Source organism: Ruegeria sp. BF8 (genome assembly GCF_056538625.1).
In genome coordinates this window covers 1175705-1288793 of the sequence record NZ_JBQFTL010000001.1, presented here as the reverse complement: position 1 = coordinate 1288793, position 113089 = coordinate 1175705, and the positions used below count along the sequence as shown (strand labels likewise).

At 61.3% G+C, this 113089-nt stretch carries 105 protein-coding genes and 1 tRNA gene (2 of these 106 cut by a window edge); 37 read left to right on the top strand and 69 right to left on the bottom strand.

What is annotated here, in order from left to right:
* From ACR0LD_RS06415 to ACR0LD_RS06390, 6 genes are all read left to right on the top strand, one after another.
* Window positions 1-542, top strand: partial view of an ABC transporter permease gene (locus tag ACR0LD_RS06415; protein WP_170439566.1) — the 3' portion only. It extends 376 nt beyond the left edge of the window; 542 of the gene's 918 nt are visible here — the last part of the coding sequence; its start codon lies beyond the left edge, outside the window; it ends in the stop codon at window positions 540-542.
* On the top strand, window positions 539-1384 hold the full coding sequence (locus ACR0LD_RS06410) for an ABC transporter permease (protein ID WP_480636040.1): 846 nt from the start codon (window positions 539-541) through the stop codon (window positions 1382-1384). Before ACR0LD_RS06415 ends, ACR0LD_RS06410 begins: the two co-directional genes overlap by 4 nt.
* 63 nt (window positions 1385-1447) lie before the next feature.
* On the top strand, window positions 1448-2437 hold the full coding sequence (locus ACR0LD_RS06405; RefSeq protein ID WP_093961809.1) for an ABC transporter substrate-binding protein: 990 nt from the start codon (window positions 1448-1450) through the stop codon (window positions 2435-2437).
* A 152-nt stretch (window positions 2438-2589) separates the two neighbouring features.
* On the top strand, window positions 2590-3303 hold the full coding sequence (locus tag ACR0LD_RS06400; protein WP_170339062.1) for an ABC transporter permease: 714 nt from the start codon (window positions 2590-2592) through the stop codon (window positions 3301-3303).
* Entirely contained in the window at window positions 3296-4030 is a 735-nt protein-coding gene (locus ACR0LD_RS06395; RefSeq protein WP_170437229.1) for an ATP-binding cassette domain-containing protein, read from the top strand. The genes ACR0LD_RS06400 and ACR0LD_RS06395 overlap by 8 nt, the downstream gene beginning before the upstream one ends.
* Window positions 4031-4049: 19 nt before the next feature.
* Complete coding sequence (locus ACR0LD_RS06390) at window positions 4050-4868, top strand: ABC transporter substrate-binding protein (RefSeq protein ID WP_170368320.1); 819 nt, start codon at window positions 4050-4052, stop codon at window positions 4866-4868.
* A gap of 6 nt (window positions 4869-4874) precedes the next feature.
* Here the strand turns inward: ACR0LD_RS06390 and ACR0LD_RS06385 are convergent, their stop codons facing one another.
* The 10 genes from ACR0LD_RS06385 to ACR0LD_RS06340 all read right to left on the bottom strand — a co-directional run bounded on the left by ACR0LD_RS06385 (window position 4875) and on the right by ACR0LD_RS06340 (window position 14044).
* Entirely contained in the window at window positions 4875-5747 is an 873-nt protein-coding gene (locus tag ACR0LD_RS06385) for a substrate-binding domain-containing protein (RefSeq protein ID WP_480636037.1), read from the bottom strand.
* Entirely contained in the window at window positions 5748-5873 is a 126-nt protein-coding gene (locus ACR0LD_RS06380) for a hypothetical protein (protein WP_261392079.1), read from the bottom strand. It lies immediately after the preceding gene.
* A 13-nt stretch (window positions 5874-5886) separates the two neighbouring features.
* Complete coding sequence (locus tag ACR0LD_RS06375; protein WP_170580115.1) at window positions 5887-7149, bottom strand: c-type cytochrome; 1263 nt, start codon at window positions 7147-7149, stop codon at window positions 5887-5889.
* Window positions 7150-8358 carry a formate dehydrogenase subunit gamma gene (locus ACR0LD_RS06370; RefSeq protein WP_480636034.1) on the bottom strand — a complete coding sequence of 403 codons (1209 nt, stop codon included), beginning with the start codon at window positions 8356-8358 and terminating at the stop codon, window positions 7150-7152.
* A gap of 71 nt (window positions 8359-8429) precedes the next feature.
* Complete coding sequence (gene fdh3B, locus ACR0LD_RS06365) at window positions 8430-9023, bottom strand: formate dehydrogenase FDH3 subunit beta (RefSeq protein ID WP_005983764.1); 594 nt, start codon at window positions 9021-9023, stop codon at window positions 8430-8432.
* Between the two features lie 11 nt (window positions 9024-9034).
* Window positions 9035-11929, bottom strand: a complete 2895-nt coding sequence (locus tag ACR0LD_RS06360) for a formate dehydrogenase subunit alpha (RefSeq protein WP_170371225.1) — start codon at window positions 11927-11929, stop codon at window positions 9035-9037.
* A 129-nt stretch (window positions 11930-12058) separates the two neighbouring features.
* Window positions 12059-12247: a twin-arginine translocation signal domain-containing protein gene (locus ACR0LD_RS06355; RefSeq protein WP_005983760.1), complete on the bottom strand. Its 189-nt coding sequence runs from the start codon at window positions 12245-12247 to the stop codon at window positions 12059-12061.
* Between the two features lie 60 nt (window positions 12248-12307).
* A complete protein-coding gene (locus ACR0LD_RS06350; RefSeq protein WP_005983758.1) occupies window positions 12308-12919 on the bottom strand; it encodes a TorD/DmsD family molecular chaperone in 612 nt (203 codons plus the stop codon).
* Window positions 12920-12923: 4 nt separating this feature from the next.
* The gene (locus ACR0LD_RS06345; RefSeq protein ID WP_170524142.1) at window positions 12924-13493 is read right to left on the bottom strand and encodes a DUF3306 domain-containing protein; all 570 of its coding nucleotides are present in this window, start codon (window positions 13491-13493) and stop codon (window positions 12924-12926) included.
* Window positions 13490-14044, bottom strand: a complete 555-nt coding sequence (locus ACR0LD_RS06340) for a DUF3305 domain-containing protein (RefSeq protein ID WP_480636030.1) — start codon at window positions 14042-14044, stop codon at window positions 13490-13492. The genes ACR0LD_RS06345 and ACR0LD_RS06340 overlap by 4 nt, the downstream gene beginning before the upstream one ends.
* Window positions 14045-14296: 252 nt before the next feature.
* Between ACR0LD_RS06340 and ACR0LD_RS06335 the strand changes: the two genes are divergently transcribed.
* Window positions 14297-16252, top strand: coding sequence for a 4Fe-4S binding protein (locus ACR0LD_RS06335; protein WP_480636028.1), 1956 nt, complete (start codon window positions 14297-14299; stop codon window positions 16250-16252).
* Here ACR0LD_RS06335 and ACR0LD_RS06330 read toward each other — a convergent pair.
* On the bottom strand, window positions 16246-16974 hold the full coding sequence (locus ACR0LD_RS06330) for a c-type cytochrome (RefSeq protein ID WP_170357563.1): 729 nt from the start codon (window positions 16972-16974) through the stop codon (window positions 16246-16248). The two genes, ACR0LD_RS06335 and ACR0LD_RS06330, sit on opposite strands and share 7 nt — an antisense overlap.
* Window positions 16975-17038: 64 nt before the next feature.
* Between ACR0LD_RS06330 and ACR0LD_RS06325 the strand changes: the two genes are divergently transcribed.
* From ACR0LD_RS06325 to ACR0LD_RS06310, 4 genes are read left to right on the top strand one after another with little or no spacing between them, the layout of a single operon-like run.
* The gene (locus tag ACR0LD_RS06325) at window positions 17039-17236 is read left to right on the top strand and encodes a DUF6494 family protein (RefSeq protein ID WP_170339600.1); all 198 of its coding nucleotides are present in this window, start codon (window positions 17039-17041) and stop codon (window positions 17234-17236) included.
* Entirely contained in the window at window positions 17233-18294 is a 1062-nt protein-coding gene (locus ACR0LD_RS06320; RefSeq protein WP_170366949.1) for an Mrp/NBP35 family ATP-binding protein, read from the top strand. Before ACR0LD_RS06325 ends, ACR0LD_RS06320 begins: the two co-directional genes overlap by 4 nt.
* Window positions 18291-18989 carry a biotin/lipoate--protein ligase family protein gene (locus ACR0LD_RS06315; protein WP_480636026.1) on the top strand — a complete coding sequence of 233 codons (699 nt, stop codon included), beginning with the start codon at window positions 18291-18293 and terminating at the stop codon, window positions 18987-18989. The genes ACR0LD_RS06320 and ACR0LD_RS06315 overlap by 4 nt, the downstream gene beginning before the upstream one ends.
* Window positions 18986-19465 carry a DUF6505 family protein gene (locus ACR0LD_RS06310; RefSeq protein WP_170437244.1) on the top strand — a complete coding sequence of 160 codons (480 nt, stop codon included), beginning with the start codon at window positions 18986-18988 and terminating at the stop codon, window positions 19463-19465. Before ACR0LD_RS06315 ends, ACR0LD_RS06310 begins: the two co-directional genes overlap by 4 nt.
* Here ACR0LD_RS06310 and ACR0LD_RS06305 read toward each other — a convergent pair whose 3' ends face one another.
* From ACR0LD_RS06305 to acs, 8 genes are all read right to left on the bottom strand, one after another.
* Window positions 19466-19966 carry a flavin reductase family protein gene (locus ACR0LD_RS06305; protein WP_170371219.1) on the bottom strand — a complete coding sequence of 167 codons (501 nt, stop codon included), beginning with the start codon at window positions 19964-19966 and terminating at the stop codon, window positions 19466-19468. It abuts the gene before it with no gap.
* Between the two features lie 86 nt (window positions 19967-20052).
* Window positions 20053-21465 (bottom strand): 3'-5' exonuclease, encoded by a 1413-nt coding sequence (locus ACR0LD_RS06300; RefSeq protein ID WP_480636023.1) that lies wholly within the window; start codon window positions 21463-21465, stop codon window positions 20053-20055.
* 2 nt (window positions 21466-21467) lie between these two features.
* Window positions 21468-21986: a hypothetical protein gene (locus ACR0LD_RS06295; protein ID WP_170357569.1), complete on the bottom strand. Its 519-nt coding sequence runs from the start codon at window positions 21984-21986 to the stop codon at window positions 21468-21470.
* 31 nt (window positions 21987-22017) lie between these two features.
* Window positions 22018-23841 (bottom strand): DUF294 nucleotidyltransferase-like domain-containing protein, encoded by a 1824-nt coding sequence (locus tag ACR0LD_RS06290; protein WP_480636021.1) that lies wholly within the window; start codon window positions 23839-23841, stop codon window positions 22018-22020.
* Window positions 23842-23949: 108 nt separating this feature from the next.
* Window positions 23950-25734 (bottom strand): sodium:solute symporter family protein, encoded by a 1785-nt coding sequence (locus tag ACR0LD_RS06285; RefSeq protein WP_170461908.1) that lies wholly within the window; start codon window positions 25732-25734, stop codon window positions 23950-23952.
* Window positions 25735-25749: 15 nt separating this feature from the next.
* Window positions 25750-26034: a DUF4212 domain-containing protein gene (locus tag ACR0LD_RS06280; protein WP_480636019.1), complete on the bottom strand. Its 285-nt coding sequence runs from the start codon at window positions 26032-26034 to the stop codon at window positions 25750-25752.
* Window positions 26035-26216: 182 nt separating this feature from the next.
* Window positions 26217-26900, bottom strand: coding sequence for an adenylate kinase (locus ACR0LD_RS06275; RefSeq protein ID WP_170339585.1), 684 nt, complete (start codon window positions 26898-26900; stop codon window positions 26217-26219).
* Between the two features lie 7 nt (window positions 26901-26907).
* A complete protein-coding gene (gene acs / locus ACR0LD_RS06270; RefSeq protein ID WP_480636016.1) occupies window positions 26908-28872 on the bottom strand; it encodes an acetate--CoA ligase in 1965 nt (654 codons plus the stop codon).
* 429 nt (window positions 28873-29301) lie between these two features.
* Here acs and ACR0LD_RS06265 point away from each other — a divergent pair, with 429 nt between their 5' ends.
* Genes ACR0LD_RS06265 through ACR0LD_RS06255 form a run of 3 tightly spaced genes read left to right on the top strand, consistent with a single transcriptional unit; the run spans window position 29302 to window position 32413 of the window.
* Complete coding sequence (locus ACR0LD_RS06265; RefSeq protein ID WP_170340073.1) at window positions 29302-30318, top strand: C4-dicarboxylate TRAP transporter substrate-binding protein; 1017 nt, start codon at window positions 29302-29304, stop codon at window positions 30316-30318.
* A gap of 58 nt (window positions 30319-30376) precedes the next feature.
* Window positions 30377-31006 carry a TRAP transporter small permease subunit gene (locus ACR0LD_RS06260; protein ID WP_170371214.1) on the top strand — a complete coding sequence of 210 codons (630 nt, stop codon included), beginning with the start codon at window positions 30377-30379 and terminating at the stop codon, window positions 31004-31006.
* A gap of 3 nt (window positions 31007-31009) precedes the next feature.
* Entirely contained in the window at window positions 31010-32413 is a 1404-nt protein-coding gene (locus ACR0LD_RS06255; protein ID WP_480636014.1) for a TRAP transporter large permease, read from the top strand.
* Between the two features lie 170 nt (window positions 32414-32583).
* Here the strand turns inward: ACR0LD_RS06255 and ACR0LD_RS06250 are convergent, their stop codons facing one another.
* From ACR0LD_RS06250 to rocF, 3 genes are read right to left on the bottom strand one after another with little or no spacing between them, the layout of a single operon-like run.
* Entirely contained in the window at window positions 32584-33624 is a 1041-nt protein-coding gene (locus ACR0LD_RS06250; RefSeq protein WP_480636012.1) for an ornithine cyclodeaminase, read from the bottom strand.
* 10 nt (window positions 33625-33634) lie between these two features.
* On the bottom strand, window positions 33635-34555 hold the full coding sequence (ctlX, locus tag ACR0LD_RS06245) for a citrulline utilization hydrolase CtlX (RefSeq protein ID WP_480636010.1): 921 nt from the start codon (window positions 34553-34555) through the stop codon (window positions 33635-33637).
* Window positions 34555-35475 carry an arginase gene (rocF, locus tag ACR0LD_RS06240; protein WP_480636008.1) on the bottom strand — a complete coding sequence of 307 codons (921 nt, stop codon included), beginning with the start codon at window positions 35473-35475 and terminating at the stop codon, window positions 34555-34557. The genes ctlX and rocF overlap by 1 nt, the downstream gene beginning before the upstream one ends.
* A gap of 86 nt (window positions 35476-35561) precedes the next feature.
* Here rocF and ACR0LD_RS06235 point away from each other — a divergent pair, with 86 nt between their 5' ends.
* Window positions 35562-35990 carry an Lrp/AsnC family transcriptional regulator gene (locus tag ACR0LD_RS06235; RefSeq protein WP_093961837.1) on the top strand — a complete coding sequence of 143 codons (429 nt, stop codon included), beginning with the start codon at window positions 35562-35564 and terminating at the stop codon, window positions 35988-35990.
* A 101-nt stretch (window positions 35991-36091) separates the two neighbouring features.
* Window positions 36092-38701 carry a bifunctional lysylphosphatidylglycerol flippase/synthetase MprF gene (mprF, locus tag ACR0LD_RS06230; RefSeq protein ID WP_480636006.1) on the top strand — a complete coding sequence of 870 codons (2610 nt, stop codon included), beginning with the start codon at window positions 36092-36094 and terminating at the stop codon, window positions 38699-38701.
* 3 nt (window positions 38702-38704) lie between these two features.
* On the opposite strand, the gene ACR0LD_RS06225 is transcribed toward mprF, so the two are convergent.
* The 6 genes from ACR0LD_RS06225 to ACR0LD_RS06200 form a co-directional block, all read right to left on the bottom strand.
* Complete coding sequence (locus tag ACR0LD_RS06225; protein ID WP_170433072.1) at window positions 38705-40297, bottom strand: efflux transporter outer membrane subunit; 1593 nt, start codon at window positions 40295-40297, stop codon at window positions 38705-38707.
* Window positions 40298-40299: 2 nt separating this feature from the next.
* Window positions 40300-41445, bottom strand: coding sequence for an HlyD family secretion protein (locus tag ACR0LD_RS06220; RefSeq protein WP_170439525.1), 1146 nt, complete (start codon window positions 41443-41445; stop codon window positions 40300-40302).
* Between the two features lie 21 nt (window positions 41446-41466).
* The gene (locus tag ACR0LD_RS06215) at window positions 41467-41826 is read right to left on the bottom strand and encodes a DUF3302 domain-containing protein (protein ID WP_093961840.1); all 360 of its coding nucleotides are present in this window, start codon (window positions 41824-41826) and stop codon (window positions 41467-41469) included.
* 34 nt (window positions 41827-41860) lie between these two features.
* The gene (locus ACR0LD_RS06210; protein ID WP_480636003.1) at window positions 41861-42430 is read right to left on the bottom strand and encodes a disulfide bond formation protein B; all 570 of its coding nucleotides are present in this window, start codon (window positions 42428-42430) and stop codon (window positions 41861-41863) included.
* 12 nt (window positions 42431-42442) lie between these two features.
* On the bottom strand, window positions 42443-42598 hold the full coding sequence (locus ACR0LD_RS06205; protein WP_170339565.1) for a DUF5993 family protein: 156 nt from the start codon (window positions 42596-42598) through the stop codon (window positions 42443-42445).
* A 110-nt stretch (window positions 42599-42708) separates the two neighbouring features.
* Entirely contained in the window at window positions 42709-43470 is a 762-nt protein-coding gene (locus ACR0LD_RS06200) for a DeoR/GlpR family DNA-binding transcription regulator (RefSeq protein WP_480636001.1), read from the bottom strand.
* Window positions 43471-43688: 218 nt separating this feature from the next.
* Between ACR0LD_RS06200 and glpD the strand changes: the two genes are divergently transcribed.
* Window positions 43689-45284 carry a glycerol-3-phosphate dehydrogenase gene (glpD, locus tag ACR0LD_RS06195; protein ID WP_480635999.1) on the top strand — a complete coding sequence of 532 codons (1596 nt, stop codon included), beginning with the start codon at window positions 43689-43691 and terminating at the stop codon, window positions 45282-45284.
* A gap of 55 nt (window positions 45285-45339) precedes the next feature.
* On the opposite strand, the gene ACR0LD_RS06190 is transcribed toward glpD, so the two are convergent.
* The 10 genes from ACR0LD_RS06190 to ACR0LD_RS06145 all read right to left on the bottom strand — a co-directional run bounded on the left by ACR0LD_RS06190 (window position 45340) and on the right by ACR0LD_RS06145 (window position 58630).
* On the bottom strand, window positions 45340-48477 hold the full coding sequence (locus tag ACR0LD_RS06190; RefSeq protein ID WP_170357584.1) for an efflux RND transporter permease subunit: 3138 nt from the start codon (window positions 48475-48477) through the stop codon (window positions 45340-45342).
* A 3-nt stretch (window positions 48478-48480) separates the two neighbouring features.
* On the bottom strand, window positions 48481-49659 hold the full coding sequence (locus tag ACR0LD_RS06185) for an efflux RND transporter periplasmic adaptor subunit (RefSeq protein ID WP_170339557.1): 1179 nt from the start codon (window positions 49657-49659) through the stop codon (window positions 48481-48483).
* Window positions 49660-49898: 239 nt separating this feature from the next.
* On the bottom strand, window positions 49899-51617 hold the full coding sequence (gene metG, locus ACR0LD_RS06180; protein ID WP_480635996.1) for a methionine--tRNA ligase: 1719 nt from the start codon (window positions 51615-51617) through the stop codon (window positions 49899-49901).
* A gap of 69 nt (window positions 51618-51686) precedes the next feature.
* Window positions 51687-52910, bottom strand: a complete 1224-nt coding sequence (locus tag ACR0LD_RS06175) for an MFS transporter (protein ID WP_170357586.1) — start codon at window positions 52908-52910, stop codon at window positions 51687-51689.
* A gap of 76 nt (window positions 52911-52986) precedes the next feature.
* Window positions 52987-53586 carry a YceI family protein gene (locus tag ACR0LD_RS06170; protein WP_170338990.1) on the bottom strand — a complete coding sequence of 200 codons (600 nt, stop codon included), beginning with the start codon at window positions 53584-53586 and terminating at the stop codon, window positions 52987-52989.
* Complete coding sequence (locus ACR0LD_RS06165; RefSeq protein WP_170339548.1) at window positions 53583-54797, bottom strand: MFS transporter; 1215 nt, start codon at window positions 54795-54797, stop codon at window positions 53583-53585. The genes ACR0LD_RS06170 and ACR0LD_RS06165 overlap by 4 nt, the downstream gene beginning before the upstream one ends.
* A gap of 66 nt (window positions 54798-54863) precedes the next feature.
* Entirely contained in the window at window positions 54864-55484 is a 621-nt protein-coding gene (locus tag ACR0LD_RS06160; protein ID WP_170524081.1) for an ImuA family protein, read from the bottom strand.
* 51 nt (window positions 55485-55535) lie between these two features.
* Window positions 55536-56117, bottom strand: a complete 582-nt coding sequence (locus ACR0LD_RS06155; protein ID WP_170338984.1) for a retropepsin-like aspartic protease family protein — start codon at window positions 56115-56117, stop codon at window positions 55536-55538.
* Between the two features lie 42 nt (window positions 56118-56159).
* Window positions 56160-56780 (bottom strand): MarC family protein, encoded by a 621-nt coding sequence (locus tag ACR0LD_RS06150; RefSeq protein WP_093961850.1) that lies wholly within the window; start codon window positions 56778-56780, stop codon window positions 56160-56162.
* Window positions 56777-58630, bottom strand: a complete 1854-nt coding sequence (locus ACR0LD_RS06145) for an ABC-F family ATP-binding cassette domain-containing protein (RefSeq protein ID WP_480635994.1) — start codon at window positions 58628-58630, stop codon at window positions 56777-56779. The genes ACR0LD_RS06150 and ACR0LD_RS06145 overlap by 4 nt, the downstream gene beginning before the upstream one ends.
* A 106-nt stretch (window positions 58631-58736) precedes the next feature.
* Here ACR0LD_RS06145 and ACR0LD_RS06140 point away from each other — a divergent pair, with 106 nt between their 5' ends.
* Together ACR0LD_RS06140 and ndk are read left to right on the top strand one after the other, a co-directional pair.
* The gene (locus tag ACR0LD_RS06140; protein WP_170366970.1) at window positions 58737-59939 is read left to right on the top strand and encodes a multidrug effflux MFS transporter; all 1203 of its coding nucleotides are present in this window, start codon (window positions 58737-58739) and stop codon (window positions 59937-59939) included.
* A 119-nt stretch (window positions 59940-60058) separates the two neighbouring features.
* Window positions 60059-60481 carry a nucleoside-diphosphate kinase gene (ndk, locus tag ACR0LD_RS06135; protein ID WP_027237357.1) on the top strand — a complete coding sequence of 141 codons (423 nt, stop codon included), beginning with the start codon at window positions 60059-60061 and terminating at the stop codon, window positions 60479-60481.
* Between the two features lie 60 nt (window positions 60482-60541).
* On the opposite strand, the gene ACR0LD_RS06130 is transcribed toward ndk, so the two are convergent.
* On the bottom strand, window positions 60542-60889 hold the full coding sequence (locus tag ACR0LD_RS06130) for a TfoX/Sxy family protein (protein WP_170339541.1): 348 nt from the start codon (window positions 60887-60889) through the stop codon (window positions 60542-60544).
* A gap of 142 nt (window positions 60890-61031) precedes the next feature.
* Between ACR0LD_RS06130 and ACR0LD_RS06125 the strand changes: the two genes are divergently transcribed.
* Entirely contained in the window at window positions 61032-62210 is a 1179-nt protein-coding gene (locus ACR0LD_RS06125) for a cytochrome P450 (RefSeq protein ID WP_480636285.1), read from the top strand.
* A gap of 24 nt (window positions 62211-62234) precedes the next feature.
* Here ACR0LD_RS06125 and ACR0LD_RS06120 read toward each other — a convergent pair whose 3' ends face one another.
* The 9 genes from ACR0LD_RS06120 to ACR0LD_RS06080 form a co-directional block, all read right to left on the bottom strand.
* Window positions 62235-63605 (bottom strand): sensor histidine kinase, encoded by a 1371-nt coding sequence (locus tag ACR0LD_RS06120; protein ID WP_170338977.1) that lies wholly within the window; start codon window positions 63603-63605, stop codon window positions 62235-62237.
* Window positions 63598-64278 (bottom strand): response regulator transcription factor, encoded by a 681-nt coding sequence (locus ACR0LD_RS06115; protein WP_093961855.1) that lies wholly within the window; start codon window positions 64276-64278, stop codon window positions 63598-63600. Before ACR0LD_RS06115 ends, ACR0LD_RS06120 begins: the two co-directional genes overlap by 8 nt.
* A gap of 165 nt (window positions 64279-64443) precedes the next feature.
* The gene (locus ACR0LD_RS06110) at window positions 64444-65880 is read right to left on the bottom strand and encodes a DegQ family serine endoprotease (protein ID WP_170371198.1); all 1437 of its coding nucleotides are present in this window, start codon (window positions 65878-65880) and stop codon (window positions 64444-64446) included.
* Between the two features lie 744 nt (window positions 65881-66624).
* On the bottom strand, window positions 66625-67230 hold the full coding sequence (locus ACR0LD_RS06105) for a nucleotidyltransferase family protein (protein WP_480635991.1): 606 nt from the start codon (window positions 67228-67230) through the stop codon (window positions 66625-66627).
* Window positions 67231-67262: 32 nt separating this feature from the next.
* On the bottom strand, window positions 67263-69680 hold the full coding sequence (locus ACR0LD_RS06100) for a GcvT family protein (RefSeq protein WP_480635989.1): 2418 nt from the start codon (window positions 69678-69680) through the stop codon (window positions 67263-67265).
* 94 nt (window positions 69681-69774) lie between these two features.
* The gene (locus ACR0LD_RS06095; protein ID WP_480635987.1) at window positions 69775-71082 is read right to left on the bottom strand and encodes an HlyC/CorC family transporter; all 1308 of its coding nucleotides are present in this window, start codon (window positions 71080-71082) and stop codon (window positions 69775-69777) included.
* Window positions 71083-71151: 69 nt separating this feature from the next.
* The gene (locus ACR0LD_RS06090; RefSeq protein WP_480635985.1) at window positions 71152-72102 is read right to left on the bottom strand and encodes a site-specific tyrosine recombinase XerD; all 951 of its coding nucleotides are present in this window, start codon (window positions 72100-72102) and stop codon (window positions 71152-71154) included.
* 2 nt (window positions 72103-72104) lie between these two features.
* Entirely contained in the window at window positions 72105-73631 is a 1527-nt protein-coding gene (locus ACR0LD_RS06085) for a hypothetical protein (RefSeq protein ID WP_170445553.1), read from the bottom strand.
* Window positions 73621-73770, bottom strand: a complete 150-nt coding sequence (locus tag ACR0LD_RS06080) for a hypothetical protein (RefSeq protein WP_170338962.1) — start codon at window positions 73768-73770, stop codon at window positions 73621-73623. Before ACR0LD_RS06080 ends, ACR0LD_RS06085 begins: the two co-directional genes overlap by 11 nt.
* A 79-nt stretch (window positions 73771-73849) precedes the next feature.
* Between ACR0LD_RS06080 and ACR0LD_RS06075 the strand changes: the two genes are divergently transcribed.
* A complete protein-coding gene (locus tag ACR0LD_RS06075; protein ID WP_170419178.1) occupies window positions 73850-74437 on the top strand; it encodes a shikimate kinase in 588 nt (195 codons plus the stop codon).
* Complete coding sequence (gene aroB, locus ACR0LD_RS06070; protein ID WP_170338959.1) at window positions 74438-75550, top strand: 3-dehydroquinate synthase; 1113 nt, start codon at window positions 74438-74440, stop codon at window positions 75548-75550.
* Between the two features lie 9 nt (window positions 75551-75559).
* Here the strand turns inward: aroB and ACR0LD_RS06065 are convergent, their stop codons facing one another.
* Together ACR0LD_RS06065 and ssb are read right to left on the bottom strand one after the other, a co-directional pair.
* On the bottom strand, window positions 75560-76630 hold the full coding sequence (locus ACR0LD_RS06065; RefSeq protein WP_480635982.1) for a site-2 protease family protein: 1071 nt from the start codon (window positions 76628-76630) through the stop codon (window positions 75560-75562).
* A gap of 18 nt (window positions 76631-76648) precedes the next feature.
* Complete coding sequence (ssb, locus tag ACR0LD_RS06060) at window positions 76649-77146, bottom strand: single-stranded DNA-binding protein (RefSeq protein WP_170338954.1); 498 nt, start codon at window positions 77144-77146, stop codon at window positions 76649-76651.
* A 204-nt stretch (window positions 77147-77350) separates the two neighbouring features.
* Between ssb and ACR0LD_RS06055 the strand changes: the two genes are divergently transcribed.
* The gene (locus ACR0LD_RS06055; protein WP_480635980.1) at window positions 77351-77929 is read left to right on the top strand and encodes a lytic transglycosylase domain-containing protein; all 579 of its coding nucleotides are present in this window, start codon (window positions 77351-77353) and stop codon (window positions 77927-77929) included.
* A gap of 51 nt (window positions 77930-77980) precedes the next feature.
* Here the strand turns inward: ACR0LD_RS06055 and ACR0LD_RS06050 are convergent, their stop codons facing one another.
* The 5 genes from ACR0LD_RS06050 to miaA all read right to left on the bottom strand — a co-directional run bounded on the left by ACR0LD_RS06050 (window position 77981) and on the right by miaA (window position 85731).
* The gene (locus ACR0LD_RS06050; protein ID WP_480635978.1) at window positions 77981-80068 is read right to left on the bottom strand and encodes a dipeptide ABC transporter ATP-binding protein; all 2088 of its coding nucleotides are present in this window, start codon (window positions 80066-80068) and stop codon (window positions 77981-77983) included.
* Between the two features lie 94 nt (window positions 80069-80162).
* On the bottom strand, window positions 80163-81626 hold the full coding sequence (locus ACR0LD_RS06045; protein WP_170366979.1) for an ABC transporter permease: 1464 nt from the start codon (window positions 81624-81626) through the stop codon (window positions 80163-80165).
* Window positions 81627-81639: 13 nt separating this feature from the next.
* On the bottom strand, window positions 81640-82686 hold the full coding sequence (locus ACR0LD_RS06040; RefSeq protein ID WP_170339518.1) for an ABC transporter permease: 1047 nt from the start codon (window positions 82684-82686) through the stop codon (window positions 81640-81642).
* Between the two features lie 137 nt (window positions 82687-82823).
* Window positions 82824-84494, bottom strand: a complete 1671-nt coding sequence (locus ACR0LD_RS06035; protein WP_170339516.1) for an ABC transporter substrate-binding protein — start codon at window positions 84492-84494, stop codon at window positions 82824-82826.
* Between the two features lie 340 nt (window positions 84495-84834).
* Window positions 84835-85731 carry a tRNA (adenosine(37)-N6)-dimethylallyltransferase MiaA gene (gene miaA, locus ACR0LD_RS06030; RefSeq protein WP_480635975.1) on the bottom strand — a complete coding sequence of 299 codons (897 nt, stop codon included), beginning with the start codon at window positions 85729-85731 and terminating at the stop codon, window positions 84835-84837.
* A 98-nt stretch (window positions 85732-85829) separates the two neighbouring features.
* Here miaA and pyrH point away from each other — a divergent pair, with 98 nt between their 5' ends.
* Both pyrH and ACR0LD_RS06020 read left to right on the top strand, forming a co-directional pair.
* Window positions 85830-86582 carry a UMP kinase gene (pyrH, locus tag ACR0LD_RS06025; RefSeq protein WP_170338945.1) on the top strand — a complete coding sequence of 251 codons (753 nt, stop codon included), beginning with the start codon at window positions 85830-85832 and terminating at the stop codon, window positions 86580-86582.
* 206 nt (window positions 86583-86788) lie between these two features.
* Complete coding sequence (locus ACR0LD_RS06020; protein WP_480635973.1) at window positions 86789-88375, top strand: BCCT family transporter; 1587 nt, start codon at window positions 86789-86791, stop codon at window positions 88373-88375.
* A gap of 50 nt (window positions 88376-88425) precedes the next feature.
* Here ACR0LD_RS06020 and ACR0LD_RS06015 read toward each other — a convergent pair whose 3' ends face one another.
* Complete coding sequence (locus tag ACR0LD_RS06015) at window positions 88426-88809, bottom strand: VOC family protein (RefSeq protein ID WP_170363618.1); 384 nt, start codon at window positions 88807-88809, stop codon at window positions 88426-88428.
* A gap of 257 nt (window positions 88810-89066) precedes the next feature.
* Between ACR0LD_RS06015 and ACR0LD_RS06010 the strand changes: the two genes are divergently transcribed.
* The 8 genes from ACR0LD_RS06010 (at window position 89067) to ACR0LD_RS05975 (ending at window position 98433) form a co-directional block, all read left to right on the top strand.
* Window positions 89067-90293 (top strand): aminotransferase class V-fold PLP-dependent enzyme, encoded by a 1227-nt coding sequence (locus ACR0LD_RS06010; RefSeq protein WP_480635971.1) that lies wholly within the window; start codon window positions 89067-89069, stop codon window positions 90291-90293.
* A gap of 45 nt (window positions 90294-90338) precedes the next feature.
* Window positions 90339-91763 (top strand): cryptochrome/photolyase family protein, encoded by a 1425-nt coding sequence (locus ACR0LD_RS06005; protein ID WP_480635970.1) that lies wholly within the window; start codon window positions 90339-90341, stop codon window positions 91761-91763.
* A 69-nt stretch (window positions 91764-91832) separates the two neighbouring features.
* Window positions 91833-93041 (top strand): class I SAM-dependent methyltransferase, encoded by a 1209-nt coding sequence (locus ACR0LD_RS06000; protein WP_480635968.1) that lies wholly within the window; start codon window positions 91833-91835, stop codon window positions 93039-93041.
* Window positions 93042-93058: 17 nt separating this feature from the next.
* Window positions 93059-93499, top strand: a complete 441-nt coding sequence (locus ACR0LD_RS05995) for a TrgA family protein (protein ID WP_093961876.1) — start codon at window positions 93059-93061, stop codon at window positions 93497-93499.
* Between the two features lie 21 nt (window positions 93500-93520).
* A complete protein-coding gene (locus tag ACR0LD_RS05990) occupies window positions 93521-94636 on the top strand; it encodes an NUDIX domain-containing protein (protein WP_480635966.1) in 1116 nt (371 codons plus the stop codon).
* Window positions 94637-94705: 69 nt separating this feature from the next.
* The gene (locus ACR0LD_RS05985) at window positions 94706-95740 is read left to right on the top strand and encodes a cysteine synthase A (RefSeq protein ID WP_170338935.1); all 1035 of its coding nucleotides are present in this window, start codon (window positions 94706-94708) and stop codon (window positions 95738-95740) included.
* Window positions 95740-98184, top strand: a complete 2445-nt coding sequence (locus ACR0LD_RS05980; protein ID WP_480635964.1) for a DUF3772 domain-containing protein — start codon at window positions 95740-95742, stop codon at window positions 98182-98184. The genes ACR0LD_RS05985 and ACR0LD_RS05980 overlap by 1 nt, the downstream gene beginning before the upstream one ends.
* 159 nt (window positions 98185-98343) lie before the next feature.
* Window positions 98344-98433 (top strand) — tRNA-Ser (locus tag ACR0LD_RS05975).
* 131 nt (window positions 98434-98564) lie between these two features.
* Here the strand turns inward: ACR0LD_RS05975 and ACR0LD_RS05970 are convergent.
* The 13 genes from ACR0LD_RS05970 to ACR0LD_RS05910 form a co-directional block, all read right to left on the bottom strand.
* Window positions 98565-99626: a 2Fe-2S iron-sulfur cluster-binding protein gene (locus ACR0LD_RS05970; protein ID WP_480635962.1), complete on the bottom strand. Its 1062-nt coding sequence runs from the start codon at window positions 99624-99626 to the stop codon at window positions 98565-98567.
* A 38-nt stretch (window positions 99627-99664) separates the two neighbouring features.
* Window positions 99665-100243 carry a hypothetical protein gene (locus tag ACR0LD_RS05965; protein ID WP_480635960.1) on the bottom strand — a complete coding sequence of 193 codons (579 nt, stop codon included), beginning with the start codon at window positions 100241-100243 and terminating at the stop codon, window positions 99665-99667.
* Window positions 100230-101393: an aromatic ring-hydroxylating oxygenase subunit alpha gene (locus tag ACR0LD_RS05960; protein ID WP_480635958.1), complete on the bottom strand. Its 1164-nt coding sequence runs from the start codon at window positions 101391-101393 to the stop codon at window positions 100230-100232. The genes ACR0LD_RS05965 and ACR0LD_RS05960 overlap by 14 nt, the downstream gene beginning before the upstream one ends.
* A gap of 9 nt (window positions 101394-101402) precedes the next feature.
* Window positions 101403-101672 (bottom strand): hypothetical protein, encoded by a 270-nt coding sequence (locus ACR0LD_RS05955; RefSeq protein WP_170508602.1) that lies wholly within the window; start codon window positions 101670-101672, stop codon window positions 101403-101405.
* Window positions 101669-102259 carry a TetR/AcrR family transcriptional regulator gene (locus ACR0LD_RS05950; protein WP_480635956.1) on the bottom strand — a complete coding sequence of 197 codons (591 nt, stop codon included), beginning with the start codon at window positions 102257-102259 and terminating at the stop codon, window positions 101669-101671. The genes ACR0LD_RS05955 and ACR0LD_RS05950 overlap by 4 nt, the downstream gene beginning before the upstream one ends.
* Before the next feature lie 153 nt (window positions 102260-102412).
* Window positions 102413-103477, bottom strand: a complete 1065-nt coding sequence (locus ACR0LD_RS05945) for a glycosyltransferase family 4 protein (RefSeq protein WP_480636283.1) — start codon at window positions 103475-103477, stop codon at window positions 102413-102415.
* Window positions 103478-103660: 183 nt separating this feature from the next.
* The gene (otnC, locus tag ACR0LD_RS05940) at window positions 103661-104305 is read right to left on the bottom strand and encodes a 3-oxo-tetronate 4-phosphate decarboxylase (RefSeq protein ID WP_480635955.1); all 645 of its coding nucleotides are present in this window, start codon (window positions 104303-104305) and stop codon (window positions 103661-103663) included.
* Window positions 104302-105531, bottom strand: coding sequence for a 3-oxo-tetronate kinase (otnK, locus tag ACR0LD_RS05935; RefSeq protein ID WP_480635953.1), 1230 nt, complete (start codon window positions 105529-105531; stop codon window positions 104302-104304). Before otnK ends, otnC begins: the two co-directional genes overlap by 4 nt.
* Window positions 105528-106325, bottom strand: coding sequence for an N-acyl homoserine lactonase family protein (locus ACR0LD_RS05930; protein ID WP_170445612.1), 798 nt, complete (start codon window positions 106323-106325; stop codon window positions 105528-105530). Before ACR0LD_RS05930 ends, otnK begins: the two co-directional genes overlap by 4 nt.
* Complete coding sequence (locus tag ACR0LD_RS05925) at window positions 106322-106609, bottom strand: putative quinol monooxygenase (RefSeq protein ID WP_170432989.1); 288 nt, start codon at window positions 106607-106609, stop codon at window positions 106322-106324. The genes ACR0LD_RS05930 and ACR0LD_RS05925 overlap by 4 nt, the downstream gene beginning before the upstream one ends.
* Window positions 106609-108120, bottom strand: coding sequence for a tripartite tricarboxylate transporter permease (locus ACR0LD_RS05920; RefSeq protein ID WP_170357619.1), 1512 nt, complete (start codon window positions 108118-108120; stop codon window positions 106609-106611). The genes ACR0LD_RS05925 and ACR0LD_RS05920 overlap by 1 nt, the downstream gene beginning before the upstream one ends.
* Before the next feature lie 4 nt (window positions 108121-108124).
* The gene (locus ACR0LD_RS05915) at window positions 108125-108874 is read right to left on the bottom strand and encodes a hypothetical protein (RefSeq protein ID WP_480635951.1); all 750 of its coding nucleotides are present in this window, start codon (window positions 108872-108874) and stop codon (window positions 108125-108127) included.
* Window positions 108875-108932: 58 nt separating this feature from the next.
* Window positions 108933-109940: a Bug family tripartite tricarboxylate transporter substrate binding protein gene (locus ACR0LD_RS05910; protein WP_480635949.1), complete on the bottom strand. Its 1008-nt coding sequence runs from the start codon at window positions 109938-109940 to the stop codon at window positions 108933-108935.
* Window positions 109941-110071: 131 nt separating this feature from the next.
* Here ACR0LD_RS05910 and ACR0LD_RS05905 point away from each other — a divergent pair, with 131 nt between their 5' ends.
* The 4 genes from ACR0LD_RS05905 to ACR0LD_RS05890 all read left to right on the top strand — a co-directional run.
* A complete protein-coding gene (locus ACR0LD_RS05905) occupies window positions 110072-111163 on the top strand; it encodes an isocitrate/isopropylmalate dehydrogenase family protein (protein ID WP_480635948.1) in 1092 nt (363 codons plus the stop codon).
* Window positions 111160-112191, top strand: coding sequence for a Gfo/Idh/MocA family protein (locus tag ACR0LD_RS05900; protein WP_480635946.1), 1032 nt, complete (start codon window positions 111160-111162; stop codon window positions 112189-112191). The genes ACR0LD_RS05905 and ACR0LD_RS05900 overlap by 4 nt, the downstream gene beginning before the upstream one ends.
* Window positions 112188-112865, top strand: coding sequence for a GntR family transcriptional regulator (locus ACR0LD_RS05895; RefSeq protein WP_480635944.1), 678 nt, complete (start codon window positions 112188-112190; stop codon window positions 112863-112865). The genes ACR0LD_RS05900 and ACR0LD_RS05895 overlap by 4 nt, the downstream gene beginning before the upstream one ends.
* Window positions 112866-112979: 114 nt before the next feature.
* On the top strand, window positions 112980-113089 hold the start of the coding sequence (locus ACR0LD_RS05890; protein WP_480635942.1) for a glycosyltransferase family 25 protein. Its footprint extends 745 nt past the window's final position; only the first 110 of its 855 coding nucleotides appear in the window; it begins with the start codon at window positions 112980-112982; its stop codon lies beyond the right edge, outside the window.

Sequence of the window (113089 nt, the reverse complement as noted above, 5' to 3'; positions counted from 1 at the left end):
TGGCTGTGGGGATCGTGCACAGCCGGGTGATGGACCTGTCGGTCATGCCTTGGGCCATCGTCAGCCAAACCATCCCCATCATCGCGCTGGCGCCGATGATCATCGTGGTGCTGTATTCGATCGGCATTCAGGGAATCATCCCCAAGGCGGTGATCTCGGCCTATCTGAGCTTCTTCCCGGTGGTCGTGGGCATGGTCAAGGGCCTGCGCAGCCCTGATGCGATGCAGTTGGACCTGCTGCGCACCTATAATGCAAGCAACGGGCAGGCGTTCTGGAAACTGCGCCTGCCGGCCTCGATGCCCTATCTGTTCGCCTCTCTCAAGATCGGGATCGCCGCGTCGCTGGTGGGGGCCATCGTCGGCGAACTGCCGACAGGCGCCGTGGCGGGGCTGGGCGCGCGTCTGTTGGCTGGCAGCTACTACGGCCAGACGGTGCAGATCTGGTCGGCGCTGTTTGCCGCGGCCATTCTTGCGGCCTGCCTGGTGGGCCTGTTGGGCCTGATCGAGCGGGCGGTGTTGAAACGCATGGGGATGGCGCAATGATGATGGTCGGTCTTGCAATCCTTTTGTGGCTGGCCGGTTGGTGGCTGAACACCCGCCTTGCCAGCGGACCTTATGCCGACACGCGGGCGGTGCGCATTCTGGCGCCGCTGATCTTCGGCCTGACCGTCATCGGGGTTTGGGAATTGCTGGTGCGCGGGCTTGAGGTGCCTCTGGTCATCCTGCCCGCGCCTTCGGTGATCTGGGAGCGGTTCTGGGACAGCTTGCCGATCCTTTGGGCCGATTTCGTGCAGACCATCATCAAGGGCGCGCTCAGCGGCTATGTCATCGGATGCGGCGCCGCCCTCCTGATGGCAATCGCCGTGGACCGGTGGGACTTCCTGCGGCTGGGCCTGTTGCCGGTGGGCAATTTCGTAGCCGCGCTGCCGATCGTGGGCACCGCGCCGATCCTTGTGATGTGGTTCGGGTTCGACTGGCATTCGAAGGCGGCCGTTGTGGTGGTGATGGTCTTTTTCCCGATGCTGGTGAACACGGTGGCCGGCCTGCGCGAAGCCACTGCAATGCAGCGCGACCTGATGGAGACCTATGCCGCAACCTATTGGCAAAGCTTTCTGAAGCTGCGGTTGCCCGCGGCCATGCCGTTTATTTTCAACGGGTTGAAAATTTCCACCACGCTGGCCCTGATCGGCGCTATCGTGGCAGAGTTCTTCGGCTCGCCCACTTTGGGCATGGGGTTCCGGATCTCGACCAGTGTCGGGCAATTGTCGCTGGACATGGTCTGGGCGGAAATCGTGGTCGCGGCTCTGGCCGGAACCGCGTTCTATGGTCTGGTCGCCATGATCGAGAAATTGGTGACCTTCTGGCACCCGTCACAACGCAGTTAAGCGGAACAACAATTCAACAGACCCCGATAACGGGGCAGCACTAGCAACTAGGAGAAGATGAAGATGAACAAGCTACTGACCGGGGCCATAGCCGCCCTAGGATTCGCCGCAAGTTCGGCCTTTGCCGCAGACGAGGTGACGCTGCAGTTGAAATGGGTCACCCAGGCCCAGTTCGCGGGCTACTACGTCGCAAAGGACAAGGGGTTTTACGAAGAAGAGGGGCTGGATGTCACCATCCTGCCCGGCGGCCCCGACATCGCGCCCACGCAGGTGATCGCGGGCGGTGGCGCTGACGTCACCGTGGAATGGATGCCCGCCGCGTTGGCCGCGCGCGAAAAGGGGCTGCCGCTGGTCAACATTGCACAGCCCTTCAAAAGCTCCGGCATGATGCTGACCTGCTGGAAGGATGCGGGCATTTCCTCGCCCGAGGACCTCAAGAACCGCACGCTGGGCGTCTGGTTCTTCGGCAATGAATTCCCGTTCATGAGCTGGATGAGCCAGCTGGGCATCGACACCGGCGGCAAGAGCGAGAACGGCGTCGAGGTCTTGAAGCAGGGCTTCAACGTCGACCCGCTGCTGCAGCGCCAGGCCGATTGCATCAGCACCATGACCTACAATGAATACTGGCAGGTGATCGACGCCGGCGTCAGCCCCGACGAGCTGGTGACCTTCAAGTACGAAGACCAGGGCGTGGCCACGCTGGAAGATGGCCTGTACGTGCTTGAAGAAAACCTCAGCGACCCGGCCTTCGTCGACAAGATGGAACGCTTCGTGCGCGCTTCGATGAAAGGCTGGAAATACGCCGAGGAGAACCCGGACGAGGCCGCCGAAATCGTGTTGGAAAACGATGCGACCGGTGCCCAGACCGAGGAACACCAGAAGCGCATGATGGGCGAGATCGCCAAGCTGACCGCAGGTTCGAACGGCGCGTTGGATCCGGCTGACTTCGAGCGCACGGTGAACACGCTGCTGGCTGGCGGCTCGGACCCGGTGATCACCAAAAAGCCGGAAGGCGCGTGGACCAGCCAGATCACGGATGCAGCCCTGAACTGATTGGCTGTACCATGACAACAATTCAGCGCGGCCCCTGTGGGCCGCGTTTGTTTTTGCGAATGTCGGAATTTAACTGTCTTCAGAAGCAGTTTCCTCTATTATTCCTGTAAGATTTTGCGATCCCTACGAAATTCGGTGAATGCGGGAATAAAATGCAGGATTTTGCATCACAATTCAGCCAAGCGGGCCACCTGATCCTGACCGGGGATCCGGACCTTTGGGCGATCGTGATGCTGTCGCTGCAAGTCTCGGTGCTGGCTGTGTTGATTTCAGCCGTAATCGGGATGCCGGTTGGCGCGGCCTTGGCGGTGGCCCGCTTTCCCGGACGGCGCGCGTTGATCATTCTGATGAACGCTCTGATGGGCTTTCCCCCGGTTGTCGTCGGCCTGCTGGTCTACCTGATGCTGTCCCGTTCGGGTCCGCTGGGCGTGCTGGAGCTTTTGTACACGCCAACCGCCATGATCATAGCCCAAACAGTGCTGGTAACCCCGATCGTCGCGGCGCTGACACGGCAGGTGATCGAGATGCTGGCCGAGGAATATTCGGAACAGTTGCGCTCGTTGGGAGTGTCTCGGCTGGCGTCTGTTCCCGTGCTGTTGTGGGATGCGCGTCTGGCGTTGGTGACTGCATTGCTGGCCGGGTTCGGACGAGCCATCGCCGAAGTCGGCGCGGTGATTATCGTCGGCGGCAACATCAACCACGTGACACGGGTCATGACGACGACGATTGCGTTGGAGACCTCGAAAGGCAACTTGGCCTTGGCGCTGGCCTTGGGGACGATCCTGATCGGAATTGCCGTGGCCGTGAATGCGGCAGTCAGCGCCCTGACGCTTCGGGCCGAGCAGGAGGGGTTGCGCCATGCGTGATCTGATGCCGGACATGCCCAATTGTCTGCAGGCCGATGGTCTGCGAGTGGAACGCAATGGCAAGCTGTTGCTGGATGTTCCGCAGCTGATGATGGATGGTCCAGGGCCGACTTTGATCCTTGGGCCGAACGGTGCTGGCAAAAGCCTGCTGCTGCGTTGCCTGCATGGTTTGATCAAGGCCGATGCGGGGCAGGTTCTGCAGGATGGCGGAGTTCTGAATGCAGCCCACAAGGCCCGGCAGGCCATGGTGTTTCAGCAACCGGTTCTGCTGCGCCGCTCGGTGTCTGCCAATCTGGACTTTGTTTTGAAACGGTTGGGGCTCGGCAGGACTGCTCGGAAGAACCGGATCCAGGAACTTCTGGCCGAAGGAGGGCTTGAGACAAAGGCCCGGCAGTCGGCGCGCTCGCTGTCGGGTGGCGAGGCACAGCGTTTGGCCATCCTTCGCGCGCTTGCGCTTGGCCCCGAGACCCTGTTCCTGGACGAACCCACCAGCGCCCTCGATCCCGCGGCGACCCAAATGATCGAGGCGATGATCCTGCGCGCCTCGGCCCGGGGGGTGCGGATCGTGATGGTCACCCACGACGTCGGGCAAGCCCGTCGGCTGGCGGCGGATATCGTGATGATGCAGGGCGGGCGCGTGGTCGAGCATGGCACCGCCAAACAGGTGCTGGAAGCGCCACAATGTCAGGCATCGCGCCAGTATCTGGCGGGCTGGCTGGTCACATAACAACAACCGGAGGCAATCCATGTTTCGCGCAGCAATCAAAAGCGCAATGATCCTGTTCGGGCTGTTGGCCGGTCCGGCAGCGGCCGAAGAACCATTCATTGTCGTGCAGTCCACGACATCGACGCAGAATTCCGGCCTTCTGGACTTTATCCTCCCGGGGTTCGAGGCGGAAAGCGGGATCGATGTCCGTGTTGTGGCCGTGGGGACAGGGCAGGCGATCCGAAACGCGATCAACGGCGACGGTGACGTTCTGCTGGTGCATGCCAAGCCAGCGGAAGAGCAATTCGTGGCCGACGGCTGGGGTGTCGAGCGGCGGGACGTGATGTACAACGATTTTGTCTTGGTGGGGCCGAAATCGGACCCGGCCAAGATCAAAGGCGGCGACGACGCAGTGGCCGCGTTGGCAGCGATCGCGCAGGCCAAAGCTCCGTTCGCGTCGCGCGCGGATGACAGCGGGACCCACAAGGCGGAGAAGGCTCTTTGGAGCCTGTCCGGAACGGACCCGACCTTGTCTTCGGGCGAGTGGTACCGCGAGACCGGGTCGGGCATGGGTGCGACGCTCAACCTGGCTGCGGGCATGGATGCCTATGCTCTGACCGATAGGGCCACATGGCTGTCGTTCGGCAACAAGGGAAACCTTGAGGTTCTGGTCGAAGGCGATCCTCGGTTGTTCAATCAATACGGAGTGATCCTCGTGAACCCCGAAAAACATCCGCGGGTCCGGGCGGCCGCGGGAAGAAGGTTCATCGACTGGCTCACTGGCCCCGACGGTCAGGAAGCGATCGCGGCGTACAAATTGAACGGTGAGCAGCTCTTTTTTCCGAACGCGCAGCAATAGGGCCGGTCAGTCACTTGCGCCGTTGTGATGGATCTGTCCCAAGCCGGACAGATCGTATCCGCCCAATTCATCTGCGCGACGCCTGAATTTGTCCGTTCCCAAAAAAGTCAGCAGTTTCTGCATCGGCGGATCGAAACAGGACCGCCGCCAGATGGCGAGGTCGAGACGTTCGGAATGGGTCGGAATGAAGCCCAACCCGTAGAGGCGCGCCAAGGCTCCGATGCCGAATCCTGCCTCGGCCTTCCGGTCATGCAGAGCGATTGCCAGTTCCTCTTCGGTGCGGGCGCAAGTCGGCAGGGCGTGAAGATCGGCGCGGCTCAGACCGCAGCTTCGCAACTGGGCATCGAACAAGTGCTGACTGGCGGCACTGTCTTGGCGCAGCACGACACGGCGGCCTTTCAGATCACCAAAATCGGAAATTCCCTGAACCCCGGGGGCCAGCAACAGGCCGCGCTGGCGGCTTGCGACCTCGTACAGTACCGCGGGCGCCTCTCCCAGCGCATCGCGGACGGAATTGACGTTGAACCCGCTTGGTTCATGGATGTGCAGTACCGCGGCTTGTGCGTCACGTCGCGCAAGGCGGTTCAGCCCGTCGAATGAGCCGTCGTAATAGGTGGCCAACCCCGAGCCGCTTTCGCGGAGCGCCCAATCCAAAAGGGGGTCATGGCTGCCAGCCACGATGTCGGGCAGGGGCGGCTTGACCGTGTCCGGCCCGGTACGCGACGCATTGAGCCAGGCCAGTACCTCGGCCCGGGGAAAGAGAAGTTTGCCCATCGCTTTCACGCAGGGCACTTCGCCCGAAGACGCCAGATCATAGGCCTTGCGTTCGCCAATGCGCAGCAGGTCCGCCAACTCTCGTGTGGTCAGGAATTCGGACATTCAGTCTAGTCGCACCGAGGAGCCGGTCTGTGTCTCGGCCGCTGAGTGTCCGAGTTGCTGCAATACCATCGGTGCGGCGGCAGTAATGACGACCATTGCGGCGGCAGCTGCAAGAAAGGCTTTCATCTTATCCTCCGGCTTAGTCTGCGGGCGCTGTCGCGCTGCGCAGAAATTCAATCAGGTCGGTGCGGTCCTGCGCCTGCGCGATCCGCTGCATCGGCATCTTCGACCCCGGAATGTAGTGGTCCGGTCCCTGATCGAAAAGAGCGTTTATCGTCTGTTCGTTCCAAATGATATCAGACCCTTGCAGCGTTTCCGAGTAGATGTAGCCAGGCAGTGTCCCGGCCTGACGCCCGAATACGCCATGCAGGGTCGGTCCGGCCCGGCGCTGATCGTCCGGCGTCAGGCTGTGGCAGATCGAGCATTTCCGGGCGAACTGCCGTTCTCCGTTTTGCATTTCTTCGGGGTCCTTCAGGAAACTCGGCTCTTGGCTGGCCATCCGTTCCTGTGACCCCAGCGCGGCCACCGGCCAGCTGTACATGGCCTGATCCAGCCCGCCTGCGTGCAGGTTCTCTCCATCGGGGGAAAAGGCCAGTGCCCAGACCGGGCCGCGTAGCGTTGCCCGGAAATCCTGCGCAATCCGCCAGTTCTGCGTGTCGATGACCATGATGTAGCCCTCACCATCGCCCACCGCCAGCAGTGACCGATCCGGGCTGAGGGCGAGCGCAAGGATCGGGCGGCGGTCCAACGTGAAATCACGCTCGGCCCCGGTGGTCAGGTCCAGAATGCGGGTTACGCCATCGACCGCGCCATATGCGATCCAACCGTCTTGCGCGTTCAGGACCAGTTCGTTGATGCCGAAACCATGCTCGACCAGTCGCGCGGTTTCGGCCCCGGTCGTCACGTCCCAGACCCGCAAGCTGCCGTCGACCCCGGCGGAGTACAGCGACCGTCCGTCCGGCGCGAAGGCCACCGCGTTGACGCCGCTGCCCGTCGGGCCCAGCAGCTTGGCCGCACCGCCTTGGGTTGGCCACAGGCCGATGGTCCCATCCCAACTGGCAGTCGCCACAAGGGTCTTTGAGGCAGCAAGGCCGACGACCTTGCCCTTGTGCTGACCAACGACCTGTCCACCGGGCCAACGGCGCAGGGTAAAGTCGTCGCCGGCCGAATAGATCGCGGTGCCGTTGAAAACAACCGCGTTCACGGCAGCCTCGTGACCTTCCAGCCAGTCCGGCTGCTGCCCGGACCACAGGCCCACGGAATTGTCGAAACTGGCGGTGGCAATGCGCCCGTCCGGGGCTGTGGCGATGTCCATGATCGGTCCGCCATGGCCCTTGAGCGTGTAGAAATCTGCCGCCAACGGCAGCGGCAGCAGGGCCAGCGCCAAAGCCAGCCCGCGCATCTATTCGGCAGGCGAGGCCGCGGCGTCGCTGGCCTCCTGCGCCTTTACCTCTTCCAGCCACAGCGAATGGTGCTCGCGCGCCCATTGCTCTTCGACCTCGCCGGTACCCATGGCGTCAAACGCGCCCTCCATGCCGACCGAGCCGAGGTAGATATGGGCTAGGATGATGGCGATGAAGGCATAGGCGACCATGACATGCCAGATCTGGGCATATTGCATCTCTTCCTGTGGAGACATCTGCGTGGGCAGGTCCAACCCCATCAGTTGGGGCAACCCGGTCGCGTTGGCGACCGAGAAAGTCTTGGCGAACATCGGAAGCTCGAACGGGAACAGCAGCGACAGGCCCGACAGGCTGATCGAGACGCCCAGCAGGATGCATAGCCAGAAAATGATCTTTTGACCGGCGTTGAATTTCTTGGCCGGGGGGTGGCTGCCTTTGGTGAACAATCCGCCGCCCGCCGCCAGCCATTTCAGATCAGTCCGGTTGGGGATGTTGTGGGCGATCCAGTTCACGGTGATGATGACCAATCCCAGCATGAAGGCCCAAGCCAGATTGTTGTGCAACCACTTGCAGCCTTGCGCGATGGTGGCGAACCCTTCCTTGCCGAACAGTGGGATCAGGAAATCCCGGCCGTAGAGCGTCAGCAGACCGGTCAATCCAAGTATCAGGAACGAGCCGGCAAACAGCCAGTGCCCGAACCTTTCAAATCCTGAAAACCGGGTGACCGTACGGCCTGTTTTCTCGCCATCGATGCGGATGCGGCCTCGGATCAGGAAAAACAACAGCAGAACGACCAGCATCCCACCCAGAATATAGGTTCCGTATTCGCGCAGCGGACCGGTGCGGAAAGTCCACCACCACATGCCGCCGTCCTGGATCAGCACGCCAGCAGCCGGCCCCTTTGTCGACACGGTGATATCGGCTGAGCCATAGCGGATGGCGCGATACACATCACTGTCTGAGGCTACGCCGCGCGTGCCCAACTGACCCAGCAGCCCTTCGGCATTGCCTTGCCCGGTATTCTGTGCGCGATAGCTGTTGTCGACCTTTTCGCCGCGTTGCCGGGCCAGAATATCCTCGAGCGTCGTGGCGCCACCGGTCTGCGCGCGCGGGGCAGCGGTTGGTTCGTCTGTGCCGGTCGTGTCCTGTGCAAGCGCGCCGTGCGCGATCCCAAGTGTCAACGTCAAAGCCAGAAAAATGCGCAGCATCGGAACCTCGGTATCAATCCAAAATCGAGTGACCCACCTGCGCGGGTCACCCGTGTTGTCAGGCTGAGGTCTCAGCCGTCCTTCTGGTCGTAAGCCGTGCCCCAACCCCAGGCGCCCGAGCCGAACCCACGCGCCACGACGCGTTCGCGGTAGATGGCCGAGACCACGTCACCGTCACCGGCGAGCAGGGCCTTGGTCGAACACATCTCGGCGCAGATGGGCAGTTTGCCCTCGGCGATCCGGTTGCGTCCGTATTTGGCGAACTCTGCGGTCGAGTGCGTTTCCTCGGGACCGCCGGCGCAGAAGGTACATTTGTCCATCTTGCCGCGCGATCCGAAGTTGCCGGCCTGCGGGTATTGCGGCGCGCCGAACGGGCACGCATAGAAGCAATAGCCGCAGCCGATGCACAGGTCCTTGGAGTGCAGGACGACGCCTTCTTCGTTCTGATAGAAGCAGTCGACCGGGCACACAGCCATGCAGGGCGCATCCGAACAATGCATGCAGGCGACCGAGATCGAACGTTCACCCGGCTTGCCGTCATTGATCGTCACCACCCGGCGGCGGTTGATGCCCCAAGGGACCTCGTGTTCGTTCTTGCACGCGGTCACGCAGGCGTTGCACTCGATGCAGCGTTCAGCGTCGCAGAGAAACTTTGCTCTAGCCATTGTCGTCCTCCTTACGCCGCCCAGATCTTGCAGAGAGTCGCTTTGGTCTCCTGCATCTGGGTCACTGAATCATAGCCATAGGTCTGGGCGGTGTTGGTGCTTTCACCCAGCACGTACGGGTCGGCGCCTTTCGGGTATTTCTCCCTCAGGTCCGCGCCCTGGAAATGGCCGCCAAAGTGGAAGGGCATGAAGGCCACGCCGGCACCGACCCTTTCGGTCAGCATCGCCATCACCTTGACCTTGCCGCCCTCGGGACCTTCGACCCAGACCTGCGATCCGTCGCGAATGCCAAGGTTGTTGGCGTCACGCGGATTGATCTCGACGAACATGTCCTGCTGCAGCTCGGCCAGCCACGGGTTCGACCGTGTCTCGTCGCCGCCGCCTTCATATTCGACCAGACGACCTGACGTTAGGATTATCGGGTAATCCTTTGAAAAGTCGTTCTTCTGGATCGAAGCATACAAGGTCGGAAGGCGATAGGCCTGGCGGTCCTCGTAGGTGGGATAGTCGGCCACCAGATCGCGCCGCGGCGTGTACAGCGGTTCGCGGTGCAGCGGGATCGGATCCGGGAAGGTCCAGACCACGGTGCGGGCCTTGGCGTTGCCGAAGGGCGCACAGCCATGCTTGATGGCCACCCGCTGGATGCCGCCCGACAGGTCGGTCTTCCAGTTGGTCTTGGGCCCGGCCACGGCGTCGATGGCCGCGCGTTCCTCGGCCGTCAGGTCGCCATCCCAGCCCAGATCCATCAGCATCTGCATCGTGAACTCGGGGTATCCGTCCTGGATTTCCGAGCCGACGCTGTAGACCCCTTCGGCCAGCAGGTTCTGACCGTCACGCTCGACGCCGAAACGCGCGCGGAAGGTCAGGCCGCCCTCGGCCACCGGTTTGGACATGTCATAGAGGTTTGGCGTCCCCGGATGCCCCATCTCGGCGGTGCCCCAGCAGGGCCACGGCAGACCGTAGTATTCGCCGTCATTCGGACCGCCCACCGCCTGCAGCGTCGTTCTGTCGAACGTGTGCTGGTTGGCCATATGGCTTTTGATCCGCTCTGGCGACTGACCGGTATAGCCGATCGTCCACAGCCCCGCGTTGAACTCGCGCGTGATGCTTTCGACATTCGGGGTTTCGGGGTCCTCCATCTCGATATTGCGGAAGAACCGATCCGCCCAGCCGAATTTGTTGGCGAACTTGGCCATGATGACCTCGTCCGGCAGGCTTTCGAACAGCGGATCGACCACCTTGTCGCGCCACTGCAGCGAGCGGTTCGAGGCCGTGACCGAGCCACGGGTTTCGAACTGCGTGCAGGCCGGCAGCAGATAGACGCCATCGGTCCGGTCATGCAAGACCGCGGAAACGGTGGGATACGGGTCGATCACGACCAGCATGTCCAGCTTTTCCATCGCCGTCTTCATTTCGACCATCCGGGTCTGCGAGTTGGGCGCGTGGCCCCACAGAACCATGGCGCGGACGTTGTTGGGCTGATCCATGTTCTCGGGATCTTCCAGAACACCGTCGATCCAGCGCGAAACCGGGATGCCCCGTTCGTTCTGCAGCGACTTGTCCTTGCCGTCCTTGTCCTTGACCATTGCGAACTGGCCAGCCAGCCACTCCGGTTCCTCGCCCCAGACGCGGGCCCAGTGACCCCATGCGCCTGCGGACAGGCCGTAATAGCCGGGCAGGGTGTGGGACAGAACGCCCAGATCGGTTGCGCCCTGCACGTTGTCATGGCCGCGGAAGATGTTGGTGCCGCCACCAGAAGTGCCCATGTTGCCCAACGCCAGCTGCAGCACGCAATAGGCGCGCGTGTTGTTGTTGCCGTTGGTGTGCTGGGTGCCGCCCATGCACCAGATCACGGTGCCGGGACGGTTGTTGGCCAGCGTCCGCGCCACGCGCTTGAGCTGCGATCCCGGCACGCCGGTGACGCGCTCGGTCTCTTCAGGGGTCCAGTTAGCGACCTCCTCGCGGATCTGGTCCATGCCCCAGACACGGGTGCGGATGAACTCTTTGTCTTCCCAGCTGTTGTCGAAGATGTGCCACAGGATGCCCCAGATCAGCGCCACGTCGGTGCCAGGGCGGAATCGGACATATTCGTCGGCATGGGCCGCGGTGCGCGTAAAGCGCGGATCGCAGACGATCAGCGGGGCGTTGTTCTGCTCTTTCGCGCGCAGAACATGCAGCAGCGAGACGGGGTGCGCCTCCGCCGGGTTGCCGCCGATGATGAAGATCGCCTTGGAATTGTGGATGTCGTTGTAGCTGTTGGTCATGGCGCCGTAGCCCCATGTATTCGCAACACCCGCAACGGTGGTCGAGTGGCAGATCCGCGCCTGGTGGTCCACGTTGTTGGTACCCCAGTAGGCCGCGAACTTGCGGAACAGATAGGCCTGTTCGTTGTTGTGCTTGGCCGAACCCAACCAATAGACGCTGTCAGGCCCGCTTTCCTCGCGGATGCTCATCATGCCATCGCCGATCTCGTCGATCGCCTGTTCCCAGCTGATGCGCTTCCACTCGCCACCCTCTTTCTTCATCGGGTATTTCAGGCGGCGTTCGCCATGGGCGTGTTCACGGACAGCGGCCCCCTTGGCACAGTGAGCGCCCAAGTTGAACGGGCTGTCCCAACCGGGTTCCTGCCCGATCCAGACACCGTTCTGCACTTCGGCAACCACGGTACATCCGACCGAGCAATGCGTGCAGACGGATTTGATGTTCTCGACAGCCGTGTTGGCTGCGGTCTGGGCGCTGGCGGGCGACACGGTTCCACCCGTGGCGCTGATCGCGGCCAGGCCGCCGATCGTCAGGCCCGAGCCACGCAGGAACGCGCGGCGATCGACGCTCTTTTCGCCGATTTGGGACAGGATACTTGTCCGCTGGGGGCGTCTCGCAACCCCGTTGGTCTTTTTCCTAAGCATTTCCTTCCTCCCTTGCTGGCCATGTTGATCATGGCTGGCTTGGTGTTTCGAAATCGACGTCGGGGCCAATCGCAACCGTCAGCCGAGTGTGACCACGTCCGGACCTGCGCCGGGCGTCGCCGGGGCGGCCTAGAAGCGCGCGCTGTCGAAATAGGCGCGGGTGTGCGCCGTGTCCTGAATGCGGGTCTCGTCCGAGGGTTGCTCGGCCGCTTCGGCCTCGGTTCCCAGGCTGGCCGCTGCAACGGCTGCCGGGGCCGCGGTGCCCGCCAGTTTCAGGAAGTCGCGGCGGCTGGCGCCGGTCTCCTTGGTCTTGCTCATGGGATCCTCCTTTCCCATTTGCGGTTCAGCGCCCACCGGACGCCAGCGAATGACGGCCGCCTAGTGCGTCGTCATGCGGAAGGCCTCGCGTTCGATCTCCATGAAGACCCGGCCGGCTGTGCCGACCGAGGCATAGAGAACCGAATGTTCGGCTGCTTCCAGGTCCGAGAAAAAGTGCTCGGCCCAGGGGCCGATATGCTTGTTCCAGAACGTCTTTTGATCTTCCAACGCGGCCGGGCCGCCGAAACGGCCGACGATCATGCCGCCCATCATCTCCATCAACGAGGCGATGTTGTCTTCGGGTTCGAACACGTTTGCCGCCCGGGTGATGCCCCGCGCCGCCATGTCGTTGCGCAGCTGCGCCAGCGGTTTCTCGTTCAGGAACCCGGTCAGGTAGAAGCTGGCATAGGGCAGCAGTTCTCCGCGCCCCAGCCCGATGAACAATGCGTTGAACTCGCGCTCGGCCGCTTCGGGCTTGGTCACTTTGGCCACGCGGGCCATGGCCTGAATGGCCTGGCCTAGATCGGTCTCGTCCCCCGACAACGCCGCGATCTGGCTCAGCAGGGTCTGGTCGGGTGGTGTTGCCAGAAGCAGGCCCAGAAAGTTGTAGAAATCCGCGCGCAGACGGTCCTCGGGGGAAATCTCGAACGTCTGCGGGTCGCGAATGTTCATCGGGTCATCCTTCGAATTCGAATTTCATGCGCCGCGGGGCCGGGGGGCGTTCGTCCTCATCCGGTTGGATGGCGTCTGCCACTTCGACAGGGGGCGCGGGCTCGGCTTCAGGCTCGGGCGTTTCGGTAGTCGGCTCGGCTTCGGCCTCGACCGGGTGTTCCTCGGCTTCCTTCTGCTCGGCCAACGCCTCGATATGGCGCAACATGCCTTTGCCCACCTGGTAAGCCGTCTGCAGGTTTTCGACCACGCAGGCGGCGTCGGTGTAGTCCTCACCGTAATCGACCAGCCCGTCCACATTCGCCAGTACCGGGTTCAACCGCCACAAGCGCCGCAAGGCGCGGCGGCGCAGACGGTCCGGCACGGCCTTGTCCATGAAGCCCGAAACATCGTCGCCCGCCTGCAGCAGGTCCGGGTCGGGCAGGTCAAGCTCGGCCAAAATCTCGGCGTCGGTCTTTTCTTCCAGTTCGGCTTGCTGCGCGGCGATCTCCTGCGCGGTCAGGGCCTCTTGTTCGGCATGCGCTTCGGCCTGCACGGCGGCCTTGCGGCGAGACCAGAAATCCTGCCGGGTGCTCATTGTACGGCCCTCCGCGGGGCGCGGTAGACATCCGAGGTCTGGCGGATGCGCGCATCGCCCTTGCCATCTTCTACAAGATCCACCCGTTTCTTGTCGCGGCGGCGTTTGACGAACACCTCATCGCGGTGATGGGCCACAGTGAAATCGCGCACCCAGGCGATCAAGCCTTCGGTCATAGGGATCTTTTCCACGATCTCTTCGCCGGTATCGGCATAGTCCTGCCCTTCATAAGGTGACGCTGTGATCAGAAACGCGTTCAGCGGGCGATCACCTTCGGCATCGTCACGCAGGACAAGATACAGCGATGGCTGGCTGTCCGAGAGATTGGCCATATAGGCCTCGGTTTCGTCGGACCAGAGTTTCAAGGACAGGGTGGCAGCGTGGTATTCGACCGCATCGCCCTCGCGGCGCAGTTCAACCCAGTCAGCCGGCGGGGCGCCAGGCAGCACCGCGACCGCGCGCCAATTCCACCGGGCCCAGCGTGTGACCCCCGGTGTCTTGCGCACGACGACGCCAACCGGCATTTCGATCTGTTTTGCGGCCTCGGCCACTTTGATCCTCCCCGGAAAAGCTCTCCCCTGCTTTCCCTTAGGTTCACTATGGTACACAAATGGGCCACGTGCCAAGTCCGCAGCGGCCTGAAATGGTCGTGATCTGGAAAAAAATCGTCGCAAATGGGTCGCGGCGACGATCAGCCGACTTTGGCGGGCGAGGCAGAGTTTCTGACCAGAACCGGCCGCCACACGTTGCATGGGCGGCGTTTGGGTCTAAGGTTAGGGGCAAGGAAGAGATGCGGGGGGAACATGGTCACCAAATTGGTCTTGTGCGATTGCGCCGGAAGTCAGGCCCAGGACGGGCAGGGGATATCGGACGCCTGCGGTGCTGAATGCAGCAGGGTCCACACGGCGCTGTGCACCTCCGAACTGACCGCTGCGGCCAAGCTGATGCAGTCGGATGACCAGATCGTCATCGCCTGCGGTCAAGAAGCCCAAGTGTTTCAAGAACTGGCCGAGGAACTGGGCGTGGATCACCCCGGCTTTGTCGATCTGCGCGACCGGGCCGGCTGGTCCGAGCAAGGGCGGTCGGCGATGCCCAAGATGGCGGCGCTGGCGGCCGAGGCTCTGTTGCAACAGCCGATCACGCCCAGCGTGGATGTCATCAGCGAAGGCACCGCCTGCATCATCGGGCCGGGTGAGGTTGCGTTTGACCTTGCACAGCGACTGTCGGACACGATGGCGGTGACGGTGGTCGTCACCGATGAGGCGCAGCCTGACAGCCGGGCCTATGACGTGGTGCGCGCGCGGGTCCGGTCGGTCTCGGGGGCGCTGGGCGGGTTCACCCTGCGGTTGGATGCGTTGCAGCAGATTGATCCGGCCGGACGCGGTCCCTTTGCCTGGACCCCGCCGCGCGACGGTGCGGTGTCGGCCTGCGATGTGCTGATCGATCTGGCGGGGGGTACGCCCTTCGTGACGGCCCCCGACAAGCGCGAAGGCTACCTGCGCGCCGATCCGCGCGATGCGGTGGCGGTTGCCCGGTTGGCCTTTGACGCGGCGCAGCTGGTCGGGACCTTCGAAAAGCCGCTGTATGTCCGGCTCGAAGAAACCCTGTGCGCCCATTCGCGGGCCGGGCAGGTGGGCTGTTCCAACTGTCTGGACATCTGCCCCACCGGGGCCATCACTCCGGCAGGAGACCACGTGGCCTTCGACCCGATGGTCTGCGCGGGCTGCGGTGAATGCGCGGCCCTGTGCCCCTCGACCGCGATCAGCTATGAGGATCCGCCGGTGGCGGCCCTGTTGGCGCGGATGCAGACCTTGGCGGCGACCTACCGTCGGGCCGGAGGGAGCGCCCCGCGCCTGTTGGTACATGATGCCCACGGGGCCGAGATGATCCGGCTGGCCGCGCGGTTCGGGCGCGGGCTGCCCGCCGATGTGATTCCGCTGGAGCTGGGTGTGGTGTCCGGCTTTGGACATGCCGAGATGCTGGCTGCCTTGGCTCATGGCTTTGCCCGGGTCGACATCCTGCTGGCCCCGACGACCGAGCGGGATGCGTTGGACCGCGAACTGCCGCTGGCGCTGGCCATCGCCGGAGCGGACGTCGTCGGAGTGATCGACGAATCCGATCCCGATGCGCTGGCCGATCTGCTCTATGCGCAGGACGTGCCGCAGCCTCTGGCCCAACCGGTGCTGCCGCTGGGCAACCGGCGCCAGATCACGCGGTTGGCGGCGCAGGCGCTGCGCCCCGATGCGTCTCAGCCGCTGCCCCTGCCGGAACGCGCGCCCTATGGCGCGGTGGCGGTGGACACCGAAGCCTGCACCCTTTGCCTGAGTTGCGTGTCGCTGTGCCCGTCAGGCGCATTGATCGACAACCCCGACATGCCACAGCTGAACTTTCAGCAGGATGCCTGCCTGCAATGCGGGCTGTGCAAGACCATCTGTCCCGAAAGCGCGATCATCCTGGTGCCCGAACTGGACCTGAGCGACCGTGCGCTGTCGCCGCGTGTTCTGAACGAGGAAGAGCCCTTTGCCTGCATCGAATGCGGTGGACTGTTCGGTGTGAAATCGACGGTCGAGCGGATCATGGAGAAGCTGGCCGGCAGCCACCCGATGTTTGCCTCGTCCGAGCAGGCGAGGATGATCCAGATGTGTGACGATTGCCGTGTCCAGGCGCAGTTCCACAGCGAGAATAACCCATTTACCTCAAAGCCCAAGCCCAAGGTCGTTACCACAGATGACTACTTCAGCAAGCGCAAGGATCACTGAAGCTTGAGCGGCGCCCCCAGGTCGGCCGCGCGGATGGCCGAGACATAGGCCAGAATGGCCTCAAGCTCGTCTTGCGTCAGCCTCAGTGGGTGAATGGGCGGGGGGCGTTCGGGGTTGAAGGGCGCAGTGATCCCTTCGATCTGGGTAAAGGACGGGTGCGGATTCAGGGCAAAGAACGCTTGGAACCGGTTCGACCAGTCCGGCATCGCGCGCAGCACCGCGAAGGACGGCGTGGAGCCCAACCCGTTCATCCGGTTCTGAGGGCCGATCACATGACAGCGCCCGCAATGGGTCAGCGACAGCTTTTCACCCAGCAAGGCGTCGCCTTCGATGGTATCCGACTCGGGCGCAGCGACCGTTTCGAAACTGGCCGAGAACGGGCCGCCCTCGGTCGGTGCAAAACTTTCGACGGTGCGTTTGCCCACGTCGGACAACAGCCAATCCTGAAAGCGGGCCTGCCGCGGGTCGTCCTGAACGCGCAGGTGATAGATGTCGCCGCCGCGCTGAAACACCGGCTGTCCCGGTGGCCCGACCGCCAGAACCATCGCGCCACCTTCCTCCGCGACAACCCGGATTCCGGTCTTGAGCGAGAAGCGCGGAAGAATATGTTTCAAAAGACCCGAGCGTGCGACATCGTCCGGCGCGGCCAGACCAATCTCCTCCTGCGACCAAGAGGGGCTGGCGAAGAGCGTCAGGCTCAGGCACAAAAGAACAAAGCGCATGGCCCAGCCTAACGGTGACAGGGCGAATGCGTCAAATGAACGAACAAGACGGAGACACACGGCGATGAGCGGCGATTACAACATGTCGATGCGCAAATTCCTCAAACAGGTTGGCGTGACCAGCCAGCAGGCCATCGAAGATGCGCTGCGCAAGGCGGGCGATCCGGCGGGCAAAAGCTTTGAGGCCAAGATGGTCCTGACGATCAACGGGCTGGATGTCGAACACGTGGTGACAGGCCAGATCAAGGACGGCGACGCATGAGCATCCGCGACGCGGTTCTGGCGAACCTGAAAAAGATCACCGACCCGGTTTCGGGGCAGGACATCGTCAGCGCGGGCGTGGTCCGCGCGCTGAATGTCGAGGGCGACACCGTGCGCTTCGTTCTCGAGATCGACCCCAAGTACGCCGAAAAGATGGAGCCGGTGCGCGCCACCGCCGAAAAGGCGGCGCAGATGGTCGACGGGGTGGCCAAGGTCTCGGCCCTGCTGACCGCGCATTCCGACAAGGCGCCGCCGGATTTGAAGCCCAAGCCCAAGCCGTCGCAGACCGGGCCGCAGGCGGTGCCGGGGGTTGACCGGATCATCGCGGTGGCCTCGGGCAAGGGCGGGGTCGGAAAGTCGACCGTTTCGGCCAACCTGGCCTGTGCGCTGGCGGCCGAAGGGCGGCGCGTTGGATTGCTGGATGCTGATGTCTACGGCCCTTCGCAGCCGCGCATGCTGGGCGTGTCCGGGCGACCCGCCAGCCCCGATGGCAAAACCATCCTGCCGCTGCGTAATCACGGCGTCACCATGATGTCGATGGGGTTGATGACCAACGAAGGTCAGGCGGTGGTCTGGCGTGGCCCGATGCTGATGGGCGCGCTGCAGCAGATGATGAGCCAGGTGCAGTGGGGCGCACTGGACGTGCTGATCGTCGACCTGCCGCCCGGCACCGGTGACGTGCAGCTGACGCTGAGCCAAAAGTTCAAGGTGGACGGGGCCATCGTCGTCTCGACCCCGCAGGACGTGGCCCTGATCGACGCGCGCAAGGGCATCGACATGTTCCGCCAGCTGAAGACGCCGATCGTCGGCATGATCGAGAACATGTCCACGCATATCTGCTCGAACTGCGGGCACGAGGAACACGTGTTCGGCCATGGGGGCGTCGCCGCCGAAGCCGCCGAATTGGGCGTGCCGTTGCTGGGGGAAATCCCGCTGCATCTGGATATCCGCGTGGCCGCCGATGGCGGGGCGCCGATCGTGGTCAGCAAACCCGACAGCCCGCAGGCCGAGGCCTTCCGCAAGATCGCCCGCGACCTGATCGCCGCGGGCAAGGCATGACACAGCCGGTCTTTCCCCCATTGCTGTCCGGGCACCCGGTGCAGGGTGGGGAAGACCCGTTCGACCATGCGCAGGCCATGGCGGCGCTGGGCTGCGATGCGGGCAGCGTCGTCTTCAACATCCAGGCGGATCGCCTGCGCGCGGCCATCGTATTTGCGCCCGAGGTGCCCTTGCAGGACGCCATGGCCATGCTGCCGCTGTGCGCCGTCGGGTTCCAGAACGCGCTGGGCGCGCTGGCTCCGCCCGAGGTGGCGGTTCATCTGGGGTGGGACGGGCCGATTTTTGTCAACGGGGCCCGCTGTGGCCGGTTTCGTGTGGCCGCGTCGACCTCGGATCCGGAAACCTATCCCGACTGGCTGGTCGTCGGCTGGGAACTGGCCTTGCTGCAAACCGGGGACGAGCCCGGCAAGTCGCCCGATGTGACGGCCCTGTATGACGAAGGCTGCGCGGAAGTGTCCCCGGTGCAGCTGGTCGAAAGCTGGTCGCGTCACATGCTGACCTGGCTGAACCGCTGGTTCGAGGATGGCAACGCGCCGTTGCACGGGGAATGGATGGGCTTGCTGCAGGGCGTCGGAGAGCCCTATGGTGATCGCGGCGTGTTTCTCGGGGCCGATGAGCGGTTCGGCATGCTGTTGCGGAACGGTGCGGATACGCAGCTTGTTCCCTTGACCCGTCTGTTGGAGGACGCCCATTGAACCTGGCCCGCGCCATTCATTTCGACGAAAGCGACCTGAACGTCTTTCACTCACCCGCCCGAACGGGCGAGTGGTGCATCTCGGGCGGGTTCGAGTTTTCGAACTGGGGCGAGGCAGACCTGGCCGGCAAGGCGCGTCAAGCCTTTGCCAACGGGTGGCTGGGGCTTGAAACCTTCGGGCGCGTGACCTTCGTGGCGGTGACGCAGATCGAACCGGCCGAGATGGAGCGGCTGGCCACCAACCTGGCCGAGCATTTCGTGCGCCTTTACGGCGCGCCCTCGGTCGAGGCGGCGCTGGACGTGGCCCGGGCCGAGCTGGCCCATATGTCCGAGATGTGTGACGATCATGCCCCCAACACCCTGCTGACCGTTGCCCGCAGCCTGACCGAGTCCGGCGTTCACGAGGCGTTTCGCGTGATCACGCCGCAAGAGGCCGAGTTGGAGGCCTTTGCCGTGCACGGGTCATTGGACGAGTAATTACAAAAGGTCGGCAAAACCGCCGAACTGTCCGCGCTTGAAGATCAAGCCTTTGCCGGTGCGGTACATGACCTGTTCGACCTCTCCCACGAGAATCAGATGATCCCCGGCCTCGTGGCGGGCAGACAATGTGCAGTCAAATCGGGCCAGACACTGGCTCAGCTGCGGCCGACCTTTGTGATCCGGGGACCAGTCTGCATGCGAGAAATCGAGGCCATTGCGGGCAAAACGAAGGGCCAGATCCTGCTGATCCTCGGCCACGACATGGATCGAGTAATGTTGCGCTGCTTGAAAGGCCCCGTAACGGTTCGACTCTTTTGCCAGACACCACAGGACCAATGGTGGATCCAGCGACACTGATGCAAACGAGTTGACGGTGATGGCCGAGGGACCGTCCGGGGTGCTGGTCGTGACGACCGTCACACCAGTGCCAAAGCACCCGAGAGCCTCGCGGAAGGCCATGCTTTGATCGGGTCCGGGTTTGAATGTTCTTTCGGTCATCGCGCGCTCGTTTGGTGGCCGGGCACGGGGTGCCATGCCGCAGCAGAATTGTCCACGAAAAGCTGTATCGCGATCAATAGGCTGATTCAGTTCAGGTCTTCCAGCAGCCGACCGTGCTTGCGGGTTTCTGCGATCACGTCGCCGAATGTCTGCATACCGCGTGCAGCCAGCATCGGCAGCATCCGCACCAATGCTTCAGCCGTCGCAACCGCATCCCCCAAAGCCGTGTGGCGGAGCGTCTCGGGGATTTCCACGCCCAGTCTTTCGCACAAAGCGTCGAGCGTATGGGTTTCGCTGGCTCCGAAAAGGACCGCTGACAGCAGAACCGTGTCCAGGATGGGGTGATCCCAAGTCACTTCCATGCGCTTGGCATGACGGCGCAGAAACGCCATGTCGAATGGTGCGTTATGCGCCACGATCACGGCATCACGGGCGAAGTGGTGGAACATGCGCCCGGCTTGCGCGATATCGGGCGCGTCCTGCACCATACGGTCACTGACCTTGTGAACCTTGGTCGAAGCGGGTGGGATCGGAATGCCCGGATTGACCAGCGTGTCCAGCCGCTCGCCCTCGACGATGCGCCCCTTGACGACACGGACGGCGCCGATCTGCACGATCTCGTCCTTGTGCGGCAGCAAACCGGTGGTTTCGGTGTCGAAGACCACAAAGCACAGTTGCGATAGCGGGCGGTTTTCGAACGCCTCGTCGCCTGGGGTGTCCAGAAGATCGAAATCATAGACCAGAGGGCGCGCGGCCTCTGGCGGAATGCGGGCGACGCTGTCTTCGAAGATCAGCATATAGCCCGGCGCATCGCCCAGCGGTTTCATGCGTGCCGTGTAGGTTTGGCGCCCGTCCACGCTGGCGAGGGTGCAATAGACATCCATGCCGGTTTTCCCCAGCTTCTCATAAGCGTCCAGCAGAGGTTTGCGTTCGAGATAGTCGAACAGCGAGGCGTTCAAGCGGGGATGGGCGATCTGCGCCAGAACCTCGGCGGCCTGCGCGTCATACAGAACGATCTGATGGTTTGGCCCCGCCAGCAGCATCGCGACCGGGATCTCGGACAGAAGCGCGGTCAGACGTTCCTTCTCTGACGCGAGATGCGCGGTTTCGGCGGCAACGGCTTCGGCGGTGGACAGGGCGGTGGTGGCCAGTCGTTCGGCAAGGCTGGCGGCGGCGGGAGCCAGATCACCCAGATAGCGTGCCGCCTGCAGGTCAAGATCGGTATCCACCTCCGCATGTGCACGCGCACGCAGCTGCGCCGACAGGCGTTCGATCGGCTTTGCTACGTTGTCGTCGAACAGCAGCCAGACACCAGCGACCAGCCCAAGCAAGCCAAACGAGATAAGCAGGCCGCTGAACACGAAGGCGCTGGTCATGTCCGCGGGGTCGGCCCGGCGCAGGCCAAGCCAAAGCGCGATCAGGGTGATGGCGATGCCTCCCGCGGCAAGCAAGCAAAAGAACAGAAAAATTCTCAGGCGCAGGCTCAGGCGGGTCAGCATGGTCAGGCCTCACAAGTGGCTGAGACCACCGGATCATCCGCGCCAACCGGCACCCAATCGGCACCGACCAGACGCCCGTCATCCGAGAACTCGGCCCCATCCGCCAGACTTGCACGGCTGTGCTCGGCGCAGTTCACAGCGATCGGCATCTTGGATACCGGCGCCCAGCGGCCAAAGAAGTACAGGTCGATCAGGCGCTGATCCGGCACCTGCGCATTGGTCCGCAACGAGGCCGTATCGACGGCCGCGAACCGGTCGACATACGGCACCGCATAGGTCCAGGGGCGATAGAGCGCGCGGCTTTCGACCTCCTGCACGACGGTCAGGCCCTCGGGCAGGGCGTCACGGGTGCGGTCGTACCACGAATACTCGCTGATGATCGTGACTGCGATCATGCCCAAACCGGCCGCAACCGGAGCCGACCATTTCGGCAGGCGGCCACCGGTCAGCCGGTTCAAACCCATCACGAGGCCCGCGATGGCAAAACCCGCAAAGATCGTGCCGATCAGCTCAAGAAACATCTTCCTCCTCCGTTCTTCCTGGCCTGGGGCTTTACCCCAGCATCCCCTTGCCGTGCCCGACCGCGGATTGCATCGTTTTTACCACGACAAACGCGTCCCGAAGATGACTTCGCTCAAAGTCCGACAATTCCGACGGCGCAAGATAGTTGTCGGGCTTGTCGCCATTCCTGATCTGTTTGACCTGATGGTTCAACCGGGTTTCCGCGATCAGGTCATAGGCATCCAGCAGGTCCCGCGCGCCCGACGGACTGAGCACCCCGGCGGCCTCGGCGGCCTTGAGGCGCGCGCGGGTGTTCACCTCGGTCAATTCACCCTGCAGGCTGTAGACGCGGCCCAGATCGACCACGGGAACCACGCCGTTGTGCTTGAGATCCAGCGTGTTGCGATGCTCGCCCGAGCGGATCGTGGCGATCCCGCGCAGCAGGCCCAGCGGCGGCGTGTGCTTCAGAGAATTCGAAATCATGTGCGCCACGAAGATCGAGTTGGCCCGCGCCGCGCGCAGGGTTTCGGCCTGCAGGTCGGAAAACAGCTCGAACCGGCCGCCGATGGGGCGCAAGTCGAACATGACCGAGGCCAGCATCTGCGCCTCGGGGTTGGGCTTGGCGATCCAGCCGTTGAAATAGTCGCGCCAGACCCGGACCGGCTGCCGCCAGCGCGGATTGGTCGCCATCATGTCGCCGGGGCAATAGAAATACCCGCAGGTATCCAGCCCGCCGGACACGAATTTGGCCAGCGCCTCGAAATAGGGCAGGTCGGCATCGGTGACGCTGTCATCCAGCATCAGGCAATTGTCCTGATCGGACACGCCCGTCTGCTCCTGCCGCCCCTGCGAGCCGCAGGCCAGCCAAAGATAGGGGACGGGCGCCGGGCCGAGTTTCTGCTCGGCCAGCGCCAGCAGCCGGCGCGTCGCGGCGTCAGCGATGTCGGTGATCAGGCGGGTGACGATTTCGTGCCGGTTGCCCGCCGCCACCAGTTGCACCAGCAGGTTCGGGATCTCGGCCGTGACCGCGGCCATCTCGGTCGCCGACCCGGCCTGCGCGATGCGGCCGACCAGCTCGGCCGAGCTGACGGCCTGGAACCGGGTCAGGTCGGTCTGGGTGACCATTCCGACCAGACGCCCACCCTCGGTGATGGGGATATGGCCGATACCGCGTTCCAGCATCGCGTGCAGCACGTCCGAGCCGATGTCGCCGGGCGACAGGGTCAGCGGGTCCGGGGTCATGATCTGTGACACCGGGGTCGTCGGGGGCAGGGCGCCCGCCACGACCTTGCCCGACAGGTCCCGAACCGTGGCAATGCCGCGCAACGCGCCGCGCTCGGTGATGCAGACCGACGAAATGCCCCGGTCGCGCATCAGGCGCGCGGCTTCCTGAACGGTCGTGTCGGGGGTGCATGTGGCCGGCTTGCGCGCCATCAGGGTCTCGACACGAGTGGTGGCCAGCGATTGCTGTTCAGGCCGCGCGGGGCGGGCCCGATTGAAGAATTTGGCGACGACGACGTGACGCTGGAGCAGATCGGAAAACAGGACAGTTGGGATGATCAGCAGAACCGAGGGCGCGTCAGCCGTTGCCGTGGTCTTCGCGCGCCCGTCGCGCATCAGACCACGTTCGCCGAACGAGTTGCGCAGGCCCAGATGGGATACGACCGCGCCGTTTTCGTCGGTGATCTCGACCTGGCCTTCGTAGATGATGAACAGGCCGGGCAACTGCGCGCTGCGGTGATAGATGACGGTTCCCTTTGGGATTTCACGCGCTTCGATCCGGGCGGCGATGTCGGCCAGTTCCTCGACAGGCAGCGCGTCATAGGGGTGCACGGATTTCAGGAACCGGGTGATCTGTTCAGGTGAAAGCGCCATGGGTTCGCCCGTCCGCTTGAATGAAAAGCCCCGCCCGGGGTTTAGCCGGGCGGGAAAAGTTGGTCGAGGGAAACGGCCCGTGATGCATCATCGCGGACCGCATCCGGCTCAGTGGTCCTGAGCCGCGCCCGCACCACGGGGAATGCGCACGCTTTCGACCAGATCCTTGATCTCCTGCGGGGTTTCCTTGGTCATGCCGGCAACCACATAGGCGACGCCGAAGTTGACCATGGCGCCGATCGCACCGAACGAGGTCGATTTGATCGGACCCAGCAGCGGGTCTGCATCGGTGAACGAGTTGGTGCCCGGAATGAACAGCCAGCCCTTGTGCAGGAAGATGTAGACCAGGGTGACGGTCAGACCAGCCAGCATGCCCGCGACCGCGCCGGTGTTGTTGATGCGGGTCGAGAAGATCCCCATCATCAGCGCCGGGAAGATCGAGGCCGCCGCCAGACCGAAAGCCAACGCCACGGTTTGCGCCGCAAAGCCCGGAGGGTTGAGGCCCAGATAGGTGGCAACCACGATGGCCACGGCCATTGCGATCCGCGCCGCCAGAAGCTCGCCCTTCTCCGAGATGCTCGGGTTGATCGAGCCCTTGATCAGGTCGTGCGACACCGCCGACGAGATTGCCAGCAGCAAGCCCGCAGCGGTCGAAAGCGCAGCCGCAAGACCACCGGCCGCGACCAGACCGATCACCCAACCCGGCAGGTTGGCGATTTCGGGGTTGGCCAGAACCAGGATGTCGCGGTTGAAATTGGTCAACTCGTTGCCGACCCAGCCCTTTTCTTCGGCAAGCGCCTGCATGTCGGCGTTCTTGTCGTTGTAGTACTGGATCTTGCCGTCGCCGTTTTTGTCTTCCCAGCCCAGCAGGCCGGTTTTCTGCCATGTGGCCATCCAGTCATAACGGGCATCGTTGTCGATCTGCTCCAGCGATACAGCGCCGCCTTCGATGCCCCCGTTCGGCCACATCATGTCGGTGATATTCAGACGGGCCATGGCACCAACCGCGGGGGCGGTCAGGTACAGCAGCGCGATGAACACCAGCGCCCAACCGGCCGACCAGCGGGCGTCCGACACTTTGGGAACGGTGAAGAAGCGCATGATGACGTGCGGCAGGCCGGCGGTGCCGATCATCAGCGACAGGGTGAACAGAACCATGTTCAGCGTGTTCGAATGATGAGCGGTGTATTCCGCAAAGCCCAGCTCGGCCACGATGGCGTCCAGCTTGGTCAGCAGCGGCTCGCCACCGGCGGTGTCGCCGAACAGGCCCAGGGCCGGGATCGGGTTGCCGGTCAGCTGCAGCGAGATGAAGATCGCCGGAATGGTGTAGGCGGTGATCAGCACGCAGTACTGAGCGACCTGGGTATAGGTCACGCCCTTCATGCCGCCGAACACCGCATAGGCAAACACGACGCCCGCGCCGATCAGCAGACCGGTGGTGTTCGACACTTCCAGAAAGCGGCCAAAGGCCACGCCCACGCCGGTCATCTGGCCGATCACGTAGGTGACCGAGGCCACGATCAGACAGATCACCGCCACGACGCGCGCGGTCTGGCTGTAGAAGCGATCGCCGATGAATTCGGACACGGTGAACTTGCCGAACTTGCGCAGATAGGGCGCAAGCAGAAGCGCCAGCAGCACGTAGCCGCCGGTCCAGCCCATCAGGAACGAGCTGTTGTCATAGCCGGTAAAGGCAATAAGGCCCGCCATCGAGATGAACGAGGCCGCCGACATCCAGTCTGCTGCCGTGGCCATGCCGTTGGTGACCGGGTGAATGCCGCGCCCGGCGGCATAGAATTCCGACGTGGACCCCGCGCGGGCCCAGATCGCGATGCCGATGTAGAGCGCGAACGACGCGCCCACAAACAGCAGGTTGATGGTAAACTGATCCATTGTCCCCTGGCTCCCTTATTCTTCTTCGACGCCGTATTCGGCATCCAGTTTGTTCATGCGCCAGGCGTAGAAGAAGATCAGCGCCAGAAAGACCAGGATTGATCCCTGTTGCGCGAACCAGAAGCCCAGGTCGGTACCGCCGACGGCGATGCCCGACAGCAACGGGCGCAGCAGAATGCCGAACCCGAAAGACACCAGCGCCCAGATGATGAGGCTGATGTAGATGAGACGCAGGTTTGCCTGCCAATAGCCCTTGTCGGACACGGCAGTCTGCGCGGAGTTTGTTGAATTATCCGCCATTGCGGTTTCCTCCTTGGTTCCTCCAGGGCGGCCCGGTGCATTTGTCCTCCGGCGTAGGGCCGCCATTCGATTGCGCCGAGCGCCGCGATGGCGCCAGGCAAAGCTTCTCCGGTCCGCCAGAGCGGTTCCGTTGAAGAAACTCGTGTCGGGATCAGTGCCCGCTGTGGGGAGTCCTCTTCCCCTTACCGCATCGCGTCGCCCACGATGCTTTCCAGGCCACGGGCGATCTGATCGATCTGCCCCATGGCATCCAGTTTTCTGAGTACGCCGCGATCCTTGTAGTAGTCGATCAAAGGCGCGGTTTGTTCGTGATAGGCCTCCAGCCGGGACGCCACGGTTTCGGCATTGTCATCGGCGCGGCGGCTGAATTCCGTGCTGCCGCACTTGTCACAAACACCGTCCACCTTCGGCTGCTTGTACTGATCGTGGTAGCCTTCACCGCACATTGCGCAGGTGTAGCGTCCGGCGATCCGGGTGACCATCTCGGCGTCCTCGACCTCGAGGCTGATGGCCGCATTCACCTTCTGCCCGTTTTCGGCCAGCAGCTTGTCCAACGCTTCGGCCTGAACCGTGGTACGGGGAAACCCGTCCAGGATGACACCGCGCGCGCAATCGGGCTCGGCAATGCGATCGCGCAGGATTGCGATGACGATGTCGTCGCTGACCAGGTCGCCGGCTTCCATCACTGCTTTCGCGGCCTTTCCGGCCTCGGTTCCGGCAGCAACCGCGGCGCGCAGCAGGTCGCCCGTGCTGAGTTGCACAAGGCCGAATTTCTGTTCCAGCATTCGCGCCTGTGTGCCCTTCCCGGCGCCCGGAGGGCCGAGAAGGATCAGGACAGCGGGCTTTGTGATTGTTTCAGCCTGCATCACGCCCTCACTTGTTGGCCCGGTTGGCGATCAGATCTTCGACGACGGACGGGTCGGCCAGGGTCGAGGTATCGCCCAGCGAGCCGAAGTCGTTCTCGGCGATCTTGCGCAGAATGCGGCGCATGATCTTGCCCGAACGGGTCTTGGGCAGGCCCGGAGCCCATTGGATCACGTCAGGGCTGGCGATCGGTCCGATTTCTGTCCGGACCCATGTGCGCAGCTCTTTCAGCAATTCATCCGAGGGCTCTCGGTCATTCATCAGGGTGACGTAGCAATAGATGCCTTGGCCCTTGATTTCATGGGGATAACCTACGACGGCCGCTTCGGCGACGGCGGCGTGAGCCACCAGCGCGCTTTCGACTTCGGCGGTGCCCATGCGGTGGCCCGAGACGTTGATGACGTCATCGACGCGGCCGGTGATCCAGTAATCGCCATCTTCGTCGCGGCGGCAGCCGTCACCGGTGAAGTAATACCCCTTGTAGTCCGAGAAATAGGTCTTCTCGAACCGCTCATGGTCGCCCCATACGGTGCGCATCTGGCCCGGCCAGCTGTCCTTGATGCACAGCACGCCTTCGACCCCGTTGCCGGTGATCTCGACGCCCGACTGCGGATCCAGCACGACGGGTTGAACGCCAAAGAAGGGTTTCATCGCCGAACCGGGCTTGGTCGCATGCGCGCCGGGCAGGGGGGTCATCATGTGGCCGCCGGTCTCGGTCTGCCACCAGGTGTCGACGATTGGGCATTTCCCCTTGCCGACCACCTCATTGTACCAGTTCCAGGCCTCGGGGTTGATGGGTTCGCCCACCGTGCCGAGCGTTTTCAGGGAACTCAGGTCGCAATTTTCTACGAACTCGTTGCCCTGACCCATCAGCGCGCGGATCGCGGTGGGGGCGGTGTAGAACTGGTTGACCTTGTGCTTCTCGCAAACCTGCCAGAACCGCGAGGCGTCGGGATAGGTCGGCACGCCTTCGAACATCAGTGTGGTCGCGCCATTGGCCAGCGGGCCATAGACGATATAGCTGTGGCCGGTGACCCAGCCCACGTCCGCCGTACACCAGTAGATGTCGCCGTCATGATAGTCGAAGGTGATTTCGTGGGTCATCGCGGCATAAACCAGGTAGCCGCCGGTGGTGTGCACCACGCCTTTCGGCTGTCCGGTCGAGCCCGAGGTGTAAAGGATGAACAGCGGATCTTCGGCGTTCATCTCGGCCGGCGCACAATAATCGTCGGCCTCCAGCGCCATTTCGTTGTAGTCGTAGTCGCGCCCGTCGATCCAGGTCGTCTGGCCACCGGTGCGCTTGACCACCAGACACTTTACCGTGTCCTTGCAGTGCAGCAGGGCGGCGTCGGCGTTCGATTTCAGCGGAGTCTTGCGGCCGCCGCGCGGGGCCTCGTCGGCGGTGATGATGACCTTGGCGTCACAACCGTTGACCCGAGCGGCCAGCGCGTCGGGCGAGAAGCCGGCAAACACGATCGAGTGGATCGCGCCAATGCGGGCGCAGGCGAGCATGGCATAGGCTGCCTCGGGGATCATCGGCAGATAGATGACGACCCGGTCGCCTTTGCGCACGCCCATCGATTCCAGAATGTTCGCCATGCGGCAGGTGCGGCGGTGCAGCTCGGCATAGGTGATGTGCTGGGCTTCGTCGTTCGGATCATCCGGTTCCCAGATGATCGCGGTCTGATCGCCGCGGGTCTTCAGGTGACGGTCCAGACAGTTGGCCGAGACGTTCAGCGTGCCGTCGGCATACCAGTTGATCTTGACCGAGCCGAAATCGTAGTTGACGTCCTTGACCTGGGTGTAAGGCTTGATCCAGTCGATCCGCTTGCCATGCTCACCCCAGAATTTCACGGGGTCGTTGACAGATGCCTCGTACATCTGGGTGTATTTTTCGGCATCGACATGAGCGCGAGCAACGGTTTCTGCGGATGGCGGAAATACCTTGGCTTCTGCCTGGGCAGCGGTGGTCATTCTGAGGCTCCTCCCTCTGACTGGACTTCGGGTGGACCGAGTTTGCTCAATTGATTGGCATTGTCGATCCGTTTCCTCCCCGGTCGGGATAATACGCCTTCGAGAAAAGAAAGAAATAAATTGCCGTAATCCTTGGATTTGTTTGTAAACAACTTTCCGTTTCTCGGGGTATTTTGTAAATTCGACCGAGTTAAGTTTGCGATAACATAATGAAAAACAATAATTTACAGATGTTGGAGTTGTTAACGGTCCAGAGTGATACCTTTTCTCCTGTGGGTCGACCGTGTCGGCGGGGCTTTCTGAGCCGTGCAGAAATCAGCGCTTTCACGGGTGCAACATCCGGGCGGCGGGGCTTGGCACATGTCGATGTTGGCGCTAGCTTGACTCGCAAGCGCCCCGGGAGGGGGTGCACCAATGGGAGAGATCATTATGAACAAGATGTTGAGCGGAGCGGCCATCGCCGCCCTTGGCGTTGCTTTTGTCACCGAGGCGGCTGCGACCGAGTGGAATGCCTCGGTCTGGGGCAAGCGCCGCGCCTTCACCGAACATGTTGAGAAACTGGCCGAACTGGTCAGCGAGAAAACCGATGGCGCGTTCACCATCAACGTCAGCTATGGCGGCCTTTCCAAGCCCAAGGAAAACCTGGACGGCATCGAAATCGGCGCCTTCGAGATGGCCCAGTTCTGCGCTGGTTACCATCGCGACAAGAACCGCGCGATCACCGTCCTGGAACTGCCGTTCCTGGGTGTGAACACACTGGATGAGGAAGTGGCCGTCAGCCACGCGGTCTACGATCACCCTGCGGTCAAGGAAGAGATGGCTCAGTGGAACGCTCGGATCCTCATGACCTCGCCGATGCCGCAGTACAATCTGGTCGGGACAGGCGAGCCGCGTGACGAACTGGCAGAGTTTGAAGGTATGCGCGTTCGTGCGACCGGGGGCCTTGGTCAGGCGTTCGAGGCCGTTGGTGCCGTTCCGACATCGGTTCCGGCGACCGAAGCCTATAATGCGATGCAGTCCGGTGTTGTGGACACCGTCGCATTTGCTCAGCACGCACACCTGTCGTTCGGCACCATCAATGAGGCCGACTGGTGGACCGCGAACCTGAACCCCGGCACGGTGAACTGCCCAGTGGTCGTGAACATCGACGCCTATGAAGCACTGCCGCCCGAGCACCGTGAGGCGCTGGACAGCTCGATCGACGAGGCGATTGACCACTACCTGACCAACTACGGTGAGCTGCTGAAAAAGTGGGATGGCGTGCTCGAAGAAAAGGGCGTTCAGAAAGTCATGATCGATGACTCGGTTCTGGACGAGTTCCGTGCCAAGGCGGCCGACCCGATCCGCGACCAGTGGATTGCTGACATGTCCGCCCAAGGCCTGCCGGCGCAGGATCTTTACGACCTGGTGCAGGCAACGCTGAAGCAGCAGCGCGGCGGCAACTGATAAAAAACAGCCGGGGGCTGAAACGCCCCCGGGATCATCTGGAACAGGGGACAACCGGATGGCAGGACACGCCACGGTATTGGAGGACGGCAGCCTCCTGAGCCGTCTCGACCGGCAATTGCTGCAACTTGAACGATTTCTGGCCCTTCTCAGCGGCATCGCCGTTTTCGGTTTGATGGTGTTGGCTGTTGTGTCCGTCAGCGGACGCAACGCGATCAACGCGCCATTGCCGGGCTATGTCGACTGGATCGAGCAGGCCATGCCTCTGATCGCGTTTCTTGGCATTTCCTATGTGCAGCGAGACGGCGGGCACATCCGCATGGACATCGTGATCGCACGGCTGCACGGGCGCGCAATGTGGTTGTTCGAGCTGATTTCGGTCGTACTGATCCTGGTCCTGATGTTGGCTTTGGTCTGGGGCAGCTGGTCCCATTTCGATCGATCGTTTGATTTCGGCGCACCGATGTGGAGCCGTGACAGCTCGATCGACATCGGTATTCCGATCTGGCCCGCCAAGCTGTTGGCGCCAGTTGCCTTCTCCGTTTTGTGTCTGCGGTTGTGTCTCCAGATCTGGGGGTATGGTCGGGCGTTCCTGTTGGGGCTGGAAACTCCGGTTGCGGTGCCGCTGATCCAGGACGCCGCCGCGCAGGCCGCGGCCGAAGCCGAGCAGTTTGAGAGGCAGGACTGACAAATGGACACGATTGAAATCGGCCTGTGGGTCACGGGCGGCCTGCTGGTTCTTGTCGTCGTGGGCATGCGCGTTGCGTTTGCCGCAGGCCTTGCAGGGCTGGTAGGGCTGGTCTGGATATTCTGGGCCAAATTCGGATACGACCCGGATCGGTTTGGTAAGGCTTTGACCGTTGCCGTCAAGACGGCGGGGCAGGTGCCGCATTCCAAAGTGGCCTCGCACACGCTCAGCCTGATCCCAACTTTCATCCTGATCGGATACCTGGCCTATTACGCGGGATTGACCCGGGCGTTGTTCGAAGCGGCCAAGCGGTGGGTCGCCTGGGTGCCGGGTGGTTTGGCGGTGTCCACGGTTTTCGCGACGGCCGGCTTTGCAGCCGTGTCAGGCGCGTCAGTGGCTACGTCGGCCGTCTTTGCCCGCATTGCCATCCCCGAGATGCTGGACGTCGGCTACAACAAAAGGTTTGCCGCAGGCGTCGTGGCCGCAGGCGGTACTTTGGCGTCGCTGATCCCACCTTCCGCGATCCTCGTGATCTACGCGATCATCGTCGAGCAGGACGTGGGCAAACTGCTGCTCGCCGGGTTCATCCCAGGTGCGTTTTCGGCGGTGATCTACGGACTGCTGATCATCGGTATCGCGGTTTTCTTCAAAAACGTGGGTCCGCCGGTACGGGGCTTTACCTGGAAACAGCGCTTTGCCGCGTTGCCCGGTGCGCTGCCGATCTTCGCGGTAATCCTGATCATCATCTGTTTTGTCTACAACCCATTTGGTGACAAGGCGTGGGGAACGCCGACCGAGGGCGGCGCAATCGGTGCATTCATCGTGTTCTGCTTTGCGCTGTTTCACGGCATGCGCTGGACCGAGCTGAAGTCGGCGTTGTTGGAAACCGCCAAGCTGACGGCGATGATCTTCTCGATCATCTGGGGTGTCTTGATCTACGTGCGCTTTCTGGGTTTCGCCGACCTGCCTGGGGCGTTCTCGGATTGGATCACCTCCCTCCATATGTCACCCATGCTGATCCTGATCTGTATCCTGTTGGCCTATGCCGTGCTTGGCATGTTCATGGATGCAATCGGGATGCTGCTGCTGACACTGCCGGTGGTCTATCCTGCCGTCATGGCCCTGAACGGGGGCGAGGCGGTAAGCGCGGCCGACAGCACATTCGGCATGTCCGGACCCATGTGTGCGATCTGGTTTGGTATTCTGGTGGTCAAGATGGCCGAGTTCTGTCTGATCACGCCGCCAATCGGCCTGAACTGCTTCGTGGTGGCAGGCGTACGCCCGGACCTGAGCGTTCAGGATGTGTTCAAGGGCGTGGCTCCGTTCTTCGTCGCTGATGCGGTGACGATTGCGCTGCTGGTCGCGTTTCCGGCGATCGTTCTGTATCTGCCATCGCTTGCCGGCTGAGGTTTCGGGCAATCCAGGCACGGACTGTGATGCATGGCTCTGCCGCGCGCATAGAAAATTCGGGCGGCACGAAGTCTCGGTGCCGCAGTAGACCCAATACCTCAGTGTCGCAAAGACTGAACGGGGGCAGCGCCCCCATCCGGCCTAACGTCTAAATCGGGCGAAACGGCTCACCTGGCCCGCATGAGCATGCCAAACAGGTCGCGCGGATCGTCCGGATCCGCCAGCATGTCCAGGGGCTCGAAAAACTCGGTTCCCTCGATCGCGCGCTTGACGTAGCGCAGAGCCGAGAAGTCCTCGATCGCGAAACCGACGCTGTCGAACAGAGTGATCTGCCGGTCGTCACGGCGACCTTCCGCCTGGCCGATGATGACCTGCCACATCTCGGTGACCGGGTGGTCAGGGTCCAGCGCTTGAATTTCACCTTCGATCCGGGTCTGCTCGGGGTACTCCACGAAGATGTCGGACCGCAGAAGAATGTCGCGATGCAATTCGGTCTTTCCGGGGCAGTCGCCTCCGATCGCGTTGATGTGCACACCGGGGCCGACCATGTTGTCGGTCAGGATGGTGGCATATTTCTTGTCGGCGGTGCAGGTGGTGATGATCTGCGCGCCCTCGATCGCCTCTTCGGCCGAGCGACACGAAACCACCTTCAACCCGGTCCCTTGCAGATTGGCCGCGCATTTCGCGGTGGCGGCGGGATCAATGTCATAAAGGCGAACGGTATCAATTCCGCACATGCCCTTGAAGGCCAGGCACTGGAACTCGGATTGCGCGCCATTGCCGATCATCGCCATCGTGGACGCATTCTTGGGGGCCAGGTACTTGCCGACAAGCGCCGAGGTTGCCGCGGTGCGCAGCGCCGTCAGCATCGTCATCTCGGTCAGCAGAGTCGGATACCCGGTGTACACGTCCGCAAGCAGGCCGAACGCGGTGACGGTCTGCAACCCTTCGGACGTGTTCTTGGGGTGGCCGTTCACATATTTGAACCCATAGGCCTCGCCGTCCGAAGTGGGCATCAGTTCGATCACGCCATGCGGGGAATGAGCCGGGATGCGCGGGGTCTTGTCGAAGCTCTCCCACCGTTTGAAGTCGTCCTCGATCTGGGCGGCGATCTCGGTGATCATTCGTTCGACACCGATGTGGTGGATCAGCCGCATCATGTTGTCGACGGATACGAAGGGAACAAGCGCCTTGTCGGAAGGTTGCATGGGGTCTCTCCTAGCGGCGTGACAGGTGGATGCCTGCGATCATGCAGCGCACCGACCCGCCGGCGGTTTCGATGGTGGGTACGGACAGCGGCAGGGGCGTCGCGCTGTCGTGGATGATGTCGATCTGATCCGGGCGCAGCGCGGCCAAAGCCCGGCTGGACAGCGCCAGAACCAGCCCGTCACGGCCCGTCAGTTCGATGGCGTTTCCGGCAAATTCGGCGATCTGGTCATGGGTCAGGTCGATAACCGTGCGGCCGGACTCCTCGAGCCGCGCCTTCACGGTCGCGCGCCGCTCGGGGTCGGTGATCATGTCCAGACAGATCAGGGCGTAATGCGTGCCGATCCCCATCAGCACATTGGTGTGATAGACATCGCGGCCTTGCGCGTCGCGGGCCTCGAAGGCGATGGGCTCGTAGTTGAAATGGGTGCAGAACCGTTCCAGCAGCACCGGGTCGGCGCGGTTGGATTTGACGGTATAGGCAATGCGCCCGACGTGATCGAGCACCATCGCACCGGTGCCCTCCAGCGCGAGGTTGTCCTGCTCGAGTCCGGAATAGTCGATCACGTCCTGAACGCGATAGTCGCGTTTCAACATCTCGATCACATCCATCCGCCGTTCGTGCCGGCGCGAGGGGACGAACATCGGATAGATCGCCACGTGCCCGCCCGGATGGGTCGAAAACCAGTTGTTCGGAAACACGCTGTCGGGCGTGTCGTTGTCCCCGAAATCGTCGAACACATGCACGGTCACGCCAGCGTCGCGCAGTTGCTCGACCGCGCGGTCATGCTCGTCGCGGGCGGCGGCCGAGGTCGCCTCGGCCGAGCGGTTGGCCAGCGTCTGGAACGCATTGTCGTCACGGGTTTCGGGGTTCGAGGCAAAGGCGTGTGGCCGGATCATGACCACCGCCGAAGGGGCCTGAAGGGAATGCATCAGAAGCTCCGGGTAATGCGGTCGAAGATGCGGCGCCCAAGCAGCGAGGCGGCCAAGTCGACCATCAGTTTCGCAGTGCGGCCGCGTTCATCCAGGAAAGGGTTCAGTTCGACTAGGTCCAGCGAGCAGACCAGCCCGCTTTCGTGCAGCAGTTCCATGACCAGATGCGCCTCGCGTTCGGTGGCGCCGCCGGGAACGGTGGTGCCGACGGCCGGCGCGATGGCGGGGTCAAGGAAATCCACGTCCAGCGAGACATGCAGAATGCCGTTTGCGGCGCGGACGCGGTCAAGAAAGGCCATCAACGGGGCCTTGATGCCGTGTTCGTCGATGCTGCGCATGTCGGCCAGCATGGCGCGGTCTTTCTCCAGCGCGGCGCGCTCGGCCGGATCGACCGAGCGCAGGCCGATCATGCCGACGCGGTCCGTGGGTATCGGAGCATCCAAAGCTGGGAAAGCGTCGAACCCGGGCTGGCCGGTGAAATAGGCGACCGGCGTGCCATGCAGGTTGCCGCTGCCGGTGCTGTTGGGCGTGTGGAAATCGCTGTGCGCGTCCAGCCAAAGCACGAATAGTGGGCGCCCGATCTGCTGCGCATGGGCGGCCATGCCAGAGACCGTGCCCATCGACAGGGCGTGGTCCCCGCCCATGAAGATCGGCAGACCTTGTTGGGCCGCCTGTTGCGCGACCCGGATCAAAGCCCGCGTCCAACCTACGCATTCGGGTAGGGCAAAGAGGTGATCATGTTGCGGCATGTCGACAGTGTCCGGGCGGGTGTCGCCAAAGTCTGTGACCGTGTGCCCGAGGTCGGACAGCGCCTCGGCGATTCCGGCCACCCGGTACGCGTCGGGTCCCATCCGGCAACCCTGTCGCCGCTTGCCGACGTCCATGCCGGAACCAACGAGAATGACTGATTTGGTATCCATACGTTCATTTAGCGGTGCAATGCGGGTTGCGTGAAGGAGGCAAAATGCTCAAAATGAAATCTGAAAATCCAAAATGGAAACACGGAATGGACGATCTGGACAGCCGCTTGCTCAGCGCCCTTCACCGAGACGCTCGCGCGTCCCTGTCAGAGCTTGCAGAAGTGCTGGGTGTAACGCGGACGACCGTGCGCAGCCGGCTGCAGCGGCTCAAGCAATCGGGTGAGATTGTGGGCTTTACTGTCCTGACCCGTCGGGACGTCGCGCAAAGCCCGGTGCGCGGGTTGATGATGCTGGAAATCGAAGGGCGCGGGACCGAGCGCATCATGGCCCGGATCGCGGCGATGCGGCAGGTGCGGGCGGTGCATTCCACCAATGGCGGATGGGACCTGATCGCCGAGATCGGGACCGAGACGCTGGCCGAACTGGACGAGGTTCTGTTCCAGATCCGCCGCATCGAAGGCGTGACCCGCTCCGAGACCAATCTGCTTCTGTCCACCCGAAAAGGCCGCTTTTGAACCGCCCGCCATTCACCAGCGCGGCATAGCTTTGAATACCAAACGATTTGTGCAAGAGTTTTCCCGCAGGCTTGATCAGGCCCATGGGCAGGGAAATCAATATGAGCACAGCAGACCCAGGCGAAAACTCGCGGGCGGAAATCCTGATTGCCCGGGTGACCGGTCTGTTGGAGCAGCCGGTCGTCAGGCTTGCGATACCTGTGGTGATAACGCTGATCGCGTTGACGGTGCTGCACGACCTGTCGAGCCATGTGAAATGGTCGGACGTGCAATCTGACATTGCCGGAACGTCTTGGCGGGTGATGTTCCTTGCCGTGTTCTGGACGGCCTTCAGTTTTCTGTCTCTGTCCTTCTATGACGTCTTCGCCGTGCAGAGCGTGGCGGGGGGAACGGTCCCCCTTCGCATCGCGGCCATGGCCGGGGCCAGCGGCTATGCGGTGTCGAATTGCCTCGGATTTTCGTACATCACGGGCACGGCGATCCGCTATCGGATCTATGCGTCGCTGGGGTTGGATCTGGGACGGGTCGCGGGCGTGATCGCCACATCATGGGTGGCTTTCTGGATGGGCCTCATCCTGATCCTCGGCGGAATGATGACGCTTCATCCGGACGGGATCGCCCAAGCGCTGCCGATCAGTGGAACTCTTGAAACGGTCATCGGGGTTGCCCTGCTGGTCGGTCTGCTGGTTCTGTTTGTATGGCTGGCCAAAGGCGGGCGTCGGCTGGCCTTTGGCGGAGTGGGATTTGACCTGCCCGGAGGCAAGTTGGCCAGCCTTTTGACACTGGCCGCAATCGGGGATCTGTTCGGCGCGTCGATGGCTCTTTATGTTCTGATGCCCGACGATCTAGGCGTCGGTTATCCGTATTTCTTCACCATCTATATCTGCGCAATCGCAGTTGGGATTCTCAGCCATGCGCCGGGCGGAATCGGTGTGTTCGAAGCCACTTTGATCGCAGGGCTGGGGGCCTCGGGTCGGTCGGACGTGATTGCCGCCTTGCTGCTCTACCGGGTTGTCTACACGTTTTTGCCATTTGCCATCGCAAGCCTGTCGATCGCCGTCGCTTCGGCGCTGGCACACCGGCATCACATCAGCGGCGCGGCTACTTGGTTCTATCGGGCCGTCCGGCCAATCGTGCCGATGGTGGCTGCCGGTATCGCGGCAGTGGCCGGAGTGGTTCTTCTGGTGTCCGGCACCTTGCCTGCCAGCTCGACGAAGCTGGGGATCCTGCGCGAGTTTCTGCCCCTGTCCTTCGTCGAGGCATCGCATCTGGCCGGAAGCGCCATAGGCGTTCTGCTGCTGCTTGTGGCGCGGGGGCTGTACCGCAAGCTCTACCGGGCATGGATCGTTGCCATGATCCTGATGCTGGCCGGGTTCTTTGCGTCACTGGCCAAGGGGCTGGATACGCATGAGGCCATCGGAATGCTTGCAGCCATCGGTTTGTTGGCCCTGTTTCGGGGGGCTTTCTACCGGGTTAGCGGCGCATCAATCTTCCGACTGAACATTCCCTGGCTGGTCAGTTTGATCGCGTTGCTGGCGGTGATCTTCTGGATCGGGTTGTTCGCCTATTCCCATGTCCAATACGAAAATGCGTTGTGGTGGGAGTTTGCATGGAATGGCGATGCCTCGCGGTTCTTGCGCTCCAGCATGGTGGTGGCGGTCATCGTCGGGGTGGTGGCCGTGAACTCGTTGTTTGGACGCACGATCCCCGCACGTCAACGCACCGAGATCCCTGCGGCGGTCGAACGTCTGGCGCTGGCCAGCGAAGACACCGAGGCGCAGATCAGCCTAACCGGCGACAAACAGTTCCTGATCGCGCCAGATGAAAGCGCCTTTCTGGCCTATGCCGATTCCGGCAACGCGTTGATCAGCAAGGGCGAGCCTGTCGGTGATGAGGCCGCCGGCCACCAACTGATTTGGCAGTTGCGCGAAATGGCCGATGCCGAAGGCAAGCTCTGCGCATTTTACAGCGTGTCCACCAAGTACCTGCCTACGTTTCTGGACCTCGGGCTGTCGATCCTAAAGATCGGTGAGGTTGCCCGGGTTCCGCTGAAGGACTTCACGCTGGACGGCAAATCCCGCAAGCGGTTCCGTCAGGCCCGGAACCGGGCCGAGCGTGAAGGGTATGTCTTCGAGATCATTCCCAAAGAACAGCTTGCATCGGTCCTGCCCGAGCTGCGCCAGATCTCGGATCACTGGCTGGAAGGCAAGGCGGGCGCGGAAAAGGGTTTTGCCCTGGGCGGGTTCGACGAGCAGTATTTGTCCTATTTCGATCATGCGGTTCTGAAGAACGGCGAGACTGGCAGCATCGTGGCTTTTGCCAACCTGTTTCAGGGCGGCAACAAGTCGGAATTGTCGCTGGATCTGATGCGGTACGAGCCCGACTGCCCCAGCTTTGTCATGGATGCTCTGTTCGCCGAGATGATGAACTGGGGCGCCGGCCAAGGGTTCCATTGGTTCTCATTGGGGGCCGCGCCGTTTTCCGGGATCGAGAACCGGCAACTCGCCTCGCTCTGGAACCGGATCGGCGGCTTCGTTTACGAGCACGGCGAGCAGTTCTATCACTTCGAGGGGCTGCGCGCCTTCAAGCAAAAGTTCGACCCGGAGTGGAGCCCCAACTATCTGGCCAGCCCAGGCGGTCTGGCCGCGCCGCGCATCCTGTACGAGGTGAACATCCTGATCTCGGGCGGTCTGACGGGCCTGACGAAATAGCGCCTAGTTCAGACTTGCCCTTGTCGGATCCTGCTGCAGCAGGTCCCCCCAATCGGTGCGATAGGACATCTCGGCCAGTACGGTTTCCGGCAGGAACTCCTGGTTCTGACGGATCTGCCAGCCCCCGCCCAGACCTTTGTAGACCGCGACCAGATTCGACGACACCTGCTGGCGCGCCTCGATCAGGTTGGCTTGCGAGCGCAGAAGCGCGGTCTGCGTGTTCAACACGCGGGAATAGTCGGCGATGCCGTCGCGATACTGGCTGACGGCGATGTCGGCAGCCTTGCGCGCTGCGTCGACGCTGCGTTGGTAGAACGTCACCTGCTTGCGCGCCTGGGCATAGGCAACCATGGCGCTTTCGACCTCGGAATAGGCGGTCAGCACGGTGTTCTGATAGTTGGCGATCAGCGCCTGATAGGCGGCGTCCTGCGCGCGCACGTTGTTCTTGATCCGCCCATAGTTCAGAACGTTCCAGACCACGCCGGCGCTGGCCAGACCCGTGGTGCTATTCGAGCTGAACAGGTCGCGCCCGCCCGACGCCTGCAGGCCGATCGAGCCCGACAGGATGAACTGCGGATACAGGTCCGCCATGGCAATGCCCACTTGCGCCGATTGCGTGGCTGCGGCCAGTTCTGCAGCGCGAACGTCGGGGCGGCGGCGCAGCAGTTCGGCCGGAACGCCGACGGCGACGTTCGATCTTGCTGACGGGATCCGCCCGGACGTTCCCAGAAGGCCGGTCATGCGCGACGGTGTCGTGCCCAACAGAACCGCCAGCGCGTTCTTGGCCTGCTGCAGATCGCTTTCCAGCGTCGGCACCAGCGCCTTGGTGTTGTTCAGCAGGGCGGTGGACTCCTGCACATCCAATTCCGTCGTCACGCCATTGTTGAACCGCAACTGGGTCAGATCGTTGGCTTCCTGCTGCAGCTTGATGTTCTCGCGCGCGACGGCCAGCGACTCCTGCAGGGCGCGGATGTTGATGTACAGCGCGGCCACATCGCCCGTCAGCGTCACCAGCGCATCGTCATAGTTGGCGACCTGTAGCGCCAGGTTCGATCGCGCCGCCTGCACGCCGCGCCGCTGCGCGCCCCAGACGTCCAGTTCCCACTGGGCGTCAAATCCCACCTGCGACGTCGAAAACTCGGTATCCAGCGGAATGATCCGGTTGATATCGGCAATGGGACCGAGGTTGTCGCTGATCCGGCGCCGCTCCAATGATCCGCCCACGGCCTGAGATTGCGGATAGAGCTCGCCGAAGGCGATGCCCAGTTGCGCGCGGGCCTGCAACACGCGCGCGCCTGCGACCTGAAGCGTCAGGTTCTGGGCATAGGCCTCGGCCACCAGCTTGTTCAGGGTCGGATCATTGAAGCTCTGCCACCATTTGACCACGGGGGCGCTGCGTGATGTCAGACCGCTGGCCTGGCTGGCGCTGGGGCTGTTGGCCTCCATCCACTGTTTCACGACCGGCGAGTTGGGGCGCACAAAATCCGGCCCGACCGGGGTGCATGCAAACAGCAACGCGGCGCTCAGCGCGGTGCCAACCAACATGTGGCGGCGGTTTCGTGGCCTGCGCGGATGGTCCGGGTTCATGTGTGTCATGCTCAGATATCCAACGGTCGGATGAAGTTGGCGAAGGAATAGAGGCGGATGTTGATGCGGCGCAGAAACTCGAAGCTTGTGCCTTGCCCGGTATAGATGGCCACGGCCGCGTGCCCGCCAGCGGGGAAGGTATGCCCTTCGGGGACGTCGACCGAAATCTGCACCGCGATGCGCCCGGGAATTTTGGGCAGCTCGAACCCCGGCAGGCGGCCAGAAGGCAGGTATTGCCCCTGCCGGGTGGCCCACCAGATGGCCTCGACCCTGCCGGTCAGAATTTCACCCGGGTACAGGTCCAGCGCGACCTCGACAGGCTGACCGGGTTCGACGAATTTCAGGTTCTGCTGGCGGTATGTGGCCAGGATATAGGGCGAATCCTCAGTCACGAAGCTGGCGATGGCCCCAAGTCGGATATCACCGACCACAAGGCCGGGACGGGCCTGTTGCGAGACGATCATACCGTTCTCAGGAGCGTAGATCGTTGTATTGTCGAGGAAATACTGTGCTTCGGCCAGCTGCGCCTTGGCCTGAAGGATACCGGTGTTCACTCCGTCGATCTGTGATTCCTGCGCAAGTTGCGCCTTTCTTAGATTGGCCTCAGCCTGTTTGACCGCAGCCTGATCTTCGGTCACTTGTTCGTTCCAGCGATCCAGCTCGTCCTGACGCGCACCCCCGGCAGGCACCAGGTTTTCATAGCGCGCCTTCTGCGTCATCGCATAAGCCAGCTGGGCATTGGCGCGCTCCACCGCCTCGGTCGAGGCGATCACGTCCTGTTCAAGGATTTTGGCGTTCTGCTCCGCAGCCACCAGTTGGGCCTGCGCGTTCTCGACGGCCAGCTTGAACACCGTGTCATCAAACCGGTACAGCGGATCACCCTTGGTGATGGGCGTGTTGGGTTCGACCAAGACCTCGGTCAGGATGGTCGGTTGGGTCAGTTTCGGGACGATCTGGATGGTGGACCGCACCACGTGGCTGTCGATCGAGAAGGGTTGGAAGAACCGCAGCGCGACCAGGAAGATCAGCAGCAGATGGGCGCCGACCCAGAACGACACGATCCCCCAGACAATGTTGAACTTGAGCCATTGTGCTTTGAAGAAAATGAACCAGACAAAAATGATGTAGAAAAGCGTGATGCCGAGGGCGACGAACATAGTGGTGGATTTCCTTCGGCGTCAGGTTTTCTGTGGGTCGTCTGCAGCAGGGGCCCGGTACTCGTCCTTGACCTGCCCGCCAAGGCGCTCGATCTCCTTGCGGATCGCTTCGCGCTCGCCCTCGGGCAAGCGGCGGATGTCCACGGTCATGCCATCATGGTAGGCCCAGATAAAGGCGTGCACCCAGGGGATGATCGCCAGAAACCCCATCCATCCCATCAGTTTGACGGCTTCGGCATGGGGGTGGTTCCGTTTGATTGCGATGCGGCCGGGCAGGCCCATGATGAACAGAAACAAGGCCATGACCGCCGCCAGCAGTAGGATCAGCGCTACGAATGTCAGGTAGTCATAATAGCCCAGCGGCTGCCCCAGTAGTCCCATCGTCGCGCCTCCTGTCTGGACGGTTGCCCCATCCTCAGTTGTTGGTGTCCAGTTCGTCAATCAATTTGTAGCTGGTCGGCGGGTCGGCGCAGATGCCCGGACCGCATTCCAACAGCGTCGAACCGGCGTTCAGCACCGCTAGACCCAGCATGATGAAGAACGCGACCTTTGCCAATGTGCTGCCGCCAAAGCGTGGTTCCGCGCGCGTGTCCGAGACATACTGTTTCTCGAACATCAGCATGATGGCGGTGCCCAACAGGATCAGGAAAAAGCAGATGGCAGCCCAAGTATAGTAGTGCAGGCCCAACACCGGAGAGCCATAGTGCCCGGTTCCCGGCACGATGTGCAGAAGGATCTGCCGCACCGACACGCTGCCGCCGTAGAGGGCCGCAATCAGCATGATCGCATAGTGTTGGGGCCGCGGGCCATAAAGCAGGTTCAGGCCCAGACCAACACCAACCGCGACGAAGCCAACTCGCTGCAACAGGCAGAGCGGGCAGGGCAGTTCGTACAGCTTGAGCTGGTAGACATAGGCCATCAGCAGAACAAGGCTGACGGCCAGCATTCCTAGGGCATTCAGAGTACGGGACAGTTCAGGTGTCATGATCGTCCCTTTCTACAACTGAATTGTCAGTTGGCTGGTGGCGTGAAACTTGAGCCAATAGACGCTCAACGCCAGCGTGAGAAAGAAAACCACGTTTCCGGCTTTTGTCCGTCCAAAGTAGTTCAGCGCCATAACGGCTGTAAGTAACGCAAATAAAAGCGCGATCATGGCTCGGTCCTCCCCTCCCGTGCAACGATTGCAATGGTGGTGATACTGTCAGGCCCGCTGCCATCTGGCAAGTTTTGGGATCGTCCGTTCGCCTTAAGTGCGAGCGAACCCTAGCGGCACACCACCAATTGGGTCTGCCATTCGCGGCAGCACGCAGCCAGTTCGGATGTGACGGGTGCGTCTGTATAGAACGTGTCGATTTCGGACAATGACGTGATGCGGGCCGGGGCCGACCGCTGGAATTTCGAGTGATCGGCAACAAGGCTGGTATGCCGCGCCTGCGCGATGATTGTCTGGCTGACGTTCACTTCCTGAAAATCGAAATCCAGCAGATCGCCTTCGCTATCCAACGCAGAACACCCTATGACCGCGTAGTCAAACTTGAACTGACGAATGGTCGAGACTGTCAGATTACCGATCAGGCCCCCATCTGATCGGCGCAGAACACCACCAGCGACCACGATCTCGCATTCAGGGTTTTCGACCAGAATGTTGGCCACGTTCATATTGTTGGTCACGACCATCAGGTTCTTGTGGGTCAGAAGTTGCCGTGCCACGGCCTCGGTCGAGGTGCCGATATTCATGAACACCGATGCTCCGTCCGGTATGTCGGCGGCACACCGTTTGGCAATGCGTGTCTTGGCTTCGTCGTTCAGTCCGCGGCGGTCTTCGTAACCGATATTCGAAACGCCCGACCTCAGAACCGCGCCCCCGTGAACGCGGTCCAGCATCCCGGCATCGGACAGTTCCGACAGGTCCCGACGAATGGTCTGGACGGTGACATTGAACCGCTCGGCCAGATCTTCGACCGCGACACGCCCGTTTTGCTTGGCAAGGCTCAGGATGTCGGATTGGCGAAAGGACAGGGACATATTCGGCTCCGCGGGTGTGGCTCCGTTCGTTTTTGTTCTTTTTGGGCATCGAGCGCAAGCCTGATGTTTTATTGACTGGGGGCCGAAGAAGAAAGAAGTGAACGACGATCAAGTTGCGCGAGATGCGACAAAGCGAACAAAAACGAAAATCGAAATTGACTAAACGAGTGTCGGTCGCGTTAATGCGCGCGACCTTTTTGCAAATGGAATCATCAGACATGGAACAGTCGGACACTCAGATCACCGATCTTTTCATCATCGGTGGCGGCATCAATGGCTGTGGCATCGCGCGCGACGCCGCAGGGCGCGGGTTGAGCGTCACGCTCGCCGAGATGAACGATCTGGCCTCGGCCACTTCGTCTGCTTCGACCAAGCTGTTTCACGGAGGGCTGCGCTATCTGGAGTATTTCGAGTTCCGTCTGGTCCGCGAGGCCCTGATCGAACGTGAAACGCTTTTGCGTGCCATGCCGCATATCAGTTGGCCGATGCGGTTCGTTCTGCCGTATCACCCGGACATGCGGTTTGACTCTGAAACGCCCACGTCGCGGTTGTTGGGGACGGTCATGCCGTGGATGAAGGGGCGGCGGCCTACCTGGCTGATCCGTTTGGGGCTGTTCATGTATGACAACCTGGGCGGCCGCAAGATCCTGCCGGGAACAAGTTCATTGAACCTGCGCACGGCGCCCGAGGGTGCGCCGCTGCAGGACAAGTTCGAAACCGCGTATGAGTATTCCGATTGCTGGGTCGAGGACTCAAGGCTGGTGATCTTGAACGCACGCGATGCAGAGGCACGCGGCGCGCGGATCTTGGTGGGCACCAAGGTTCTGTCGGCCGAACGCAGCGAAGATGTTTGGCAGATCACCGTGCAGGATTGCGAAAGCGGCGAAACCCGTGAACTGCGCGCGCGGATGCTGATCAATGCGGGCGGGCCGTGGGTTGGAGACATCATTCGGACCAAGATCCGTTCGAACTCACGCGAGGGCGTGCGGCTGGTGCGCGGCAGCCATATCGTGACGCCGCGCCTCTACGACCATGACAAATGCTATTTCTTCCAAGGCGAGGACGGGCGCATCATCTTCGCCATTCCCTATGAGCAGGACTTCACTCTGATCGGGACCACTGATCAGGACCACCCCGATCCGTCCGTGCCGCCTGTCTGCACCGAGGCCGAGCAGGATTATCTGTGTGCCTTCGCGTCCAAATACTTCAAGAAGCCGGTCTCGCGTGACGACATTGTCTGGACCTACTCCGGCGTGCGCCCGCTGTATGATGATGGCGCCCAAAGCGCCACGGCAGCTACGCGGGACTACACATTGAAAGTGGACGCCGAGGGCGGCGCGCCGGTCCTCAACGTGTTTGGTGGCAAGATCACAACCTATCGCCGCCTTGCCGAAAGCGCGATGGAGAAGGTGACCGAGCACTTCCCAGACCTCTCTGGCCCTTGGACTGCGGGAGTTGCTCTGCCGGGCGGGGATTTCCCGGTCGACGGGGTCGAGGCACTGGTTGCCGGATTGAAGGCCAACTACGAATTCCTCACCGACAAATGGGCGCACCGTCTGGTACATGCGTACGGCACCGAAGCACGCATCATCCTCGGGAACGCGGTCCAGGCCGATGATCTGGGCGTCGATTTTGGCGCGACCCTGACCGAGCGTGAGCTCGAATGGCTGATGGACAAGGAATATGCCCGTACAGCGCAGGATGTGATCTGGCGTCGAAACAAACTGGGACTGCGCCTGAAACCCGAGGAGGTTGAGCAGATCGAGGCCTGGATGCAGAAGCGTCGTCGGCAACAACTGAAAACCGCTCAGTAACCCACCAAAGAAAAACGCCCCGCGGATGTCGCGGGGCGTTTCTTTTTTCTGTCGGTCAGGCCGCCTTTTCAGAAGGATCGGGATCCTTGTTCGTGCCCTTGATCCACTCTCGCATGCTCTGCATCACCGCATAGAGGACCGGCACCAGGATCACCCCGAACAGTGTCGCGGCGAGCATCCCGCCAAATACGGCCACACCAATCGCCTTCTGGCTGGCGGCACCAGCACCGCTGGCTGCCAGCAGGGGCACAACGCCCAGCAGGAAGGACAGCGCGGTCATCATGACGGCCCGGAAACGCTGATGCGCGGCCTCGGCGGCAGCGTCCTTGACAGACAGACCCTTGGCCCTCTGCTCCATCGCGAATTCCACGATCAGGATACCGTTCTTTGACGCAAGCCCCACCAGCATGATCATCCCGATCTGCGTGTACAGGTTGATGTCACTGCCCACGATCGCCACCGCCGCAACCGCGCCGAACAGGGCTACGATCACCGACAGCAGGATCGAGACCGGCATCGTCCAGCTTTCGTATTGTCCGACCAGGAACAAATACCCGAATAGGATCGCCAGCCCCAGGATCACCACGACCAGCCCGCCGGATGCCAGCTGTTGTTGGGCGGTTCCGGTCCATTCAAAGGCATATCCCGGGGGCAGGGCGGTCGCCGACTCTTCTGTCATCACGGTGATTGCGTCACCGGTCGACAGACCTTCTGCCGGAACCGCCGTCACCGTCGCGGAACGGAACAGGTTGTGGCGTTTCAACAGAACCGGGCCAAGCACGTTTTCGACGTCGATGAGCGTTCCCAGCGGGACCATCTCACCGGTGTTCGAGCGGACGTACAGGTTCGAGATGTCCTCGACATTGTCACGATACGACCCTTCGGCTTGGATCATCACGCGATAGACGCGACCGAACAAGTTGAAGTCGTTCACATAGTACGAGCCAAGCTGAGCCTGCATGGTCTGGAAGATTTCGGCGACCGATACGTTCAGAGTTTTTGCCTTTTCCCGATCCAGATCCACGAACAGCTGCGGGACGTTGGCCCGGAAAGTCGTGTAGGCTTGGCCGATTTCAGGCCGCTGGTTGGCCGCGTAGACAAAGGATCCCACGGCCGAGGCCAGATCCTGCGGCGAGCCGCCTCCGGTTTGCTGAACCTCCATTTCGACGCCCGCCGACATGCCAAGACCTTGGATCGGCGGCGGGTTGAATGCGACGATCGAGGCGGCGGATTCGCCGTTGGCGATGGCCAGTACCTTCTGCAGGATGGCGTCCGCCGTCAGATCCTCGTCTTGCCGTTCGTCCCAGTTGTCGAGGTTGACGAACACTGCCGCACCGTTGGTGATGGTTCCGTTCAGCAGTGAGAAACCGTTGATCAGAACGGTATTCGCCACGCCCGGGATCTCGCGGATCTGGTCATCCACGCGTTTGGATACCGCCTCGGTTCTCTCCAGTGTGGCCGCGTCGGGCAATTGGATGTCCACGAAAAGATAGCCGTTGTCTTCAAGCGGCAGGAACCCGCTGGAGGTGTTCGACATGATCGTCACGCCGCCAAAGGCAAAGCCCGCGATGATCCCGAGCGAGACCACGGGGACGATCAGCAGCTTGCGCACGATGGACACATAACCTGCGCGCATCGTCCCGATGAATTTCTCGAACACCGCCAGCAGACCCTTGGGCGGGCCTGAACGCGCCTGAAGGACCAAACCGCACAGCGCTGGCGACAAGGTCAGCGCATTGATGGACGAGATGACGACGGCGGTCGAGATCGTAACCGCGAACTGTGAATACAGCCGCCCCGAGATACCGGGCATGAAGGTCACGGGGACGAAGACGGCCAGCAGAACCAGAGTTGTCGCAATGACGGGGCCAGTAATCTGCCCCATGGCCTTGCGGGTCGCCTCAGCCGGCGGCAGGCCTTCCTCGGCGATGATCCGTTCCACGTTCTCGACGACCACAATCGCGTCGTCAACCACGATCCCGATGGCCAGCACGAGTGCAAAAAGCGAGATTGTGTTCAGCGACATCCCGAACAGCAGCAGGAACGCAAATGTCCCGATCAATGAGACCGGAATCGCCACGGCCGGAATGATGGTCGCCCGCCAACTGCCCAAGAAGATGAACACGACCGAGATCACCAGAATGAAGGTCAGGATCAGCGTCGACACCACGTCGTTCAGCGACTGTTCGACGAAGTCCGTAGTATTGAACGGAACCGCATACTCCACATCGGTCGGGAAGGACCGTGAAAGACGCTCCAGTTCGGCTTCGACGCGGTCGGACACGGCCAGCGCGTTGGCGCCCGGCGCTTGGTAGATGCCGATTACCGTCGCCGGAACGGCCTGAAAATAGCCTGATGCGGCATAATATTCCGCCCCCAGTTCGACGCGCGCGATGTCACGGACCCGCACGATGGACCCAGCATCGCCGGTCCGAATGACGATATCGCCAAACTCCTTGGCCGATGTCAGGCGGCCTTTGGTCTTGATCGTGTACTGAAAGGTCTGGCCTTCAGGCACCGGCGGGGCGCCGATCGAGCCAGCGGAAACCTCGATGTTCTGTTCGCGGATGGCCGAGATCACGTCACCCGGCGTGATGGAAAGGGCGGCCATCTTGTCGGGATCCATCCAGATCCGCATCGCGTATTCCAGGTTGGTCAGAACGTCGGCCTTGCCCACGCCCTGCACCCGTGCCAGCGCATCCTTGAGGTTGATCGACGCGTAGTTCGACAGGAACACGCTGTCATAGGTGCCGTTGGGCGAGGTCAGGGTGACCAGCAACAGCATGTTGGTCGACGCTTTCTGCGTCACCACCCCCGACGAGGTAACTTCGGTCGGCAGCGAGGACATGGCCTGCGCCACACGGTTCTGCACATTGACCGATGCGATGTCGGGGTCGGTGCCCACCTCGAACGTGATGTTCAGCGAATACGAGCCGTTGTCCGAGGATGTGGACGTCATGTAGATCATGTCATCCACGCCGTTGACCTGCGCTTCGATCGGCGCGGCAACCGTGTTTTCAACGGTTTCGGCGTTAGCGCCAGTGTACGTCGTCGTGACGCTGACCACCGGCGGGGTAATGTCCGGGAATTGGGCAACCGGCAGGACCATGTAGCCGATCGCCCCCATGATTGTCAGCACAAGCGAGATCACAAGTGCCAGCTTGGGCCGGCTGATGAACAGGGCGGAAAACATCAGTTATTCTCCCGGCTGTTCAGAGGCGACAACGGCGTCAACGGCAACACCCGGGCGCACCCTTTGCAGCCCTTCCACGATGACGCTTTCGCCCTCGCGCAGACCTTCCTTGACGATCACGGCAGAACCGACCGTGTCGCCGGTCGTGATGTAGCGCTGTTCGACCATCTGCTTGTCGTTGACGACCAGCACAAACTCTCCGCGTTGATCTCGCTGCAGGGCAGCTTGAGGGATCAGCACTTCAAGCGTGGGTTCAAGCGCTTCGATGTGAACGTTCAGAAAGGCGCCATCCACGATCAGACGTTTGTCGTTTGCAAACTCGGCACGCAGGGTGATCGCGCCGGTCAACGGGTCGATCCGGTTGTCCACGAACACGATCTTGCCGGTTTCTTCTAGCTCGGTACCATTGGGCAGCGTAAGCCGGACAACCGGGCTCTTGTTGCTTTCAGCAAGGGTGGAGGCGGTCTCACCAACGGTCTGAAGAACGGAGGTGAACTGCTTTTCATTCAACGAGAAATTCACGTAGATCGGCGCTTCGCTGATCAGGTTGACCAGCGGTTCCGTGTTGGGGCCGACCACGTCGCCGACGCTGGTGCTGATCCGACCGATCCGGCCGGAAAACGGCGCGTGGATCTGCGTGTAGTCCAGGTCAAGCTGCGCCTGTTGAATGGCTGCGTTGGCCGCTTTGACTTCGGCTTCGGCAACCAGCTCGTTCGCGCGGGCAATGTCGCGCTCGGATTCCGGCGTTGCGTCGCGCCTGTACAGTTCTTCCTTGCGGGCCAGGTCGACCTTGGCCAGTTCCAGATTGGCCTCGGCCCGATCAAGATCCGCTTTTCGGGCGTCCAGCGTGGCCTGGTACAGGTCGGGCTCAATGGTAAACAGCAGATCACCCTCGTTGACCAAAGAGCCTTCTTCGACATTCCGGCTTTCCAGGAAGCCGCTGACTCGTGCGATGATGTCCACGTTGTCCGTGGCTTCGGCCCGCCCGATAAAAACAGCCTCCTCGGTGATTTCCTGTGTGTATGCGGCCGCAATCGAAACCTTGGGCGGCGGTGCATCCGACTGATCCTGGGCAAATGCGACCGGTGTAAACGCAAGGCATGCCAGCAGTGTCGCGCAAAGGCCGAGACGCGAGAGCGTTCGATTGCTGGTCGTGTGGGTAAGCGTCTTTTCAACGGTCATTGCGAGTGCCTCATTCAAACCGGGATTTGGGTCGAGCCGGACCGTTCCTGAAGCCCGAGTCGATTAAACTCCAAGTCAGGATGGAGGCATTGTTGAAAATTCTCAAGTATTTGAATTTTAAACGCTCGAACCCTGTCCGGGGATGTCTCGGCCGTCGAACCAATTTCGTCCGACGATTTCATCGGATCGGTCGGGTCAGTTGGCTGAAAAAAAGGGGGCCACCGGCCCCCTTGCTGTACTCAGCTCCGCACTCCGGCAAAGCGTGTTTGCCAATCTTCGCGCTGTTCGTCGGTGATCTTGGCGAACAGAACGTCCGGCACCGTGAATGCGTGTCCGGCGGGCAGGGCGTTCAGCGCGGCCTCCACGTCCTCGGGCCAGCTGGTATCGAGCGTGTTCATCGCGCTCAGCATTCTGGCCGAAGTTTCAGGGATGAACGGCGCGCTGAGTACTGCATAAAGCCGGATCAGGTTCAGGCCCAGCCGCACCTGCGCGGCGGCCTGTTCCGGGTCTTCTTTGAAGGTGGACCAAGGCGCAGCGGCCTGCAGGTATTCGTTGCCCGCAACCCAGATCGCACGCAGTTCCTGCGCCGATTTGCGGACCTCCATCGCCTCCATGTGCGCCTCGTAGGCGCGAATGCGCTTGGTCAGTTCCTCGATCAGCGCCTGTTCGCGTTCACCGTATTCGCCACCGGACGGAACCTCTTCACCGAATTTCGAGCGGCAGAACTTGGTGATCCGGCTGACGAAATTGCCCAACACGTCCGCCAGGTCCTTGTTGACCGATTGCTGGAAGTTCTCCCAGGTGAATTCGCTGTCGCTGCTTTCGGGCGCATGGCTCAGCAGCCACCAGCGCCAGTAGTCGGCGGGCAGGATGTCCAGCGCCTGGTCCATGAAGACGCCGCGGCCCTGGCTGGTCGAGAACTGTCCGCCGTCATAGTTCAGATAGTTGAACGACTTCAGGTGATCGACCAGCTTCCACGGCTCACCCGAGCCGAGGATGGTGGCCGGGAAGGACAGGGTGTGGAACGGCACGTTGTCCTTGCCCATGAACTGCACGTAACGCACGTCGTCGGCGCCCTTGTCGGTGCGCCACCAGCGTTCCCATTCCGCATCCGACTTGCCGTGGGCGTCGGCCCATTCCTTGGCGCAGGCGATGTATTCGATCGGCGCGTCGAACCAGACGTAGAAGACCTTGCCCTCCATGCCGGGCCAGTCCTCGTCGCCCTTCTTGACCGGGATGCCCCAGTCCAGGTCACGGGTGATGCCGCGGTCTTGCAGGCCGTCGCCGTCATGCAGCCATTTCTTGGCGATCGAGGTGGTCAGCACCGGCCAGTCGGTCTTGCTGTCGATCCAGGCGTCCAGCTGATCCTTCATCGCCGACTGGCGCAGGTACAGGTGCTTGGTCTCGCGCACCTCAAGGTCGGTCGAGCCGGAAATCGCGCTGCGCGGGTCGATCAGATCGGTCGGGTCCAGCTGCTTGGTGCAGTTTTCGCACTGGTCGCCGCGCGCCTTTTCGTAGCCGCAGTTGGGGCAGGTGCCCTCGATATAGCGGTCGGGCAGGAACCGGCCGTCGGCGTTGGAATAGACCTGCTTTTCAGTCACTTCGCGGATCAGTCCGGCCTCGGCCAGCTTGCCGGCGAAATGCTGGGTCAGCTTGTGGTTCTGCGGGCTGGACGAGCGGCCGAAATGATCGAAGCTCAGGCCAAAACGCTTGGCGATGTCGGCCTGCACCTCGTGCATCTCGGCGCAGTATTCGGCCACCGGTTTGCCCGCCTTGGCCGCGGCCAGTTCAGCCGGGGTGCCGTGTTCGTCGGTGGCGCACAGGAACATGACCTCGTTGCCGCGGCCGCGCTGGTAGCGCGCGAACAGATCCGCCGGCAGCTGCGAGCCGATCAGGTTGCCAAGGTGCTTGATTCCGTTGATGTAGGGAATTGCCGAGGTAATGAGAATCCGAGCCATGTTTGGTTTCCGCCTAACTGTCTGCGCGCGCTCTATCAAACCGGATCGGGAAATCCCAGCCCCAGAATGCTATCGCCCTTCGCGCGAGCGTTTCAGCAGGCGGCCGATGGTGAAGGACGTGCGCGGCGCGTAGACGTAGTTGGTGCGTTCCTCGGGCGTCGGGCGCGAGCGCATCCGGGCCAGTCCAAAGATGATCAGGACCGCGTGGCCCAATGCCACGAAGGCAAACAGCGCGCCGGGGCCGAATTGCTCGATCAGCGTCGAGGAAACATAGGGCGAGGCGATAGCCCCCAGCGCATACCAGAACATCAGCGCCGCCGACAGTTCCACCCGCTGCTCGGTGGTGGCGAAGTCGTTGGCATGGGCAGAAGAGATCGAGAATATCGGAAAGGTCGTTATGCCGAACAATCCGGCGGCCAGCATGACGCCCACGGTGCCGGTGCCGCTGGCGGCCATGGTGATGCTGCAACTGACAACGGCGGCAATCGACATCCAGATCAGCACCCAGCGGCGGTCGTATTTGTCGGCCAGCCACCCGACCGGATACTGCGCCAGCGCGCCGCCCAGTACAAAGGCGGCCAGAAAGAACGCGATCTGATCGACGCCCAGCCCAACCTCTTGTCCGTAGACGGGACCAACCATCCGAAACGAAGCAGAGCTGATGGCCGAGACGATCACTCCAGCCACCGCCAAGGGCGAGCAATGCCAGGCCAGCTTGGGCCGCAAACGCGGTGCGTCCGGGGTTTCGGGCTGGCTGGCGCGCGTCAGGGTCAGCGGCAGCAACGAGGCACAGCACAGGATGGCCAGCAGGTTGTAAGAGACATATGAGGCAGGTGGCAGAACGGCGATGATCAACTGCGCGCTGAGAGAGGCTCCCATATCGGCCAATCGATATGTGCCCATTGCGCGGCCGCGGGTTTCGTTGGTGACTTTGGCGTTCAGCCAGGCCTCGATAACCGTATAACAACCCGCCACGCAGGTGCCCGAGGCAATGCGCAGCGCGGCCCATGCATAGGGGTTTTCGGTCAGCGTGTGGCCAATCAGACCCATCGCGCCCAGAGCCGTGCAGACCGCAAAGGCGCGCGAGTGCCCGATGGATCCCATCAACCTTGGCGCCCACCAGCATCCCGCGAAAAAGCCCAAGAAGTGAGCCGAGCCCAAAAGGCCGATCTGTTCAGTCGAAAACCCCAGCGTCAGGCCGGATATCGCGTCCAGCGGACCCACGCCGCCCGTGGAAAGCTGCAATAGAATGACCGAAAGAAAAAGGGCGGCGAATGAGATGATGGTACGCATGGGTCCAGTAGATGTCCGAATGGCGCATGACGATGCGCGCGGCTATTCGACTTTGTGGTGTCGTTTTCCGCCAGTTTCAGGGTTTTCTGCGAATTTCGGTTCGTATGTTCAATCCCACAGTTTCGTCGACCAGGTCCGCATAGCCGGTGGCGCCGAAATCGTTCCGGTTCAACGCGCCGGTCAAATGGATGAACAGCCGGTCCAGATCGTCCTTTGCGGAACCCGGCGGGCGATAAAGCGCGGCATCGAGAGTGATCGGACGAGTCACGTCGCGCACCGTCAAATCGCCGGTGACGGTCGCTCCGTCGGAAATGCGTCCGCCGGGGCCAAGGCTGACGGCCGTCGAGACGAAGTGGATAGATGGAAACCGCGCGGCATCCAACACGGATCGGCTTAGCATCGGGCCGCGTGCAAACGGCAGTTTCGTGCGTGCCTCGGCGACGTTCAGGACGACGTCGACCATGCTGTTGCGCAGGTTTTTCGTGTCCACCAGAACATCAGCGGTCTGGATCGGCATGGTGCCGGTCTGGGCCGAGCCAGCCAGACCGAATGTGAATTCGATCAATGTCCCTTGTGTTTCAAGTATATACGGAACCGGTGCGGCCACGGCGTGCCGCACCAAGGGCAGCGATGCCAGCCCCGCCAGTACCAGAGTTCGGCGGGTCAGGCGGCTCATGCCGGAACCCGCCCCTGGCGCGGCCGCGAGCGCATCAGCAGTGTCGCAATAATGGCGATGTTCAGCCCGTTCCACAGGATCCCGTTCACGAAGGCCAGTTCATACTGCCCGGTCACGTCATAGATCCAGCCGGACATCCAGCCACCCAGCGCCATGCCCATGATCGTCATCATCATCACGAAACCGACCCGTGCCCCGGCTTCTTGCGGGGGCATGTATTCGCGGACGACCAGCGCATAGCTGGGCACGATGCCGCCCTGCGCCAGTCCGAACAACAGGCTGATGACATAGAGCGACACCATCCCGTCATAAGGCAGGAACAGGAACAGGGCGATGCATTGCAGGATCGACCCGATCAGCAACGTGTGAACGCCGCCCAACTTGTCTGCCACCAGCCCCGAGATGATCCGGCTGACGACACCGCCCATCAGCATGAGCGACAGCATCTCGGCCCCGACCGCCGGGCCATAACCCAGCCCCACGCAGTACGAGACGATGTGGACCTGCGGCATCGACATTGCGACGCAGCAGCCAATTCCGGCGAGGCCCAGAACATATTGCAGGGTCCGCGGCGACAGGCCGACGCTGCGCGCGTTGATCTGCGCGGCGGCTGCGGCGGTGCCATGCGCCTCGGCCGGGACCTGCCGGCGCAGCAGCAGCGACAGCGGGATGACAACGATCAGGGTGATGACCGCCAATGTCAGATAGACCTGCTGCCACCCGTCGCGGGCGAGGATACCGGACAGGAGCGTGGGCCAGATCGCGCCGGACAGATAGTTTCCGCTGGCCACCAGTGCCACGGCGATCCCGCGTCGGCGCAGGAACCAGTGCGAGATGTCGGCGATCAGCGGGCCGAACCCGACGGCGGTGCCCAGGCCCAGCAGCAGATGCGCCACCGACAGCATCGTGATCGTCGGCGCCCATGTCGCCAGCAGATAGCTGAGCGCGCTGAGGCCTGCGGCACCGATCAGCGCCTTGGTCACGCCCAGCCGGTCCACCACCTGACCCAGCCACATGTTGCCAAGCGCAAATCCGATCATGGCCAGCGTATAGGGCATCGAGGCCTCGGCCCGGCTGGCACCGAACTGGGTCTCGATCGCGGGCATCACCACGATCACCGCCCACATGCCCACATTTGCCACCGCCGCGATGGCCAGAGTGACCAGAAGGCGAAGCCAGGAATAGCGGCTGTCGTGGATCGGGTGGGTCATTTCGGCACGCTAGGGGGCGGGATGCGGTTTGACCAGTCACAACTTGCGTGATCCGGGGCCGGTCGGTCAGGCGCAGGTTTCCTCGGCGCCGATCCGTTGCAGGTGCAGCCCGGTGCGCGGCGCGGTCTGGGTGGCGTGCCAGCTGACCGGGGGCAGGGCGCGGGCGCGGCGGCGGGTCAGGGTCCAGCGGCGAGTCTGGCCCGTGTGCGCCGGGGCCATGTGCCAGCGCGTCTCGATGCCCTGCGCGCCGCCGTCGCCCGGGGTCAGCAGCAGCCCCAGCGGGGCCTGACCCATCGTGCCCCCCTGTTCGGCGGCCAGATGCATCCGGCGCACCGGCGTCAGACCCGGTGCCCCCGGCAGATCGCCGACCACCAGCGGCACCGCCCCGCTGCGCAGCGCCTCTTCGATGCACCACAGCAGGTCCTCGGCCCGGGTGGGGCGGACGAACAGGAAACGGGCGGGATCGGCAAAGGGCATCATGCCGTCGGGGTTCAGCTGATCGGCCTCCCACGCGGGCGAGATCCACAGAACCGGCCCCTGCGCCTGACCGGCCAGCCACATGGCAAAGCTGCGCCGCGCGGGGCCGCAGGCCTCGTGCACGCGGGCCAGTTGCAGCGAAATCTCATCATGCAGGGTCAGCCCCGGCGCCGCGCGCGCCGGTTTGCGGCCAAGAAGATGCGTGGACATGGCCGAATGCTAGCATGTTCGCACTTTGTTCTCAATCCCGAAAGCCGCCGTTCAGCGCGACAGGATCATCCGGCCGTCAGAAAACTGGATGTTGGAAAAACGGTGCAGGTAATCCATGCCCAGCAGGGACTGGTCCAGATCTCCTCCGTTGATCCATGCCGCAACATTTCGGTCCGTGATGGGCCCCAACGCCAGGCTGTCGAGGCGCACAGGCGCAGTCTGGACCACCCCATTTGCGGTCGAGGCACGCCCGTGAAAGGTCAGCTGACCGGTATCGAATCCGACGCGCTCCGCGTCCTGCGGGCTCAGCACGATCTGGCTGGCCCCGGTATCCACCAGGAATGTCACCGGTTTGCCATTCACCAGCATCGGCAAGTAGTAGTGCCCGTCGAACGAGCGGGGTACTTCGATCACATCTCCGGTCACGGACATCTGCGGAGATACGCCAACGGTCGAGCGGATGTCGCCCCAAAGGCCGACAACGGCAATGATCCCGATGAAGATGAAGACCCAGGCCATAGCCATCTGCAGGGTCTTCCCCAACGACTGCCGATTGTGAGTGAAGAACCACATCAGCAGTGCGGCTCCCAGCAGAACCAGATAGGCCAACCGTCCAAAATCGTTACCATCCATGCGGGCACCCGAAACCTTCTTTCATAAGGTCAATATGGGGTTTCAGGACGCGAACCCAAAGGCCTTGAGCCCGTCAAGAATGAACTGAACCGACAGCGCGGCCAGCAACATGCCCAGAAGGCGGGTCAGCACGGTCAGGCCGGTCTTGCCCAGAATGCGCGCGATCAGGCCGCTGGACAAGAAGAACAGCAATACAACCGCCATCACGGCAAGCATCACGCCAACAGCGGCAGCGATGCCCTGAATGCCGGGGTGCTCACCGGCCAGAAGGATGATCGTTGCGATCGATCCGGGCCCGGCCACCAGCGGAATGGCCAGCGGAAAGACCGAGGGGTCAGGGTGCTCTTCTTCTTCCGCTCGGTCCTCGCGCCGCTTGTTGCGCCGCTCGAACAGCATGTCGAGCGCGGTCAGAAACAGCAATGCGCCGCCAGCGACCTTGAAAGCCTCCATCGAGATGCCGACAAAGCCGAGAACCGCCTCTCCGAAAGCGGCGAAGGCGATAAGGATGCCCGAAGCGGTCAGGCACGTGCGGTAGGCGACGCGGCGACGGGTGGCCGGGTCCATTCCTTGTGTCAGCGCGACGAAGATCGGTGCGGTGCCAAAGGGATCGATCACAACGAACAGGGTTGTGAACGCGGTTATAAAGAATGCCATTTCGATCATGCGGCGGCCTCTGCGCTTTCCAGCCGCTCGGCGGCGGCGACCCACAGCGCCTCGGCGCGGGACATGGCCTCGACCACCTCGGCGAATTTTCGGTTCCAGGTTTCCAGATCAGCGATCCGGTCATCTTCGTACAAGGCCGGGTCGGACAATTTGGCCGAGAGCTTTTCGTGCATGTCCGTCAATTTCTCCAGCCGTTCCTCGCATTTCCGCAAGTCGGCCCGTAGCGCGAGAATGGTATCGCGAGAGGCGCGTTTGGGTTTGGCGGCCGGTTTTTCCCGGGCCGGTGGTTTGTCGCGCGCATGCAGCATCTGGCGATAGGCTTCCAGGTCGCCGTCAAAGGGTTTGACCGTGCCGTCCGAGACCAACCACAGCCGATCGGCCACCAGCCCCAGCAGGTGCATGTCGTGGCTGACCAGAACCACAGCACCGGAATAGGCAGTCAGCGCCTCGACCAGGGCCTCGCGGCTTTCGATGTCCAGATGATTGGTCGGCTCGTCGAGGATCAGCATGTGCGGCGCGTCGATCGTCGCGATCAGCAGCGACAGGCGCGCTTTCTGGCCGCCTGAAAGCCGGCCCACCTCGGTTTCGGCCTGATCCGCGCCCAACCCGAAACCGGCCAGACGAGCGCGCAGCTGGGCCGGGGTCTCGGTCGGGCGCAGGCGCCGCAGGTGATCCAGCGGTGTTTCGTCCACATGCAGCTCGTCCACCTGATGCTGGGCGAAATACCCGATGCGCAGCTTGCTGCTGCGGGTCATCTTGCCCGCCATCAGCGGCAGCCGGTCCGACAGCAGCTTGGACAGGGTCGATTTGCCCTGACCATTCTTCCCCAACAGCGCGATCCGGTCGTCCTGATCAATGCGCAGGTTCAGCCGGCGCAGCACCTCGGTGTCGCCATAGCCGGTGACGCCGCCCTCAATCTGAATGATCGGCGGCGACAGTTCCTCGGGCTCGGGGAACGAGAAGGCGCGCAAGGCGGCCTCCTGCGGGGTCGAGATCAACTGGATCCGTTCGATCATCTTCAGCCGCGATTGTGCCTGAACGGCCTTGGACGCCTTGTAGCGGAACCGGTCAACGAAGCTTTGCAGATGGGCGATGCGGGCCTTGGCCTTGGCGTTTTCGGCCTCGGCCTGAGCCAGACGTTCGGCGCGGCGTTCGGCGAACTTGTCGTAGGGCACCGCGTAATAGGTCAGCTGGCGGTCTTCCAGATGCAGGATCGAGCCGACCGCCCGGTTCAGCAGGCCCCGGTCGTGGCTGATGACGATGACCGTATGCGGATATTTCGCCAGATAGCTTTCCAGCCACAGCGCGCCTTCAAGGTCCAGATAGTTGGTCGGTTCGTCCAGCAGCAGCAGATCGGGCTGCGAGAACAGGACCGCCGCCAAAGCGACCCGCATCCGCCAGCCGCCCGAGAAATCGGAACAGGGCCGCTGCTGATCGGCATCGTCAAAGCCCAGCCCTTTGAGGATCGTGGCCGCGCGGGCTTCGGCCGACCAAGCATCGATATCGGCCAGTCGGGTCTGAATCTCGGCAATCCGGTCGGGGTCGGTGGCCTGCTGCGCCTCGGCCATCAGGGCGCTGCGCTCGGTGTCGGCGGCGAGGACCGTGTCGATCAGCGACACATTGGACGAGGGTACCTCTTGCGACACGCCGCCGATCCGCGCGCGGCGGGGCAGGGTAATGCTGCCCGATTCCAGCGCCAACTCGCCCCGGATCAGGCGGAACAGAGTAGTCTTGCCGGTGCCGTTGCGGCCGACCAGACCCACCTTGTGGCCTTCGGGAATGGTGGCGCTGGCGCCCTCGAACAGAGGGCGGCCTTCGACCGAATAGGTGATGTTCTCGATCCGTAGCATGGGCCGCTCTTAGCAGAGCGATACTGGCACCGCCAGACGCAAGCCATGTGCAAACCACATGCGCTGTGCTAGCGCTTTTGCAGATGAACGAAATTCGGATGTTGAGATGCGGGCCGCACAAACTCCACCCTCTTTGGTGACCCTTGTCCTTGCGACCGGTCTGTCCGTGCTGTCGTTGAACATGTTCCTTCCGTCCCTTGCGAACATGGCGGTCGATTTTCGGGCGGATTATGCGCTGGTGAACCTGTCGATCGCAGCCTATCTGGCCGTGTCCGCCGTACTGCAACTGATCCTTGGGCCAATGTCCGACCGGTTCGGGCGCAGGCCGGTTCTTTTGACCTGCATGGCGGTCTTTGTGGCGGCGTCACTTGGCTGTGTTCTGGCGGAGTCGATCTGGACCTTTCTAGGGTTCCGTCTGATGCAGGCCGCCGTGGTCGGGGGCTCGGTGCTGTCTGCCGCGTCGATCCGCGACCAGTTTCCGCCCAACGAGGCCGCAAGCAAGCTGGGATATGTCGCCATGGCAATGGCTTTGGCGCCGATGCTGGGCCCGATGCTGGGTGGCACTTTGGACATGCTGTTCGGGTGGCGGGCCGGGTTCGTCTTTTACACGGTTGCAGGGGCGGCGCTGCTGACGCTGCTCTGGGCGGATATGGGCGAAACCAACCACAACCGGTCCGCCACTTTTGCCGCGCAGATGCGCGAATACCCGCACCTGTTCCGTGCCCGGCGGTTCTGGGGCTACGCGTTGTGCGCGGCATTCTCGATCGGGGGGTTCTACAGTTTCATCACCGGAGCGCCCCTGGTGGCCGCCGCCTGGTTCGATCTGAGCCCCGCCACACTGGGCCTGGGGATCGGCATCATCACCGGCGGTTTCATGGTCGGCAATTTCGTAACGGGTCGGATCGCCGCGCGTACTCGGCTGACGACGATGATTCTGGCCGGGCGCATCATCGCCTCGGTCGGGCCGTTCTGCGGGCTGTTGCTGTTTTTAGGGGGGATGGGGTCGGTCTGGGTGTTTTTTGGATCAGCCATATTTGTTGGTTTTGGAAACGGTTTGACGAACGCCAACGCATCTGCGGGCGTCATGTCGGTTCGACCGCAACTGGCCGGCAGCGCGGCGGGCCTGTCGGGCGCTCTGATCGTCGCGCTCGGTGCGGTCATCACTTCGATCACCGGAGCTGCGGTCAGCCCCGAAAACGGCCCGTATCTGGTGCTGTCGATGATGGCAGGCAGCAGCTTTCTGGGCCTTTTGGCCGTTCTGTATGTCCGTTGGGTGGATGCACGGGACCCGCTTCCCGACGCAATCTGACGCCCAAAGGCGCGATCGCGCCATCATTCCACTTTTCACGGGCGAAATACCGTGTTAGGCGGCGCGCGATGAATTTCGCGCGGCCCAGCCCGCGCCGTCAGACCAAGGAGAGGCCCGATATGGCACTGGAACGCACTTTTTCGATCATCAAGCCCGATGCAACCCGCCGCAACCTGACCGGCAAGATCAACGCCAAGTTCGAGGAAGCCGGCCTGCGCATCGTCGCGCAGAAGCGCATCCACATGACCAAGGAACAAGCCGGCAAGTTCTACGAAGTTCATGCCGAGCGTCCGTTCTATGACGAACTGTGCGAGTTCATGTCGTCGGCACCGGTTGTCGTTCAGGTTCTGGAAGGCGAAAATGCCATTGCCAAGAACCGTGAAGTCATGGGTGCAACCAACCCCGCCGATGCGGCACCGGGCACCATCCGCGCCGAATTCGCCGAGTCCGTCGGTGAGAACTCGGTTCACGGCTCGGACGCGCCGGAAACCGCAGCGGTTGAGATCGCATATTTCTTCTCGGGCATCGAACTGGTCGGCTAAGCCGCACCACGATACCTGTCGAGATTGCCGCGTCCGATTTCGGGCGCGGTTTTTTGTTGGTCAGACGGATTTCAGATCGTCAGGGCCGACACGTACACCGATGGCATCCAAATCCGCGACGATCCGGGACGCCGGAGCCTGGTTCGTTGACGATTTCAAAGCATCGAACCTTGCGCGCAGGGCTTTCTTTTCTTCGCCCTTGCAATCGTTCCAGGGGCGGCCCTGCAAGCCCATGACCAACACGTAATAGCCGATGAAATGAGGCCGGGTTCCGGCCTGTATCAGCCGGGCATAAGCCGCATCGGCACCAAGTTCGCGTAGCTCTTCGGCCGAGTGGATGCCCGCACGGGCACAGGCCTGCTCGAAAGCAGGTCCAAGATTGCGGATGGAAGACACAGGTTCGGGCATGTTTCTTTCTTAGCTTTGCCAGGGCGTGCTGTCACTGCTCGCCGGAACGTTGTGCGACGAATTCTGTTGCGCTAGGCATTGAGCGACGGGTTCGTGCAGGAGGGGGAAGGAATTGACAAGCGACATCAACAATCTGGACCTGATGAACCCGCCCGAGGGCTTCATCGACAATCCCTTCCCGTTTTATGATGCGCTGCTGTCTTCGGCGCCGGTTCTGGCGCAGCCCGATGGCTCGGTTCTATTGTCGCGGCACGCTGATCTGGACCGGATCTATCGGGACACGACCCTGTACTCGTCCGACAAAAAGGCCGTGTTCGGACCAAAGTTTGGTCCGGGATCACCATTGTTCGAGCATCACACCACCTCGCTGGTGTTCTCGGATCCGCCATTGCACACGCGGGTTCGCAAAATCATGACTTCGGCCCTGACCCCGCGCGCCATCGCCCGGATGGAGCCCGGTTTGATCCAGACCGTCGATCGTTTGCTGGATCGCCTGGAAGACAAGCGGCAAGTGGATCTGATCGAAGACTATGCCGCCACCATCCCGATCCAGATCATCGGAAACCTTCTGGACGTACCGGTGGACGAGCGCGAACCGCTGCGCGACTGGTCCCTGGCCATTCTTGGGGCGCTCGAACCGGCACTGAGCGCCAAGCAACTCGAGGACGGCCATGCGGCCGTTCGGGACTTCAAGGAGTATCTGGCCGATCTGGTGGCACGGCGCAGGGCCGCGCCCGGCGACCCCGAAACCGACGTCCTGACGCGGTTGATCCGCGGTGAAGGGGCCGACGAAAAGTTGAGTGAAATCGAGTTGCTTCAGAATTGCATCTTCATTCTGAATGCGGGTCATGAAACCACGACGAACCTGATCGGAAACGGGTTGGCCCTGCTGCATGACCACCCGGAGCAGCGTCAGCGGCTTATGGATGATCCAAGCCTGATCAATACGGCGGTCGAAGAGGTTTTGCGGTTCCGTTCACCCAACCAGTTCGGCAACCGGGAAACGACGGCTGACATCGTGATTGACGGGTGTCCGATTGCCAAGGGCACCAACCTTCATCTGTGTATCGGCGCTGCAAACAGGGATCCGGCCGTGTTCCCAGACCCGGGTTTGTTCGACATTTCGCGCAAACCGAACCGTCACCTTGCCTTTGCCGGTGGGCCGCACGTTTGCGCAGGTCTTACACTTGCGCGCCTTGAAGGGCGGGTCGCCCTGTCGCGGTTCGTGACACGGTTCCCAGATTTCCAACTGTCCGATGAACGTGTCAGAGGTGGGCGTATGCGGTTCCGCGGATACGCTTCCTTGCCTGCGAACCTTTGATCGGCAAAAACGTGGGGCGTTAACCTAGGGTTTTTGCGCCAGCTTCAGAACTGCCTTCAGCCCGGGATCCGCATTCTGGGCACTGAAGCCCCCGCCATGCATGCGGGTGATGGCCGCCACCAAAGCCAGTCCGAGGCCTGAGTTTCGGTCCGATCGCGCGGGATCGAGCGTGACGAAGGGCAGTTGAAGCTGCGACAGCATCTCGGCCGGCACGCCCGGGCCGCGGTCGCGGACACTCAGCAGGGCAAACGGGCCGTCTTCGCGCAGTTCGATGGAAATTGCAGTTCCTTGAGGGGCATAGCGCATGGCGTTTTCCAGAAGGTTCGACAGGGCCTGCGACAGCAAAGGGCGGTGCCCCATGATCGGAGCCGCCCGACCCGTGACCTCGAGGCGCACATCCTTGTCGGCCGCGACCGGTTCGTACAACTCCACGGCATCGTTGACCAAGCGCTCAAGGTCCACAGGTTCAAACTGCTCCCGCCCCAACCCCGCCTCGGCGCGTGAGATCTCGGTCAGCTGTCCGAGAACCCGCAACACGTGATCGATTTCGGCCGTTGCCCGGGCGATGTCGACCTCACGATCCAGGTCGCTTTTGCCTGGCTCGGCCAAGGCGACCACCCGCTGCTTCAACCGGGACAGAGGTGACCGCAGATCATGCGCGATCGAATTTGACGTGGTGCGCAAGTTGCTAACCAACTCTTCGATCCGGTCCAGCATGTTGTTCAATGTGCCTGCCATCTGGTCGAACTCGTCGCCGGTGCCACGCTGTGGCATTCGTTGGGACAGGTCGCCGGACACGATGGTTTCTGCGGTGTCGGCGATATCCTTCAGCCGCGAAAACACCAGACGGGTCAAAAGCCAACCGGTCAGAATGCTCAGCGCAAGGGCCGCGCCCAGGGCCAGCGCCACCGAATGAAACAGCACCCGGTCGAACTGCTGACGGGCGAGGGCGTCGCGGCCCACCAACAGCCGTTCGCCGCCGGGCAGCAAGATCGATGCGGCGGAGATCGGGACCAGCTGATCCGTCTCGGTTCTGCGCAGTTCCAGATCCACCCACCCACTGCCAGCGGCGATGCCTTCGGGCCATCGCTTGAGGTTGCCGGCCAAGGTTTTTCCCGAGCGGTCAGCCAACAGATAAAGCGCATCACGCTCGGACGCGGTCGGAAGCCGGCGTTCGATGGCCACCATCAGGCCGACTAGCCCCAGGCGTTCGTACTCGTCCGCCAGCCCGGTCAGTTCGGCGGACACGACAGATCGGGTTTCGCCTTCGATCGTGCGGTTGGCGGTGATATAGACCAGCAACAATACGGCCGCGGTCAGCAATGTGCTGAGCACCATGCTGGCCAGCACCAACCGTGTCCTAGAGTCCTTGAACGACAAGGGTGACTTAACCATCAGAAACCATGTAACCGGCCCCGCGCACGGTTTCGATCAGTGGTGGTTCACCACCTTCATCCAATTGCCGACGCAGTTTGGAGATGTGAACGTCGACGACGTTTGTGTTCGGGTCGAAATGGTAGTCCCAGACACCCTCGAGAAGCATCGTCCTCGACACCACCCGGTTTTTCCTCCGAAGGAAGAATTCCAGAATCTGGAACTCTCTGGGCGTCAGGGTGATCTCGCGACCGTTGCGTGTGACCTTTCGGGTCAGCAGATCCATTTCAAGGTCGCGGCATTTGAGGGTCGGGGTTTCCTCGGATTCCTGAGGTCGGCGCAACAGGGCTTCGATCCGGGCATGAAGTTCCTGAAATGAGAAGGGCTTGACCAGATAGTCGTCGGCACCCGCATGCAGCCCTTTCACCCGCTCGTCCACGGCGCTCATGGCTGTCAGCATCAGAACCGGCGTCTTGACCCCGGCGGCGCGCATCGACTTGATCAGGGCCAGACCATCCAGCCCGGGCAGCATCCTGTCCAGAACGACCGCGTCAAATCCGCCGTCGGTCGCGTGGTACAAACCTTCGCGGCCGTCCTCGGCGCATTCGACGACATAACCTTCTTCGCCAAATCCCTTGGCGATGAAGTCCCGCGTGTCTTCATCATCCTCAACGATCAACAGACGTCTGCTCATGGTCGGATTTCCTTTCACTCAGGATATAATCACGTATGGACAGGTAAAAAAACTGCCGGGTGCGAAATCCGCACCCGGCAATCCCGACAGCACGTGGACAAATCGTGTCCGCCAGGAGATGCGCGCACCGGATATCCCCATCATGCGGTGCGCGCGGGACGCAGGTCAGGCGATCTCGACGGCGACGAAGATCTGATTGCCGCCGCGGTTGATCAGCATCAGCGCCGGATCGGTCTTCTGATCTTCGAGCGCGGATTTGAGCGCCTCGGGTGTTTCCACATCCTGGTTGCCCAGCTTCACGATCACGTCGCCCTGCCGCAGACCGGCCTTGGCCGCCGGGCTGTCCGGCTTGAGCGAAGTGACGACCACGCCGTGCACGTTCTCGGGAACTCCGATCTGCGCACGAGTCGCTTCGGACAGCGGTGCTACGGTGACACCCAGCGTCTTGCCCGCCACCGCGTCATCGGTCGGTTCCGCGTTTGCCGCCATCTGGGCCGAATGCTGCCCGAGCGTGACGTTCAGGGTCTCTTCCTTGCCATTGCGCAGGACGGTAACCTTGCTGTCGGTTCCGACGGCCGTGGTCCCAACGAGCACCGGCAGTTCACTGCTCGAGTCGACCTGTTCGCCATTGAAGGCGATGATCACGTCGCCCTGTTGCAGCACGCCCTGAGCGGGGCTGTCCGGCAGAACCTCGGACACCAGTGCGCCGACAGTGCCATCGACACCCATCGCTGCTGCCAGCTCGGGGCTGATGTTCTGGATCGAGACACCCAGCCAGCCACGGCTGACCTGGCCATCGTCACGCAGGTCCGCAGCGATGTGCTCGACGATGTTCGAAGTCACGGCAAAGCCCAGTCCGACCGAACCGCCACTGGGCGAATAGATGGCCGAGTTCACCCCAACGACTTCGCCGTCCATGTTAAACAGGGGACCGCCCGAGTTGCCTTTGTTGATGGCCGCATCGGTCTGAATGAATTCAGCGTAGGGGCCTTCCGAGATATTGCGTCCCTTGGCGGAAACGATGCCGGTCGTGACGGTCGAACTCAGGCCGAAGGGGTTGCCGATGGCAACCACGTCTTCGCCCACGCGGATGTCATCGCTATCCCCCAGCGGGACCGGCTGAAGCGCCTCATCCGCCTCGATCTTGAGCAGCGCGATATCGGTCAGGGGATCGGTCCCCACGACTTCAGCCTCGTACGAACGATCATCGCTCAGGCGCACGGTGATCTTGCTGGCTTTGTCGACGACGTGGTGGTTGGTGATGATATAGCCATCTTCATCCAGTACGAACCCGGATCCCAAGCCCTGACTGGGACCACGGCGCGGGGCGTCAAAGCCTTCGGGAATCCCGAAACGTTTGAAGAACTCACCAAAAGGCTGACCTTCGAAATCAAACTCCTGGCCGCTCGCTGGCGACGGGGCCGCGTCAATCGAGGCAATGACGGTTACCACGGACGGTGAAACGGTCTCGACCAGATCCGCCAGGGCTTCGTCGGCCTGCGACGGAATGGCGGTCGCGGCCAGCAACGCCGCGCTCAGCGCGGTGGCGCCAAACAGCCCTGAGGTGCGAGGAAGAATAAGGGGGGATTTGCGGATGCTCATGTTGACTAGGTCTCCTTGGTTCGGCGCTTGTTGATGTGCGCTTTGCAGGGAACATGAGCCGCCAGTCTTTGCGTTTTCTGACTGATCAATTAATAAATCTTAATTTTGCCACATTGCAGGCGTCTGGTAGCGCTCGCAATCCCGGGAATCGGCCGTGGGAGTTGCCGGTCGAATCGGTGGATTGTTGCCGAAATGAGGGTCAAATTCGCAAAAGCATTGAATTGAATCAAATTTGTTAACAGTCCGGCGGCGGTTTTTGACCGAATTTTTGGGGACACTCACAGGTTGCGCCACCGCCCTTTCAGAAGGTGGTATTTTTCTAATAGGTCTTTGCAAAAATGTCATTTTGATCGTTTAGCGCTAAAAAATTCTTGTCGTGGGTCAGCAATGGTAAAGCGCACGAACAACCTTGGGTAGATTTTCGTGACGCGCGTTGTTGCGGAAATACCATCACGAATCCGGCAAAATTAACCGATTCAACCAATTTTACGTTGTTTGCACTGAACTTATCGGTGACGATGAACGTGCCCAAGTGAAAGGGGGGCCTGACAGCATCAAGGGGGTGCTTGAAGGCAGATCTCAGTCACCGGAAGCGCTGAGCGGCATGTTAACGAGGGGGTCTTGTTTCGGTTCGGCAGCACATTGGTCCGATGTCTTGACGACATCCGGGCCGCGTTTTCGGGATTGGTGAAAGTGGTAGTCCTGTTTTGGGCAACCGGCCCGGTCGTTCTCGACCGGGCCGCGTTACTTTTGGGATCTTTGCTTTTTGCGCCATTCGGCCCACGCTTGGGGCGTATCCAGATCCAGAATAGCGTTCTGACCCGGCAAAGGCTGCAGGTGCACCTGGTCCAGATGCGCGCGTACGATGGCTTGTGCGCCGCCATCTCCGGTCAAATGCGCCAGATCAGCAAAGAGACTTCGGTCGAAGATTACAGGATGGCCTGGAACTCCGTCCGAGGATGCTCCGCGCCAGATCAGCTTGTCAGGATGTTCGGTGACCGACCGGAGGACCGCGCGTAGATCGTCTGATGTCAGCTCTGGAAGATCGGCCAGCAGGATCATCGCTGCCCGGGCGGATACCGGCAGCTGCGCGACGGCCCTGCGCAAACTGGCATTCATGCCTTCATCCGCATCGGGAACTGAAACGACCTCCAAGTCCATCCCGCTCAGGGCGGTGTATCGCGGGTGAGGCGCCGGCGGCAGGGCGACGATGACCGGCCCGACAGCTCGTGCGTTTTCGGCCGAGCGCCGGATCAGTGGTTGACCTTCAACAATTTGCATCAACTTGTCCACTCCGCCCATACGGCGAGAGCTTCCGGCGGCCAGCAAAATGACAGGGATATCCTTCATGGCGGCCACCTTGCCGCCAACCGGAACGGCTGTCACCCCCGCATACGCGCACCGTCGGGGTCAAATAGTGGACTGGTCAGCACACGGGCCTTGCGCATCTGGCCCAGGATTTCAATTTCGACCGCCAAGCCGTCGGCCGCCAGTTCCGTTGGCAGGAAGCCCATGGCAACTGATTTCTGTGCGAAATGCGAATACCCACCGGATGTACAAAACCCAACGACCGCGCCATCATGCCAGATGGGCTCGTAGGCGTTCACATCCGCGTCTTCGGCCTCGACCTCAAAGGCCACAAGCTTGCGGGCTGTTCCTTCAGCCCGCTCGGCCTCGGCGGCAGCGCGCCCGATGAAATCGACGTTCTTGGAGAACGAGATGAAGCGGTCCAGCCCGGTTTCAGCGGCTGTGTAGTCGGGCGAGAACTCGCGCATCCACGAGCCGAAGAACTTGTCGAGCCGCAGGCTCATCATCGCGCGCATGCCGAACGGCACCATGCCGTGCGGTTGCCCGGCCTGCCACAGGGTCCACCACAGCTGGCGCTGCGCCATCGGATCGCAGTAGATCTCGAACCCCAGATCGCCGGTATAGCTGACCCGCTGCATGATGCAGTCGGTCATGCCCACGACCATGCGGCGTACGTCCATGAAGCGCATGTCGCTGATATCGGTGCGGGTGCAGGCGGCCAGAACCTCGCGGGCCTTGGGGCCTGCAATCTGGAAGCCGTTGCGTTTGTCGCTGATATTCTCGACGGTTACGCCGTCTTGTTGATGCTGCAGGAACCAGCGCATGTGGAAGTTTTGTGCGCCGTAGGAGGCGGTGAGCTGAAACTCCTCCTCGCCCAGGCAGGACACGGTGAAATCCCCGATCAGCTTGCCCTTGGGCGACAGCATCGGGGTCAGCGACAGGCGGCCCGGCTTGGGGATGCGCCCGGCCATGATCCGGTCCAGCCAGTCGCGGGCGCGCGGACCGGTGGCAAGGTATTTGCCGAAATTGTGCACCTCGTTGATGCCGACGCCCTCGCGCACGGCGCGCACCTCGCGGCCCGTTGCGGCGAAGGCGTCCGAGCGGCGGAAGGACGGGGTTTCATAGGTCGGCTCGCCCCCTTGCGCGAAATAGTTGGCGACCTCGAGCCCGTATTGCTGGCCCCAGACCGCACCCAGATCGCTGAAGATGTCATACATCGGCGTGGTGCGGTTGGGCCGCGCGGCCGGCAGTTCCTCGTTGGGGTAGGCGACGGAGAAACGCTTCTGATAGTTCTCGATCACCTTGGGGCGGGTGTAGCCGGGGGTGATCCAGTCGCCGAAGCGGGCCACGTCCATGGCAAAGACGTCGCGCTCGGGTTCGCCCTCGATCATCCATTGCGCCAGCGTCAGGCCGACGCCGCCGCCCTGGCTGAACCCGGCCATCACGCCGCAGGCCGACCAGTAGTTGCGCACGCCGGGCACAGGCCCGACCAGCGGGTTGCCGTCGGGGGCAAAGGTGAAGGGGCCGTGGATCACCGATTTCACCCCGGCTTCGGCCAGAACCGGGAAGCGGCGATAGGCGAATTCGATCGAGTCGGTGATCTTGTCGAAATCGTCGGGCAGCAGCTCGTGCCCGAACTCCCACGGCGTGCCGTCCACGGCCCAGGGTTTGCAGGGTTGTTCGTAGAAGCCGATGCAGAGACCGCGGCCTTCCTGCCTCAGATAACTTTCGCCGGCCGGGTCCATGACGTGCGGATGCTCGCTGCCCGCGTCGATGATCGCCTCGATTTCGGGGATGGTGTCGGTGACGAGGTACTGGTGCTCCATCGGGTGCAGCGGGAAGTAGATGCCCGCCATCGCGCCAACTTCGCGTGCCCAGAGGCCGCCAGCGTTGACGATATGCTCGGCGTGGATGGTGCCCTTGTCCGTCACAACGTCCCACGTGCCGTCGGGGCGCTGGTTGGTTTCACGCACCATGCAGTGGGTCTCGATCGTGGCGCCGCCCATCCGCGCGGCCTTGGCATAGGCGTGGGTCGTGCCCGAAGGGTCGAGGTGCCCGTCCAGCGGATCATAGAGCGCGCCGATGATCCCGTCGGTGTTGGTGATGGGGGCGATCTGCTTGATCTCGTCGGGGCCGACGATCTCGGTCTCCAACCCCATGAAGCGATGCTTGGCGCGTTCGGCCAGCAGCATGTCGAACCGGTCCTGGTTGTCGGCCAGCGTGATGCCGCCCACATGGTGCAGCCCACAGGACATGCCGGTGATCTCTTCCAGTTCCTTGTACAGCCTGATGGTATAGCCCTGCAGCGCGGCCATGTTGGTGTCGCCGTTCAGCGTGTGGAACCCGCCCGCCGCGTGCCAGGTCGATCCGCTGGTCAGTTCCGACCGTTCCAGCAGCATCACATCCGACCAGCCCAGCTTGGTCAGGTGATACAGCACCGAACACCCGACAACTCCACCGCCGATCACGGCAACCTGACACGTGGTTTTCATCCGCACCTCCTTGCGTCTGGCCCGAAGGTGCAGGGGTGCCGCGCCGGTATCTGTCACGAAAACGACCGAGTTTGTCGTTTCCGCCGGCCGTCCGTCAGAGCGGCCGCACCTTCAACCAGGTAATCCGGTTGCCCTCGCGTTCGACGACCTCGAACCGGAATCCGTGGAACGAGAACACCTGACCGACGGTCGGAATCATCTGCGCTTCGTGGATGACCAGCCCGGCAATGGTGTTGGCCTCGTCATCGGGCAGGGACCAGTCCATCGCACGGTTCAGGTCGCGGATAGTCATCGAGCCTTCGATCAGATACTGACCGTCTTCGGTTCGCGTAACCGTCACATCTTCGTCCACGTCGAATTCGTCGGCAATCTCGCCGACGATTTCTTCGAGGATGTCCTCAAGCGTGATCAACCCGCGCAGCGAGCCGTATTCATCTACCACCAGCGCAAAATGGCTGTGCATGCGCAGGAATTCCCGCATCTGATCGTCCAGCGTGGTGGTCTCCGGTACGAAATAGGGGTCATTTGCTACCTTGAGGATGTCAAATGACTTCAGTCTTTCCGCCCCGCCATCGCTACCGCCTGCCTTTGCGTACATGGCACGGAACAGATCCTTGGCGTGCACGACGCCCACGATGTTTTCGGGCTGGCCACGGAACACCGGCAGGCGCGTGTGACGGCTTTCGAGGCATTGTTTCAGGATCGATTCAGGGTCTGCGTCCGCGTCGATCATCTCGATATTCGAGCGGTGCAGCATGATTTCCTCTACCGTGCGGTCGCCGAGGTCAAGCGCGCCCAGGATGCGGTCGCGGTCCTCTTTTTCGACGACCCCCTCGGAATGGCCCAGTTGCAGAGCACCGGCGATCTCCTCGCGTACGGCAAGGATGTTGCTGTCGGGGTCGATCTGAACCCCGAACAGGCGCAGTACACCGCGCACCAGCAGGCGAACGGCAGCCACCACCGGCGAAAACACCGTAACGACGACACCGATCACCGGGGCGACCGCCGCGGCGGCCTTTTCGGCATTGGTAATCGCGTAGGTCTTGGGCAGCACCTCAGCAAAGACCAGAACAAGCAGGGTCATGACCAAGGTGGCCAGTGCCACGCCGCTTTCTCCGAAAAGTCGGGTGAACAAAGCCGTGGCCAGCGAGGCTGCAAGGATGTTGACGAGGTTGTTGCCCAGCAGAACCGAGCCGATCAGACGTTCGTTGTCGTCAGTGATCTCCAGCGCCTTTTGCGCGCCGCGCGATCCTTTGTCGGCTTGCGCCCGCAGTTTACCCCGCGAAGACGCCGTCAGCGCTGTTTCAGACCCCGAGAAGAAGCCGGAGAGTACCAGCAGAAGCAGAATTGAGGCCGTAGTCAGCCAGAAGGCGCCATCGAGAAGAGAAGGGTCAGAGTCCATCGGTCCGTTTCAGGTATTGTTGATGCAATGGTTATGGGGGCGCAGATGCGCGCGATCAAGGGTTTGGCCCTAGTCTCGACCGTCATCCTTGGCAAGCGGGTGATGCTGCAACACCAGTTCCGACAGGCGCTCGTCCAGGACATGCGTATAGATTTCTGTCGTCGCGACGTCGGCGTGACCAAGCAGGGTCTGGATCGAACGCAAATCGGCCCCATTGGCCAAAAGATGCGTCGCAAAGGCATGGCGCAGCGTGTGTGGCGTGACTTTGTCAGAAGATACACCACCTTGCACGGCCAGTTCCTTTATCAGTGCAAAGAACCGGTGTCTGGTCAGGTGCCCTGATTTTCCGCGCGAAGGAAACAGGAACCGGGACCGCTGGCCTCCGTTGGCGGCGGCTGCATCTTCGGCTTCGTCCCGGATCGTCAGCCATGCCGCCAAAGCATCGCGCGCAGGCGGTGACAAGGGCACCATGCGCTCTTTTCCGCCTTTGCCGAGAACCAGCAGCATGCGTGGGTCGCCCCGGGCGGATGATACCGGCAGGGAAACAAGTTCGGTCACACGCATCCCGGTCGCATACAGAATTTCCATCAGGCAGGTGTTGCGCAGCTTGTCTGCCGTACTGCGCCCTGTTTGCCTGGCGGCCTCAAGCAGGCGGTCGACTTCGGCCACGTCCAGCGTCTTGGGCAGTCTTTTCTGGCGTCCCGGGCCTTTGATCTGGATGGCCGGATTGGTCGAGCGCCAGCCTTCTTCAAACGCGAAACGGTACAATTGCTTGATGGCAGAGAGGCGGCGGGCGCGGGTCGCGCGCGAAAGGCCTTGTGCGTCACAGTCAATCAGGTAGGCCTCGATCATATCCTGGTCGGCGGCTTCGAACTCGGCATTTCGCCGACCGAGCCACGCGGCAAAGTCCTTCAAGTCTCGCCCATAGGCCAGCAAAGTGTTGGTTGCCGCCCCAAGTTCTGCGGCCTGCGCCTCGAGAAACGCGGAAATCCACAAGTCTTGTGTCGCCGGAGCGGACACTGTCAGGCCCCCTTCAGAACAAGCAACTGCAAGGCGGCACGGCGCGCCGTGTCTTCCAGGCCGACATGCCGGAACACCGCGATGGCCGCAGTCAGGTCAACCAGATTGCCGCGCGCGCCATGCGCGAACATCTGCATGGCCTCAAGAATTGCCTCACCCAGACGGTTTGCTTCCAACATCGCGCGGATATCGGACGGGATCGGTGCCGACCATGCAAACCCTTCGGCAATGGCGTCAGCCATCGGTGAGGGCGAGTTCGAACGCTCGGGTTGGCCCGATGCCAAAGCAGCCAGAAAGGCATTGGCCTCGGGTCCGTCGGGGACAGATCGTGCGGCATCCTCGTACAACTCGGACAACAGCAGGATGCGCCAGCGCAGGTTCTCGGTGGTCGGGTCGGACAAATTGATCGGCATCAGGCGCTCGGCAAACAGTTCTGCAAAGGGCACTTCGAGCCCGACCGAACCCATTTCTGCCCAGACTTTCGGCAGGGTCTTGGATATTGCCTCGGGGCTTCCGGTCTCCAGCGCCGTTTCGAAACGCTGAACTGCCGAGACGCGATCCCAGACCGCGCCCGAAGCCGCAGGCGCGCGCTCGGTATAAAGGCCCAGCAGATGGTTCGGCGTAAGCGCGCCGATGCGGGTCAAGCGCTCGGCCGCTTCGATCTGGGCCTTCCAACCGGCAACATCGCGCAGGTCGGCATTGGCAAAGGCTCGCGGCAACGAGGCGGTCGGAAGTCGCTCGCCGATCGCTTCGAACAGGCGAAACGTCAGCGGGTCAGGGTCTTCGGGCTGCGGCAAATAGGCGGCGCCTTCGAACATCTCTGGGCTTAGGAAGCGATCCAGCAGATCGAGTTGCTCGGGCGGCAGTAATTCGAGCGCATGCGCCGCTTCGAGTGTCAGTGCGGCCGAAGCCCAGTCACCTCTGCGAGCCTTGCAGAAGACCTGCGCGGAATAATCCCGCGACAAATGCGGTTGCGCGATCAGCGCAGTGCAGCTGCGGTCTTCGTCGCCGGTCAATAGAGTTGCGTCAAACCATCGTTTGAACCGCTCAGGCGTATCGGTGGGGCCGGCTAGCTGCACCAAGGATTGCGTCGGATCGGCGGCACCCAGCTGCATCAGACGATCCAGCCGCGCCAGCAGAAGTTGGTCTGGCTCATTGGAATTCGCCGGGGCGCGGGCCTCGGTCAGCAAAAGTGTGAACAACAGCCGCTGCATGGCAGGGTTCGATTTGACCGGCACGCGCGCGATGAGTTCGGCCAGCCGGGCCGGATCGCTGGGCAGCCACAGATCAACCGGCAGACCGGTCGCTGACCCATCCACCAATCCCAACGGCGGCGACAGCGCCTCGAGCGGAGACACCTGGATGTCGGGCTGCAGGCCCGTATCGGTAACCGGCGGCTCGAGCAATACGGTCCCCGGCAACAGGTCAGGGGCCGTCTCCAGCCAGTCGATCGCGGATAGCGGCTGTTCGGTTTGTGCGGCGGCTTGGCCGGTCAGTGCAAGCGCCAGCACGACGGCCCTAGTTGACATCCAGAATTACCGGTTCGCTGATTTCGCTTTGCGGGGCCGAGAAATCGGCGCCGAAGAATGGGCCAAGATACGCATAGGCCACCAAGCCGATGAAAAGCAGGCAAATTAGGTACAACAGGAATTTGATCAGACGGCCCATGGCTCAACGCTGCCTCAATTTTCGATTTTGGCCAAGTTATAACTGGCATTTTTCCCAAGATCACGTCATTCACAGGGAAATGAGCGAAATTAAGCATAACGTGGCGCCGGCCGGACAACGGCAGGTCTTTGACCTGCACAAAACGGTGGTTTTGGTCGGCATGATGGGCGCTGGCAAGACGGCCGTGGGGCGCGCTCTGGCCGCGCGCCTTGGTGTTCCTTTCCTCGACAGTGACAGCGAGATCGAATCGGCCGCCAACATGACCATCCCCGAGATCTTTGAACGGGACGGCGAGCCGTTCTTTCGTGCCAAAGAAAGCCAGGTCATCGGTCGCCTGCTGGACGAGAAAAAGGGTATCCTGTCGACCGGCGGTGGCGCTTTTCTGAGCGAAGAAAACCGGACGATGATCTCGGACCGTGGGGTTTCCGTATGGCTGTGCGCGGATCTGGATGTGTTGTGGAACCGGGTGCGCCACAAAGACACGCGACCCTTGCTGCGTACGCCTGATCCGTATGCAACGCTGCGTGACCTGTACGAGGCCCGCGTGCCGTTGTACGCACAGGCCGATCTGGTGGTGAATTCGGACGGCGACACCGCGATCGAGGATATGGTTGACCGGGTTTTGGAAAAGCTGATGACGCGCCCGGATGTATTGGAAGTCAAATAGATGCATCAGACAGTTAACGTTGATCTGGCCGAGCGGTCCTATGACGTGGAAATCGGGCCGGACCTGTTGGCTCAGGCCGGTGCGCGGATCAAACCCATGCTGCACCGTCCGCGTGTCGCGGTTCTGACCGATGAAACCGTGGCCGGTTTGCATCTGGATGCTTTGCGCAGCGGTTTGGCGTCGGCCGGGGTAGAAATGACCGCACTGGCTCTGCCCGCAGGTGAGGCGACCAAAAGCTGGCCGCATTTCGAGCGCGCCGTCGAATGGCTGCTGGCCGAAAAGATCGAACGGCGCGATATCGTCGTAGCCTTCGGTGGTGGAGTGATCGGAGATCTGGGGGGCTTTGCTGCGGCGGTGCTGCGTCGCGGTGTGCGCTTTGTGCAGATCCCAACCTCGCTTCTGGCGCAGGTCGACAGTTCCGTGGGGGGCAAAACCGGTATCAATGCTCCGCAAGGCAAAAACCTGATCGGTGCGTTTCATCAACCTTCGTTGGTTCTGGCTGACACCTCAGTGCTTGGCACGCTGACGGCGCGTGATTTTCTGGCGGGATACGGTGAAGTCGTAAAATATGGCCTTTTGGGGGATGCTGATTTCTTCGAATGGTTGGAGCGCAACGGCCCCGCGCTGTCGGCCGGGGACATGGCGACCCGGGTTCAGGCCGTCACCCGTTCGGTTCAGATGAAGGCCGACATCGTGGCCCGTGACGAGACCGAACAAGGCGACCGGGCGCTGTTGAACCTCGGGCATACGTTCTGCCACGCGCTTGAGGCGGCGACGGGCTATTCCGACCGGCTGCTGCATGGCGAGGGTGTTGCCATTGGCTGTGCCCTGGCGTTCGAGCTGTCGGCCCGCATGGGTCTGTGTTCCCAAGAAGACCCGAGCCGCGTCCGCGCGCACCTGAAGGCGATGGGCATGAAGACCGATCTGTCTGACATTCCCGGAGATCTGCCGGGCGCCGAAGATCTGGTCGACCTTATGGCTCAGGACAAGAAGGTCGTTGACGGCCAGCTGCGCTTTATCCTGGCGCGCGGGATCGGGCAGGCCTTCGTCACGTCGGATGTGCCACGCGATGCCGTTCTGTCTGTGCTGCAGGATGCCTTGGCAACGTGCTGATAAGCGGAGTCAGCGGCCCCGTATCACCATCAATTCGCCAATGTTTTCGCGGGTGATGTATCCGACCATCTGACCGGTCTTGGTGCAGACCGCCACGGCCGGTGCGCCACCATGGAGACCATCCAAAACGGCTTCGAGCCCACTGGTCAGGGCCACCCGGGGGATTTGCTCTTCCATGACCGAGGTCGCGGGTTCCGACCGGGGGTGATCGCCAGCTAGCGCGGCAAACAGCCGATTGCGGGTCACAAAGCCCAACAGCTGCCCGTCTGCGCCCAAAACCGGAAACTCGTGCTGCGTTGTCTGGATCACGGCCTGGGCTGCCGTTGCCAACGTGTCTTGGGGGGTAAGTGCGTGGAACTCGGTAATCATCGCGTCGCGAGCCAGCACGCGGCGCGCCACCGAGCGCATTGCTACATCCTGACTTTCGGCATTTGCCGCGATGAAGACGAAAACCGCGATCAGAACCAGGATCGGGTTACCGGTGCTGAGCCCCAGAAACCCGAACCCGACGGCCACGGCCTGGCCCGCAAAGGCGGCGGCCCGTGTGGCCCTGACCCTGTCCATCTTCAGGCAGAGCAGGGCGCGGAACACGCGGCCGCCGTCCATCGGAAACGCGGGGATCAGGTTGAACACCGCGAGGAACAGATTGACGTAGGCCAGCCGGCTCAGCAGGTCGACGCGGGTCGAGTCGATTTGCGCCAGCGTTTCAACCTGCATTCCCGCACCCAGAAGGACAAGTATGCCCCAGATGACGACGTTGACCGCTGGACCAGCCAATGCGACGGCAACTTCTTGCATCGGCTTTTCCGGCATCCTCTCGAGGCGGGCCAAGCCGCCGATGGGCAGCAGAGTGATGTCAGGTGTGCGAATGCCATACCTGCGGGCCATCAGCGCATGACCGAACTCATGGGCAACCACGCAGGCAAACAACGCCAGAACAAAAATGATGTTGTCGATGGCTGCTGGCCACCCACCGTCAGAGTAGGCGGCAAAGCCGACCCAGGCCAGCAGAAGAAAGAAGGTGACATGGACCCTCAGTTCCGATCCGAGCAATCGGCCGACGGCGAAGGACCATGTCATGACGTGCCTCGCTGGAGCTTAGAACGGGATTTCGTCGTCGTCGATGCCACCTGATGCCGGTGCCGGTGCGCTGGACTGTGCGGCGTAGGGCTCGGAGTATCCGCCGCTGTCCTGGCCGCCTCCGTAACCGCTGCTTTGGCCGCCACCGTATCCGCCGCCCTCGTTGCGACTGTCCAACAGGGTCAGTTCGCCGCGGTAAGGGCGCAGAACGACTTCGGTGGAATAGCGATCCTGTCCGGACTGATCCTGCCACTTGCGCGTTTCCAGTTGGCCTTCGATGTAGACCTTTGACCCTTTGCGCAAATACTGCTCGGCGATGCGGACGAGCGGTTCGGAAAAAATAGCGACTGTGTGCCACTCGGTCCGTTCGCGGCGTTCACCGGTATTGCGGTCTTTCCAGTTTTCCGAGGTGGCGATCCGTAGGTTGCAGACCTTGCCACCGTTCTGAAACGACCGCACTTCGGGATCGCGCCCGAGATTGCCGACCAGAATGACTTTGTTGACTGAACCTGCCATGGATTTCCCCGTTTTTTGACCAGCTTGATGGCGCCCGAATCTGACGCTGAGTTCACCTGAAACCCTATACGTCCTGCGCCCGGGTTGGAACACGGTTGATGCCCGGAATGCCACCCGGAAAATCAGTGTTTCCTTAACCAAGCTTTCATTTCCGCCTGAAATACCTATAATCCGGTTGATTGCTGAACGAGCGGGATTGCTTGAATGCGTTGTCTGTTAAGTGGTTTTTTAATTGCATGCCTCGTTCTGGCGTCGACGCCGCTGAGCGCGGATGTGCTGTCGACCAAGAATCGCAAAGATATCTTTTTGAAGCAGGCCAAGATATTGGACACGCGGGCCGCCAGCCAGTATCGCGACTCTGAACGGCTGAAACCGAAGACGCCGGACGGCAGTTTCAAAAAGCGCTATTCCGGCAAGTACCGTGGTGAATACCTGGCCATGGCGCGCCAGGCAGCGCGCAAGCACAATGTCCCGGAAGAACTGTTCCTGCGTCTGGTTCAACAGGAAAGCGGTTGGGACCCTCACGCCAAGTCGCACAAGGGCGCTTTGGGCCTTGCGCAGCTGATGCCGCAAACCGCCAGGCTGCTGAACGTGAACCCGCATGACCCGAAGCAAAACCTTGAAGGCGGTGCGCGGTATCTTTCGTGGCAATATCGCAAATTCAAGTCCTGGCGCCTCGCGCTGGCAGCCTACAACGCCGGCCCGAAAGCGGTGGAAAAGCATGGGGGCGTGCCGCCCTATGCAGAGACGCAGAATTACGTCAAAGTCATCTGGGGCGGCTGATACAATAGCCGCACAAAAAAACCGGCCCAAGGCCGGTTTTTCTTTGGGCGATCACTCAGCCGCTATTTTAATAACCGGCTCCATTTTGGCCAGTGTTTCGGTGGACAGATGACACTTGACATGGTGTCCGTCAGCCAGCGTCTGGACCGGCGGAACCTCTATTTCGCACAATCCGCCCGCAACCTCGGACTTCCACCGGCACCGGGTTTGGAACGGACATCCGGGCGGCGGGTTCATCGCCGAAGGAATGTCGCCCTCAAGGACGATGTGTTTCTTTTCGACCGAGGTATCGGCGATTGGAACCGCGCTCAGCAGCGCCTCGGTATAAGGGTGATAGGGCGGCGAGAAGACTTGATCGGTCGTGCCCAGTTCGACCACGTGGCCCAGATACATCACCATGACGCGGTCGCTGAGGTAGCGTACGATCGACAGGTCGTGGCTGATGAACAGCAGTGTCGTCTTATGTTCGCGCTGGATCTCCATCAACAGATCGGTCACGGCTGCCTGCACCGACACATCCAATGCCGAGACCGGCTCGTCCGCGACGACGATCCGGGCGTCCCCCGCAAAGGCACGGGCTATCCCGACGCGCTGTTTCTGGCCGCCTGACAGTTGGCGCGGCATACGGTCGGCAAACGCGCGCGGCAGCTTCACCAGGTCCAGCAACTCGAGCATCCGTTGCTTGCGTTCGGCTTCCGAGTTTCCGACGCCGAAGATTTCCAGCGCGCGGATGATCTGACGTCCGACCGTCATCGACGGGTTCAGCGTATCGAATGGGTTCTGGAACACCATTTGGACTTCGCCGACGGTTTTGGCATCCCGTTCTTCGATCGGCAGATGCTCGATATTGCGGTTGTCCAGCAGGATCTGCCCGTCGGTCGCCGTCTCCAATCCCATGAGGACCTTGGCAAACGTGGATTTGCCGCAGCCGGACTCGCCAACGATCGCCAGCGTTTCCGATTCATGTGCGTCGAAGCTGAGGGTTTCGTTGGCCTTGACCACTTTCTTTTCGCCCCCACCGAACAGAGCGTTTGCGGCCACCTCATAGTATTTCTTGAGGTTGTCCATCTTCAGAACGGTCTTGCCGATCGGCGCTTTTTCTTTTTGCTCGGCAACCGTGATGGGTGCGTTCCAGTCGATTTCCTGGAACTTCAAGCAGCGCGTATGGTGGCGGTCATTGCCGGGGACCGGGAACATCTGAATGTCCTGCGCGTCACAACGCCCTTCCTCGAAATAGTCGCATCGCGGGCCGAAATTGCAGCCGGGTGGGCGTTCGTGCGGCAACGGGAAGTTGCCGGGGATTGCAACCAGCGGGCGTGAATTCTTGTCCGCGCCGGGCAGGGGGATCGAGCGAAACAGCGCCTGGGTGTAGGGGTGCTGCATCTCGTCAAAGACATCGTGGATCGAGCCCCGTTCGACCGCCTCGCCGGAATACATCACGCACAAGCGGTCACAGGTCTCTAGAACCAGGCCCAGATTGTGCGAAATGAACAGCATCGAGGTGCCGTATTTCTTGCCCAGATCCTTGACCAGTTCCACCACGGCGGCCTCGACCGTCACGTCCAGCGCGGTTGTCGGTTCGTCCAGGATCAGAAGCGACGGCTTGGACATCAGGGCCATCGCGATCACGATGCGCTGCTGCTGGCCACCGGACAGCTGATGCGGAAAGCTGTTCAGCATCCGCTCGGGGTCCGGCAGGCGCACATCCGTCACCACTTCCAGAGCGCGGGCATAGGCCTCTTCTTTGCTGACCCCTTCATGGATCATCGGCACTTCCATCAGCTGTTTGCCGATCTTCATCGCCGGGTTCAAAGAAGCCATCGGCTCTTGATAGATCATCGCGATCTCATTGCCGCGAATATCCCGAAGTTCTTCCTTGCTCATTTCGCTAAGGTCACGGCCCTTGAATTTGATCGAGCCGCCAACGATCCGACCATTCTTGCCAAGGTCCTGCATGACACCCAGGGCGACCGTCGACTTGCCGCAGCCGGATTCACCGACCAACCCGACAGCCTCGCCGGGCTGCACACTGACCGAAAAATCCATAACGGCCGGTATTTCCCGCAAGCGGGTAAAGAACGAAATCGAGAGCTTGTCGATTTCGAGGATCGGCCCGTCATAATCCGCCAGTTTGTTCATCTTGCTTGCTCCTCGCCAGCGCTCGGGGGATCCCCTTCATCTGGCTAAAAATATCCTGGTGGGGGCCGGGGGCAGTCCCCCGGCCGCTTTCACATCAGTCCTTCAGGCTTTCTTCTCGCAGGCCATCCGCCAGCAGGTTCAATCCCAGAACCAGTGACAACAGCGCCAGTGCCGGCGGCAGTGCAGGGTGCAGGTAGATCGACAGCAGCTTGCGTCCTTCGTTGATCGTGGACCCCCAATCCGGGCTTTCCGGCGGCAGGCCCAGTCCAAAGAACCCCAAGGTCCCCAAGAGGATGGTCGTGTAGCCGATGCGCAGGCAGAAATCGACGATCAGCGGCCCGCGGGCGTTGGGCAGGATTTCCCAAAGCATGATGTACCAGGGGCCTTCGCCGCGCGTCTGCGCCGCGGCCACGTAATCGCGTGTCTTGATGTCCATGGCCAAGCCGCGCACGATGCGGAACACTGTGGGCGAGTTGACGAAGACAACCGAAACGAACACGACCAGGATGCCGCCCGGAATGTCGAACAGATCCAGATAGGTCGGCAGACCCCAGATGCTGTAATCGTCCGTGCGGATGACGTATCCCCCGGTCGAGATCAGCGACAGGTACAGCCAGATCGCGATACCCAAGACGCCGATCAGCAGCGGCGTACGGAATTTCGGCCGGGTGTAGTAGCGCGAATTCAGAAGGACACCGATGAAGAGGATCGGGAACACGAACAGGACTGCGGCCATATAGTTCGGCACGCCGGTCGCGACGATTTCCGGTGTGACCAGCAGGTAGAACAGCAGGATGACCGGGAACGCCAGGATCAGATTGGCGAGGAACGACAGAAACGTGTCCAGCCGCCCGCCATAATACCCGGCGGGCAAGCCCAGCGTGATCCCGACCATGAAGGCAAACATCGTGGCCAGCGGAGCAATCTGTACGACGATCCACGCCCCCTTGACCATGCGGCTGAATACGTCGCGGGCAAGGTTGTCGCCGCCCAGCAGGTACCAGGCGAACTCACCGTCCTCGGCATTGGGCAGGGGGGTACCGGGCACCTTGTTCTTCATGCCGGAAACCTGGACCAACGGATCATGTGTCACGATCAGGTCCAAAGCCCCGAAGATGCCGGTGAAAACCCAGAACATGACCAGTCCAAAACCGATCATGCCGATCGGGCTGTCGAAAAGCTTGCCGTACAGGCCAAGGCGCCGTTTGAAGGCAACCGACATCGCGAAAAGAATGATCAGCGACAGCCAGACCGGCAGAAATTGCTGCGAGATCGCGCCGATAATCCCGGCCCCAGTGCCCAGGAATATTCCCAGCAGCAGGTAGGCGACCACCGTCGCGATGCTGGCCAGGAAAGAATACCACAGCGCGGATTGCGTCAGGTTCCTGAGGCCGCCGCCCGAACTGACGGTGCCATCCGCATTCACGCTGACTTGCGTCTCGGGCAGCAGAATGCTTGCCAGGATCCAGACAACGACGGATACGACCAGCGCAGCCAGGGCGATCATCATGATCGGGTTCAGAAAGGCGATAGAGCCAGTCCAGCTCAGAGGTTCCATGGTCTATCCTCCCTTATGAAATGCGGATGCGCGGGTTGAGGTAGACATAGCCGATATCCGAGATCAGCTGCGTCACGAGCACCACGAAGACCGACACGACCGAGATCGCCAGCAGAAGCTGGATGTCGTTGTTCCCCGCGGCCTGCACCAGCGCCCAGCCAAAACCTTTGTAGTTGAACAGGGTCTCGACGATCACGACGCCGTTCAGCAACCAAGGGAACTGCAGCATGATGACCGTGAAGGGCGCGATCAGCGCGTTGCGCAGGGCGTGCTTCAGAACGATATTCCCGAAGGACACACCTTTCAGGCGCGCGGTCCGAATGTATTGCGCGGTCATCACCTCGGTCATCGAGGCTCGGGTCATCCGCGCAATGTAGCCCATGCCGTAAAGGGCAATTGTCAGGACCGGCAGGAAGAAATTCTCGAAAGTCGGGTTTTCCATGGCCTGTGTGGCCGTGCCCTTGAACCATTTCAGACCCACGGTTGACGAGGTGAAGATAGCGATGAAGATCACGCCCGACACGTATTCCGGCGTGGCCGTCGTGATGATCGAAAACGTGGACAGGGACCGGTCCAACGCAGACCCCTCGCGCATGCCGGCCAGCACGCCAACCAATAGGGCGGTCGGGATCATCAGCACCAGCACCCAGAACATCAGGTAGCCGGTGTTGCCCAGCCGCTTGCTGACGATCGTTCCGACCTCGTCCTTGAAGACGGTGGAATAGCCCCAGTCGCCCTGAAGAATGCCGCAATAGCGCGGTGTCGTTTCCGGAGTAGAGCCGGGACGAGTGCAACTTCCCACGAACTGACCATCCGGTAGCGTGTTGGTGAAACCGGGCACCACCCCCAGCCATTGACCGTATTTGACCAGCGTGGGCTGCATGTATCCGCGGTTCTCAAGCCAAGTGACGACCTGCTCATCGGACATACGCTGGTTGCCCTGCGTCTTGGCCAGCTTTTCCAGGTTTGGATAGAGGTTGGTCAGGAAGAAGACCACGAAGGTCAGGCACAGCGCCGTCAGCAGCATCACGCCCAATCGTCGAAGGATGAAGAGTCCCATGTTGGCCCCTGTTGTTCGGGTTCTCCGCAGATCAGTGGACCATTTTCTGGCCTCGGACGTCCGACCCCGCGTCGGTGTGTCTGCGGCTGGAAAGGGGCGCCCGCATTCGGGCGCCCCTTGAAAGGTTCAGGTCGGGATCAGGCCGCCCAACCCCATTTGTAGTGATGGTGTTCGAACGACACATGCATGTCGGTTCCGACCAGACCGTCCTTCATGTGACGGTACAGCGACCGCCAATAGGGCTGGATGGTGACACCTTCTTCCTGGATCATTGCTTCGCCCTTGGCCACGATTTCGCGGCGCTTGTCGGCATCGGCAATGGCCAGAGCTTCGGTCAGCAGGGCATCAAACTCGGCATTGGACCAGCCGAACTCGTTCCAAGCCTCGCCGGTGCGGTAGGCCAGTGCCCAGATCTGAACGCCCAGCGGACGGTGGTTCCAGTTGGTCGAGCTGTAGGGGTATTTCGCCCAGTCGTTCCAGAACGTGTTGCCCGGCAGAACCGTCCGCTTGACCTTGATGCCCGCGTCGCGCAGCTGGGCTGCCACGGCATCGGTGGTGTTGCGGCGCCAGTCATCGTCGATCGAGATCAGCTCGTGCTCGAAATCGGCCATACCGGCCTCTTCCATCAGCTTGCGCGCGCCTTCCGGGTCAACTTTCTGCGGCGGCAGTTCGTAGTAATCCGGGTGGATCGGACCGACGTGGTGGTTTTCCGCAGGCGAGCCGCGACCACCGTAGCCAAGCTCGAGGCAGACCGAGTTGTCCACGGCCATCTGCAGCGCCTGACGCACACGTTTGTCGGCATAGACCTTCTTGCCGTCCACTTCCGCAAGCTGGTTCGGGCGGATCACGATGGTGTTCATCGTGACAACCTCGGACTTCACGTAGCCCAGGCTATCCATCACGTCGATGAATTCACCAACCGATTCATACAGCATGTCGACTTCGTCCGATTCCAGAGCTGCCAGCCATGCCGACGGATCGGTGCCGTAGTCGATGTACTCAATGCGGTCCAGGGCCGGACGACCGAATACGGCTTCGCCCCACCAGGTGTGGTTTTCGTTGCGCACAAGCGCGGCTTTCACACCCACTTCCAGCTCTTCGATCAGGTAGGGGCCCGTGCCGACATTGTTTGTCAGGTCCGTTTCGCTGAACGAGCTGTGGATGATCGCGGCCGGATAGTCTGCCATGCCCGGGATCAACGAGATGTCCGAGTTCGGCAGGTTCAGCTTGACGGTGTGCGAGTCCACAACCTCGATCGCGCCTTCGATTGCCTGGCCGGTATCTGCGTCGACCAGCGTGGCAAAACGGCCTGCCATCGAGTTCGTTTCCGAGCTCTTGTCGCACCAGCGCGCGATGTTGCGTGCCACGTCTTCGGCGGTGAAGTCGTCACCGTTGTTCCACTTGACGCCCTGACGGACCTTCAGCGTGTAGACGGTCGCATCGTCGTTGACTTCCCAGCCCTCCAGCAGCATGCCGCGGAATGTGCCGTCCGAGTTGTACTCGACCAAGTATTCCAGCGTGCCACGGGTGACGTTGGCGATCTGCGACCAGTCATAGGTGCGCGGATCCTTCAGCGCGCGAACTTCCTGCTGAACGCGCAGGGTGCCACCTTCTTTCTTGGCGTCTTCGCCCGCGGCCTTGGCGGGTGCGGTCAGGCCGACCATGCCGTATGCGGCCGCGGCAGTGACACCAAGGCTGGTCGTGCGCGTCAGAAACTCGCGGCGGCTCAGCTTGCCGTCCCGATATTCCTGGGCGTGCATTTCGGCGGCCCAGTGCATCGGGGCTCCGGTCAATGTCTTGGTTTTCATGGATGTCTCCCTGTGAGATTATTATGGGTATTTGTTGGTCCCCGTCGAAGCCAGACAGCGCCGAGCAAGGTCATTTTGGATGTAGTTTTTTGAATTCTGTGCATCCCCATGGGTTCATTCGGCACCAGATTCCAATTTAGGTCAATGTTCGAAATCGTCATCAAGTGCACAAAAACGACATTTGCAGAGAAACCTGACCCGCGGTCGCCGGGGCTGCTATCGGCAAGTCTGATTCTGGAACTTGTGATTCCCTTTTCCGACGGGTTTTGGCTTATAACCCCTTATGTGACTGAAAATAAATGACTTCGGACGAAGTTTTGGTGCGATGTCAGTGATTCACTCAGCCTTGGCTCGGATCGACGTTGTGCCATTGCTTCATCCGGGCACGGCACCACGTGCGCTGGCGTTTGGCGTACTGGCGTGTCGCAATCGTTGCTCTTTCGCGGGCGTCCGCCAAGGTCATTCGCCCCTCGATATGGGCCATCAATTCAGGTACTCCGATGGCCTTGCACGAGGGCAGGTTCGGGTCGTATCTGTCGTGCATCGCCGCAACTTCGTCCAGGGCACCCGCCTGCAACATCTGGTCAAAGCGCGAATTGATGCGCGTGATCAGCCAGTCTCGCTCGGGCGTCACGACGATCGGAAACGCTTGATCCAGGGGCAGCAGCGGTGGCGGCGTGTCGTCCTGCCAATCCGCCAGGGTCCGGCCCGTGGCTTGCTCGACCTCCCAGGCCCGTTGCACACGGGCGCGGTTGCGCGTGTCGATCCGGTCCCGTGTCCTTGTATCAATCCCGGCCAGAAGCTCGGGCAGGGGGATCGCGTCCGCAGTCTTGCGCAACTCGGGCGGCGTTGCCGGGATGTCTGCCATACCTTCCGTCAGCGTCGAAAAGTAGAGACCTGTTCCGCCCACGATGATCGGACGCGGCGGCCCTGACAAAATAGCCCGCACCTCGCGCAGCCAGTGGCCGGCCGAATAGTCTTGATCAAAAGCGACATGGCCATAGAGAGCGTGTGGAGCCCGAGCTTCTTCGTCGATCGAGGGTCGGGCAGAAATGATGCGCCAGCAGTCATAAACCTGGCTGGCATCGGCATTGACGATGATCCCGCCCGCGTGTTCGGCAATCTCCAGCGCAAGGGCTGATTTGCCCGATGCGGTCGGCCCCATGATAAGGACCGGCAGATCGTCGGGAATGGGCGGCAGACTGTTCAGCAAATTGCGCGCTGTGTTTTCAGCCATGAGTGTTTGCCCTGTTCCTTGACCATCCGCATTGAACCCGCGGTGGTTTTGCTTCATTTTGCGCCGGAAAACAAACCCGTGCCAGCCCGGAGCGCAACATGAGCCTTTCTTCCACCAACACAACCGCCGAAACCCCAAAAACGACATACAAACGCGTCATGTTGAAAATCTCGGGCGAGGCGCTGATGGGGGATCAGGGATTCGGGCTGCATCCGCCGACCGTCCAGCGCATCGCGCAGGAAGTGAAGTCGGTGCATGATCTTGGGGTCGAGATCTGCATGGTCATCGGCGGAGGGAATATCTTTCGCGGCCTGTCCGGTTCGGCCCAAGGGATGGAACGGACCACGGCCGACTACATGGGCATGTTGGCGACCGTGATGAACGCGCTGGCCATGCAATCCGCGCTTGAGGGCCTGGGCGTCTTCACCCGGGTGATCTCGGCCATCCGCATGGACGAGGTGTGCGAGCCCTATATTCGCCGCCGCGCCGTGCGCCACTTGGAAAAGAAACGGGTGTGCATCTTTGCGGCTGGAACCGGCAACCCGTACTTCACCACAGATACCGCAGCGACGTTGCGTGCCAACGAAATGACCTGCGAGGCCATCTTCATGGGCAAGAACGGGGTCGACGGCGTCTACGACAAGGACCCCAAGGCACATTCGGACGCTGTCCGCTATGACTCGGTGACCTATGACGACGTTCTCGCCAAGCGTTTGAAGGTCATGGATGCTTCGGCTATCGCTCTGGCGCGCGACAACAATCTGCCGCTGATCGTATTCGGACTGGACGAGCCCGGCGGGTTCCGCGGAATTCTGGCAGGCGAGGGGACCTATACCAAGGTTCAAGGCTAGCCAAAGGCCCGACCCAACAGCCCACATTAGTTTGCCTGGCGCCCGACTCGGTTCGGACGTTAGGTAACGCAGCTCCGTCCGGTCTGCTGAAAATGCTCGGTGTGACCGGTATGCGTGTCGCTTTTGCCCGCCGGAAAGTCTCTGGCGGCTGACCGAAAAAACGATCTTTCCCCGATCAAAAGCGCATTAAAATGAGAGGAGAGAGAATGTCCGACAATTCAGATGCCGACTACGAGGTCGGCCAGGACAATATCCAGATCATGGGGCTGGATATTCATAACCCGGTATTTGCCGTGTCTGGCCTGACCATCATCGCCTTCGTCTTCTTTTCGTTGGTTTTCCGCGAGCAGGCTGCCGACTTCTTCGGCTGGTTGCGCCCCGCGCTGACCAACCAGTTCGACTGGGTATTCATGCTTTCGGCCAATATCTTCGTCGTGTTTTCGTTGCTGTTGATCGTGACGCCGCTGGGCAAGATCAGGTTGGGCGGCGACGATGCGAAACCGGACTACAGCTATGCGGGTTGGTTCTCGATGCTGTTCGCCGCTGGTATGGGGATCGGGCTTGTTTTCTGGGGCGTGGCCGAGCCGATCTCGCACTATGGCGCATCACTTGGCGGTGTCGCCGTGGGAGAGGACGGCCTGCGCACCGACTGGGCTCCGTTGGGCGCCGGGCTGGAGGATCCCGACGCATCGCGGAAGCTGGCGATGGCAGCCACGATCTTTCATTGGGGCATGCACCCCTGGGCGATCTATGCGGTCGTTGCGCTGGCCTTGGCATTTTTCAGCTTCAATCGCGGGCTGCCCCTGACGATGCGCTCGGTCTTTTACCCGCTGTTCGGCGAGGCCACTTGGGGTCCGCTGGGGCATGTCATCGATGTGCTTGCGGTCTTTGCGACCATCTTCGGTCTGGCGACCTCGCTCGGCCTGGGGGCGACACAGGCGCTGGCGGGTTTGAATTATCTGTTTGATGTTCCGGTGACGGACGGGATGAAAGTGCTGCTGATCGGCTTGATCACGGTCTTCGCCCTGATTTCGGTGATCGCCGGACTGGACAAGGGGGTCAAACGCCTGTCCGAGGCCAACATGGTGCTGGCGGCGCTGCTTTTGTTGCTGGTCCTGATCGTGGGGCCGACCATGGTGATCCTGACCGGGTTCTTCGACAGCATGATCGAATATGTCGTTGCGCTGCCGGGCCTGTCCAATTGGATCGGTCGCGAAGACACGAACTTCATGCAGGGCTGGACCACCTTCTACTGGGCTTGGTGGATCTCCTGGTCACCGTTCGTCGGCATGTTCATCGCACGTATCTCGCGCGGCCGAACGATCCGCGAGTTCGTGACCTGTGTCATCCTGATCCCGACGCTTGTCGGCGCCCTATGGATGAGCGTTTTCGGCGGAGCTGCTCTGGATCAGGTCATGTCCGGCAATGGGCAGGCTCTGTCCGATGCGGTGCTGGAACTGAAGATGTTCAAGATGTTCGAGGCTTTCCCGATGGCTGGACTGCTGTCGTTCGTCGGTATCGTTCTGGTGGTTGTGTTCTTCGTCACAAGCTCGGATTCGGGGTCGCTGGTGATCGACACCATCACGGCGGGCGGCAAGACCGACGCTCCGACGGCTCAGCGCGTATTTTGGTGCGTGCTGGAAGGGGCCATCGCGGTCGTACTGCTGCTGGGCGGTGGGCTCGGCGCATTGCAGGCCGCGGCCATTGCCACCGGCTTTCCCTTTGCGATCGTGCTGGTCTTGATGTGCGTGTCCATCTTCATCGGTCTGGTGAACGAACGCCGACGCAACTGAGCGTACCGCCACTGACAGTGGGCCCCGGTTACATCACCGGGGCCTTTCATTTATTTCGGACTGCCTTCGAAGAAGCCGACCGAATTGCCATCGGGATCGACCGCATAGAAGAACCGACCGGCCGGGATTTGGATCGGATCCGAGACAACCTGACCTCCGGCAACCTTGACCCTGGCCATGATCTCTTCAGCCGTGCCCTTTGCGGCCAGATGAAGGGTCGGGCCGGTACCATCTTTTGCTGGCTTTCCCGGATACAGATGCAAGGCAACGCCCGTTGCCGGGTCAGCGGGGCGGAACATGGCCATGGGGTTCGGGCCGGATGTGTCGACCGCAAGTTCTGCCCCTGTGGCGTGGGCATAGAATTCTACCGCCTTGTCCAAGTCGGAAACAGGCAGTTCGCCCCACACCAGAAAATCCTTTGGAAGATAACTCATCTGAAACCTCTCTTGTCTTGAGTGCCGTGAGTTTGGCATGTGCTGATGACAGAAGCTGGCATCAGACGCCCGGCTTGACCGCGCGGGGTTGGCCGGGCTAACTGACGGCGTTTGGTCCCGTCATCCTCGTGCGGGCGGCCGAACTGCCGCGGCGATACCCGTGGCTGGCTGGAAGACCTGCCATGTATCGGAGTTGTCCGGTGTCATGCGCGGGCGGAACTTCGGAACATTGGGCATGACAACAGAAGGATTGTGCGATGGGCACTCTGGATATTGACTTCATTCGGGCGCAGTTTCCGGCTTTTTCCGAACCCAGCCTGAAAGGGCAGGCATTTTTTGAGAACGCGGGCGGCTCCTATACCTGCAAACCCGTTCTGGATCGGCTGACCCGCTTCTATACCCAGCGCAAGGTTCAGCCATATGCGCCCTACGAGGCCAGCCGTCTGGCGGGCGAAGAGATGGATGAGGCACGTGTCCGGATGGCGGCGCTGCTGGGCGTGGATACCGACGAACTGAGCTTTGGCCCTTCGACCACGCAGAACACCTACGTACTGGCGCAGGCATTTCGGCAGTGGATGAAACCGGGTGAAGCGATCGTGGTGACCAACCAGGACCATGAAGCCAACTCGGGGCCCTGGCGGCGCCTTGCCGAGGACGGCATCGAGGTTCGCGAATGGGAAATCGACCCGGAAACCGGTTCGCTGAATCCGTCCGATCTGGAAGACCTGCTGGACGAAAAGGTGCGGCTGGTCTGCTTTCCCCACTGTTCCAACGTGATCGCCGAGATCAACCCGGTCACAGAAATCACGGCGATCGCACATGCGGCCGGGGCATTTGTCTGCGTGGATGGTGTTTCCTACGCACCGCACGGCTTCCCGAACGTGGGGGACCTTGGGCCGGATATCTACCTGTTCTCGTCCTACAAGACCTACGGACCGCATCAGGGCTGCATGGTGATCCGGCGCACGCTGGGCGAGTTGCTGCCTAATCAGGGGCATTTCTTCAACGGAGACGTGCTGTACAAGCGGTTCACACCGGCCGGACCGGACCATGCTCAGATTGCCGCCAGCGCCGGCATGGCCGACTATGTCGAACAACTCTGCGACCATCACGGCGGCCCATCTTCGGGGGCTTCTGCGCGTGGTGCTTTTGTCCACGACCTGATGCGTGCGCACGAAGTTGAGCTTCTGCAGCCGGTTCTGGACGCGCTCAAGGATCGCAACGCGGTGCGCCTGATCGGCCCGTCCGATGCCGAACGCCGGGCTCCGACCGTGGCCTTGGCCGTCAACCGCGACGCGGAAAGCGTGGCGGCCGATCTGTCCAAACACGGCATCATGGCCGGCGGTGGTGATTTTTATGCGGTTCGCCCGCTGACCGCCATGGGTGTCGACCTGGAGCAAGGTGTTCTACGGGTAAGTTTCACCCACTACACCTCGCGAAACGAGATCGACCAATTGCTCGAAGCATTTGACCGGGTTTTGTGATCCGGTAACAGTTCCGCCCCGTAGACATATGAAAACGGGGCGGAAATGGACAAAGAGCAGTCACCAATCATTTTGTGGTTCCGGCGTGATCTGCGCCTGAGTGACCATCCGGCTTTGGCTGCGGCCGCGCAGACAGGGCGACCTGTGATTCCTGTTTTCCTGCGCGATCAGCTGGTCGATGACTTGGGCGCGGCTCCGAAATGGCGGCTGGGCCTCGGCCTTGCCGCATTGTCTGACGGCCTCGAGCGCAAGGGCAGCAAGCTGATCCTGCGAAGCGGCCCGTCGCCGGCCGCGCTTGAAGACCTGATACGGGAAACGGGGGCAACTGATGTTTATTGGTCGCGGGCCTATGATCCCGAATCCATCGGGCGTGACACTCAGATAAAGGCTGCGTTGTCCGCGCAGGACATATCCGCCAAGTCTTTTGCCGGGCATCTTTTGTTCGAGCCATGGACGGTCGCCACAAAGGCGGGTCAGCCCTTTCGTGTTTTTACGCCCATGTGGCGGGCTGTGCGAGGGAGAGAGGTCGACGCTCCCAAGCCTGCACCGTCGCGGATCGCGGCACCCCGATCATGGCCGCAGTCGGACGTGCTTGAGGCCTGGAACCTTGGCGCGGATATGCGTCGTGGCACGGTGGTCGTTCGGGCTCATGTCGAACCGGGTGAGGCCGCCGCATTCGCGCAGCTGGACGAATTCACCGAACGGCTCGACGCGTATCCCGCAAAACGCGATGATCTGGGCGATGACGGCACGTCCGGACTATCCGAGTACCTTTCGTTGGGCGAGATCAGCCCGGCAACCATCTGGCACCGGGTCCAGAGCGCAGGGTTTTCCGGATCATCCGGGGCCGAAGGGTTCTTGCGCCAACTCGTGTGGCGCGAGTTCGCATATCACCTGATGTACCACACACCGCATCTACTGAGCGCGAACTGGAAGCCGGAATGGGATACGTTTCCGTGGAACACCGACGCCGACACCCCCGAGGTTCGAGCCTGGACAATGGCGCGAACGGGGATACCGGTGATAGATGCGGGCCTAAGGCAGATGTATGTCACCGGGCGGATGCACAACCGCGTCCGCATGATCGTCGCCAGCTACCTGACCAAGCACCTGATGACGCACTGGAAGATCGGCATGGATTGGTTTGCGGACTGTCTGGTCGATTGGGATTCGGCAGCGAACGCCATGGGGTGGCAGTGGGTTGCCGGGTCGGGGCCGGATGCCTCGCCGTTCTTTCGTATCTTCAACCCGCAGACCCAAGCCGAGAAGTTTGACCCCACGGGCGCCTATGTCCGCCGGTGGCTGGCCGAAGGACAAAAGAACCCGCCCGAGACGGCGCTCGCCTATTTCGATGCGGTGCCGGTGTCATGGGGACTGTCTCCGACGGATGCCTATCCTGATCCGGTCGTGGATCTGAAGGTTGGGCGACAGCGGGCGCTTGCCGCCTACGAAGGTCGAAAACACCAGTAAGGAATTGAAAACTTGCCAGAAACGGAATCCCGTCCTAGCCTGCTCCGACCACCGCACAGGGGAGAGCGGATGATCCTGACGACGACAGAGGGGCAAAAAAACCTGCCCAGATATTTTTCGCAGGTCTTCAAGATGCTGCAGCGAATGGAGTCCGGACGGCTGGACATCGCGCTGCCGGATGGTCGCGTGTTTCGCAACGAAGGCGCCAAGCCCGGACCTGTCGCCCGCGTCGACATTCACGACCCGGATGTCTTCGCCCGGCTGATCCGTGAAGGCGAACTCGGCTTTTCCGACGCCTACCTTGAAGGTGGGTGGAGCACACCTGACCTGCGCGCCTTCATGGATCTTGTCCATTTGGGCACTGAGACGGTGTATGATGATTTCACTGGCAAGTTTTTGGTTCAGGCCTATGAGCGCCTGCGGTTCTGGCTGCACCGGAACAACCGAAAGCAGGCCAAAAAGAACATTTCGTACCACTACGATCTGGGCAATGATTTCTACAGCCTTTGGCTGGACGAGACGATGACCTACTCCAGCGCGCTGTTCGAAACCGGTCAGGAAAGTCTGGAAAAGGCTCAGACGGCCAAATATGCCAGCCTGGTGGACGAGATGGGAGCAAAGCCGGGCGACCACATCCTTGAAATTGGCTGCGGTTGGGGTGGCTTTGCTGAATACGCCGCTAAAGAAAGAGACCTGAGGGTCACAGGCCTGACCATCAGTCAGGAACAGTTGAAGTATGCGACGCAACGTATAGAAAAAGCTGGGCTTTCCGACAAGGTAACCTTCAAGCTGCAGGACTATCGCGACGAGCGTGGGCAGTATGACGGCATTGCGTCAATCGAGATGTTCGAGGCCGTTGGGCAAAAGTACTGGCCGGTTTATTTTCAAACAATCCGCGACCGGCTGAAGCCCGGCGCACGGGCCACGCTTCAGATCATTACTGTGGCCGACCGCCGCTGGGACGTCTACAAGAACGGCGTTGATTTTATTCAGAAATACATCTTTCCGGGCGGCATGTTGCCAGCCCCGACGGTGCTGAGGCAGGAAATCCAGCAGGCCGGTCTGGATGTGGTCAAGTCGAAGGAGTTCGGCCCAAGCTATGACCTGACCTTGCGGCGCTGGTACGACACGTTCAACGACAAATGGGACCAGGTTGCTGCAATGGGCTTTGATGAGCGTTTCCGCCGCATGTGGAATTATTATTTGACCGCCTGCGGCGCAGCCTTTGACACGGGCAATTGCGATGTGACACAGATCACCGTAGCAAAACCCAACTAACACACGGAAATATCGGAATGCCGACAGCCTCACGTCTTGTTGCCGCGCTCAGTCTCATGGTGGTGGCTTTCCTTGTGTCCGGCATGATCATCGACAACGGCGAAGAGGGAAAGGACTACGGCTACTTTACCTATGTGAACCTGGTCCTTGGTTTTTTGTGTGGTTGGGTCATCATGGGCAAACGGGCGGGCCGCGGCTGGACTGCAGCCGTGAACAATGGCCTGACCGGAGTGGTTTCTCTGGTGTTTTGGGGCCTGTTCGTCCAAGGCACGTACGAGATGTTCCGGCTTGCGATGCGTCACCGCTATGACGGGCCATTCGAGGCATTGCTGGCCATCTTCCAGATCGGTGTGGATTTCGGCAAGCAACTGATCTCGCCCGAGATCATCGCGACCTTGGCGATTGGTGCGCTGCTGTCCGGCCTGTTTACCGAAGGCGCCTCGCGGCGCTGGAACTGACGCCCTAGTCACGAGCCTACGATGACCAATCTGTTTTTCTACGGCACATTGCGGTATTTGCCGCTGCTTGAACTTGTTTTGGGTCGCTCGGGCCAGGATCTTGCGGCCGAGCCGGCGATGCTGCCGGACCATGCGGTTCACGCGGTGCAGGACCAAGCCTTTCCGATGATCCTTGAGGCGCCCGGCGCAGCGGCACGGGGTATCTTGGTGCAGAACCTAACTGCGCAAGACATCAAACGGTTGGCCTTCTACGAAGGTGGGTTCGACTATGACCTGCATGTCAAGGAGGTCGTCCTTGAAGACGGATCGACCGTTTCCGCCCAAGTCTTCTTTCCCGCCCCCGGGTTATGGACGCCGGCCGATCCCTGGTCATTGGAAAAGTGGGTTTCCGAGTGGGGCGCGATGACCCTTTTGGCTGCGGATGAGGTCATGGGGTATTTCGGCAAGGTCGATGCCTCTCGGATCGCGCGCAGCTTTCCTGCCATTCGTACCCGCGCGTGGGCCAAGCTTGCGGCGCAGCAACGAAAAACCGGGGATGGACGCAGCGCCGGCGATGATGTGATCGTTCACCGCCACACGCGCGCATACATCGACTATTTCGGGATGGAAGAAATCGAACTGCAGCACCGCCGATACGATGGGTCGATGGGGCCGGTTCTCAATAGGAATGGCTTGATGCAGGGTGCTGCGGTCGTGGTGCTGCCGTATGATCCCCTGCGCGATACGGTCCTTCTGGTTGAGCAGTTCCGAACCCCGGTATTCTTGATCGATGACCCCGAGCCTTGGATGTGGGAACCGGTCGCCGGCATGATCGACCCCGGAGAAACCCCTGAACAGGCGGCCCACCGGGAAGCCATGGAGGAGGCGCAGGTGTCGTTCTCGCGGCTCGAATATGCAGGTGGCGCCTATTCTTCGAGCGGATCTTCCACCGAATTCATCCACCTCTATGTTGGGATTGGAGACCTCACCGCCTCGATCAACAATGGTGGCTTGGCGACCGAGGGAGAGGACATTCGCAGCAGGATTCTGCCATATGCCGAATTCATGGATATGGTTGACCGGCATGTCTTCAAGGACCTTCCTCTATTGTCCCTGGCGCATTGGTTGGCACGCAACCGCGATCGGTTGCGGGGATGACTATCCCGCCTTGTGGTCGGCGCAGGGCACCTGTACATCTGCGAAAACGCCAATTTACAAGAGGGTGCCATGCGCATTGCACGAGACCTTGCTGACGCCGTAGGAAAAACTCCGTTGATCCGGCTGCGCCGTGTCAGCGAAGAAACCGGGTGCGAAATCCTTGGGAAGGCCGAGTTCATGAACCCCGGTCAGTCGGTCAAGGATCGCGCGGCGCTGTTCATCATTCGCGACGCCATTGCGCGCGGCGATCTCAAGCCCGGCGGGACGATTGTCGAGGGGACAGCGGGCAACACGGGCATCGGTCTGGCGCTGGTCGGCGCGTCGATGGGGTTCAAAACCGTGATCGTCATCCCGGAAACCCAATCCGAAGAGAAGAAGGACATGCTGCGCCTCGCCGGGGCTCAACTGGTTCAGGTTCCCGCTGCACCTTACCGGAATCCCAACAATTTTGTGCATTACTCGCGGCGGCTGGCCGAGCAGTTGGCCAAGACCGAACCCAATGGTGCGATTTGGGCAAACCAGTTCGACAATGTCGCGAACCGTCAGGCGCATGTCGAGACCACTGGGCCGGAAATCTGGGAGCAGACTGACGGCAAGGTCGATGGATTCATCTGCGCGGTCGGATCCGGCGGAACGCTGGCCGGTGTGGCCGAGGCTTTGCAGCCCAAGGGCGTCAAGATCGGTATCGCCGATCCGATGGGTGCCGGTCTCTATTCCTATTACACGACGGGTGAAATCGCGATGGAGGGTGGCTCGATCGCCGAAGGGATCGGCCAGGTCCGCATCACCAAAAACCTTGAAGGGTTCAAGCCCGACCACGCCTACCAGATTACGGACAACGAAGCGTTGCCCTATATCTTCGATCTTCTGCGCGAAGAGGGGTTGGTCATGGGTGGATCCACCGCAATCAACATTGCCGGCGCCGTGAGGCTGGCCAAGGAAATGGGTCCGGGTCACACCATCGTCACCGTGTTGTGCGACTATGGCACGCGCTACCAGTCGAAACTGTTCAACCCCGACTTCCTGCGTGAAAAAGAATTGCCGGTTCCAGAGTGGATGACCGAGGCCCCGCGCAGCATTCCGGGTGTTTTTGAGGACGTATGATGCTGCGGCGGTTTCTGGTTTTACTGGCATTTGCGTTTGTGGTCGCATTTGGCGTCGCAGGCGGAGCCTCGGCGCAGCTGACCGACCGTCAGAGCGAGTACTACCAGGGTTGGCTCAGCACCGCCGAGCGTGCCGAGAAGGTGATCGAAGCCAATCGGGCATCGAATGCTTCGATGGAGAAATTGCGCGCTGAAATAAGTGGTTATCGGGACGACTTCAATCGCGCCCGAAATGCGAACACGGATCGCATTCAAACGCTGGAAAGCCAGCTCAAGGCATTGGGGCCCAAACCCGATGACGGATCTTCGGAACCCGAAGACATCGCCAGCTTGCGAGAGAACCTCGAGCAGCAACTCAACAGCCTGAAGGTGCCGCGGATCATCTCGGAAGAGGCCTATAGCCGTGCCAACGGCCTGATCAGCGAAATCGACAAGATCATTCGTGAACGGCAGCGGAAAGAGTTTCTTGAGCGCGGGCCATCGCCACTCAACCCGGCGCATTGGGCGCCTGCCTGGGTGGACGTAACCGAAGCTGGCCGTGCATTGATGAACGAGACGAAGGCCAACATGCGTTCGGCCCTTGTCCGCGAAAAGCTGAAAGAGAGCGGACTTGCCATCGGTATTCTGCTCGCGGTGGCCGCGATCCTGCTGCTGTTCGGGCGATCATGGTCGGAGAAAGCTGGGGATTATCTGCGGCGGTTCGGAGGCTCCGGGCGTGGCGTTTGGACTTTCGTCGTGTCGCTGTTCCGGATCATCCTGCCGTGGTTCGGGGTTGCCCTCATCGTTCAGGCGGTGGTCATGACCGGAGTGCCGGGGTTGCGCGGCACATTGCTGATCCAGGAAATTCCGTATTGGGCCGCGATCATCCTGTTTTACGACTGGATTGGCCGTCAGGTCTATTTGATGGGCGAAGAACGGGGTTTCAAAGTCCTGTCGGCAAATACGATCAAGGAACTGCGGGTTTATCTGGATCTGCTCGCGCTGATGCTGATCCTGCATGAACTGGGCCAATTGTTCGAACGGATCGAAAACACCTCTGAGGCTACTCGCGCCGTCGTCAGCTTCCCGGTGATACTCGTGACAGCCCTGTTGCTGCTGCGGATCCGCCAAATCCGCCGCCCCGAAGGTTCTGAGGACGAGTCTGAGCAGGGCCAGTCGACACGGCCGGCCGGGTTCAGTCAGCTGGTCGAGCTGCTCCGTCGGGCGCTGTTTTTCCTGGGCATCGCAAGCGTTGTCCTGGCTGCCATTGGCTATACCAATGCCGCCGAAGCGATCGTGTTCCCATCGGTCAAAACGCTGGTCCTGATAACGGCCATCGTCATCTTCCAGAGGTTCATCAGTTCGATCTATGGCTGGCTGACGGGGCAGGGCGACGCGGCCAGCGACTCGTTGTTCTCGGTGCTGGTCGGGTTCGTTCTGGCCATTCTGTCGTTGCCCATTCTGGCGCTGTATTGGGGCGCGCGCGACTCGGACCTGCGCGAGGCGTGGTCCCGGCTTCTGATGGGTTTTGACATCGGCGGCGTGACGATCTCGCCCAGCAACTTCCTGACTTTCGCGGCCGTATTTGCGATCGGTTACATGCTGACCAGACTACTGCAGAGCGGTTTGCGTAACTCGTTGCTTCCCAAAACCAGCATCGATCCGGGGGGGCAGAACGCGATCGTCGCGGGAACGGGCTATGTGGGAATTTTCCTTGCGGCGCTGGCAGCGATCATTGTCGCGGGTTTTGATCTGTCGTCACTGGCGATCGTCGCGGGTGCGTTGTCTGTAGGCATCGGTTTCGGATTGCAGACAATCGTGTCGAATTTCGTATCGGGCATCATCCTGTTGGTCGAACGGCCGATTGCCAAAGGGGACTGGATCGATGTCAACGGGATGATGGGCTATGTGCGCGACATCTCGGTGCGCTCGACACGGGTGGAAACCTTTGACCGGACCGATGTGATCGTTCCGAACTCGGACCTGATCAGCGGCGTGGTGACCAACTATACCCGCGGCAATACCATCGGACGGGTCATCGTTCCGGTTGGCGTCGCCTATGGGACTGACACCCGAAAGGTCGAGAAGATCCTGGGCGAAATCGCGAATGCGCATCCGATGGTGTTGGCCAACCCGGCACCCAACGTCGTGTTCCAGGGGTTTGGCGCGGACTCGCTGGATTTCGAAATCAGGGCGATCCTGCGCGACGTGAACTGGGTCTTGTCCGTAAAGTCGGACATGAACCACGAAATCAACCGGCGCTTCACCGAAGAAGGGATCGAGATTCCATTCGCACAGCGCGATCTCTGGTTGCGGAACCCCGAGGTTCTGGTGCAACCGGCCAACAAGGCAGCGAAGCCCCAACAGCCGGATCAACAGGAATCTGTGAAGACCGACGACGCAAGCTCGGCGCCGATGGGCCTGACCGAGGCGGACATGGACGGAGACAACGGCGAAGAGCTGTAGTCAGAGGACTACAGCACCATCTCGCTGGCTGGACGAGACCGAAGCGACCCCGCTCAAACGTTTGGTGTGGGGGAGCTTCAGGCAACTTGCGGATCCCCTGGATTTCCGCGCAATCGGCCCTTGCAAATCCCTGTTCGTTGGTCCAAATATCGCCGGCACGGAGAGGTGGCCGAGTGGTCGAAGGCGCACGCCTGGAAAGTGTGTAGGCGGGAAACCGTCTCCAGGGTTCGAATCCCTGTCTCTCCGCCATTCACCTTGAATACCCACAGTTTTTGCGCACCGCGCGGGATCGGTCGTGCTTTGACCCGGACACATTGGGCGAACATGTGCGGCGTGCTTGGATCCCTACCGCCGAGCGGCGAGGGGTGGTACTGGGACTGTTACGTATCGGGGAACTGTACGGCCAGTTCTTTGCTTTTGGGAACGGCTTGGCAGGTCAGAACTTCACCGCGTGCGATGTCGTTCTGATCGAGGGCCATGTGCGCCCGCATTTGAACCTGACCCTCTGCCCGAATTGCGCGGCATGCACCGCAGACGCCTGACTGGCAGCTGAAGGGCGGCGCCAGTCCCGCTGCAATGGCGGCCTCCAGGATCGTTTGCCCAGCCTCAATGGGCACATCGCGGGTTTCCCCATCCAGCGTCACCCTCGCTGTGGCCGCCATGCCGGATTGGTTCATGTACTGAACTGGGTCGGCGCCGAAGCTTTCCATGTGGATGCGAGAATCGGGCACTTCCAGCGCGTTCAGCGCTGCCCGGACGTCTGAGTTCATGCTGCCAGAGCCGCAGATCCAATACTGGACGTCCTGCGCGATGGGGGGCGTCTCGTCGATTGCCGCCTTGATCGCATCCGTGTCAACGCGGCCGGTTCGCCAGGGGCTGAACCAGCTCAACAGCGATCGAGATGACAAGACATGGCGCAAGGTGAACCGGTATGGGTTGGCCTCGACAAGGGCGTCCAGCGTTTCCCGAAACAGAATCTCATTCTCGGACCGGTTGCCGTAGATTAGATGGGCGACGGAATGTGGCTCGTGGTCAAGCACGGCTCGGATCATCGCATAAAGCGGAGTCAACCCGCTGCCCGCGCCAAAAAAGTAGTGGGTGCGTCGTGCACTTGCGTTGGGTTCCAGCGTGAAGCTGCCAAAGGGTGGCATCGCCTCGACCGTATCTCCGGCGCGCAGGGTGTCGCCGATATGGTTCGACACCAATCCTTTGGAAACGCGTTTCACGGTGATCCGCAGCGCTTCGTTTGGCGGGTTTGAGATGGTGTAGCAGCGTCGCTGCTCTTTCCCGCTCAGGCCGAAGCGCAGTGTCAGATGTTGGCCGGGAGACCAGCGAAACAGCTCGGTCAGGGCTGGTGGTACGTCCAGCACGACGGTGGTTGCGTCGCCACCGATTTCAGGCCGGATTTCAGCCACGGACAAGGGGAAGAATTTTCGGGTCACGAGTGGTCCTTTCCTGAGCAAAAGACGGCCATCTTCAGTCAGCGATAATCCATGGTGGTGTGCAGTGAGCGGATCACCCATTTTCGGCCTTTGCGCGTCAGCGAAAAGCGGTCGGTTTGCGCCATCGTACCTGCGTGACCCTGCCAGTCGTACTTGACTGTGGTGACCGCTGTTGCCGCGGCGCTGCCCGGCTCTTCCGTGATCACGATCCGCGGGGGTGAGCGGTCTGTTTCCACATATCCCTGCAGCGCTGGGAAAGATTCAAAGCCGGTGTCGCCCTTTCGCTGGGCCCAATCGGCCACCGAATAGCTAAAGTGATCATCCGGCTGGCCCTGACCATATTTTACGGTGATCGTGTGGATCGCTTCGGGATCCCAGTCGCTCAAGGCGATCTGGGAGTCGGGGGCGGAGAGCTGACGTTCGGCAACCGCCTTCGGGTCGCTGCCGGGCGCGGCGAGAGCCAGTCCGCCTGCCAGGGCGATCCCAGCCAAGGTGGCAAGAATGCGGAGTATCACGGGATGACCTTTGTGTTCTGGGCAATTGGGCGCGGGATGATTGGTGCCGGCCCAGGGATGGCGTTTGGAGAGAGTGTTTTGGGCCTGGTCATGTCTCAGCATCAGCTTTCGCCATGAAGTCCAGAACAACTTGCTGATGCTGCAAAACCGGGCCTTCTCCGACAGAGGCGGGGCCGACTTCAAACAACGGGCTTGCCAAGGATTTCTGTTGCTGTTCGCAGGCATAGACATCTTCGGTCGTGAAATCGCCCGAGGTCATCGGGTCATCTTTGGCCAACGCATCGTCGCCTTTGTATTTCGGGCCACCGAAGTCACGCCAGAACGCATAAGATGACCATTGCTGCCGCGAGTACTCCCAAGCCGACGCGCTGGCCAATCGGGTGCGGTTTTCCACGCATGTTCGGTCGGGCGCGAGCGGCGTGACGATGAAGATGTTCCAGCTGTCTTCACTGCCTGCAAGGCCAATGCCCGGAAACAGCATCGGCACCCAGGCGCCAACATGCGGTTTCGGGATTACCCGCGGAGTGGGCAGGTTTTTCTCGAGCGCGCGGGCATAGTCTGACGAGGGCGGCTCCCAAAAATGATAGTGTGGACCTTTCCAGCCATGTTCTGCGCGACCGTGGTCATACATGTGAAGCGTGTTCGAATGCAGGTGGCTCAGGTGGTAGACGTCGATGTAGTTCTCAACCACGATCTTCCAGTTGGCGCGGATCTCATAGCTTTGGCGGGCTTCGCTGTATTCGACCAATTCTTCGGGCTTGTGCGGGCCCAGCAGCGGATCCACGGGCCCGAACCACTCCGCAAGGCTCGGCGCCTGTGGGTCAGGGTGCACGAAGATCATCCCGCGCCAGAGATCGACGCTTGCGGGTTTCAACCCGAGGCAAGATTTGTCGATGCCGTCAGGATATTCGCGGTTTTCATCCGGGACCGAGATCAGGTTGCCTTCCAGATCGTAGGTCCAATCGTGATAGGGGCAGGTCAGTGCCTTCTGTGTTTTGCCCACTGCACGGATCAATTGGGTTCCGCGGTGACGGCAGATGTTGTGGAACGCCCGCAGCCGACGGTCGCGCCCCATTACGACGAAGATGTTGTTCAAACCCGCCTGTACCGAGATGTAATGTCCGGGCTCGGGTACATCCTCGGCAAACCCGGCATATCTCCAGGTGCGAGAGAAGATCAGTTCTTGCTCGCGGTTGTACCAGTCCTGCGCTGTATAGGCAGAGGCGGGAAGTCGGTGATACATTCGTGTCATGAAAACCTCTCAGACCAGCCAGGCCGGATAAACGGCCGGTGCGATGTCGGCGGTAACCATCAGGCCGCCGAAGACCATCCAAAGAACAGTAACGGTCCAGAACAAGAGTGGATCGGTTTCGCGGTTGACGGTATCGATCAGGAAAGCTTGGCCGCTACGGATCGACGGTATGGCCCACCAGAGGAATACCAGCCCCCAGGGCCACTGGAGCCCCAGCCATGTGGCCACCAAGAGAACGGGTAGGGCTACGTAGTTGATCAGTCTGGGGAGATTGATCATGCGTCACCCTCCAAGCTCGTAAGCAACGCCAGCGCTGCCGCTTTCAGATCGTCGCGCCACTGAACTGGCGGTGAAATCGGGACAAGCGCGTCGATGTTTTGAGCGCAAGCAGTAACTCCATGGGCGACTGCCCGAATGCGTTCGGGAGGTGCCGATGGATACGCGCGGGCCAAAATGCCTTCGATGACGGCCAGAAAGTCGGCGTAGCTTTGGGTCAGTTTGGGGCCCAGGTCAGGAATGCGTTCTACGGCCGTTGCCAAAGCCTGCCAAGCCAGCATCAGCCTGGGATCATGGCCGTGCCCGTCGTCAAACAGGGCATCAATCAACTCAGATGGCTCACCCTGCGACCCGAATTGAACCGAGACTGCCTCTGTCACTTCGGCAAACGCGTTGATCACGTGGTCTGCCAATGCCGCCGTCATGTCATCCCGGTTTCCCAAGTAGTGGCGCAACAAGGGCCGTTTGACACCAGCCTCTGCCGCGATGCGTTCTTGTGTTGCGCCTTCCAGTCCGAAACGGGCCACACAGGTCAGGTAGGCATCGAGTATTTCAGCGGATCGTTGGTCTTTGAGCGTAGGCCGGGGCATTGGGGCTCCTTTATTGTCAGTTTTGACAAATAACTACAGCGGATAAGTTGTCAATAATGAAAATTAACAAAAGCAGGGTTGAGGACAGGCCAAAATCAGCCTGTCCCTGCACAGGATTGGGTATGATGGGACGGTCGACCGTGTCGGGTCTCGTCAGGTCATACGACCGTTTCGCGCAACTGCGTCCGCGACGACGTTCTCCCACTCGGAGTAGACCTTCTCTGGAGAAAGAAGCGCCCTTAACTCATCGGATTCGTTTGCCATTCCCGCGCGGGTCGTCGGGTCATTGATCAGACGAATGGCGGCTTCTGCCAATCCGGTTACGTCGCCGGTCGGTACCAGATAGCCATTTCGTCCGTGGCGGATGAATTCGGACGGACCATAGTCACAATCGAATGAGACGACCGGGATCCCGCTGACGACGGCTTCGGCGACAACATTGTGAAACCCTTCATACAGCGAAGACCCAACCACGATATCGGCGTCGTTGGCCCAGTCGCCGACCCGGGCCGTGTTGCCTGGCAAATGAACGCAGCCCTCAAGACCCAGAGACTTGCGCAATTGCTCGAGTGCGGGACGCTCGGGACCTTCACCGTAGATCGTCAGGGTGGTCCATGGGCACGCGGCATGGATCCTGGCCATGGTTTCCAGAAGAAGGTGAAAACCTTTCTGCGGCACCAGGCGACCGACCGAGACCAGGTGACGCGCTTTTTCGGAGTTCGACACCTGCGCGCGTGTGAAAGGCTCGATCGGGTTCGGTATGACCCGACCGCGACGGCGGAGCGGGCCGGGCAGATCCGCCAGACCTTTTTGCGTCAATGCAACGACAGCCTTCGACCTTCGGCCCAGAACGGATTGCAGTCGCGCCCATCCGGGGTGTGCGTCCTGCAGACGTGGGTTGTTCCGTTCCGAAATGATGACCGGCAGCTTGGAGTCCAGTGTGGCGATCAGTGTAATTACATTCACTTTGGTCAGAAACGAAATCACGACATCGGGTCGCAGTTCGCGAATGACAGAACGGACGTGCGTGATCCTATTGAACTGCCCGCGCCTGCCGGACAGCGCGCTGGTCCGCACTTTTTCGTTCATCGAGAAATAGGGACCGTTTTCCGGCATGCTGAACGCCGTTGCGTGAACCTCGCAACCGCGTTCCACAAAATGGTTCGACAACATGGTGATGACTTTTTCCGCACCACCCGGACCGAACCCTGCCTGCACAAAAAGCAGCTTTAAACCATTCAACGGCACAGTCCCCCGCCGAAAATGGTAATTTACGCAGGGTAATTGAGCAAGCTTGAGGTGATCTTTGCCAGAAATGTGCGCAAAAGCTGGCGGCAATAGCCGAACTCCGGCCGATTGGATCGCAAAGCGTGTTGTCAGAGCAGCAGGTGTTCGAACCGGTTACTTGCTGTGGCCTGTCAAATCGTACAGGGCTGAAATCTGTTCGGCGCTCAGCTGGCGAGGGTTCAGTCCTCGGGTCAGCAGGGCGAGTTTTGCGGTTTCCTCCAGTTCTTCCATTGCGAAACTGGCCGCCCAGATGTCTTTGCCGGCAACCACAGGGCCATGATTGGCCAGCAGCACCGCGCTGCGCTGTCCGGCCAGTCCCCGGACCGCATTGCCCATTTCAGGGTCGCCGGGCAGGAAGAATGGCAGCAATTTCACCCGGCCGACCCGCATGATTGAATACGGGGTCAATGGCGGCAGAACGTCCTCGGGGTTAACTTCGGGAAGCATGGACCAGGCCACCGAATGCGTCGAGTGGAGGTGGACCACAGCCCCGGTCTGCTGCCTTGTGTCGTAGAAGGCCGAGTGCAGTGGGACTTCCTTGGTCGGCAAGTCGCCATCAATGTGCTGAAACCGGGCATCCAGATGGCTGATCCGTGCCGGGTCGAGAAACCCCATCGAACTGCCGGTCGGCGTAAACAGGATCGTTCCGTCAGACAGCCGGGCCGAGATGTTGCCCGACGCACCGCAGGTCAGTCCCCGGTCGAACATCGACCTTGCAAGCAGACAGATTTCTTCCCGTAGCTTCGCCGCCTCGCTCATTGTTGTTGCTCCATCCTGTTCAAGGCGTCCGCAAAGAAATTGGGGCCGCCGAAATTGCCCGATTTCAGCGCCAGTGCAACGGACGGGGTGCCGGGCAGGAGTACCATGGGAACGCCGGCGGCCAAGCGGGGCCCGATCTGCAACTGCTGTGCGCGCAGGCCCTGGACAACCGCGCCCGAAGTCTCACCGCCTGCAATGACCATCCGGCGGAAGCCCGCGGCCCAAAGGCTGCGGGAGAGATCGGAGAACAGGTTTTCGATCGCGGCAGATGCCTGTTCCTTGCCGAAGCAGTCCTGTGCTTGCCTCACGACTTGTGGATCGGCCGAAGAGTAGATCAGCGGCGCTTGTTTCTGCTCGAGCGCCCAGTTGACCAATTCTTCCACCGAGATCGAGCCGCTGACCGCGTCCCGCGCGGTGACTTCGCGGTGTGGGGCGATGTCCCGGTAGCGCGAGACTTGCTCTCGGGTGGCGCGACTGCAGGATCCTGACAGCACGATGCCGGGTCCGGACACTCCGTCCCACTGTGGGTGTCGCGGTTCGAACCCAAAATTTGCCGGCAACCCAAGCGCGATCCCGGACCCGCCGCAAAGGAGCAGGGTATCGCGGGCAGCCTTGCCGATTTCCAGCAGGTCTGCGTCGCGGATCGCGTCGACAATCGTATGACCTTTGGCAGGCAGGGCAGACCGAATGGCTGCAGCCCCCTGCATGACCACCAAGGCGGCCACATGATGAATCGGACGGGCGGACTGAGCGGCCAGCAGACGCCGGAGATCAGGGTCGGTCATCGGAGTCAGTGGATGGTTCTGCATGCCGCTTTCACTCAGCAACTTGTCCTGCACGAACAGGTGCCCTTGGTAGACGCTGCGCCCATTTTCAGGAAAAGCCGGGCAGACGATTGTGGTCGGAGCGTTCAGCCTTTCCGAGAGCGCATCCAGAACCGGACCAATATTGCCCTTTGCGGTGCTGTCGAAGGTCGAACAGACCTTGAAGACGATTTGCTGCGCACCCTGGGACAGCAGCCAGTCACAGGCCGCCAGACTGTCGCGCACCGCCTCGTCAACCGGGGCCGTGCGTGACTTGAGCGCAACCACGGCCGCATCAAGATTCTGGTCCGCGTGGCCCTTTGGGATGCCAACAAACTGGCTGACGCGCATGCCGCCCTCAGCGAGGGTCAGGCCAATGTCGGATGCGCCGGTGAAATCATCGGCAATGACTCCGATCTTCATAGTTTGATCTCTCTGATTGGCCCCGTGTCCAAACGGTTGATGTGGTCGGCTGGTCCCGGGGCAAAAACGGACCGGACCAGCGGATCGTGGCCTGGGATGATCAGGCCAGGGGCAGACGCGAGGCTTTGCAGCTTGTCAAAGCCGTCCAGCATGTCCTGCAGGTCGACCACAATGGGAAATGGTTTTCGGGCCATGAAGTTCTCGTAGTAATGCGATGCGTCCGACGCCAAAACCATCCAGCCGCTGGCAGTTCGGACCCGTACGCATTGCAGCCCGCGGGAGTGGCCGCCGATGCAGTGGACCGTGACACCGTCGACCAACTCGGCGTCGCCGTCGTGGAAAACCACTTTGCCGGAATAAAGCCGCTTGACCGCCTCGCAGATATGACCGGCCGAAAATGGCGCGCGCAGAGTGTCGTGGCACATGCAGGGACCCGTGGCAAAGGCCATCTCGGCCGACTGCATATGCAACGTGGCGTTTGGAAACAGGTGCAGACCCCCTGCGTGGTCATAGTGCAGGTGCGTGACGATCACTTGCTGAATGGCCTCTGGCGCGATCCCGAAAGGCAGCAAGGCTTCACGCGGATCCATGGCAATAGGCCGTCCGCGGCTCAGCCCTTCGTCGGTGTCATACCCGGTATCCACCAGAATGACCTGCGTGCCGCGCCTGAGCAGCCACAGGTAGTAGTCCATGGCATGAGGAGCCGCGTGATCGTCATCCAAAATGAAGCTGTCAGCGCGGGTGCGGGCATTTCTGTCCGCATATTTGATGGCATAGACTTCCCAGTCGTTCATCGCATGACCTCGGAGAACGTGTTGACCTGCTTTCGGACCACCATATCCGAAACCGCCAGATCGAATTCCTTGAAATGCGGACTGTCCAAGTGGATCCTGAACGCGTCGGCGTTCGCGTAGATCTCATACAGAAAAACGATGGCCGGATCGTCGCCTGCGCAGACGTCGAATTGCAGACACCCGGGTTCGTCGCTCAACGACGTGCGCGCGTTGTCCAGCATCAGAGGCAGGAAACGCTCGCGTGTCCCGGGCTTCAACTCAAAGGTTACGGTGACGGCATACATCAGGCGGGCGCTCCTTTCAGGCGGGCGAACAGGCGTTTGACCGGAGGCAATTGGCTGAGGATCAGCGCCAGGTTCAACACCAGCAGAATTGCTGCTCCGGGTCGAGAAACAAATACTGACAGATCACCATCCGACAGGAACAGTGACCGGCGGAATGTCTCGTCGAACAACCCGCCAAGGATGACGCCGATGACCAGTGGCGCAATCGGATATTTCATCAGGTTCATGAAATACGCCACGAAGCCGACCCCCAGCATCAGGTAAAGGTCATTGATGCCGCCACCCACACTGAATGAACCAATCGTGGTCAGAACCATCACGACGGGCAAGAAAACAGTTTGCGGGATTTTGAGAATCTTGATGAAGACCCGCGCGGTGAAAAGGCCCATCAGGAACATCGTCAACGATGCCAGCACCAGGATGGCCACGACCCGCAGGATGATTTCGGGGTCGATCGTTGGGCCGGGGATGACGTTGTTGATTTTGAACGCCCCCAGCAGCGCGGCCGCGGGTGGTGAGCCGGGGATGCCCAGCACCAACAGGGGGATCAGTGCGCCGCCGATACAGGCGTTGTTGGCTGTCTCTGAACACAAAAGCCCGTCCAGTGAACCTTTGCCGAAGTTCTTCCCATCCTTCGAAACGGTTTTGCCGACACCGTAGCTGACCCATCCGGCAACATCCTCGCCGACGCCCGGCAGGGCACCAACGCCGGTGCCGATCACGCCGGACCTGCCGATGGTGGGCAGGTGACGGCGGACCGTCGAGAGATTTGGCAGGATGGAGCCTTTCAGAGCCATGACCTTGCCGGCTTCGACATGGCGCAGGCCTTCGATGATCTGAGGGATCGCGAAGGCCCCCATGAGAACGGGCACCACCTGGAACCCGCTCAGCATGTAGGACCAGCCGAAAGTGTAGCGGGGTTCGGACAGCAAGGGGTCAAGTCCGACCATGGCCATGGCAAGCCCGATCAGACCGGATATCCACCCTTTGAGTACCAGGTCCTCGCTCATGAGCGTGCCAGACAGAAGGATACCGAACAGGGCCAGTAGCGCCTTTTCCGGGCTTGCGATATTCTTTGAAACAAGCAGCAGTGCCCAGACGAAGATCAGGAGCGTGAGTGTGCCGATAATGGTCCCGATGAAACTGGCCGTCGTCGTCAATCCAAGCGCCTCACCTCCGCGTCCGGCCTTGGCGAGCGGGTGACCGTCCATTGCGGTGGCGGCGCTGGCGGCGGTGCCGGGGATGTTCAGCAGGATCGAGGGATAGGACCCGCCGTAAATCGCCCCCACATATGCGCCCAGCAGCGCGATCAAAGAGTAATCCAGCGGGATCTTGTTGCCGAAGAAACCGGTCAGAATGGTCACGGCAAGGGTCGCAGTCAGGCCGGGCAGGGCACCGAATGTGATGCCCAGAAAGACCGAAAAAACCAAATAGAGATAGGTCAGCGGATCGGCGACCAGCGCAGCAAAGGCATGGCCGAAACCCGCCAGCTGAGACAAGACGAACTCCATGGTCTTAGCCTTTCCAGATCGGGCGGAGCGTCACGTAGTAGTGGTACTCGATTTGTTGAAACAGCAGGCCACCGCGCGCCGGAACATTCTGGCGAAATCCGAAGGCCATGGCGCAAACCAGGGTAAACGGCGCGAGGATGGCTATGTAGGGAACAACCCGCAAAAGCCGCTCGGACCGGGCCTTGACCAAAACCGGGATCGTCAAGGCGACCCAAATGCCCAACGTGACCCAGTCGTCCGCATGTGCGTTCCAGTCGGCTTGAGCAGGATAGAGCAACCAGGACGTGAACCCAGCCAGGCAAACGGCGCCGCAGGCGATCATCGCGCGCCGCGGGTGCCCCCCGTAATATCCAAATATGAGAGCGGTAATCAGAAGGCCGGAACACAGGATGAAATCGACGCGCGGGACCAGCCCGCCCACATAAGCCAGAAGGATCAGGCCAATGGTGGAAAACCGAAATGCTTCGTCAGGGTTCCAGCCGATGCCAGCCGCACCAAGGGCGTGCCGCGCCCCGCCGGACCGGACCGAGACCACGAACAGCGCGATCGAGAGGCACAACAGGCCCACAAAGATGAACAACGGAACAATGGCTGCTGAGTCGTACCATTGGGTACCGCTGACCCCTGCCTTGTTTTCTACCCACAGGGGGATGTCCATGGTCTTCCACAGGAAGAACACCGATGTTGCCCCCAAAACCAGCGACGCCCAGAAATCCCGTGCGCGCAGGACCAGAATGTCCTCAGCCTTTTCCAACGTTGCCCTCCCGTGCAAAAAGGGGGCGCGGAACCGCGCCCCCAAGATCGTTTGTCGCTCAGGGGTTTTCGATGCCCAGAGAGGCCGGATCGACGGTCGTCGCGCCCAGATCTTGCAGGGTGTATGCAAAGGTGGATTCCAACGTCGAGAACAGCTTCTGCGCCTCGGGTCCGTACTGTCCGCCGATGTCATAATTGTTTGCTGCGGCCCAATCGGCCACGGCTTGCGAGGCCATGGCTTTCTGGAACGCATCCGCCAGTTTTGCCTTTACATCGTCGCTTGCCGAATTGTGGACCGCAAAGCCGATTGCCTGTTTCAGCGGCAAATATTGGTCGAGCCCGTCATAGATGCCAAAGGCCGAAGGAACGGTCATTCCCGCGATTTCCGCGTTTTCAGGTGTCAGCATCGCCAGCGGGCGCAACTGTCCGCCTTCGATCAGCGGGGCCTGTTCCGCCAGCGAGGTCACGACCAGCGCAACTTCACCGGCGATGGCGGCCTCTTGCCCCGGAGCTGAGCCTTTGTAGGGGACGAATTTGAACTCGGCGCCCGAGCCCTTTTCAATGGCCAGCAGGTTCAGGTGGTGGATGGATCCCGCACCCGAGGCTGCCGCGGGGATGGTTCCGGGCGCGGCCTTCGCCGCGTCCACCAGCTCTTCAAGGCTGTTGTAGGGGCTGTCGGCGGGAACCGAGATCAAATCAGGCGAGCCGCCAACGATGAACGGATACCAGTAGTCGAACTTTTTGTCCCAGCCGCCCTGGACGGCGGCGGTCACGTTCGATTCGGAAAGTCCCACCAACGTATAGCCGTCATCAGGCTGGTTCATGACGTAGACCATTCCGTTTGAACCCGCCACGCCTCCGGTCTGGTTGATCACGTTGATCGACACCGGCAGATGTTTCTCCATCTCGGCCATGATCATCCGGTTGATGGTGTCGGTACCGCCTCCGGCGCCCCAGACGACGGCGGTGGTAATGTCCCGGTACGGATATTCCTGTGCGCTGACGAGCCCTGCGGCACCTGCCGACATTAGGGCGGCCGCTGCCAACCTTGCGATTTTCGACTTCATCTTTTCCTCCCAGATGCAGTGATGTGTTTGTTGTTGCATTTAATTGCGTATACGTTACACAATGCGTTGTCAACGACCGGAATTGATTTAAGGTCGAACGCAAGAACACAGGAAAAGGACGCAGGGCGCAGATGGCCGAGAGACTAGAGATTGCAGTGTTCCACGGGGACGGGATCGGCCCGGAAATCATGGCTCCGACGCTAAGCATCCTTGCGCAGCTGTCGGAGCAGACCGAGGACTATACACTTGAGTTTCGGGAGGTTCCGGCCGGGGCAGCCCACTATGCGCAAACCGGAGAATCATTTCCGAAAACGTCAATGGATGCGGCGCGGCAGGCAGATGCCATTCTACTGTCCGCAATGGGTTTGCCGGACGTTCGGTACCCGGATGGGACCGAGATTTCACCTCAGATCGACCTCCGCAAGGCGCTGGGGCTGTTTGCCGGCGTGCGCCCTGTGCGGGTGAGAGCTGGGCAAGCAACACCGTTTGCCCTGCCGCCTGGCAAGGAAATTGACTTTGTTCTGATCCGCGAAAGCACTGAGGGGTTGTTTCACACCCAGGGGTGCGGAGAAGTGACCGAGGACGAGGCGCGCGAGACGCTGCTGATCACCCGAGAGGTCTGCGAAAAGCTGTTTCGGTTTACCTTCCAGTTGGCGCATGACCGAAAGGCATCCGGGCAGGGTCGGGGTCGTGTCACCTGTGTGGACAAGGCCAACGTCTTCCGTGCCTTTGCATTCTTTCGGGATCTGTTCGATGCCGAGGCTGAGCGTCACCCGGATTTGGTTGCGGATCATGCCTATGTGGATGCAACGGCCTTGTGGATGGTTCAGAAGCCTTGGGAATTTGATGTTCTTGTCACGGAAAACATGTTCGGAGACATCCTGTCTGACCTTGGGGCCGGTCTGATGGGAGGGCTGGGGCTGGCGCCCTCGGCTGACATTGGTCTGGATCATGCGGTGTTCCAGCCCTGTCACGGATCCGCCCCTGACATTGCCGGGGAAGGCATCGCCAATCCGTTTGCCATGTTCCAGTCGGCGGCGATGATGCTGGAATGGCTTGGGTTGCGGCATCAAAACCCCGCGTTGTCGCGCGATGGGCAACGGCTGCACGCGGCAGTCGACGGCGTCGTATCCGAGGGCCGAATTCTGACCCGTGATCTTGGCGGAGAAGCCGACACGCTGGCCGCAGCGCGGGCGGTGGCGGACAGGGTGTTTTCGGCGTGAGCAGCCAGAAGTTCATTCGTGTCGCCTGTGTCGGCGCCGGCTATTTCAGCCAGTTCCACTATGGCAGCTGGCGCCGCATACCGCAGGCTCAACTGGTCGCCGCATGTGATCGCGATCTCGAGAAGGCGGCCGCCACTGGATTGACTGCCTATGATGATCTGCCGTCGATGCTGGCCCGGGAATCTCCCCAGCTGTTGGACATAATCCTGCCGCCTGAGGGTCATGCCGACGCAATTCGTGCCGCGCTGGACGCAGGTGTGAGTTGGATCCTGTGCCAAAAACCGTTTTGTCTATCTCTGGCAGAAGCAGAGGCTGTTCTGCAGGATGCTCGGGATGCCGGAGCCACCGTCGTTGTCCACGAGAATTTTCGCTTTCAGCCGTGGTATCGGGTGATGAAGGACGCCCTGACACGCGGGGATATCGGGACGCCGTTGCAGGCCACGTTCCGGCTGCGCCCGGGCGACGGGCAGGGGCCGCGCGCCTATCTTGATCGACAACCATATTTTCAGAAAATGCCGCGTTTTTTGATCCACGAAACGGCGGTGCATTGGGTCGATACGTTCCGGTTCTTGTTCGGCAAGCCAGTCTCGGTTTATGCGGATCTGCGGCGGATAAACCCGGTCATTGCCGGAGAGGACGCAGGCTATGTCATCTTTGAGTTCGAAAACGGCGTGAGGGCCGTATTCGATGGCAACCGGAACCTGGATCATGCCTCGGACAATCTGCGCCGCACCATGGGGGAGGCCTTGATCGAAGGCACTGGCGGAACACTGACGATGGATGGCTTTGGCGCCGTTGGGCTGCGGGAATTCGGCAGCCAGAGCAGAGAGCAGTTGCTTGCACCCGATAAATGGGAGGGCTTTGGCGGCGATTGCGTGCACGCATTGCAGCAGCATGTCATATCCGGTCTTCTAAATGGAACGCATTTGGAAAATACTGGCCCGGACTATCTGGACGTTATCCGCATTGAACAGGCGATCTACAGATCTGATGCGGAGGGCAAGAAAATCGTTTTGGAGGCCGAATGAAAAACGAGACCGGCAAGGCTCTCTCGAATACTCAACGCGCGGTGCGGGACTTGCGGCGGATGATCCTGACCGGAGAGTTGGCCGCCGGCACCGACCATCTGGAAACCGAACTGGCCGAGCAGTTGGGGATGTCGCGCACGCCGGTTCGCGAAGCAGCGCTTATGCTGGAAAGCAAGGGCCTGTTGGAAATGCGGCCGCGCAAAGGGGTGCGGATCCTGCCGGTATCTCCGGATGACATGCGCGAGATCTATGACATTCTGACCGAGTTGGAGAGCCTTGCAGCCGAACGCGCGGCCGAGGCCGGATTTTCCGAACAAGACCTTCAGCCGTTGGCGGAATCGATTGCCCAAATGGATCGCGCCATCGGTGAGGAAGACCTGGAGGCTTGGGCCAAGGCCGACGACCTGTTCCACCGCGAGCTTGTCCGATTGGGTGGCAACCGGCGGGTGGAAAGCATCGTGTCCATGATGAGCGACCAGGTCCGCAGGGCGCGGGCCTCGACCCTGTTCATCCGCCCGTTGCCGGTCAAGTCGAATGAGGATCACCGTGCGGTCTATACCGCAATACGCGACGGCAAACCTGAGGTTGCGCGCGATCGGCATCGCCAGCATCGGCTGCATGCCAAATCCGTCATCATCGACATTTTGGAAAAGCATCGGCTGAACAAGCTGTAGCCAGTCAGTTCGCTCAGCCCGCTGGCCGTAGATCTGCCGGCGGTGCGATCTGGACTTCCGGTCCCAACTGGGGATATGGCCAATAAAGCGGCGCGCGATGCGAAAGGACTTCCGGTGCAGATAACCCAGCAGATGGCAGGCGACAGCGTCTATTACATCAATCTGGACCGTGTGCCCGAGCGCCGGGCGTTCATGGAAGCGCAGTTTCTAAAGGCTGGCCTTGT

Excerpts from the sequence above, each read along its gene's own strand:
- ACR0LD_RS06410 (WP_480636040.1), top strand. The coding sequence starts at position 539 with ATGATGATGGTCGGTCTTGCAATCCTTTTGTGGCTGGCCGGTTGGTGG.
- ACR0LD_RS06405 (WP_093961809.1), top strand. The coding sequence starts at position 1,448 with ATGAACAAGCTACTGACCGGGGCCATAGCCGCCCTAGGATTCGCCGCA.
- ACR0LD_RS06400 (WP_170339062.1), top strand. The coding sequence starts at position 2,590 with ATGCAGGATTTTGCATCACAATTCAGCCAAGCGGGCCACCTGATCCTG.
- ACR0LD_RS06395 (WP_170437229.1), top strand. The coding sequence starts at position 3,296 with ATGCGTGATCTGATGCCGGACATGCCCAATTGTCTGCAGGCCGATGGT.
- ACR0LD_RS06390 (WP_170368320.1), top strand. The coding sequence starts at position 4,050 with ATGTTTCGCGCAGCAATCAAAAGCGCAATGATCCTGTTCGGGCTGTTG.
- ACR0LD_RS06385 (WP_480636037.1), bottom strand. The coding sequence starts at position 5,747 with ATGTCCGAATTCCTGACCACACGAGAGTTGGCGGACCTGCTGCGCATT.
- ACR0LD_RS06380 (WP_261392079.1), bottom strand. The coding sequence starts at position 5,873 with ATGAAAGCCTTTCTTGCAGCTGCCGCCGCAATGGTCGTCATTACTGCC.
- ACR0LD_RS06375 (WP_170580115.1), bottom strand. The coding sequence starts at position 7,149 with ATGCGCGGGCTGGCTTTGGCGCTGGCCCTGCTGCCGCTGCCGTTGGCG.
- ACR0LD_RS06370 (WP_480636034.1), bottom strand. The coding sequence starts at position 8,358 with ATGCTGCGCATTTTTCTGGCTTTGACGTTGACACTTGGGATCGCGCAC.
- fdh3B (WP_005983764.1), bottom strand. The coding sequence starts at position 9,023 with ATGGCTAGAGCAAAGTTTCTCTGCGACGCTGAACGCTGCATCGAGTGC.
- ACR0LD_RS06360 (WP_170371225.1), bottom strand. The coding sequence starts at position 11,929 with ATGCTTAGGAAAAAGACCAACGGGGTTGCGAGACGCCCCCAGCGGACA.
- ACR0LD_RS06355 (WP_005983760.1), bottom strand. The coding sequence starts at position 12,247 with ATGAGCAAGACCAAGGAGACCGGCGCCAGCCGCCGCGACTTCCTGAAA.
- ACR0LD_RS06350 (WP_005983758.1), bottom strand. The coding sequence starts at position 12,919 with ATGAACATTCGCGACCCGCAGACGTTCGAGATTTCCCCCGAGGACCGT.
- ACR0LD_RS06345 (WP_170524142.1), bottom strand. The coding sequence starts at position 13,493 with ATGAGCACCCGGCAGGATTTCTGGTCTCGCCGCAAGGCCGCCGTGCAG.
- ACR0LD_RS06335 (WP_480636028.1), top strand. The coding sequence starts at position 14,297 with ATGGTCACCAAATTGGTCTTGTGCGATTGCGCCGGAAGTCAGGCCCAG.
- ACR0LD_RS06330 (WP_170357563.1), bottom strand. The coding sequence starts at position 16,974 with ATGCGCTTTGTTCTTTTGTGCCTGAGCCTGACGCTCTTCGCCAGCCCC.
- ACR0LD_RS06325 (WP_170339600.1), top strand. The coding sequence starts at position 17,039 with ATGAGCGGCGATTACAACATGTCGATGCGCAAATTCCTCAAACAGGTT.
- ACR0LD_RS06320 (WP_170366949.1), top strand. The coding sequence starts at position 17,233 with ATGAGCATCCGCGACGCGGTTCTGGCGAACCTGAAAAAGATCACCGAC.
- ACR0LD_RS06315 (WP_480636026.1), top strand. The coding sequence starts at position 18,291 with ATGACACAGCCGGTCTTTCCCCCATTGCTGTCCGGGCACCCGGTGCAG.
- ACR0LD_RS06305 (WP_170371219.1), bottom strand. The coding sequence starts at position 19,966 with ATGACCGAAAGAACATTCAAACCCGGACCCGATCAAAGCATGGCCTTC.
- ACR0LD_RS06300 (WP_480636023.1), bottom strand. The coding sequence starts at position 21,465 with ATGCTGACCCGCCTGAGCCTGCGCCTGAGAATTTTTCTGTTCTTTTGC.
- ACR0LD_RS06295 (WP_170357569.1), bottom strand. The coding sequence starts at position 21,986 with ATGTTTCTTGAGCTGATCGGCACGATCTTTGCGGGTTTTGCCATCGCG.
- ACR0LD_RS06290 (WP_480636021.1), bottom strand. The coding sequence starts at position 23,841 with ATGGCGCTTTCACCTGAACAGATCACCCGGTTCCTGAAATCCGTGCAC.
- ACR0LD_RS06285 (WP_170461908.1), bottom strand. The coding sequence starts at position 25,734 with ATGGATCAGTTTACCATCAACCTGCTGTTTGTGGGCGCGTCGTTCGCG.
- ACR0LD_RS06280 (WP_480636019.1), bottom strand. The coding sequence starts at position 26,034 with ATGGCGGATAATTCAACAAACTCCGCGCAGACTGCCGTGTCCGACAAG.
- ACR0LD_RS06275 (WP_170339585.1), bottom strand. The coding sequence starts at position 26,900 with ATGCAGGCTGAAACAATCACAAAGCCCGCTGTCCTGATCCTTCTCGGC.
- acs (WP_480636016.1), bottom strand. The coding sequence starts at position 28,872 with ATGACCACCGCTGCCCAGGCAGAAGCCAAGGTATTTCCGCCATCCGCA.
- ACR0LD_RS06265 (WP_170340073.1), top strand. The coding sequence starts at position 29,302 with ATGAACAAGATGTTGAGCGGAGCGGCCATCGCCGCCCTTGGCGTTGCT.
- ACR0LD_RS06260 (WP_170371214.1), top strand. The coding sequence starts at position 30,377 with ATGGCAGGACACGCCACGGTATTGGAGGACGGCAGCCTCCTGAGCCGT.
- ACR0LD_RS06255 (WP_480636014.1), top strand. The coding sequence starts at position 31,010 with ATGGACACGATTGAAATCGGCCTGTGGGTCACGGGCGGCCTGCTGGTT.
- ACR0LD_RS06250 (WP_480636012.1), bottom strand. The coding sequence starts at position 33,624 with ATGCAACCTTCCGACAAGGCGCTTGTTCCCTTCGTATCCGTCGACAAC.
- ctlX (WP_480636010.1), bottom strand. The coding sequence starts at position 34,555 with ATGCATTCCCTTCAGGCCCCTTCGGCGGTGGTCATGATCCGGCCACAC.
- rocF (WP_480636008.1), bottom strand. The coding sequence starts at position 35,475 with ATGGATACCAAATCAGTCATTCTCGTTGGTTCCGGCATGGACGTCGGC.
- ACR0LD_RS06235 (WP_093961837.1), top strand. The coding sequence starts at position 35,562 with ATGGACGATCTGGACAGCCGCTTGCTCAGCGCCCTTCACCGAGACGCT.
- mprF (WP_480636006.1), top strand. The coding sequence starts at position 36,092 with ATGAGCACAGCAGACCCAGGCGAAAACTCGCGGGCGGAAATCCTGATT.
- ACR0LD_RS06225 (WP_170433072.1), bottom strand. The coding sequence starts at position 40,297 with ATGACACACATGAACCCGGACCATCCGCGCAGGCCACGAAACCGCCGC.
- ACR0LD_RS06220 (WP_170439525.1), bottom strand. The coding sequence starts at position 41,445 with ATGTTCGTCGCCCTCGGCATCACGCTTTTCTACATCATTTTTGTCTGG.
- ACR0LD_RS06215 (WP_093961840.1), bottom strand. The coding sequence starts at position 41,826 with ATGGGACTACTGGGGCAGCCGCTGGGCTATTATGACTACCTGACATTC.
- ACR0LD_RS06210 (WP_480636003.1), bottom strand. The coding sequence starts at position 42,430 with ATGACACCTGAACTGTCCCGTACTCTGAATGCCCTAGGAATGCTGGCC.
- ACR0LD_RS06205 (WP_170339565.1), bottom strand. The coding sequence starts at position 42,598 with ATGATCGCGCTTTTATTTGCGTTACTTACAGCCGTTATGGCGCTGAAC.
- ACR0LD_RS06200 (WP_480636001.1), bottom strand. The coding sequence starts at position 43,470 with ATGTCCCTGTCCTTTCGCCAATCCGACATCCTGAGCCTTGCCAAGCAA.
- glpD (WP_480635999.1), top strand. The coding sequence starts at position 43,689 with ATGGAACAGTCGGACACTCAGATCACCGATCTTTTCATCATCGGTGGC.
- ACR0LD_RS06190 (WP_170357584.1), bottom strand. The coding sequence starts at position 48,477 with ATGTTTTCCGCCCTGTTCATCAGCCGGCCCAAGCTGGCACTTGTGATC.
- ACR0LD_RS06185 (WP_170339557.1), bottom strand. The coding sequence starts at position 49,659 with ATGACCGTTGAAAAGACGCTTACCCACACGACCAGCAATCGAACGCTC.
- metG (WP_480635996.1), bottom strand. The coding sequence starts at position 51,617 with ATGGCTCGGATTCTCATTACCTCGGCAATTCCCTACATCAACGGAATC.
- ACR0LD_RS06175 (WP_170357586.1), bottom strand. The coding sequence starts at position 52,910 with ATGCGTACCATCATCTCATTCGCCGCCCTTTTTCTTTCGGTCATTCTA.
- ACR0LD_RS06170 (WP_170338990.1), bottom strand. The coding sequence starts at position 53,586 with ATGAGCCGCCTGACCCGCCGAACTCTGGTACTGGCGGGGCTGGCATCG.
- ACR0LD_RS06165 (WP_170339548.1), bottom strand. The coding sequence starts at position 54,797 with ATGACCCACCCGATCCACGACAGCCGCTATTCCTGGCTTCGCCTTCTG.
- ACR0LD_RS06160 (WP_170524081.1), bottom strand. The coding sequence starts at position 55,484 with ATGTCCACGCATCTTCTTGGCCGCAAACCGGCGCGCGCGGCGCCGGGG.
- ACR0LD_RS06155 (WP_170338984.1), bottom strand. The coding sequence starts at position 56,117 with ATGGATGGTAACGATTTTGGACGGTTGGCCTATCTGGTTCTGCTGGGA.
- ACR0LD_RS06150 (WP_093961850.1), bottom strand. The coding sequence starts at position 56,780 with ATGATCGAAATGGCATTCTTTATAACCGCGTTCACAACCCTGTTCGTT.
- ACR0LD_RS06145 (WP_480635994.1), bottom strand. The coding sequence starts at position 58,630 with ATGCTACGGATCGAGAACATCACCTATTCGGTCGAAGGCCGCCCTCTG.
- ACR0LD_RS06140 (WP_170366970.1), top strand. The coding sequence starts at position 58,737 with ATGCGGGCCGCACAAACTCCACCCTCTTTGGTGACCCTTGTCCTTGCG.
- ndk (WP_027237357.1), top strand. The coding sequence starts at position 60,059 with ATGGCACTGGAACGCACTTTTTCGATCATCAAGCCCGATGCAACCCGC.
- ACR0LD_RS06130 (WP_170339541.1), bottom strand. The coding sequence starts at position 60,889 with ATGCCCGAACCTGTGTCTTCCATCCGCAATCTTGGACCTGCTTTCGAG.
- ACR0LD_RS06125 (WP_480636285.1), top strand. The coding sequence starts at position 61,032 with ATGAACCCGCCCGAGGGCTTCATCGACAATCCCTTCCCGTTTTATGAT.
- ACR0LD_RS06120 (WP_170338977.1), bottom strand. The coding sequence starts at position 63,605 with ATGGTTAAGTCACCCTTGTCGTTCAAGGACTCTAGGACACGGTTGGTG.
- ACR0LD_RS06115 (WP_093961855.1), bottom strand. The coding sequence starts at position 64,278 with ATGAGCAGACGTCTGTTGATCGTTGAGGATGATGAAGACACGCGGGAC.
- ACR0LD_RS06110 (WP_170371198.1), bottom strand. The coding sequence starts at position 65,880 with ATGAGCATCCGCAAATCCCCCCTTATTCTTCCTCGCACCTCAGGGCTG.
- ACR0LD_RS06105 (WP_480635991.1), bottom strand. The coding sequence starts at position 67,230 with ATGAAGGATATCCCTGTCATTTTGCTGGCCGCCGGAAGCTCTCGCCGT.
- ACR0LD_RS06100 (WP_480635989.1), bottom strand. The coding sequence starts at position 69,680 with ATGAAAACCACGTGTCAGGTTGCCGTGATCGGCGGTGGAGTTGTCGGG.
- ACR0LD_RS06095 (WP_480635987.1), bottom strand. The coding sequence starts at position 71,082 with ATGGACTCTGACCCTTCTCTTCTCGATGGCGCCTTCTGGCTGACTACG.
- ACR0LD_RS06085 (WP_170445553.1), bottom strand. The coding sequence starts at position 73,631 with ATGTCAACTAGGGCCGTCGTGCTGGCGCTTGCACTGACCGGCCAAGCC.
- ACR0LD_RS06080 (WP_170338962.1), bottom strand. The coding sequence starts at position 73,770 with ATGGGCCGTCTGATCAAATTCCTGTTGTACCTAATTTGCCTGCTTTTC.
- ACR0LD_RS06075 (WP_170419178.1), top strand. The coding sequence starts at position 73,850 with ATGAGCGAAATTAAGCATAACGTGGCGCCGGCCGGACAACGGCAGGTC.
- aroB (WP_170338959.1), top strand. The coding sequence starts at position 74,438 with ATGCATCAGACAGTTAACGTTGATCTGGCCGAGCGGTCCTATGACGTG.
- ACR0LD_RS06065 (WP_480635982.1), bottom strand. The coding sequence starts at position 76,630 with ATGACATGGTCCTTCGCCGTCGGCCGATTGCTCGGATCGGAACTGAGG.
- ssb (WP_170338954.1), bottom strand. The coding sequence starts at position 77,146 with ATGGCAGGTTCAGTCAACAAAGTCATTCTGGTCGGCAATCTCGGGCGC.
- ACR0LD_RS06055 (WP_480635980.1), top strand. The coding sequence starts at position 77,351 with ATGCGTTGTCTGTTAAGTGGTTTTTTAATTGCATGCCTCGTTCTGGCG.
- ACR0LD_RS06050 (WP_480635978.1), bottom strand. The coding sequence starts at position 80,068 with ATGAACAAACTGGCGGATTATGACGGGCCGATCCTCGAAATCGACAAG.
- ACR0LD_RS06045 (WP_170366979.1), bottom strand. The coding sequence starts at position 81,626 with ATGGAACCTCTGAGCTGGACTGGCTCTATCGCCTTTCTGAACCCGATC.
- ACR0LD_RS06040 (WP_170339518.1), bottom strand. The coding sequence starts at position 82,686 with ATGGGACTCTTCATCCTTCGACGATTGGGCGTGATGCTGCTGACGGCG.
- ACR0LD_RS06035 (WP_170339516.1), bottom strand. The coding sequence starts at position 84,494 with ATGAAAACCAAGACATTGACCGGAGCCCCGATGCACTGGGCCGCCGAA.
- miaA (WP_480635975.1), bottom strand. The coding sequence starts at position 85,731 with ATGGCTGAAAACACAGCGCGCAATTTGCTGAACAGTCTGCCGCCCATT.
- pyrH (WP_170338945.1), top strand. The coding sequence starts at position 85,830 with ATGAGCCTTTCTTCCACCAACACAACCGCCGAAACCCCAAAAACGACA.
- ACR0LD_RS06020 (WP_480635973.1), top strand. The coding sequence starts at position 86,789 with ATGTCCGACAATTCAGATGCCGACTACGAGGTCGGCCAGGACAATATC.
- ACR0LD_RS06015 (WP_170363618.1), bottom strand. The coding sequence starts at position 88,809 with ATGAGTTATCTTCCAAAGGATTTTCTGGTGTGGGGCGAACTGCCTGTT.
- ACR0LD_RS06010 (WP_480635971.1), top strand. The coding sequence starts at position 89,067 with ATGGGCACTCTGGATATTGACTTCATTCGGGCGCAGTTTCCGGCTTTT.
- ACR0LD_RS06005 (WP_480635970.1), top strand. The coding sequence starts at position 90,339 with ATGGACAAAGAGCAGTCACCAATCATTTTGTGGTTCCGGCGTGATCTG.
- ACR0LD_RS06000 (WP_480635968.1), top strand. The coding sequence starts at position 91,833 with ATGATCCTGACGACGACAGAGGGGCAAAAAAACCTGCCCAGATATTTT.
- ACR0LD_RS05995 (WP_093961876.1), top strand. The coding sequence starts at position 93,059 with ATGCCGACAGCCTCACGTCTTGTTGCCGCGCTCAGTCTCATGGTGGTG.
- ACR0LD_RS05990 (WP_480635966.1), top strand. The coding sequence starts at position 93,521 with ATGACCAATCTGTTTTTCTACGGCACATTGCGGTATTTGCCGCTGCTT.
- ACR0LD_RS05985 (WP_170338935.1), top strand. The coding sequence starts at position 94,706 with ATGCGCATTGCACGAGACCTTGCTGACGCCGTAGGAAAAACTCCGTTG.
- ACR0LD_RS05980 (WP_480635964.1), top strand. The coding sequence starts at position 95,740 with ATGCTGCGGCGGTTTCTGGTTTTACTGGCATTTGCGTTTGTGGTCGCA.
- ACR0LD_RS05965 (WP_480635960.1), bottom strand. The coding sequence starts at position 100,243 with ATGCTGAGACATGACCAGGCCCAAAACACTCTCTCCAAACGCCATCCC.
- ACR0LD_RS05960 (WP_480635958.1), bottom strand. The coding sequence starts at position 101,393 with ATGACACGAATGTATCACCGACTTCCCGCCTCTGCCTATACAGCGCAG.
- ACR0LD_RS05955 (WP_170508602.1), bottom strand. The coding sequence starts at position 101,672 with ATGATCAATCTCCCCAGACTGATCAACTACGTAGCCCTACCCGTTCTC.
- ACR0LD_RS05950 (WP_480635956.1), bottom strand. The coding sequence starts at position 102,259 with ATGCCCCGGCCTACGCTCAAAGACCAACGATCCGCTGAAATACTCGAT.
- otnC (WP_480635955.1), bottom strand. The coding sequence starts at position 104,305 with ATGAGCGAGGCGGCGAAGCTACGGGAAGAAATCTGTCTGCTTGCAAGG.
- otnK (WP_480635953.1), bottom strand. The coding sequence starts at position 105,531 with ATGAAGATCGGAGTCATTGCCGATGATTTCACCGGCGCATCCGACATT.
- ACR0LD_RS05930 (WP_170445612.1), bottom strand. The coding sequence starts at position 106,325 with ATGAACGACTGGGAAGTCTATGCCATCAAATATGCGGACAGAAATGCC.
- ACR0LD_RS05925 (WP_170432989.1), bottom strand. The coding sequence starts at position 106,609 with ATGTATGCCGTCACCGTAACCTTTGAGTTGAAGCCCGGGACACGCGAG.
- ACR0LD_RS05920 (WP_170357619.1), bottom strand. The coding sequence starts at position 108,120 with ATGGAGTTCGTCTTGTCTCAGCTGGCGGGTTTCGGCCATGCCTTTGCT.
- ACR0LD_RS05910 (WP_480635949.1), bottom strand. The coding sequence starts at position 109,940 with ATGAAGTCGAAAATCGCAAGGTTGGCAGCGGCCGCCCTAATGTCGGCA.
- ACR0LD_RS05905 (WP_480635948.1), top strand. The coding sequence starts at position 110,072 with ATGGCCGAGAGACTAGAGATTGCAGTGTTCCACGGGGACGGGATCGGC.
- ACR0LD_RS05895 (WP_480635944.1), top strand. The coding sequence starts at position 112,188 with ATGAAAAACGAGACCGGCAAGGCTCTCTCGAATACTCAACGCGCGGTG.